The organism is Litoribacter ruber, from assembly GCF_018449405.1.
Taxonomy (GTDB): Bacteria; Bacteroidota; Bacteroidia; order Cytophagales; family Cyclobacteriaceae; genus Litoribacter; species Litoribacter ruber.
Genome location: NZ_JAHCMY010000004.1, coordinates 173,014 through 288,356, shown reverse-complemented (window position 1 = coordinate 288,356; position 115,343 = coordinate 173,014). Strand labels below are relative to the sequence as shown.

Genomic DNA, 115,343 nt, shown 5'->3' with positions numbered 1-115,343 from the left:
CTGGTCGCAGGAAAAGGCAAAAACGGCTACTACTGCCCAAATAAAACTTCTTTTCAACATCATATTTCTTCTTCTGGCGCATCCGGAATGCTTACCAATTCAATATCAAATCTTAGCGGGGTGTGAGGTTGGATAGATCCGTCTCTTGATCCTCCAGCTCCATAAGCATAAATGGAAGGGATCAATGTGGTTACAGTTTCGCCTACTTTCATATTAAAAACTGCAAAATCAAATCCTTCAATCACCTGCCCAAATCCAAAAACATAACCCCATGGCACGAAGGGTGCTTGTCTGGTGATTCCATGCTCCTGAGCAACGGAATCTACTGATGTATCGAAAACTCGTCCGTCCAAAAACCTGCCTGTGTAATTAACATACACACTGTCGCCTTGTTGTGGGCTTCTGCCGTTCTCTACCTCGTTATGCCAGATCATTACGATACCTGTACCGCCATCTTTTTCAGTTTTTACACCTGCGATGGGAGTTTCTTGCATGTATTGTTCAATACTTGTAATATCTCTATCACGAATATTCTGGAGAGACTCCTCGTCATTGATACAGGCTGCAAAAAGCAGTGCCGAGCCTATGATCGCTAAGAATGATTTTTTCATAACTGTATGCTAACTAATTGGTAAAATAAAGCCTTCGCTAATATAAGACGAAGGCTTTAAGTTTTTATTTTACGTCTGTAATTTCAACGTCAAATACCAAAACTGAATTTGGTGCGATCACCTCACTTGCCTGGCGGCTGCCGTAAGCCAAAGGTGAAGGGATAAGCAATTTGGCTTTAGAACCTTTTCTCAACAACTGAAGACCTTCGTCCCAGCCCTGGATCACTCTGCCTGCTCCTACTTGTACCTCGATCGGCTCATATCCGCCTCTTCCTTCGCTGTAGATGCCCTGCTCTCTGGCGATGTTTTCACGGCTGGTGTCAAACACCCTTCCGTCCAACACATAACCGGTGTAATGAACCTTGGCCATGTCGCCGGCGCTCACTTCCTTACCGGAACCTTCTTCTTCAATGACGTAGAAAAGGCCTGATTCTGTCCTGTTGGCGTTCAGATTATTTTCGGCAATATACTCTTCGATTAGCTGGATGTCCGTTTCGGTCTGTTGCATAGACTCTCTGGCCTGTCTTTCCTGCTGCTCTTCAGCCATGGCGGTGAAGAAATCCTGGAAGGCTGCTTCGTCCAATACGTCAACCACACCAATTCTCAATCTGATGATTTCTTCAGCAGTCAAGAATGGAGGCACGCCGAATCCACCAAACATTTTCTCAGCGGTGGTTTCTACCAAGATACTGTCACCTTTCTTAAGGTTCATGAAGATCTCATCAATACCCGTCTGGGCCTGGGCTGAATCGTTGTATTGCAAGTAAGCGGGAGCGTGTTGCTCGTAGCTGGAGATGAACGTGGAATCGTTCTCGTTTTCTGCAGTGAAGTGGTACAATACGTATTCACCGTTGTTTGGAGCCTTGGAGCCCTCCTTGATGTACTTGTACTCAGTGCCATCAGCAGTGGTTGCTTTTCTACCCCTGTCACAGCTGGATACCGCTACGGCTGTAGCCAGGATACCCCCGGCTAGGATCAAATTCTTAATGTTTCTCATCGATTAATTCTAATTGATTGAATAGGGATTGTTTGTTTTCTTTAATTAATTTCTCAAATCTTTCCACTGTATCGGGCAGGGAATCCTGGGATTTGCCCCCGGAAGCGTTTTTATGTCCTCCTCCGTTGAAATATTTTGCGGCAAATTTGTTCACGGCCACATCTTCAGTTGACCTGAAGCTAATCTTTACACCGTCCTTGCGCTCTGTGAAAAGGGCGGCGATCTTGATTCCGTCCAAGGATAGGGCGTAGTTCACCAAACCTTCGGTGTCGCCTGTCTGGGAGTTGTATTTTTTCAGGTCTTTTTTGCTAATGGTAAAGTAAGCCGTCTGGAGCTCTGGCATGATGACCAGCCTTCTTGAAAGGGCAAAGCCAAGGAACTTAAGCCTATCCACCGAGTTGGTATCATAGATCAGACGGCTGATTTTGGAATTGTCAGCCCCTAACTCAATCAGTTCGGCGGTTACCAGATGGACATTTTTGGTGGTGTTGGGATGCTTGAAGCCTCCCGTGTCGGTCATGATGCCGGAGTAAAGGCACTCGGCTATATCGCAGTCGATCAGGTCTTTGTCACCGATTTTGACAATCAGTTCATAGATAAGTTCGCAGGTGGCTGCAGCTTTGGTGCTGTGATAGGCAAAATCAGCGAAATCCTCAGGGTCTTGGTGGTGGTCGATGTTGACCTTGTAGGCGCTGGATTCCCTGATGTAGGGTTCCATGTCGTATGTTCTGCTCAGGCAGCTGAAATCCAGCCCGAAAATGATGTCAGCCTCTTTGATTTTATCAATTGCAATAGGTTGATGCTCCTCGTTTTCGAAGTTGAGGACATCATCGTTGCCCTTCATCCAGGCCAAAAAAGAAGGATAGTCCGAGGGTGTGATTACGGTGACCTCGTGGTTCTTCTTTTTTAGGAAGTTGGCCATCCCCAGTGAGGAGCCAAGTGCGTCAGCATCAGGCTTGTGGTGGGTGGTAATGACAACTTTTTTTGGTGAAGATATTTGTTTTTTAAATAACTCTAAGTCTTGCATGTGTAATGTTTTGGCTGCAGTATCCAGCACATAGGGTGCAAAGGTCTATATTATTTTCGAATTTTCCCAATGGGGATAACCGCCTATAAATGAAACCCATAAGGTTTATTTCTGGTAATTGGTTCGGACTTTACGTTAAAACCCGTAAATTTGTGCCCTATTTTAAACCTAGAAAAAAATACACAAAATGGCAACTAATAGAACATTTACTATGATCAAGCCTGATGCGTTTGGCGCAGGCAATACTGGAGCTATCCTTAAAATGATCCAAGATGCTGGATTCAAAATCGTAGCCATGAAGGCCACCAGGTTGTCAGCTGAACTTGCGGGCAAATTCTACGAAATACACAAGGAGAGACCTTTTTACAATGACTTGGTATCTTTCATGTCTTCTGGTCCAATCGTAGCAGCTATCTTGGAAAAAGACAATGCAGTAGAAGATTTCAGAAAGCTTATCGGTGCCACCAACCCAGCTGAAGCTGCTGAAGGTACTATCAGAAACATGTTTGCCAAATCTATCGACGCCAACGCCGTTCATGGTTCTGACTCTGACGAAAACGCCGAGATCGAAGGCAACTTCTTCTTCTCCCAAGCTGAAAGAGTATAACGGAAAGTTAATTGCTTAGTATAATTAACCGCAGAGGCGCAGAGCCCACGGAGATATTATTTCTCCACTGACTCTGATTCTCTGCGGTTTTTTTAATTTACCGCAAAGAGCGCTAAGTAACGCAAAGTTTGTTGCGAGCTTGTTTAACCGCAGAGGCGCAGAGGATTCAGAGATCGCTCCACTCCTCGGGACAAGTTCTGTGGTTATTTTTAAAATTGCGATTAAAGCATTGACTAAAAAACTTTGCGCGACTTTGTTTCTTTGCGTTTGATTTTTTTGGTTCTCCCCCAAGTTTGATGAGAGCTTGTTAAACCGCAGAGGCTAAGAGGATTCAGAGATCGCTCCGCTCCTCGGTACAAACTCTGAGGTTATTTTTAAAATTGCGATTAAAGCATTGACTTAAAAACTTTGCGCGACTTTGTTTCTTTGCGGTTGATTTTTTTGGTTCTCCCCAAAGTTTGATGAGAGCTTGTTTAACCGCAGAGGCGAAGAGGATTCAGAGATCGCTCCGCTCCTCGGGACAAACTCTGAGGTTATTTTTAAAATTGCGATTAAAGCATTGACTAAAAAACTTTGCGCGACTTTGTTTCTTTGCGGTTGATTTTTTTGGTTCTCCCCAAAGTTTGATGAGAGCTTGTTTAACCGCAGAGGCGAAGAGGATTCAGAGATCGCTCCGCTCCTCGGGACAAACTCTGAGGTTATTTTTAAAATTGCGATTAAAGCATTGACTAAAAAACTTTGCGCGACTTTGTTTCTTTGCGGTTGATTTTTTTGGTTCACCTCAAAGTTTGATGTGTGTTTGTAAAACCACAGAGGCGCAGAGGCCATGTTTCTCTGAGCCTCTGTGGTTTTTAATTTTAACGTAATCACTTCACCTGAAGCACCAAATCATTCTGCTCCACCATGTCGCCTTCCTGTAGGATGATCTTTTCGACTTTGCCGGCGGCGGAGGTGCTGATGGTGCTTTCCATTTTCATGGCCTCAATGACAAAGAGAGGCGTGTTTTCCTCTACGGTGTCGCCTTCCTTGACCATGATGGCCGAGATCCTTCCCTGTAGCGGTGCTCCGATATCGCCAGCGCTTTCGATTTTTTTGTTCGACACTTTCAAGGCTTTCACTTCTTTGTCCTTCACCTGGATCCTTCTGGCCTGGCCGTTCAGCTCAAACGAAACCAATCGCATTCCCAAATCATCAGGTTGGGAGACGAACAGCAGTTTGATGATGATGACCTTGCCGGGGCCAATTTCCACCAGGATCTCCTCATTTGGCTTCAAGCCGTAAAGAAAGGCCAGGGTCGGGATCTTGCTAGGGTCGCCGTATTCCTCACGGAAGGCTCTGTAGTCCTTGAAAACTTTCGGGTATAGCTTGTAGGACAAAAAGTCCAGCTCGGAATTGAAGTCCCCAAATTCCTCCCGAAAGGCTGCCATTTCCTTGTCGAAATCAATCGGGGTCAGGTGTGCATTTGGCCTGTCGGTAAAAGGTTTGGCGCTCTTGAGGATCACCTGCTGCAATTCCTTGGGGAATCCGCCCTCTGGCTGGCCCAGGTCACCCTTGAACAAGCCCACCACTGATTCGGGGAAGGATAGCTCCTTGCCCTTTGCCAGCACGTCTTCCTTGGTCAGGTTGTTGGAGGTCATGAAGATGGCCATGTCCCCCACCACTTTGGAGCTTGGGGTCACCTTGACGATGTCGCCAAACATCTCATTGACGATCTCGTAATTTTTCTTCACCTCCTCAAACTTATCCTCCAAGCCCAAAGCCGAGACTTGGGGACGTAGATTGGAGTATTGCCCGCCTGGGATCTCGTGATGGTACACTTCGGCAGTACCAGCTTTCAATCCGGATTCAAACGGATAGTAGAGTTCCCTTACATCCTCCCAATAATTGGAGAATTTGTTTAAGCCATCCAGATCCAATTGATTTTCCCTTTCAGTTCCTTTGGTATAGGCCAAAATGGAGTTGAAATTGGGTTGGGAAGTCAGGCCCGACATGCTGGCCAGGGCCACATCCACCACATCCACTCCGGCCTCCATGGCTTTGAGGTAGGTGGCCGACTGTATGCCGCTGGTGTCATGGGTGTGTAGGTGGATCGGCAGGCTGACATTTTCCCTCAGGGCATGAACCAGCTCCTGGGCTGCATATGGTTTGAGCAATCCGGCCATGTCCTTGATCGCCAGGATGTGGATGCCCTCATCCTCCAGCCTTCTGGCCAGGTCTATATAATATTGTAAGGTGTATTTCCTGTTTTCGGGGTTCAAAATATCATTGGTGTAGCAAATTGCCCCTTCGGCAAGCCCGCCGGTTCTTTCCTTCACCGCCTTGATGCTCACCTTCATTGCCTCCAGCCAGTTGAGGGAATCAAAGATCCTGAAAACATCCACCCCGTTTTCCCAGGATTTCTCAATGAACTTTTCGATCAGGTTGTCAGGATAGGCGGTATACCCCACCGCATTGCTGCCTCTGATAAGCATCTGAAGCAGGATGTTGGGAACCGCCTTTCTGATTTGCTGTAGGCGTTTCCAGGGGCTTTCATGTAAAAAGCGCATGCATACATCGAAGGTCGCTCCGCCCCATACCTCCATGCTGAATACCTCAGGATGGTTTTTGGCAAAAGCCTCGGCTACTTTCAGCATGTCGATGGTGCGCACCCTAGTGGCCAATAGCGACTGGTGGGCATCCCGGAAAGTGGTGTCGGTAAAGTGCAGGGCCTTTTCCTTCTTCAGCCATTCTGAAAAGCCATTAGGCCCCAGCTCGGTCAGGAGGTCTTTCGTCCCTTTGGGGTAACCGCTGTATTTGTCAAAAACCGGGACTTTCGGGTTCCTGAACTTCTTATTAGGGTCCTTAAATTTGACATCAGGGTTGCCATTGACCACCACTTCGGCTAAGTATTTAAGGGTGTTGGTACCTCTGTCCTTTTTTCTTGGAATGCTAAACAGCTCCGGATGGTTGTCAATGAACTTGACAGTGGCTTTTCCTTCGTAAAAAGTAGGGTGGGAAATCACGTTTTCTAGGAAGCCTATATTGGTCTTTACCCCGCGGATCCTGAATTCCCTCAAGGTCCTGCCCAAACGCTGGCTGGCTCCTTTGAGCGTACGTCCCGAGGCGGATATTTTCACCAACATACTGTCGAAGAATGGCGAAATCTTTACACCTGGATAGCTACTGCCCTCATCAATCCTTATCCCAAAGCCGCCGGCGTTACGATAGGCGATGATGGTCCCGTAGTCGGGTTTGAAGCCGTTTTGGGGGTCCTCTGTGGTGATCCGGCATTGTATGGCAAAACCGTTGGCCACTATTTCTTCCTGGCTGTTGATGAAAATCTGCGGGTGGGATAGCTCCAGCCCGCTGGCTACTAGGATCTGTGTCCGCACGATATCAATCCCGGTGATTTCCTCGGTGATGGTATGCTCCACCTGAATCCTGGGATTCACTTCAATGAAGTAAATCCGCTCGTTTTTGTCAACCAGGAATTCTACCGTGCCCACATTGTTGTAATTCACTTCCCTGGCGATGGAAAGCGCATATCCATAAATTTTGTCTTTGGCTTCTTGGGATAAAGTGGCACTCGGGGCCACTTCCACTACCTTTTGAAAACGGCGCTGAACAGAACAGTCCCTTTCAAACAGATGAACTAGGTTGCCATAATTGTCCCCCACTATCTGCACTTCGATGTGCTTGGGGTCGTCGATGTATTTTTCAAGGAAAACGGTGTCATCTCCAAAAGCTTTCAATGCCTCATTTTTGGCATCCAGAAAGGACTGTTTGAAGGCTTTTTCCTCCCGCACCACTCTCATACCTCTGCCTCCACCGCCTGCCGCAGCCTTGATCATCACCGGGAAGCCGATCCTGTTTGCCTCAGAAAGGCCAATTTCCACATCAATCAGCTCTTGTTGGCTATCTTCTATGATGGGCACCTGGGATTTGATGGCTACTTTTTTGGCTGCCACTTTGTCCCCGAGATTTTCCATTACCTCAGGTTCCGGTCCCACGAAAATGATCCCTTCCTCCTTGCATCTTCTGGCAAACCGCACGTTTTCGGAAAGAAAGCCGTAGCCCGGATGAATGGCGTCTACCTGGTTTCTTTTGGCCACGGTAATGATTTCCTCTATATCAAGGTAGGGCTTGAGCGGTTCCTCGTCCTGCCCCACCTGATAGGCCTCATCGGCTTTATAGCGGTGCAGGGAGTACCTATCCTCGTAGGTGTAAATAGCAACGGTACGGATTTTTAGTTCGGAGGCCGCCCTCAATACTCGGATGGCAATTTCCCCCCGGTTGGCCACCAGGAGTTTGTGAATCTTGTGAATAGGCATAAAAGTAAAGCTTTTTAAAAGTTATGCGTTTTGGGTTTAAAATTAATTTGCATATCCTTAACTGGTAGACCTGGCTCTAAAGAGGCAGGACGGAGGACCGAAAAAGGTTGTCTCTAGCATTACACCCAGCATTTGGCAATTTTGCCGAATTATAGGTGCAGTCATGGATATACATTAAAGTTTTTAACAAAAAGGCGATCTTGTTATGAAATTAAGAATTATCAAACGATTTCCTTTGTGTTGGGTGTTATAAAACTTTGCCTATTCAAAAATTAAACCAATTTTTTGGTACTAAATACTAGATTTTACTTTTCATGTTGGCAGGTTGTGATTAATAACCACCGAGGCGAGAAGGGCACATAGAAAATGTTACAACCGCAAAGATTTGAAAGATTCGCAAAGAAAAAATGGGGCGTGACGACTTTTAACTTCTTAATATCTACTTCTAACTCAATCTTCGCGCTCCTCAGCGATCTTTGCGGTAGATTTATTTCTCCGGATCATCGTGGTTATCTTGTCAAGTCTTAAATTTTATTTGACTCTCTTTCCCAGCTTTTCAATTTTTCTCCGTGAAGTAGCCTTTGTGAAACTTCTTTTAAACTTTGTGTCCGTTGTGGCCATTTGTTTGGTCACGTACTTCTAATCCCGTACTTCACACTCCCCTTCAGTCCACTTGGTCACTCCATTATTTAGGGCGACACAATCGTTGCTGTAGGTTTTGTTGTCACAGCCGCACACGGGGTCATAGATCATATAGCAGGCTGCTTCGGGGTTGATTTTGCTTTTGTCGATGCAGCCCGCTACGGTGGTGGGCTCTGGGGCTTTGCACTGGAAGGCCAGGCAGGTGATGGCAAATAGGGAGACGGATAATCTTTTCATAAGTGCTCTTTTATCCATAAACGGATGTGGGTAATCAAACGCTACTTATTTTTCCGGTTTCCTTTTTTGAAGAAGACCTGACGGATCCATTTAGGCAAAAATATGGCACCAAGAATCAAATACGGGTAGTAGGAAAGAAGTCTCCAGAGAATGCTCGTCACGAATGTGTAACCGGGCAAAAACTCTGCGAAAAACTGGGCAAAGAAAAACTCGGCCGTACCGCTGCTGCCCGGAGTGGGGGAAACCATCATCACGATCCACATGATGATCTGTCGGGCAAAGATGATGATGTGGCCAAACATGTCCACCGACTTGTAAGCCGAGATCAGCGCATTGAGCATCAGGTAGCGGGCAGACCAGATAAATACGGTGGCACCCACTACTGAAAGCCAATATTTGTAGTTTTTATCCTTAAAAGTTTCACTGGCTTCTATAATCTGGTTTCCGTAATCATTGGCGTTGGATTTCCACTTTCGGATCCATTTGATGGAAAAAATCTTCATCAGGATCCATTTGAATACCCTTGGCCTGTAGAATAAAGCCGCCGACATGACGATGGTATAAATGGCATATAGGCTATAGCTGATCCAGAAAAGGTATTGTATGCTGGTCCCCAGCCGCAGCTCCATCATCCGGGTGTCGGGAAAGATATGGCCTTTGGCCAAATACAGGATGATGGGTGCTCCTATGACGAAGAAAAGGTTGTCCAAAATGGCGGTAAGCATGACAAAGGCCAGAGCCTTGCCGAGTTTGATGCCCTCCTTGTGCAGGATAAATACCGCCACCGCCGTACCCCCAACAATCGATGGGGTAACCGCCGAGGCAAACTCCCAAAGGATGATCACATAAATGGCCCTCACCCAGGAGAGTTTCTCATCGGTAATCTTCCGGATACGGTAGACATATCCCGCATCCCGCATCAAAATAAACAGCAAAGCCAATAAAACGCCCCCTACTGAAGCATCAAACACGCCCTTTAGCGTCTGCGCGTTGACTTTGGGGTCTAAGTAAAACATAAGGAACACAATCCCGAGCCCGATAGCCACGGGTACCCAAACCTTATTGGGGTTTAAGGTCTTGAATATCTCCTTATTATCTAATCTCATATTACAGTACGGGGACTTCTTCTACTTTCTCCACCCAAAAATTGTTGAAACCCTCTCCAATTTTAATTGTAACCAAAGATAACTGTAATAATTCCAATATGGCTAAAAAGGTATAAATCACGAAGATTTTATCCGGCTTGTAGGAGATGAATTGGGTAAAGGGGACCCTGTCAGAAAAGCTGAGTTTTTCCAGGACGAAGTTTTTCTGCTGGTCAATGGTGTAGGGGTATTGGATTACCGTGTGGGTGGTTTCATCTGTACGGTTGGCATATTTGGCCATTACCCTTTGGAATACCCTGAGGAGCTTGTAGAGGTCGAGGTCCTGCATTTCGGCGTCCACATTGTCCACGTTGCTCATGGCTTTGAGCTCGTCGAGCACGTTGCCGCGGGATTTCCGCGATAGGCGGTTTTCCTCCATGGTGGACAGCTCCTGGATCACGGACTTGTACTTTTTGTACTCCAAAAGGTGCTTGATCAATTCTTCCCTGGGGTCAATTTCCTCCCCGTCCTCATTCAGCTCGGGCCTTGGGATGAGCATTTTGGATTTGATTTTCATTAAGGTGGCGGCCACCAAGATGAATTCACTGGCGACTTCTATTTCCAGTTTCTCCAATTGATGGATATACTGCAGAAATTCGTTGGTGATTTTGGAGATGGGAATGTCATAAATATCCAGCTCATCCCGCTCGATGAAGAAGAGCAAAAGGTCGAAAGGACCCTCGAATAATGGTAATTTGATTTCGAAACTCACTGGATATATTAAAATTGTTGTATTTTTGCCAATCTAATTGAATTCAAAGATATTACATAAATAGAAAAATAAATATTTGACTGTAAAAAAGTAAGGTTTAAAGTTTTTTGGCCGTATGTTTGACGAGCCTGAACAAACCTTTCGGGTTTAAGTTATTTATTTCAAAAGAACCAAGTAGATGTTGATAGAACCTGGAAAATTGCTTGCCCAAATCGACAGCCCAGCCGATTTAAAGAAATTCAACAAAGATCAGCTTGTACAGATATGTGATGAACTTCGACAGTTTATAATTGACAATGTATCGGTATATGGCGGGCATTTTGGAGCAAGTTTGGGTGTGGTGGAGCTTACTGTGGCTTTACACTATGTAATGGAAACCCCCTATGACCAGCTGGTATGGGATGTGGGCCACCAGGCATACGGTCACAAAATCCTTACCGGACGCAGAGACCAGTTTCATACCAACAGACTATATAAAGGTCTATCAGGTTTTCCAAAAAGAAAGGAAAGCAACTACGATACTTTTGGAGTTGGGCACTCCAGTACCTCCATTTCTGCTGCTCTTGGGATGGCCATGGCCTCCAAATACAAGGGCGAAAAGCAGCGTCAACACATTGCCGTAATCGGTGACGGCTCCATGACAGGAGGGATGGCTTTTGAAGCCATGAACCATGCGGGTGTTTCCGATTCCAACATGATCATCATCCTGAATGACAACTGTATGTCCATCGACCCCAACGTAGGGGCGTTGAAGGATTATCTAACTGACATTACTACTTCCCATACATATAATAAGGTAAAAGACGACGTTTGGAAGCTGCTAGGCAAGTTTAGCAAATTCGGCTCAAGCGCTCAGGAGGTGATCTCCAGCGTGGAGCACGCGATCAAGTCGGCCTTGTTAAAGCAAAGCAATTTATTTGAATCCCTGAATCTCCGTTACTTCGGACCGGTAGATGGCCACGATGTGGATCATCTGGTGGAGGTGTTGAGTGATTTGAGAGATATCCCCGGACCAAAAATCCTACACTGTGTGACGATAAAAGGTAAAGGATATGCCTTGGCTGAAAAAGACCAAACCAAATGGCATGCACCGGGCAAATTTGATAAGATCACCGGGGAAATTGCCAAAAAAGTACATACTACTCCTCAGGCACCAAAATATCAGGATGTGTTCGGCCATACTTTGGTAGAATTGGCGGAAGCTGATGATACCATCATGGGGGTGACACCTGCCATGCCATCGGGTTCTTCCATGAACATCATGATGGATGCGATGCCTGACAGGGCTTTTGATGTGGGGATTGCCGAGCAACATGCCGTGACTTTTTCGGCAGGATTGGCCACCCAGGGATTGAAGCCATTCTGTAACATTTACAGTACTTTTATGCAACGCGCCTATGATCAGGTTTTGCATGATGTGTGTTTGCAAAATCTACCCGTTGTTTTCTGTTTGGACAGAGCAGGATTTGCAGGAGCAGATGGGCCTACCCACCATGGGGCGTATGATATCGCCTTTTTCCGATGTGTGCCTAATCTGGTAGTGGCAGCGCCAATGAATGAAGAGGAGTTGCGAAATATGATGTATTCCGCAGCCAAATATAATGGACCTTACTCTATCCGATACCCACGTGGCCAGGGAGTCATGCCTGACTGGAGACAGCCCATGCGTGAAATCCCAACCGGTCAGGGTAGGATTGTGAAAGAAGGAGAAGAAGTAGCGGTCTTAACAATCGGTCATATCGGTAACTATGTGACGGAGGCTGCTGAAAGCTTGGCTAAAGACGGGCTAAATCCTGCGCATTATGATATGAGGTTTGTCAAGCCACTTGACGGAGATCTTTTGCATGAGATTTTTGGGAAATTTAAAAAGGTAGTAACTGTTGAAGATGGCTGCTTGATGGGTGGGTTTGGAAGTGCAGTGCTCGAGTGGATGATCGACCACGGATATCAGGCCCAGGTAAAACGTTTGGGTATTCCTGATGAGGTGATTGAGCACGGAGAGCAGATTCAGCTACACCGAGAGTGTGGATTTGATCCGGATGGTATAGCTGATGCGGTGAGGAGTTTGCATGAGGTTACAGTGAATGTGAAATATTAAGGTAGAAATATTTTAATAGAAATAGGGAAATTAGGAAATAGTGAAATATAAGGGGGGAGCCGCATCGAGAGTTGCGGTTTTCCTGTTTATACTAGGTTAGTATGCCTATGGAAATTGCTTACAATGATTTGGGGAATGGGCAGCCGCTCATATTTTTACACGGCTTTTGCGAAAGCAAGGAGATGTGGAAGGCATTTGAGGAGGCTTTTTCTCCCTTCTACAGGGTGCTGTGTCCAGATCTGCCAGGATTTGGAGAAAGCCGCTGGTATGAGGAGGAGGTCAGTTTGGAACAGGTGGCTGTGATGTTTGAGGAATGGATGGAGGAATTGAACCTGGAAAAACCCATCCTGATTGGCCACTCCTTGGGGGGCTATGTGGGCTTGGCACTTGCCGAACTTATGGGAGAGAGACTTGGTGGGCTTGGCTTATTCCACTCCACAGCTTTTGCCGATGATGAGGAAAAAAGGGGTGTCAGAAACCGGACCTTGACTTTTGTGGAAAAGCATGGGGTGGAAAAGTTTGTCACCTCATTTGTCCCGTCCTTATTTCCCGATTACAGGAGGGAAGAGCTTCAGGATAAAATTGATTATGTGCTCAGATTGGCTCTCAAGACCTCGTATCCAGGTTTGATGGCCTATACTAAGGCCATGCGTGATAGAAAAGAGCGGTTAGAGGTATTAAAGAGCTTTCGCTCTCCCAAGATGATGATCGCTGGGCAAGTGGATGCTGCCATCAAGCTTGAAGACAGCCGAAAGCATGAGGCTTTTGTGGATTTCTATTTTGAGCTTCCCGAAACCGGGCATATGGGGATGTTTGAGCGGGAAGAGAAGACCATTGAGGTAGTGGGGAAGTTTCTCGGTAGGTACTGTCGTCCTTCCATCATCTCGACCGAAGCAAATAGGAGTGGAGAGATCTAAAAACGTATATTGGACTTCCCCAATCAGTCTAGTTGTTTTCCCTATGTTTCTCCCATGCCTCTAATATCCCATTAACCATAGTGGACCCGACGAGGACCCGAAGGGGAGGCGAGTTGGAGGGGTAGAGGGGATAGGATATGAGTAGGGGTTAGGCTTAGACTGTCAATCTCAATTTGTCCCATGGCAATAGCCCGGTCTATAGTAGACATTTTAGAAGTATAAATATCTACTTCAGCGTCCTTTCCAAATTGGTTAATAATATCCTCAATTGAGTCAAAATCAGTTTTATCCGTTATTACAGTAGGCATACCTGTTTTTTATTTTAACAACGTATTTCAACCAGATTGTTCCTATTTAAAATATACGCTTTTTTCTAATTAATTGATCATAAATAATTCCAAGTATTTTTAAATTAACCCAAATATTAATGCAAAAAGGAGTTTCACTCAATTCGTGAAACTCCTGTGGGAAGAATACTTTATTAAAATTAATCTTTAAAACCTCAAGCTAACCCCGGCCAAGAAGTTTGTGCCGGCCATGGGGTAGTAGAAGTTTTCGGTAACAAGTTCTCTGCCACCAGCTGCTTCCCCTGGGAGGAAATAGCTGAAAGTGTAGCCGTTTGGTTCATAAAGCTCGTTGAAGATATTGTTGACCAAAAGGGTGAACTCCATTTCTTTGACAAATCTGGGACTGATCTTGTAGATGAACCTCAAATCGTTGGTGAAAAAGGCGTCTAGCTTTCTGTTTTCGTTTTGGGTGTTGTCCAGATATTGGCTGTCCACATACTTGGATAGCAGGGAGATTTCAAGTCCTTTGATCGGACGGAAGTCAATCATGGCTGATCCTACCACATTGGGGGAGAAGGCGATGTCGGTGTCCGTATAGGTGAAGCTTTCCTGCTGGAAAACCTCGGCGGCGTAGTCATCCACAAATTCGGTGAACTCTGCGATCTTGTTTCGGCTGAAGGCAATGTTTCCCCCCAAAGTCCACTTAGGGGAAAGCATCACCGCTCCGTCCAACTCGATACCCGCTCTATAGCTATCCGCCACATTTTCTCGGATATAGGCCCCTACATCATTTAATTGCCCTGTAAGCACCAATTGATCATTATACTTCATGTAGTAGAGATTGGCGCCATATTGGAAATTGTTGTGCTGTGTCCTTACACCAGCCTCAATGTTTTGGAGGTTTTCTGGCCTTGGAATCTCTGTGAGGGGGCTGTCAGTGAAATCCCTTCTCACTGGTTCACGATTGGCTACCGCATAGGAGGCGTAGAAGGTTTTGCCTTTGGCCGCCTCATAGCTGAAGCCGAATTTTGGGTTAAAGAAATGGTAGTTTTGGAATCCGCTGATGTCTCGGAGGTCGTTGTTGATTCCTACAAATCTATAGTCGATTCCTCTGTATTGAAGGTCGCCAAAAAGGTAAAGCTGGTCTACCACTTCATAGGTAGCTTTAAGGAAAATGTTGCGGTCATCTTTCACCGCATTGTTGTCATAATAACGGTCCCGGATATCCGTATCGCCTGCTACTCTCATCCAGATGATTTCCCCAAAGTGGTCCCCGTCATAACGGTTTGCCCCACCGCCCAAAATCGCATCCAATCGGCCGTCACCGGAGATGTAATTCAGCGAGAAAGTCGCCCCATAGAAGTCATTGTCCAACCATCTTCTTCTGATGATGTCTGTTCTTTCAATGGTTTCCCCACCAATCACAATAGGCTGGATGCCGTAGTTTCTAAGAAGTCGGTCATTTGGACGGAACTGCTCATAATATCCGGCGCCTTTAGTATAGTGCAGGGCCGCATTGGCTTTCCAATTGCTATCCAGATTACCGGCATAGATGAATTGATAGTGCTGCTGCTGGTAATTATCCGTTTCGTTTTCGTAGGTATAGCTGTTAAAAGTACGGTTGGTCTGCAGCAGGTTTTCCGGGACACCATTCCAAGCTTGGTAAGTTTGCTCAGCTCCTGCAAATACATTCATTTTGAAAACATGGTTGTCGCCATAATAACCCCCAGATAGATAATAGGAGCGAAGGTCTGAAAAGGCACGGTCAATGTAGCCATCGGAAGTGATCTGCGATAATCTTGCGTCTACTGCCCACCTGTTGTTCAATAGGCCCGTTCCGGCTTTCACTGTATGGCGCCGGGTATTGAAAGAACCGAACCCATTGTCGATTTCGGCGTAGCTTTCTTCCCTTTTGGTATCTGTCTGGATGTTGAGGCTGGCCCCAAAAGTAGCCGCACCATTGGTGGAAGTACCCACACCACGCTGGATCTGGATGTTTTCCACGGATGAGGCAAAGTCCGGCATGTTGACCCAGAATACGCCATGGGATTCGGCATCATTAAGCGGGATCCCGTTTACTGTTACGTTGATTCTGGTTTGGTCGGAACCCCGGATTCTCAGACCCGTGTAGCCCACACCTGCTCCCGCATCGGAATGGCTGACCACTGATGGGGTGTAATTTAGCAGGAAAGGAATGTCCTGGCCCAGATTGTTTTTGTTGAGTTCCTCTTTGGAGATGGTTTTAAAGGTTGTGGGGGTGGTCTGTCCGGCCCGTGTGGCTGTAACGATAAACTCCTCGGTGGAAAGCAGGCTTTTGTCCAAGGAGAAATCCAATTCTAAATCGGCCGAAATGCTGATGCTTGACCTTGTGGTCTGGTACCCTACGTAAGAAACCCTCACATCGTAATCTCCGGCAGGAATCCTGTTGACTTGGTAACGGCCGATCATGTCGGTGGTGCTTCCCCTGCCGGTGCCCTCTAAGATAATGTTTGCTCCCGGAAGGGTTTCACCAGTTTCGGCATCGGTGACTGTGCCGGACAAACGGTTCTGTGCCATGGCGCCGATGCTCATGAGCATGACGGATAGCATGAATACTAACTTTTTCATGTAATAATGGTGATAAAAACTGTTGCCTTTCGGCAGTTTGGTTAAACATAGAAGCAAACCAAGGGGAGGCTGCTCCACTTTCTGTAAACCGCTCATTTCCCTTCGCCGGTACTAACCGTATCAGGTTCAATGGGTATGATCTCAGCCCGTTATATTAGGGCACCCCTTAATGGGAGCAAAGGTAAGGATATTATCAAGATCGGCAATGGAATTAAAAATAGAAGAATTAGGAATGAGGAATTAAGAATGAACGGTTGAAGAAAATGGCCACAAAGGGCTCAAAGGCGCTAAGACTGGTTCGCGGACAAGGAAATGGGCACAAAGGAGTTGCACCAGGTTTTAAAAAAGTCGCGAAAACGGTTGGGAATAAATAATTAGCAATGAAGAATGAGCGGGCATGTTATTATAAAAAAAAAGCCGCACTAAGTTAGATTTAAACCTTAAATAGAAGAATTAGGAATGAGGAATTAAGAATGAACGGTTGAATAAAATGGCCACAAAGGGCTCAAAGGCGCTAAGACTGGTTCGCGGACAAGGAAATGGGTCGCAAAGGAGTTGCACCAGGTTTTAAAAACGCCGCGAAAAGGGTTGGGAATAAATAATTAGCAATGGAGATGAGCGGCAATGTTATTATAAAAAAAAAAGCCGCACTAAGTTAGATTTAAACCTTAAATAGAAGAATTAGGAATGAGGAATTAAGAATGAACGGTTGAATAAAATGGCCACAAAGAGCTCAAAGGCGCTAAGACTGGTTCACGGACAAGGAAATGGGTACAAAGGAGTTGCACCAAGTTTTAAAAAAGCCGCGAAAAGGGTTGGGAATAAATTATTAGCAATGGAGAACGGGCATGTTATTATAAAAAAAAAGCCGCACTAAGTTAGATTTAAACCTTAAATAGAAGAATTAGGAATGAGGAATTAAGAATGAACGGTTGAATAAAATGGCCACAAAGGGCTCAAAGGCGCTAAGACTGGTTCGCGGACAAGGAAATGGGTCGCAAAGGAGTTGCACCAGGTTTTAAAAACGCCGCGAAAAGTGTTGGGAATAAATAATTAGCAATGGAGATGAGCGGGCATTGTTATTATAAAAAAAAAAGCCGCACTAAGTTAGATTTAAACCTTAGTGCGACTTCTTCGACTTTGTGGGCAATTATTTTTCAGAAATTAAGCTGTGCCCAATGCCTTCAGGTGATAATAATGCGATGCAAAGGCCTGTCTTAGTCTGGAGTGCTCCAAGTAAGGCACTTGGTATTCCTGGCACACATCCTTGATGATCTTGCTTATTGCAGGATAATGGATATGGGAAATCTTTGGGAAAAGGTGGTGCTCCACCTGGAAATTCAGCCCGCCTACCAACCAAGTCAATACCTTATTTTTGGTGGCAAAATTAGTGGTGGTTCTCAATTGGTGGGTAGCCCAGTCGTCTTCCAGCTGGACGCCTTCATTGATAGGGAAGATGGTTTCCTCTACTGAGTGAGCCATTTGGAAGATGACGCTCAGGAAGATGCCCGTGGAAAAGCCAAACAGGAGAAAGCCTACCAACCAGGGCATAAAACCTAACAGATAAATGGGCAGTGCCATAAACAAAACCGCATGGACTAACTTGAAGCCCCAAAAGGAGATGTGGTCACTGGTTTTCATTTTCTGGATAGGGGTGATGCCTACCCGGCCGGTCACATATTTTTTGTAATCGGTCACAAACACCCAGTAATGATAGAGCAGGCTATAAGTCAGAAGGAAATATAGATGCTGATACTTGTGCATGCCATACCGCTTTTGGGCTGGGCAAAGTCGTAGGAAAGGCCGTGCGTTCATATCGTCATCCACACCTTCAATGTTGGTGTAGGAGTGATGGACCACGTTGTGCTTGGTTTTCCACATGAAGACATTTGCCCCTAGGAAGTTGATGGATAAGCCAGCCAGTTTGTTGAGCCATGGCTGGTTGCTAAAGCTGCCATGGGCGCCATCGTGCATGACATTAAAGCCAATCGAGGCCGCCAGTCCGCCTAGGACGATGCTTTCCAGGATGGCAATAGGCCAGAAAGGAGTGAAGAAAAGCAGGTGGATATAAACCGCCACAAATGAGATAGTCAGGATTATGGCTTTGGTGTAAAGCTGGGTGTTTCCTGTTTGGGCAATGTTATTTTCTTTGAAATGATTCTGGACGCGTGCTTTTAATGTTTGGTGAAATGGGGTGGATTTCTGGAATTTTGGTTTTTGCATAAAGAAATGATGAAATTCTAATTCATTTTGGCCACTGAAGCGCTGCCGTATTACTGGGGGGACTTTAATAGCTATTAAGCAAATATAAGCTTTTTTAAACTTTTCAAAAATGCAAATATTGATAGGTGGTTAAATCCTTTTTTATTGCTTTATCTTTTGATTTGCTTCATTTACCTAACGGCGGCTTTGGACATATAATTCAATCCATTCGTTTTTTTCTCATTAATGCCTCTATTATTTCAATAGAGGCATGCAATCTTTCTTCAATCATGCCGGAAACCAATTGATAAGGAACACTGGTGGTTTGGATTTTTTCCAAATAAACATTAAAAAAATAATTCCTCATTTCAGGTTCAGGATGTTCCCGCTGCGGGTCGGGTTCCCAGGGCATATCTATGTTTGTAAGCAGGTAGAGGTCATAATTCCTGCGGCTGATTTCATCTAGGGTCCAAGCATGGGTTTTACCATATTTATGGCGACTCCAAACATCGATCACGTGCAGGTCCGTATCGCAAAAAAGCATCTTCTCAGCATTCTTGGCGGCCAGTTCCTCGAGCTGGATTTGGCCTTGGGCAATAGGCAGAAGGTCCTCGTATCGATATTCCCTATCCAATTGCTCCAGGTATTCTCGGGCGTATTCACGGACCCAAGGTTCGCCGAAATGATCAGAAAGTCCTTTGGCAAGTGTGCTTTTCCCGGTTGATTCCGGTCCAATGATCACGATTCTAAGCATAAACGGGTTTTTTAGCAGCTTTCATCCAGGCGATTAAACCCAAAATGGCCATCACCGTGAATACCATAAACTGGAAAGAGGTCAATATTAAATCCTTATGCCAATACAGGGGCACCGATACGAGGTCTGTAATGATCCAGGCTATCCAGTTTTCCACCTTTTTCTTGGCCATCAGCCACATGCCCACAAAGGCCGAGGAGGTGGTGAAGGAATCCCAGTAGGGCACGGTACTGTCTGTGTAATTTGACAATACCAGATAAAGGGTCAGATAGGAAGCTCCAAAAATAGCCAAGCTGTAGAAGATGCCGCTTTTTTTGAGGTAGGTCACGGGCCTTTCTTCACCTGTTGGCGTAGGCTTGCTCCATACATACCAGCCATAGATTGACATGGCGGTATAGTAAAAGTTTATGCCCATATCGGCATAGAGCCCCACCATCACGGTGATATAAATATAGATCAAGGTGCTGATGATTCCTGTGGGAAAAACCAGGATATTTTTCTTGATGGAATAATAGACGCTTGCCACGCCAAAAAAGGCCGCTATCGCTTCCAGTAAAGTCGTTTGAGCTAAACCTTCCTGCAGGCCCTCCCATATGTATTGCCAATCCATGGGCCGAATTTCAGTTAATATTATGATAAAAGAAAAAAACCGCTCCAATCTGAAGCGGTTTTCATTATAATTTTTCCAGGAAATTAATCCTCCAATAATTCAATCACCTTGAATTCAGTCCTTCTGTTCATCTGACGGCCTTCAGGGTTATCGGAACCATCAGGGTTTTCGTTAGGTGCAATTGGTTGGGATTCTCCGTAGCCTCTTGCTACCAGCCTTTCTCTGGCTATACCTTGGCTGATGATGTACTCCACGGCTGATTCCGCCCTTCTCTGGGAAAGCTCCTCGTTATACTGTTCCGAGCCACGGCTATCGGTGTGTGAGCTCAGTTCAATGCGGATATTAGGATTGTCCTTTAGGATTTTGACCAATTTATTCAACTCCTGAGCTGCATCCGGTCGGATCTCAGCCCTGTCAAAATCATAGTAGATATTCTCAAGCACAATCGCTTTTTCCAAGATCAATTGATCCAGTACCACGGTAGTGTCCAAGGTGATGTTGGTGACATCCTGGATCAGCTCACTCTGGTCAGGCATCTTGCCTTTGGTGGTGAAAGTAATGCTCTTGGTGAAGTATCCGCTTTTGGAGGCGATGATGGAATAATCTTGCTCAGGGGATAGTCTGAAGCGCACCCTTCCCTGTTGGTTGGTGTTGTCTCCGCCTACCAACTTGTTGTTTTCATCATACATGGTGACCCTGGTCTGCGGCAGGATTTCCTGTGAGCCGTCATCCTTTTGCTCCTTGGTAATCAGGTTGAGCAGGAAGTTGACCACTTTTGGTTTAGGCGTCATGTCCTTGAAATAGTAGATATCGTCATCGCCTACACCACCTTCTCTGTTTGAGGTGATAAAACCTTCCTTAGGATAGTTGGTAAAGAAAATACCAAAATCATCAGCAGTGGTGTTGATATTGTCCCCTAGGTTTTTGACGGTATAGCCATTGTTGTTTGGTTCGGCCACAAATAGGTCAAGCTTGCCATAGCCGGGATGCCCATCGGAGGCAAAGAAGAAATTGCCATTTGTCTCAAGTCTGGGAAACATCTCATTGCCGGGCGTATTGATTTCTGGGCCCATATTCTGCACATTCCCAAAATCCCCATTGGCCAAAACCGTTGCCTTGTAAAGGTCAATGCCTCCGTAGCCTCCAGGTCTGTTGGAAGCAAAATAGAGGGTTTTGCCATCAGGGCTAAAGGCAGGGGTAGAGTTCCAATAGCCGGGCTCCTCATTGAGGGTCATGTAAACGGGCTCCGTGAAAGATGCCCCTCGGAAATAAGATGCGTAAAGGCTTACCTCTGGCTGATCTCTTCTATTGGTGCTGTTGCCGCGGGCATACACAATGGTGTTGCCGTCGGGGCTGATGGCTATGGCGCCCTGGTTGAGCCCTTCCTCGTTTCTGAACTCGGGCATTGGCTGAATGCCCTGCACGTCGACATTTACCCCATCGGCACGTGTCCTGAACAGCTTGGTGTAGGATTGCCCGGTGGCTTGGTAAATGCCACCGCCTCCCCGTGAACTGGTGAAGTACAGGAAGTTTTCGCTTACAATCGGGGCATAGTCGATTCCACGGCTATTTAGCAGTTCATAATTTTCCAGCTGATGGTTGGGAAAATAGGGCTGTATGTTGTCCAGCTTTTCCAGGTTGGCCAACTCTCTTTTAGAGCGGAGCTCAAGGGAGTCGTTGAGCGTCATTTCGGCCGCTTTGGAAAATGCCTCCTTTGCCCGGTCGTATTCCCCCTGGCTTTTCAGGCCTATCCCTTTTTTGTAGTAATTTTCTGCCGTAGAGTCCAGTTCTACCAACTTTTCATAATAAGGCACTGCTCTTTCCACTCGGTTAGACAGCCTGTAACTCTCGGCCACTATGCGGTTGGCTTCCAGGTTGTCGGGGTCTTTTTCCAGAATGCGTGAAAAAGTATTAATGGCAAGCTGGTATTCTCCAGCCTGGTATTGTGCGGTGCCTTTCTTGTCGAGACTCGTGCAGGCGCCCAGAATTACTGCAAATAGAAGGATAAAAAGATAGCTATGCTTCATCGGTGATAATCAATGGGTAAAATGTGCAGAACTAATATAGGACATATTTTAAAATTAATTGTCAAAAAATCTGTTTAACCAACTTTCCTTGGCAGGAAGAAGCCACTTTTCCTGCAAATCTTGCTTTTTGTCCATGATCGGATTAAAAATCAAGGTGTCTTTTTCAAGATTGCCATCGGCTATCTCCTGTTTTACTTTGGGCACGCTGGTAACGGATACTTGCTTATCTTGGAGGAAAGAAACTTTCCCCTGATTTAAAAGATCCACGCCGAGCTTCGCCTCGATTTCCTTGAGTTTGCGCACAGAGCTATCAATCGAGCATCCGCTAGCGCCCAACTGGGACTGGTCTACCGCCAAGATGATAAACTGGTCGTACTTGATTTCATAGCTGGTGGGCATTTTACTGCCGTGCGTATTCCAGTTTTGGCAAAAATCCGTCAAAACTTCCTTGATGTAATTTTGCTCTTCCGGGTTAAACTTTCTGTCCGCCAGATAAATCCAGATCCTGGTATCCGCTGGCATTTCATCAAAAGGTAAGTACATATAATGGGTGTTATTTAATTCAAAAGCCTCTTTTTCTTAACGAGAAAAGAGGCTTTTTTGATTTGGAAATAAATGAATTGTTGGGATAATGGGTGTCCGATGCCCGATGTCGGTTGTCGGATGTTAGAGACCTTGGTCTTTGGCGATCAGTTCTGCTAAGTCGTATACCTGCACATCATTTTCCCGGTTCTTGTTTTTGACACCGTCAGCCATCATGGTGAGGCAGAAGGGGCAGCCCACCGCGATGGCGGATGCGCCAGTTTCCAAGGCTTCCTCGGTTCTTTCGATGTTGATGTCCTTTTTGCCTTCCTCCGGTTCCTTAAACATCTGTGCGCCACCAGCGCCACAGCAAAGGCCCTTGGTGCGGCATCTTTTCATTTCTACAAGCTCCACGTCCAAAGCTTTGATGACATCACGAGGGGCCTCGTATACATTGTTGGCCCTGCCCAGGTAACAGCTGTCGTGGAAGGTGATTTTCTTCCCTTTGAAATCCCCGCCGCCTTTGATCACCACTTTGCCATCATTGATCAATTGCTGCAAAAATGTGGAGTGGTGGATCACTTCGTAATTTCCCCCAAGTGCCGGGTATTCATTTTTGATAGTGTTGAAGCAGTGGGGGCAGGCCGTCACTACTTTCTTGACGTTGTAGCCATTCATCACCTGGATATTTCCCACAGCTTGCATCTGGAACAGGAATTCATTCCCTGCTCTTCTGGCTGGATCGCCCGTGCAGGCTTCCTCAGGACCGAGCACGGCAAAGCTTACGCCTACCTTATTCAATATTTTGACAAATGCCTGGGTAACGGCTTTATATCTATCATCAAAAGATCCCGCACATCCTACCCAAAATAGGATTTCCGGAGATTCTCCTGAAGCGGCCATCTCGGCCATTGTTGGTACTTTATATGTTGACATGGATTGTGTTTTTATATGTCTGTACTAAGTACTAGGTACTATGTACTAAGATTGTATTCGTTATGATTGATTGTCTTCTTTTAGCTTGTCGGCCCAATTGAATCGGTCGCTTGGGGCGAATTTCCAGGGGGAGAAGCTGGTTTCCATGTTTTGGAACATGGCGTTCCACTGTGGAGGGGTACCGCTTTCTTCCATGGCCACATACCTCCTCATCTCCAATATGATCGCCAGCGGGTCAATATTCACCGGACAGGCTTCCACACAGGCATTGCAGCTGGTACAGGCGTTGATTTCTTCCTTGGTGATGTAATCGCCGTAGAGTGACTTGCCGTCCTCGAGGCCTTTGCCGCCCTTTTCCAAGCTCATGGCTACTTCTTCGGCGCGGTCACGGGTGTCCATCATGATTTTTCTAGGCGAAAGTTTCTTTCCGGTGATATTTGCAGGGCACTGGTCGGTGCATCTGCCACACTCGGTGCAGGCAAAAGCGTTCATCACATTTACCCAGCTCAGGTCATTCACGTCCTTTGCACCGAATCTTGCGATCTCGGCAGGTGGCTCAGGTGCGTTTTCAGTCTGTATGCCCAGCATCATATTTACCTCATTGGTGACTTCCTCCATGTTTCTCATCTCACCCTTAGGCTTAAGGTTGGAGTAGTAAGTGTTTGGGAAGGCCAGGAAGATGTGCAAATGCTTGGAATACGTGATGTAAATAGCAAAGCCCAATATGCCGATGATGTGCAGCCACCAAGCGACCCTCTCAATGTAGAATAGGGTAGTGGCTCCCATGTCGATAAACAGGGGCTTGATCATGCTGCTGAAAAAGAGACCGTCGATCTGCACGTAGTGGGAGTAACCTTTGTCAGCCAAGGCCTGGTCGGTTGCATTCATCACCAAAATGGCGGTCATCAGGGTGATTTCGGCAAACAGGATCAGGTTAGCATCCAGTTTTGGCCAACCTATAAGTTCCCTTGCGGTAAACCTTCGAAGCTTGATGATATTTCTCCTGATGAGGAAAATCACTGAGGCCACTAGGGAACCGAAAGCAAGGAATTCAAATATATTAAGTGCCACCATATACCAAGTGCCGGTAAACGGAGCAAAGTAGCGATGCTGTCCGAAAAGTCCGTCGATTACAAATTCCAGGATTTCTATGTTGATGATGATAAAGCCAACATAAAGGAAAAGGTGGAAGATGGCTGGCACGATTCGCTTGAACATCTTTTTTTGGCCAAAGGCCACCAAGCCCATGGTTTTCCATCTCTCGCCGGGATTGTCCGTCCGTCCGGATTTTTTGCCCAGCATGATGGCCCTTCTCAGGAAGCTGATCCTTTTGTAGAGGAAGTACCCTGCCACGATAAAAATCAGCAGAAAAATTATTTGCGGTAAAATACTCATATTGAAATGATTAAATTATTTGGGTTGATTTAGTATGATTTTTTTTCTTTAAATGATTTGCACCTAAACAATGTTTGCCTACCTTTGCATCACATTACAACGGTGATGTAGCTCAGTTGGTAGAGCATCGGACTGAAAATCCGTGAGTCGGTGGTTCGAATCCACTCATCACCACAAGCCTTGTTCCTTTGGAGCAAGGCTTTTTTATTTCCCTCCCCAGGTGACAAAAGCATTGTTGTATTTTTTGGTTTAAAGCCCATCATTGTTTTGAATTTACCTTTGCAAAATAGTCAATAGTGCGCATGCATACTATTTGTGTGCCTAATTTAAAATGAATCTAAGATCATTTGGTTTGGCCGTTTTAAATTAGCCAAATTCCCCGACATTTGGAAACTCAATTGTAAGGTTTAAGTTTTTTACTTCGGTCTTCCGTCTTCGGTCCTTCTGTCTAAATTTCCCATCTTCATAAAATATTTCCATCTTTCTGTAACATTTCCATTTCCTATTCATCATCTCCATGCATGAAGACATTTTTTGAAGCACAAATCTGGTCTATGAAGGACAAGCTGTACCGCATGGCTTTTCTCTGGGTGAAAGACCGGGATGTGGCCAATGATGCTGTTCAGGAGGTGCTGGAAAAAGCGTGGGCAAACAAAGAAGCCCTTCAGAAAATGGACAATCCTGCCGGCTGGCTGGTGCGGGTGCTGAAGAACCAATGCCTGCAACATTTTCGGCAGGACAAAAAGTGGGAACCCATAGGGGAGAGGGAGTTTGCGGAAAGTGAGACGGTAGATACGGATTTTCCGGAGGCCTATAAAAGGGTGTTTCGGTTTTTGGAAGTCCTCCCGGATAAACAAAAAGAGGTTTTTATGTTGCGGGAAGTGGAGGGGTTGACTTATGAGGAAATAGCCGACCACCTGGAAATCAGCCAAGATCAGGTCAAAGTCAACCTATTTCGGGCCAGAAAAACATTGAGGGAGCATTTGTTAAACAAAGCAAATCATGGAAGAAAGAATTGAGCACTTATTGGAAAAATACTGGGAGGGGGAAAGCAGTCTGGAAGAGGAAAAGGAGTTGCGAAACCTTTTGCAGCAAGCCAATGGATATGAGCAGGAAAAAGCTTTTTTCGGAGAATTAAATCTTCTTCAGGAAGAGCATACAGAAAATCTGACTTACCCAGCCAAAAAGTCTAGCTCATGGGAATGGTTGAAGTTTGCGGCCGTGTTGGTCGTGTTTTTATCGGTGACGGCCTTGGTGTTCCAGTTTCAGAAATATCAGGAACGGCAAGAGGAGGCCCTGGCCTATGCCCAAGTGATGGAGGCTTTTGCGCTCATCAATGAAAATATGAACAAGGGGACAAAAAAGCTGGATGTAATGGAGGAGTTTAGATATCTGGGGACGACTAGGGAGTTGTTTGAGGAGGATTGATAATGATGAATGATGAATGTTGAATTAGAATGAGGAGAATGGAGCTGTTTTTAATTCTCAATTGCTAATTCATAATTAAAGAAATATGAAAAAGATATTAATAACCTTGATTTGCCTGCTGGCCTTCACTGGAGTGCAGGCGCAGGATGATGCCATTGTGAGGTTTTTCTCCAAGTATATGGAGGATGAGCGATTCTCGAGGGTCTATATCAGTCCCAAGATGATGCAGATGGCGGGGGGATTCATGAAATCTAATGCAGATGGCCAAACCAAAAAGGACGAAAAGGACATGGGCGAGCTGATCAGCAAGGTACGGGGCATCCGCATCCTAACGGCCGACAAAATCGACGGTCTTCCGCTCTACAAGGAAGCCATGGGCACGCTGACTCGAAACAAGTACGAGGACCTCATGGACGTACAGGACAAATCCTCCAGCGTGAAGTTCATGGTTCGGGAAGAAAGAGGCCGGGTCAAGGAGCTGCTGATGATCACGGGTTCCGGCGACAGCTTTACACTGCTGAGTATGTTGGGAGATTTTACTTATCAGGATTTGAATATCCTGGCCGAGAATACGAATATGCCGGGGATGAAGGAGTATGAGAAGGGGAATAGGAAATAGGGAAATAAGGAAATAGAGAAATATGAAGAAGTTAGCATTGTTAATTATCGCTTGCCTTATTTTTCAGGTGGGTATGGGTCAAGATAGAATTTATCAGCGGATTGCTGAGCAACTTGGGATAGCTGCTCCAGAAGTGAAACAATTATGGCCTTACGAAGATGAAGTGATGGAAATTATGGATCCAGAATCCAAATTTAAGGTGGCCTACAGGTTGCCATTCAAACAAGGAAAGGCTTCCGAGATATCATTTGAGTTTGAGACGATAAAACTTTTGGAAAGTACCGAATATAATCATGAGAGGGTTGACTTGGATACGCTAAAGGGATTGGTAAAGGAGGAAATGCCTGAAGGTTTTCAGTTAGAATTTGAGCAAGAGAGTCATGATGGATTCGGAATGCTCTTTGCCAAAGATGAATATGGGCAGGACTCTGAAATCTACTTTTTCGCCAAGGGTGAAGAGAAAAGTGAGCTACTTTATTTTAGACTGGGTAGCAAAGAAAGCCGACACTTAAGAGTGGATTTGAATGCTAGGCTATCATCTAGAAAAGTGGGTATTTTTGAAAAGCTCCAGTCAAAATTTTCCGATATAGATTTTGAAATAAAGGAGATCTGGTCTCCTCAGGAGGCTTATAAAATGTCCCATCCTGAAAATAATCCGAAAGGTATAAGAGTGGAAAATGTAGGACTTCGCACCAAAATACCTCTTCCTCTGACTGGAATGGAAGATTTGGAAGTTCAGGTGGAGACAAAGCAATTGATAGATGGTGTTCTTTTAACTGCAAAAAAGGAACAGGATGGGCTTAGCGAATTTGGAACTGTAGTTAGTCGCTTGATACCTGAAGGGTTTGAAAATCAAATCTCCCACCGCTCTGGAGAAAGATCATTTGAACTTTATACTATGCCACAGGCAAAATCTGATTTGATCCTGTTTTTTTCACAAAGCGATCAAATGGTGCTATTGTATTACGCCGAAGTGGAAAAGGGTGCTGACTACATTGATAATCTCATATTAGAAATCAACAAAAAACTAAAAACAATTACAACATGAAAAATCTAATCTTAGCGGCCTTGTTATTGGCCATTAATTTCTCCGCTTTTGCCCAGAGTAGAAGCGTGGATAGCCTTTTTGACAAATATAAGGGGGACAAGGACTTCTTTCATATGGATCTGGGGGGGAGCTTTATGAATTTTGCCAAGGGACTGAATATTTCACTTGATGAGGGGAATATGGATGCGATTGCCAAGTCGGTAGAAAGAGTAAAATTCTTCAAGCTGCCTGCTAATAGCGGTACCGCCGCTGCAGATTTTCTCAGCCTACAAAAAGGCCTGGCCAAAGAAAAATACGAGCTGATGATGGAGGCCTCGCAGAAGAACAAGGGAGTATACATGTATTCTAAAGGCGCCAAGAAAATCCAGGATCTCGTCCTGCTGATCAGCGGGGAGGGAAATGACTACATAGTGGTATCACTCCAAGGGGACTTCGATGCCAAAACCTTGTCTGAGGTTAGATAGTGACTCTCAGGGGTTGAACTGGGACACCCGCCACGGCGGCCAGGCAGAGTTTAAAGGGGTTTAAAAGGAGTTTCACAGAGGGGACATTAACGGAGAATTAGAAATTAGGAATGAGGCATGGGGCGCCAATTCCTCATTCTTAATTCTCAATTTCTAATTAACACAACCCCCTTTGCGCTACTTCTTATCTTTGCGGTTTACCCTAAAATTCTGTACCCTCTGCGCCTCAGCGGTTAATAATTATCTTTCCCAATCATCCCCATCACATTATTCAAATTCTCCGCTAAAGTGGGGTGGGCGATGGGGAGGTGTTGGATCACGTCGGCGGTGATGCCTCCAAGCATGGCCATTTGGATGGCGGCAATGATCTCCCCGCCATCAATTGATAGGATAGTAGCGCCCAGAATCATCCGATTCTCAGGGTTGACCAGCACTTTGAAGAAGCCGCGTTTTTCGTCAACTTCCAAGGGTCTGCCGGCATGTTTCATCCAGTATTTACCTACCTCGTAAGGGATGCCTTTTGCTTTGGCCTGCTGTTCATTTAAGCCCACCCGGGCGAGCTGCGGGTCTATAAAGATGCAATAGGGCATCAACCTATCCACTTTGGAGATCTTTTCCTTCTCGTATACGCATTTAAACACCGTGTGGGCATCATGGTAGGCCATGTGGGTAAAGGGGGTCTCGCCAACTACATCGCCTAGGGCAAATACGCCTTTACAACTGGTCTCATGATATTCATCCACCAGGATATCGCCTTTTTCGTCGGTTTCGATATTGGACTTTTCGAGTTGTAGTTTATCGGTAGAAGGTCTGCGGCCCACTGCCACTAGGAGATGGGAACCATGGACCGTCTCTTTTTGGCCCTCTTTGATATAGGTCACTTCAAGCTTAGGGCCATCTTTCGATACCTTGACCACATTAGAATTGAAACTGGTGGAGATGCCTTCCTCCTGAAAAATCCTGCTTACTTCTTCGCAGACATCCTCATCCTCTTTGGGCACAAGCCTTGGGCCGTTGTCCAAAATAGTGACCTGACTGCCGAATCTGCGGAACATCTGGGCAAACTCAAGCCCAATATATCCGCCACCCATGATGACCAAGTGTTCGGGTGTTTCTTCAAGCTCCATGATAGTAGTGGAGTTTAGGTAGGGAACCTCTTCGATGCCTTCCACATTGGGAATAATCGGCTGGGCGCCGGTGTCGATAAAGACGTGTTCGGCTTCCAGTTCCTCGATGACCTTGCCCTCATGGATTACTTCCACTTTTCGGCAATCTGTAAATCTGGCCATGCCGATGATGATAGTTACGTTCTCGGCTTTAACCAGGGCCTTTTCCGCCCCGCCCCTAAAAAGCTCCACAATATGGTCTTTTCTGGCTTTTATCTTTTTTTGGTCCACCGAATAGTTGGGTACCTCAATCCCAAAGTCGGATGCCCGGCTGACCAGGTGGGCAACCCTTGCAGAAGCTACCATGGTTTTGGTAGGGCTGCATCCATCATTGATGCAGGTGCCGCCTACGACCCTTTTCTCAATCAAGGCGACTTTCTTGCCCAGACTTCCAATTTTCTTGGCCAAAGGCATTCCGGATTGGCCGGCGCCAATGATGATTGCGTCGAATTTCTGCATGTTTCAGGGGATTTAATGGGTAGGGAAACTATTCTGTCACGATCTCAACCCCTTTGTAAAAGGCTATGTGGCCTTTGATATCTTCGGCAGCTGCTTTGGGCTCTGGATAATACCAGGCCGAGTTGTCATTCTGCTCCCCGTTCACCTCAACATGGTAATATTTGGCGTGGCCTTTCCAAGGGCAAGTGCTGGTGTTGGCAGACTCTTTTAAGTACTGCATATTTACAGACTTGGCCGGGAAATAATGATTGTTTTCCAAGAGTATGGTCTCATTGGATTCAGCTAATACGGTGTCCTTCCAGATGGCTTTCATATCAGTAAGGGTTTAGGTTCGGGTTAGAGTTGTAACATAGCCGCAACCAAACTGTTTGGGCTATCCCTGACTTTCTCCAATCAAAAAAACCGTGGGTATTTTATGAAGCTCAATTTTCGATTTTTTCCATTCAGCGATGGTCTTGGTAACGATCATTTCGTCGCTTCCTGTGATGTTTTTGGCAATGCAGAGCCTCGTGTTGGGATGCAGGGTGGTTTTCAGGTCATCCAGCAGGGCGTTGTTCCGAAAAGGGGTTTCCATGAAGATTTGCGTCCTTCTTAATTTCAGCGCTTCCTGTTCGAGGTTTTTGATGGCTTCTATTTTGGCCTTTTTATCTATGGGCAAGTAGCCATGAAAGGCAAAAGACTGCCCGCTAAACCCTGATGCCATCAGGGCCAAAAACATGGACGATGGACCTGTGAGCGGTACCACTCTTATGCCTTTTCTGTGTGCAAAGTCTACCGCTATAGCTCCAGGATCGGCGATCCCCGGGCAACCGGCCTCAGAGACCACCCCCATGTCATGCCCTTCCATGAGGGGCTTCAGGAGCTGATCCAACTGATGAGGTTTGGTTTTCTTATCCAAAATATCCATTTGGAGATCCTCTATGGTTATGCCCAGACGAAGGCTGCTGATATACCTTCTGGCAGTTCTCAGGTTTTCCACCGCATAATGTTGGATATGTGGGAGCAATTCCTTCACTTGAGGGGTAATGACTTTTCCCGCCGTATCCTCGGCCAACACACTGGGAATGAGGTATAGGGTTCCTTTTTTCTTTACCATATCTATTCTTTTTCCAAAAAAGCCCTGATCGTCCTACTTACTGCCTCTGGTTGCTCTGCGTGGAGCCAGTGCCCGGCATTTTTGAGGTGTATGATGTGGCTGTTGGGGAAAAATCTTTCGATGTCTTCCCTGTCTTTTTCCGTGATGTAATCCGAGTTGGCTCCCCCCATGAAAAGGGTGGGCTTGTCAAAGGTGTTGTCTGATTCCAATGCTTTGCCGACCTCCTCAATGTTTTTGGTAATGGTTTGCAAGTTGATTTTCCAAGCAAATCCGCCGTCTTTTCTTGTGAGGTTTTTCATCAAAAACTGGCGGATTGGGGCGGAATTGATATACTTGGCCAACATATCATCGGCATCTTTTCTCGATTTGGCATTTTGGAGATCCACGGCATTGAGGCCCTCCAGGATCCTTTCATGGTGGACGGGGTAGTATCTTGGCGCGATGTCGGCCACGATGAGTTTGTCCACTTTTTCAGGGTAGAGCATGGCAAAATTCATAACGGTCTTGCCTCCCATGGAGTGGCCCATTAAGAATGCACTGTCGAGCCCTTCACTTTCCATAAGTTCTGCGATATCCTGCGCCATTGCCGTATAATTCCATTCTTCGGAATGTGGGGAGTCTCCGTGGTTTCGTTGGTCTACCAGGTATAAGGTGTATTCTTTTTCAAGGTCTCTGGCAATGGTCAGCCAGTTGTCGGCCGAGCCAAATAATCCGTGCAATATGATCAAGGGCTTTCCCTGCCCAATTTTTTTATAATTCAGCTTCATGTTTTATGGTTTATATTTCAAGTTGGCGACGGTACATCTGGATGGTGTTTTCCAAGCCATAATATAGCGCATCGCATATCAGCGCGTGGCCGATTGAAACCTCGTCGATGTAAGGGATTGTTTTTACCAAAAAATTAAGGTTATGAAGATCCAAGTCATGGCCGGCATTTAAACCCAAGCCAAGCTCTTTGGCCAACTCCGAAACCCTCAAATAGGGCTTTATGGCCTCATCCCTGTTTTGGTGGAAGTTTACCGCATAGGGTTCGGTATACAATTCCACTCTGTCAGTACCAGCGGTTTTGGCAGGTTCAAAATACTTTTCTTCCGGGTTGATGAATATCGATACCCGTGTGCCATATTGGTGCAGCTCGGCAATGATATCCTTCAGCATGCTTTGGTGGCTGATGGTGTCCCAGCCTGAGTTGGAGGTAAGCACATGAGGGGGGTCGGGCACCAGGGTGGCCTGGGCCGGTTTGGCTATGCGGATGATCTCCATAAACCTTTCGTCGGGATATCCCTCAATGTTGAATTCGGTGGTCACCACGTCTTTGAGCTTCATCACATCATCATAGCGGATATGCCTTTCGTCAGGTCTTGGGTGGACGGTGATGCCCTGTGCGCCGAATTTCTCAGCATCCAAAGCCACTTTTACCACATCGGGATTATTGCCCCCACGGGCATTTCTCAAAGTGGCAATCTTGTTAATATTTACACTTAGTTTGGTCATTTTGAAGAATTAAAACCCTAATTTTGCTTTAAATTTACACATTTAAACACAAAAATCGGGAAATGAGTCTAAAGCAAAGTGTAGAAAGCGAAATTAAAAAGGCCATGCTGGCTAAGGATAAAGACAGGTTGAGAGCCTTGAGATCGGTCAAATCACTCATCATGCTGGAGGAAACCAAATCCGGTGGGGATAAGGGAATCTCTGAAGATGAGGAGATGAAACTCTTGACCCGTGCGGCCAAGCAGCGAAAAGATTCCGCAGAAATTTACCAGCAACAGAACCGGGAAGACCTGGCTAGTGTTGAGCTTGCGGAATTGGAAGTGATCAACGAATTCTTGCCTAAGCAACTGACCGAGGAAGAGTTAGAAGCAGAGCTGAAGCAGATCATCGCCCAGGTAGGTGCCAATGGTCCCAAGGATATGGGCAAGGTCATGGGTGTGGCTACCAAGCAACTGGCAGGCAAGGCCGATGGCAAATTAATCTCCCAAAAAGTAAAATCTTTATTAGCCTAATATATTGAATACGGTAGACATCATTATCCTTTTTTTATTGCTCCTAGGAACCTTTAGCGGTTACCGAAAGGGGCTATTCATAGGGTTGTTGTCTATCGTTGCTTTTTTTATAGCCATATTGCTGGGCTTCAAATTCATGCATTGGGGAGCCGAGATCCTGGCGCAGAATGTGGAGAGTTTTACCTTCATGCTGCCCTTTGTGGCTTTTATCATCATCTTTTTTGCCGTCACCATCACCCTGAGAATCTTGGCTTATGTGATCAAAAAAGCGATAGATTTTACGCTTTTGGGTTCCTTTGACAATCTTGGCGGTGCGGTATTGGGCTTTTTCAAATGGGCGTTTATGATCAGCCTGCTGTTCTGGGTGGGCAAATCCTTTGAGTACGAGATCCCGGAAAGCCGGGTGGCCGATGCGGTGGTGTACCCATGGATAGCCCCAATAGCCCCGGCTACGGTGGAGGCCCTGGAAACCTACACGCCCATGATTGACCATTCCATTAATTCGATTCGCAAACTTGTAGAGATAGATACCGGTGCTGTTGTTGATAGATAATTTCGATTCGTTTTCCTATATATTGGCTGACTACCTGAGGCAGGCAGGGGCCGAGCTCAAGGTGGTCCGCAATGACGTGTCTCTGGAAGAGCTTCAAAAAGTTTCTTACGAGGCGTTAATCCTCTCCCCAGGTCCGGAAACCCCTAGCCAAGCCGGTAATCTCATGCAGATTTTGGGTTACTACTACGACAAATTGCCGGTACTTGGTATCTGCCTGGGCCATCAGGCGATTGGTGAGTTTTTTGGAGCCAAACTCACCAAGGGAAAAGTGCCTGTGCATGGGAAGGTTCATGAAGTAAGTAAAGTCACCGAACATCCTCTGCTGGATGGTTTACCCGATAGGTTTAAAGTTACCCGTTACCATTCTTTGGAGTTAAAGGGATTGCCAGCTGAACTGCAGGTACTGTTGGAAACCAATTCGGGGGAGGTGATGGCCATTGCGCACCGCGAACTACCCCTAATTGGGATCCAATTTCACCCCGAAGCACATTTGACTGAATATGGGTTGGAGATATTGAGGAATTGGGTTAGGATTTATGTGGAGGAAAAAAGGTTAACCGCAAAAGTAGAGTTACAGCATTAAAATAATAAAGCCGCAAAGGGCGCGGAGAAACGCAAAGGAAATACAAAAAAAACAACCACGCAGGCCCAGAGGAGTTCGCAGAGAAAAAAATAAACCGCAAAGGACGCGGAGGAACGCAAAGAGAATCCAAAAAGAAACCACGGAGACCCAGAGCTCCCAGAGAAAAAAGTCAAACCAAAAAGGATGTGGGAGACACAAAGAAAATTAAACCTCTTCAAGTTTTCTTTGCGAACCTTTTTGCTCTTTGCGGTTAGGTTTTTTGGGTTACTGGTCTGTTTCCCCTTTCTTCGGTCTCCCGTCCTCCGTCTCCCCAACTTTTCTCCCAAATCCAAACAACCCACATCGCAATCACGTTTTATATTATGAATCCAATTTCATATCTTTAAAACCATGCAGGCATACGAATTTATCAATAACATGATTCCCCCATTGAAATTTACTGACAAGGTGAAGATGGCGCTATCGTGGATGGAGGAAATCAGGACCAATGTGTTGCCTGTAGTGCATGAAGGGCAATTTAGGGGTTTGGTGACCGATGAGCAGATTTATAACCTCAACAATCCCGACTTGACTATTCAGGAAGTGGAGATGGAATCTGAGGCCTGCTTTGTGTATAAAGACAAGCATATTTACGATGTGCTCAGGGTGGCTTCCGAATTCCAATCCAACATGGTGGCCGTGATTGATCGTGAAGGTGTGTACCATGGAGTGATCACTTTGGAGGACGCCATATCTGCTTTTGCCGATACGCTTTCTATCCAGTCGCAGGGAGGGGTATTGATCCTTTCCATGTATATGACGGATTACAGCCTGTATGAGATTGCCCGGGTGATAGAGTCGGAAAACGCCAAAATCCTAAGCAGTTTTATAAGCAATGATCCATTGGATGACAGCAAGATCAAAGTGACCCTTAAGGTGGATAAAAGCGAGCTTAGGCACATCAAGGCCACCTTGGAGCGGTTTGGCTACAAAGTCATTGACCACTATCAGGAAGAACCCAGCACAAGCGGTGAACATGACCGACTGGGGAATTTGCTGAGATTTTTGGATATATAGGTAAATTGGCCACAAAGGGCACAAAGTTTTAAAGAAGTAGCACAAAGTTAGGCTGAGGGAATAGAGTAGGCTTCTTAGCGGAGTATTAAAATTATGCGGGTGAAATAATAGGATGAAATGAATGTAACCCTTCACGGGCTGAACTTCCAAAAGGAGTTTGTGCCTTATATTGAACAATTGCTTTCGGTTTTGCATCATCACGGTGCAAAAATTTTTTTTACAGAACCTTTTCATAAATTCTTCAAGAAAACGGGGGCCAAATCCCCTGATTTTGAGGTGCTTTCTAAGGGTAAGCACCTTCAGAGTATGGATTTTATCATATCAGTGGGCGGAGATGGTACTTTTCTTGATACAGTGTCGTGGGTAGGGGCCTACCAGATTCCCATTTTGGGGATCAACACCGGCCGGCTTGGCTTTTTGGCGACAATAGCCAAAGAGGAGGTGGAAAAGGCCATTCAGGTTCTTTTTGAAAAACATTATACGATTGAGGACAGGACCCTGATCGGCCTGGAGACTAACAAGTCACTTTTCAACGGGATCACTTACGGGCTGAATGAGTTTACTATTCACAAGCGTGACACCTCGTCCATGATCACGGTACATACCTATATTGACGGGGAGTATCTCAATAGTTATTGGGCAGATGGGTTGATAGTGTCCACACCTACCGGCAGTACAGGTTACTCGCTGAGCTGTGGAGGTCCGCTGATCACGCCAAGGGCCAAAAACTTTGTTCTAACCCCCGTAAGTCCTCACAATCTTAACGTCAGGCCCATGATTGTGCCGGATGATTGTAAGATCAGCTTTGATATAGAGGGGAGGAGCAAGAAGTTTCTGGTTTCCCTGGACTCCAGGTCCACTGCTGTGGCCGCTGGAATAAAGCTCACAATCAGAAAAGAAGATTTTGTGGCCAAGCTTGTCAAATTCAATGATTACAATTTTTTTGACACCTTGAGGCAAAAGTTGAATTGGGGGTTGGATATGAGGAATTGAGACGGAAGACGGGAGACCGAAGACCGGAGACGGAAAGCCTGGATACCTACTTAGTACCTAGTACTTAGTACAATGACAAAAGACGTCAAAATAAGCTTTTAACATATATTAACCCGGTAAATACCAGGGTAGGTTTTTAATTCGTTTACTACTTTATAAATTGCATCGACTTGAAAAGAGCCAAATTCTATTATGTCTGTTTGGGATTGATTTTAGCAACTTTTGTGCTGTCGCACAAAACCGCTGCTCAACAGTATGAAATTGGTTTCGGACTGGGCGGTTCCACTTATACCGGAGATATGATCCGGCGTATTGATCCCTCACAATCCGGCCTTCAAGGAACGTTGTTTGGCAGACGAAATTTTGACAATGTGTGGAGCTTGCGTGGGGGTCTGGCTATAGGCCGGCTCAACGCCACGGACAGCATCCGCCCGATTGATCCGATGGCCCTGGAAAGAAATGCCGCATTTAGGGGAACCTTAGTGGAAACCCACCTGATGATGGAATATTACTTTCTGGACTTTCTCAATCCACAGTCCACAGTGAGGTTTTCCCCATTTGCCATGTTCGGCTTTGGGTTCGCCTTCTTCATGGGCAAGGAAGATCAACTGGGTTTCAACAACACCAATTACTATGTAGGCACACCGGTAATCCCGTTTGGGCTGGGGGTAAAATACCAGCTGAAGGACAGGCTGTTCATGACCCTGGAATTTGGGGCTCGGGCAACTTTCACGGATTATCTAGACCGGATTGAGCACAATCCGGAATATTTCCAACCACGCGCCGTTCCAATAGGCGGTGGAGAATACATAACCAATCCTAACACCTATACCTTCGGAGATAGGGATAATAAGGACTGGTATTACTTTTTAGGCGTCACCGTCAGTTACTCCTTCCATCAAGTCAAATGCTTTAATTTTAATTAATTGGCTATATAAAATAGATAATTGAAAAAGAAATAGCATTTTTGTACCCTGAATTTTAGAAGACAGGAACAAAAAGGAATGATAGAAGCGATTGACAAGGACAACATCCCCCGTCATATAGCTGTCATCATGGATGGCAACGGGAGATGGGCACAAAAGAAAGGTGCAATGCGGATATTTGGGCACAAAAACGCCCTAACTGCCGTAAAGGACACTATCGAGGGTGCCAGTGACCTAGGTGTAGAATACCTGACCCTGTATGCATTTTCGACCGAAAACTGGTCAAGACCCAAAGACGAAGTCAATGCCTTGATGGAGCTTTTGGTCAATACCATTGCCGGCGAGGTGCCCAACATGATGGAAAACAACATCCGTCTCATCTCTATAGGGGATATTAAGAGCCTTCCCCGAAAATGCCAGAAAAACCTTCAGGACGCAAAAGATAAAACCTCCCACAATACGGGTTTGACCGTGGTGCTGGCTTTGAGCTATAGTGGGCGCTGGGAAATCCAGGAGGCGGTAAAACAGATTGTCAAAAAAGTCGCTGATCAAAAACTGTGTGCAGAAGAGATCACTCAAGAGCTGATTTCCGAACATTTGAACACCAAGGGGCTGCCTGATCCGGAATTGTTGATCAGGACCAGCGGGGAGCTGAGGACAAGTAATTTCCTCATTTGGCAGATGGCATATACAGAGCTTTATTTCACAGAGGTGCTCTGGCCGGACTTTAGAAAAGAACATTTGTTCGAGGCCGTATTGGATTACCAAAAAAGAGAAAGACGTTTTGGCAAGACCGGAGCGCAGATTAAATCATAATTTGATGAAAAGAATTTTAATAGTCTTACTTTTCCTTATCTATGCGGGAAACACCTTCGGCCAGATTCGCCTGGGACAAAGCAGGTTCACCCCACAGAAGCCGGTAGACATATTACAATTAGATTATACCAAACCCCAAAGTTTTACCATTGCCGGCATTTCCGCGGTGGGTCTGACCACCTTGGATGAGAATGCTATTATCTCTCTTTCGGGCTTGCGCGTTGGTGACAAGATCAGCGTGCCGGGCGATGAGGTTTCCGCAGCTTTGAAAAAGCTCTGGGGTCAAGGGATTATCGGTGACGTGAAAATCTTGGTGACCAAGATCGAAGGTGAGGATATCCATTTGTTGTTGGAACTTACTGAACGACCAAGGTTCAGTAGGGTAGAATTCACCGGAGTGAACAAAACTCAGGAAAGTGAGCTAAGGGATAAGATCAAAATTAGGGGTAGGGTAGTGCGTGATGATGTGTTGAACAACGCCCAGCGTAATATCAGACAGTATTTTGTAGACAAGGGTTTTCTCAATACCGAGGTCAAAGTTACCCAAGTAAGGGATGAGACCCTACCTAACAGCGTTCTTTTAAGATTTGATGTTGTCAAGAACTCCAAAGTAAGAATCAACGAAATCAGCATTTCCGGAAATGAGAACATCTCTGACGGAAGAATTAAGAGAAAGCTGAAAAATACCAATGAGCACGCCCGTGTTCATATTTTCAAAGACATTTACTCTAGACTTACCAATGCAAGGCCTAGAGATGTAAAAGAAGCTATCGCCTACAGAAACCCGGTTTCTGACGAAGACGTGAAGCTTTACATGAACAAAAACTTCAAACTTAACTTCTTCAACTCATCCAAATATGTCGCTAAGGATTTTAGGGACGATAGAGAGAGCCTGATCAATTTCTACCAAACCAGAGGCTATAGGGATGCCGCAGTGTTGAGAGATACTGTTTATAGCTTTGGTAAAAATACGATCAACATCGATATCGATGTTGAGGAAGGACATCAGTATTATTATAGAAATATCACCTTCACGGGTAACTATATCCATGATGATGAAGTGTTGAGAACCAAATTGGGAATCAGCAAAGGTGATATATATAATAAAGAGAGATTGGAGAAACGCTTAAACTATGATCCGCAGAGAGGTGATGATGTCAGCTCCCTGTATCAGGATGACGGTTATCTTTTCTTCCAGATTGATCCAGTTGAGGTAAATGTGCAGGCCGATTCCATTGATATAGAAATGAGAATCTTTGAAGGTCCGCAGGTTACTGTAAACAGTGTGGCTATAGAAGGTAACGAGCGTACGTCTGATCACGTGGTGATGAGGGAGATCAAAATTCTTCCTGGTCAGAAATTCAACAGAGCCGCACTGGTAAGAACTATCAGGGAACTTTCCCAATTGGGTTACTTTGATCCAGAAACGATTGATCCGGATATGCGTCCTAATTTTGAAGATGCTACGGTGGATATCATTTTCAAACTAGAGGAAAGACCAAATGACCAGATCGAACTTTCTGGTGGTTGGGGAGGATTCTTCGGATTTGTAGGTACTGTCGGATTGGTCTTCAATAACTTCTCGGTAAAAAATATCGGTAACTTCAGCAAGTGGAGACCGCTTCCGGTAGGGGATGGGCAAAAGCTTTCTTTGAGAGTACAAGCAAATGGTCCAAACTTCCAAAACTATAGTTTCTCACTTACCGAACCTTGGTTTGGTGGCAAGAAGCCAAACGCATTAAGTTTTAGTGTCAATCACTCCATACAGCGTCAGATGAACTGGGGCGGCATGGGTATGGGTGGCATGATGGGCATGGGTGGCATGGGTATGGGTATGGGAATGCCCGGTGGTCCAGGCTTCGGAGAAGAGTTGGGTTATTTTAAAATCACCGGTGCGACCTTGGGTCTTGCCAGAAGGGTGACATGGCCTGATGATTATTTTTTCTTCAGTAACTCGCTGCAGTTCCAGGTTTATGAATTCAATGAATTTGGAAACATGTTTGGCCTAAGCTATAATACAGGTAGGGCTAACAGTTTGAACTGGAACACTACCATATCAAGGAACAACGTGGATAGCCCAATCTTCCCAAGGTTTGGTTCCAACATTTCCTTGAGTACGGACTTTACTCCTCCTTATGCTACTTTGAATCCAAATGTAAACCGTGAATCTCCAGATGAGGAAAGGTTCCAGTGGTTGGAATATCACAAATGGATGTTTGATGCGACTTTCTATACTCCGGTACTGGGTCTCAACAAACTTGTGGTGAGTGCCAGAACGCACATGGGTTTCTTGGGATCATATGGCGACGGAGTAGGGATCATCCCACTTGAAAGGTTCGTGATGGGTGGTGATGGTATGACCTTCAACAACTTTGCACTGGGTAGAGAGATCATTGGTTTGAGAGGTTATGAAAACCAATCCATAGTAGGGACCAACCAAATGGGCCGACCTGGACAAGGTGGTGGCGGTGTTGCCTATAACAAACATGTGATGGAACTTAGATTCCTGGTTTCACCAAACCCATCTGCGACGATTTTCCTTTTAGGATTTGCTGAAGCGGGTAACGTGTGGGGCGACTATGCTGACTTCAACCCTTATAACCTGAAAAAATCAGCAGGTTTTGGTGCGAGGATCTTTATGCCAGCCTTCGGTCTTCTAGGGATTGATTGGGGTTACGGATTTGACCCGATGCCTGGTCAACAGCAGCCAAGTGGAGGACAATTCCACTTTACCATCGGGCAACAGTTTAGATAAAATATGTTAAATCGTCTAAAATTATTACTTTTGTTCTGCATATTTTCGTTTGCTTCTTATGGGCAGAAAATAGGCTATGTAGACTCGGAGTATATTTTAAACAAACATCCAGAATACAAAGAAGTACAAAGCGAAATGGAGGCCATCGGCTCAGAGTGGCGCAAGGAAGCGAAAGCGCTGACAGATGAAATCCGTGAGATGTACAATGCCCTCAAAGCGGAAGAAGTCCTGCTTACGGAAGAGATGTACGAAGAAAGGCTAGGTTTGATCAAAGAAAAAGAAAAAGCCGCCAACGCATTCAACAGCCGTGTTTTTGGTGCCAACGGGCAGTATTACCAAAAACAGGCCGAATTGCTTCAGCCGCTGCAGTCAAAGATATTTGACGCCATAGAGCGGGTGAGCAGGAGAAATGGGTTGGCCATCCTGTTTGACAAAGCCTCCAGTCTTTCGATGATTTACACCGATCCGAGGCATGATTATTCGGAATTTGTAATTGAAGAATTAGGATTAGAAGAAAACTAAAATAAACAACAAATTAAAACCTAGACTATGAAAGCAAGAATTATCCTTTCAGCTATCGCTGTATTTTGCTTAGGATTTGTGGCTCAAGCCCAACAAGATTTAAAAATCGGATACACTAACATTGATTACCTGATGGATTTGATGCCAGAAATGGAGCAAATCGGCGCTGATATTCAAGATTACAGTACTCAATTGGGAACTCAAATGCAGACTAAGCAGCAGGACTTCCAAAGACAAGTACAGACTTACCAGCAGTCTGCTCAAACTATGACTGAAGAGGCCAGAGCACAAAAAGAGCAGGAGCTTCAGAAGATGTCTGAAGAAATCCAGCGTTATGAGAGAGATGCTCAGTCTTCTTACCAAAGAAAACTTCAGGAGCTTCTTGAGCCGGTACAGACTAAAGTATTCAATGCTATCAACTCTGTAGCTGCTGAGAACAACTACACGCACGTATTCTCTGAAACTGCGGGTCAGGCCCCAGTATTGCTTTACACTAGAGATGATGACAACTTCACTGAGCTGGTATTAGCCAAGCTTGGTATCTCTGCACCAGCTGACGGACAGCCTACTCCAGGCCAGAATGTACCAGCTCCAGGTCAGAACCAGCAGTAAGATAATCTGACATAATATAGAAGCCGATCATGAAAATGATCGGCTTTTTCCGTTTTTACCTAGGATCTCATGAGTCCGTAGTAGAATATCCTTGCGTAAATCCCATAATCCAGGCCACAGGCTACTTAAACCCTTAAACCTCCCCCGATAGGATGTTTTTATTCACCCATTCGATTTCCTCCTCACGAATGGTGTGTTGGGGGTCTTCAAAGATTAAGGTTTTGACTTGGGCGCCCATTTCTTTCATGAGCTTGGCTGACTCCTGAATTCGGCTCAGCGGGACATGCATGTCTTGTTTGCTGCTCCCGATAAATACGTTAGTCCCGGCAAAATCCCCCTTGTACTTTTCCTTACGGATCTTTTCGCCTATCAGACCACCGGTGAAGGCAATCACCCCACCGTATTTGGTGGCATTTTGGGTGGCATAGTCCAAAGCCAAACAGGCTCCTTGGGAGAAACCGATGAAGTAGATGTCCTCCGTTTTAAAGCCCTGATCCAAGCATTCTTTTACCAGACTTTGAAGCTGTTGGATGGCTTGGCTGAAAGCAGGTTCGTTTTGGGCATCAGGGGCCATGAAGCTGTAGGGGTACCAAGTATTGTTTTGAGCATTGGGGGCGAGCAAAGCAAAGCCTTCAAGATGCAAATAATCCTTGAGACTAAGAATGCTGTTTGCATTGGCACCTCTGCCGTGTATCAAGATGGCTACCTTATTGGCTTCCTCCAATGAAAGTCCTTCTCGGCTGATTTCAGTCATATTGGTTTATATTTAATTTCACTTCTGGAAGTTGGGATTCGATCTTTTGGCGCTGCGGCTCTACCCAAGATGGGAGTTTCAACGCTTCGCCCAAATGCTCGACTTCTTCATCCACGGCAAAGCCTGGCTCGTCGGTGGCAATTTCAAACAACACCCCTCCTGGCTCTCTGTAGTAAATTGATTTGAAGTAATTTCTATCTTTGACCTCAGTCACCTGCACGCCATTTTCCATAAGCTTACGCTGAATTTTAAGCTGGGTGTCTTCATTGTCAGTTCTAAAAGCAATGTGGTGCACTGTTCCGGCGCTTTGCATACCCGGTCTGCCGCTTTTGTCCAATACAATGTCAATGATATCTCCCGGCTCGCCTTTAGTGCCATAGCGGTACCTTCCATTTTCCTCTCCTATAAAGCGGTAGTCCATCAGTTCGGTCAAAAGCTTCTCTGTAAGGTCTTTTGCCCGTAGGTTAAGGGTTGCCCCATAAAAACCTAAGATGGCCTTGTCGGCAGGGATATGGCCATATGTCCAGGGTTTCCTGCTGTCCTTGTCCGTGGCAATCAATTCTATTCCCAGGCCATCATGATCTTCAAACCTGATCAAAGCCTCCCCAAAGCGGGTTTGCTCATCAGAGTAGGTCACCTGATATTTATCCAGCCTAGACTTCCAGTATTCCAGTGCATCTTTGGGAATGGAAAATGCCGTATAGGTCAGTTCTCCTGCACCCTTGGTGCCTTTCCTGGCCCCCTTGAATGGGAAGAAGGTCAGGATCGTGCTTGGGCTTCCCAGTTCGTCGCCGTAGTACAAATGGTACACGTCCGGGGCGTCAAAGTTGATGGTCTTTTTCACCATCCTCAAACCGAGGATTCCGGTGTAAAAATCAACGTTCTTCTGAGGATCTCCTGCGATGGCTGTGATATGGTGGATTCCGGTTACAAGTGGGGTCATGGTAGGGGTAAATTTAAGAACCACAGAGGACCAGAGTCTTGGAGAAATTTTTGTTTATTTCTTTGTGTCCTCTGATTCTCTGCGGTTGAATTTTATGATTTGAATTAGTCCTTAAGCAACTGTACGCTGGCTAATAGCTTGATCTGGTCGCCTACGACTACGCTACCTGCTTCAGTGACAGGTGACCAGGTAAGGCCGAATTCTTTTCTGCTGATCTTACCTTCTAACTCAAAACCTGCCTTAGTGTTTCCGTATGCATCGTCGGCTACTCCACCGAAATCTACAGCCAATTCTACCGGCTTGGTTACATCCTTAATAGTAAGGTCACCCTTCAATACATCACCTACCAATACTCCGTTGGTGAACTTCAAATCAGGGTATTTTTCTGCATCGAAGAAATCTGCTGACTTCAAGTGGGCATCTCTGTCGTCCTGGTTGGTATTGATACTGTCGATTTTGGCAGTAAACTCAACTTTGGAATCCTTGAAATCACCGTTAGGCGATTCTACCATTCCTTCGAATGATTTGAAGTATCCAGTTACAGTTGAGATTACCAGGTGTTTCACTTTGAAAGAAACTTCTGAATGTGTTGGGTCGATAGTCCATTTTGTAGTACTCATCTTGTGCTGTTTGTTTTTAGGTGTTTACAATAATTGTCTATACATATAATAGGTAAAATTTTTTTACCCTCTTAATTTGTCCAATAAGTCATTTAATCGGTCAAGCTCCTGTTCATCCAGTTGGAGGATCTGGCGGTTGAATTGGTTCACTTGCTCTTCAAGTTCAGCAAGCATTTTCAGGCCTTCTTCGGTGATGGTAATATCCACCTGACGGCGGTCAGTTGGGCATTCACTTCTCCTGACCAATTCTTTTTGCTTCAGCTTCTCCACCAGCCGAGACGCATTCGACATTTTGTTCAGCATTCTGTCTTGAATGGTCGAAACGGTAACCGGCTCAGGGTGCATGCCTCTAAGGATTCTGAGCACGTTGTACTGCTCTGGTGACAATCCGTATGGCTTAAACAGTTTGCCTTGGTGCGACACGATATAGCTGTTGGTATAAAGCAGGTTTACCAAGGCCTTATTGTATGGGTCTTTAAATTTCTTCTGCTTTATAGCCTCTTCTATCTTCATGTCTTTTTAGTGTATTTAATGTATATACATTTAATTCACCTGTAAAGTTTCAAAATATTAAGTTTTTTTCAAAATTTTTTGATGTCGGATGCTCGATGTCCGATGTCCGAAGAGGAAATGGGCCACAAAGAACACGAAGTTTCCACGAAGTTTCACAAAGGCTACTTCGCGGAGAAAAATTTAATGTACTACATCTGACATCCGACATCCGACATCGGGCATCCGACATTTTCACCAATCGAGGCCGGGTTGCTTGATGGTGGTGTTTTCTTCTTTTTTCTTTTGATCAACAATGATTTTTACATCTTCCAGTAGCTTTTTGGCGTCATAGACTATGCCGTCCTTGACGGTGTACTTCACTCCGCCTACACGGACGGGTTCGTTGTTTTCGTCTATCCGAATGGCTCCGGTGCCATAGAGGACTTTCAGGTTCTGTAAAGGATTTTCCTCCAGAATCACGAAATCCGCCAGTTTACCTACTTCAACAGTACCGATTTTATCCTCCCAGCCCAAAGCCTCCGCTCCATACATGGTGGCAGACCTGATGACCTCGAGTGGATGAAAACCGGCTTCTCTTAAAAGCTCAAGCTCGCGGATAAAAGCAAAACCGTACAGTTGATAAATAAAACCCGAATCGGAGCCTGCAGTAACCCTGCCACCACGGTTTTTGTAGTCGTTGACAAAATCCATCCAGATTCTGTAGTTTTCCTTCCACTGGATTTCCTCTTCGGTACCCCAGTCAAACCAGTAGCTTCCATGTGATTCCCGGCTGGGCTGGTAGAATTTCCACAGTGAGGGTAGGGTGTAGGTATCGTGCCATTCGGCCCTTCGGGTACGCATCAGGTCCCGGTTTGCCTCATAGATATTGAATGTGGGGTCAATGGTGAAATCCAGTTCCAAAAGTTCCTTGATGACTTGCTCGTATTTCTCAGAACCCCGATTGGCAGCCTGCTTCCAAAGCTTTCCAGCATCTGCAAACCGGTGTTGCTCGTTTTGGTAGTTGAAGTCCAGTCGGTAATCCTGAATGGTGCGGTCGCTAAAAAGTGCTTCTGGCAATCCGTACCAATGCTCCATGGTAGTCAATCCGGCTCTGGCAGAGTGGAGGACATTCCAGCGTGCCACGTCCATCTGGGCATGGTGCATGGCTGACCGCAGACCGATTTTCTTGTTCTCCTCCATAGCCGCCTGCATCACTTCGGGTTTTGCACCAAAGAATTTGATGCCATCCGCGCCTTTTTTGGCATTTTCATTTACCCAATCTCTTGCCTCCTGGGCATTGGATATGGTCTTGCCTGCTCCCTGGCCGAAGCTGGTGTAGGCAAATATCCTGGGGGCAGTGATGCTGTTGTTTGCTGATTTGCTTTTGTGTTCAAGCACCCAATCCAAGCCGTTTCCAGCGGATGGGTCGCGGATGGTGGTGATGCCGTGAGCCATCCAGAGCTTGAAAACATACTCTGCCGGAGTGCCTTGGCCTCGTCCGCCAATATGCCCATGCATATCCACAAAGCCCGGAAGGAGATAATGCCCCTCTAAATCTAATACCTCATCATTCTCTCCAGCTTGTGGTCTTCTTTCATCCTTTATTTCCAATCCCGGATAGCCGACAGTTCTGATTTCTTTGATGATGTTTTGCTCAACCACTATATCTACTGGTCCCATCGGGGGAGCGCCAGTGCCATCCACGAGGGTGACTCCGCGGATAATGAGCCTGTCATAGGGTCCCTCGCCTTCGGCACGGTCAGGAGAAGGTGTTACCTGGGCTTGCAGGGCTGCGCTAATTATAAATAGAAAAGCTGATAGTACGTGTTTTCTCATAGGATCTTGATTGAAGGGCTTAATTTAAGGTTTCTTGTTGCAGAATGAAAACCGGTTGTAAAACAATTAAAATGTTTGAATTTACTATCTTTATCAAAAAGACTTGTATTCAATGGATAACTTACCTAGGTGGGAACAAAGATTTGAGAACTTTCAAAAAGCTTTAAATAAACTTGATGAGGCCGTTTCGCTATCTGAAAGCAACCAATTAAGTGAATTGGAGGTTGAAGGTTTGATTCAAAGGTTTGAGTATACCTATGAATTAGCTTGGAAAACTTTGCAGGACTTTATAAAGCATCAAGGGTACAATGATATTAAAGGCCCTGGACCTGTACTAGGGCAGGCTTTTGAAATGGGCCTAATTCAAAATGCTGAAGGTTGGAAAAGGTTAAATAGAAGTAGGGAATTAAGCTCCCACACCTACGATAATGAAACTGCAGAAATTATAGCGAGATCCATTTGCAATGAATACTTAGACTTGTTTTTATTTTTGAGAAAGAGATTGATAAGTTATAAAAATGGTGGTGGAAAAAGTATTTTTAATTAATGGATACTGGGTTGTCAAATATCGTCTGGGATGAAATTCTAAAAGCTTTGGAGTCGGTGAAAACCATTGAAGGTTGTAAGCTGTATGGATCCAGAGCTTTGGGGACTTATCATGAAGGCTCCGATATAGATTTAGCCCTCTATGGGGAAGACATGGATTTGAATGATATATTGGATTTATATGAGCGTTTAGAAGAACTTGATTATCCTTTTAAATTTGATTTGACTAATTATAAAACAATAAAAAATCCCAACCTGAAAAAGCATATTGATCAGGTTGGGATAGATGTTTTTAGCCTTCGCGTAAAATGACCATGGGGGGCTGGTTGTTGATTTTTCTGCCGTTTAGCCAGCCCAAAACAATTGTCAGCAGCGTGATCCCAATATAGACTAGGACTGCCTCCTCATAGGCCCCTCTAAATGGGAGTTCGAAGACAAACCTGCTCAATAGCCAAGTGGCCAGGAAGGACAGCAGTATGCCGCTCAGAGATGCCAAGGTGCCCAGGAAGAAGTACTCCATCGTGTTTATCTTTCCTACCGTTTTGCTGCTGGCTCCGATGGTCCTGAGCAACACGCTTTCTTTCATTCGCTGGTATTTGCTTAGGATAAGTGAGCTTATCAAGACTAGAAACCCTGTGGCAATGCTGAATAAGGCCATAAACTGGATGACAAAGCTGATTTTGCCGAGGATGTTCTCAAGCGTCTCAGTGATGGTGCCCAGGTTGATTACGGAAATGTTGGGAAAAGCCCTTACGACTTCTGCCTGTAGATTTGCCGACTCCCTGTCCGATCCTGTTTTGGTGATGATGACATGGAATTTTGGGGCGTTGTCCAAAACATTTTCGGGAAAGAGAACCAGAAAATTGGTGGAAACCTGGTTGAATTTCACGTTTCTAAAGCTTCCTACATAGGTTTTGATAGGGCGACCCTGAACGTTAAATACGATCTCGTCACCTAGATTAATTCCTGTACGACCTGCATAGCCCGCATCAAAACTCACAAAAATGCTGTCTTGAGGAGAATTGTAGGTACGTAATTTCCCCTCTACAAGCCTCTCTGAATCAATCAGCGTATCTCTATAAGTAACTCTAAACTCCCGATTGTATAAAGATCTGGACAGCCTGTCATCCTCTACCAAGTTTTCGTTGTCCTTTTTTGTCTTGCCGTTGATCTCTGATAGGCGCATGGTGACAATCGGCACCTGTTGCATGATCGGATATCCCTTGTCGGTTACTTTTTGGCTGACTGCCTCCAGTTGCTGGGTCTGGATGTCAAACATCAGCATGTTGGGTTGGTCCTCTTTATCGGCAAACTTGGCCTCTTCCAAGAGTTGGTTTTGGACAAAAAACAGGGTGCTAATCATTGCAGTGCCCAATCCCACCGTGGCAATCAGGGAAATGGTTTGGTTGTTTGGGCGGTAAAGGTTTGCCAATGACTGACGGATGGGATAGCTCAAACTCAATGGCAGGAATCTCCTGATCAGCCACATAATCCCCGTGCCAACACCCCAAAGCGCTGCAAATGCAAACAAAACAAAACCGGTGAATCCCAATGCCTCTTTCCAGCCACTCAAAAGGTAGAAGCTAAACGAGAAAATGAATAGCACAATGCCAAACATCACCAGCCAGCGGAATGGATCGGCGGAAAATTTATTGCTCTCCCCATCATCAGGTCTTAAAGTCATCATGGGGGATACCTTCCGGATTTTCAGCAAGGGAAGCAAGGCAAACAGCAAGGCTATCAACAAGCCCGTGCCTAAGCCAAAACCCACGGCTTTCCAAGATACGTCAGTGGAAACCTCCACCGGCAGGAAGTCGCTGAAAACATTCGGCAGCGCTATTTGTAAAAATGAGCCCAAAACAGCTCCCAAAATGGACCCAACAAGACCCATTAGCATGATCTGGGTAAGGTAAATAACAAATGCCTGGCGGGAAGAAACTCCCAAACATCTCAATACAGCCACAGAGGCCAGCTTTTCCTTTACAAAAACATTGACCGCACTTGCCACTCCTACCGAACCCAATAGCAAGGCAATGAATGCCACTAAGCTAAGAAAGCTGGAAAGATTGGCAAAAGCCCTGCCCGTGCTGGCCTTGCGTGACTCTACAGTCTCCAGTCTGACATTGTCTATTTCCCATTCCTCTTCATAAGGCTTTAAAACCTCATCCAGATTTTCGGCTTCCAGCTGATAATAATTGACATAATTTAGTCTAGACCCTACCTGAATCAATCCCGTTTCCTCTGCAAAACCCATGGGGATATATACAGCAGGGGCCACGGTGGCGGTGATCCCCGTTTGCCCGGGTACTCCCTCCAGCTCACCAGCTATGCGGAAAGTGACCTCGCCGACTTGGATGCTGTCCCCGACTTCTGCGTTGAATTGGGCCAAAAGTATTTTTTCAACCAATGCCTCTCTGCCGCCGGAGCGAAAAACTGAATCCGCTTCAATAGGAGTGGTTTCAAATTTTCCATAATAGGGGTATTGGCCGTCCAAAGCTCGGATCTGTGTCAGTCTGCTTTCCCCTGTCTCGGGGAAAATAACCATGGAGGCAAAATTTATTTCGGTACTTTTTTGGGTGGCGATTGTGTCCAGGGGCTGGTCGCCCAGAGGTTGGTTGGTGCTCAATACAGCGTCGGCTCCCAGTAGCTCTTTGGCCTGCCCATCGATGTCTTTGCTGAGGTTGTCCCCAAAAGTACTGATGCCCACCAAGGCTGCAATACCGATGACGATGGAGGAAATGAAAAGGGCCAATTTGGATTTGTTTTGACGAAAATCCCTGTAGGCCATCAATAAGGTCCACTTGAAATTATACATATTGCTCCTCCTGGATTTTGCCGCCCTTGATTCGGATGATTCTATTGGTTTTTTTGGCCAATTCAGGATCGTGTGTGACCAGGATCAGGGTGGTCCCAAGTTGTTTGTTGAGGTCAAAAATGAGATTTTCGATCATATCCCCTGTTTCAGTATCCAGATTACCGGTAGGTTCATCGGCAAATAGGATTTTGGGTTCATTGGCAAAAGCCCTGGCTATGGATACCCGCTGCTGTTCCCCGCCCGAGAGCTGGGTGGGGTAGTGGGTCGCTCTATCGGCCAGCCCCACTTTTTCCAAAAGCTCCAACGCTTTCTTCTTGGCGTCTTTTCTTTTTTTGAGCTCCAAAGGCACCATTACATTTTCCAATGCGGTAAGTGTGGGTAGCAGCTGGAAGTTTTGAAAAATGAATCCCACGTGTTGGTTTCTGATTTCAGCCCTCTGGTCCTCGGAAAGGTTTTCTAAGGCATGGCCATTGAGCACCACACTGCCCGAAGTGGCATAATCCAGCCCGGCACAAAGGCCCAGCAGCGTGGTTTTTCCGCTTCCGGAGGGGCCTACAATGGCAGCAGTTTGGCCTGCTTCAATGGAAAAATTGACATTGTCTAAGACGGTAAGTTTACGGCTGCCGCTTTGGTAGATTTTGCTGACCTGCTGGACGGAAAGTATGCTCATGGAAAAGGGTCTGTTATGGGATTTCAAGTGCTAAACGCAAATATGAATATAATCGTTTGGTTTAAAATTAATGGCTTAATTTTTATGGGGAAACAATTTACCCTTATAATTGTATTGCAAGCACACTCACCCTAGATTAAGCATTTTTATGAATACGATTAAACCATTGTACATTCTTCTTATTTATCTATTCACGATTCCTGGATGTGGACCGCAGGAGCAGCAATCTCAGCAGGGAGAGGTTACCACCTCTGCTGTGGAAAGGACGATCAAGGAAGAGCGGAAAACCATTCTTTTCTTTGGTAATAGTCTTACTGCAGGGTATGGTATCGATGAGGATGAGGCCTTTCCAGGCCTTATCCAAAATAAGATCGATAGCCTTGACTTGCCATATAAAGTAATCAACGGTGGCTTGAGCGGGGAAACCTCCGCAAGTGGAATCAATAGGCTTGAATGGTTTCTGGAGGAAGAGCCATCTATTTTTGTATTGGAACTTGGGGGAAATGATGGTCTGAGGGGAATAGCAGTCGAAGAAACCCGCAAAAACCTGGAAACCATGATTGAGATGGTCAGGAAAAAATATCCCGATACCCGGATTCTTCTGGCAGGAATGCAAATCCCCCCAAATATGGGCAGGGAATATGCGGCAAACTTTGAGCTGATGTATAAAGAGATTGCCGTTGAGAAAAACGTCAAACTTATTCCCTTTTTGCTGGAGGGGGTCGGTGGAGTGAGGGGCCTCAACCTTCCCGATGGCATACACCCTACCGAAGAAGGCCACCGGATAGTGGCCGAAACGGTATGGGAATATCTAGAACCCATGATAAATTAAGCGACATAAGTCGCTTTTTTTTGCTTAATATTGGTTTTGTAAAGTATTGATTATCAATTAATATGGTGGATTTTATTGGAATTACTCAATGCATTGAGTAAATTTACTCAGTATATTGAGTAATTGTGTTATGGTTTATCAAAGGGTAGAAAAAAAGCTCATTCAGAGCAGGTTGGAAAATGAGCCTAGAAGGTTCATTCAGGTAATCTATGGACCTAGACAAGTGGGCAAAACCACCTTGGTAAGGCAAATTCTGAAAGATTTGGACTGCCCTCACAGCATGGTGGCTGCTGATGCGGTGCCGGCAGGCGATAAAGTCTGGATAGCTCAGCAATGGGAGAGCGCGAGGGTAAAGTATAAGTCCAATAGAGCCAAGCCCTACCTGCTCATCATAGATGAGGTGCAGAAAATAGATAACTGGAGTGAACAAATCAAGGCAGAGTGGGACAAGGATACCTTCGAGGAGCTGGATATCCGAGTAGTCCTGTTGGGCTCATCGAGGTTGATGCTGCAGCAGGGACTTACTGAGTCATTGGCGGGGAGATTTGAGGCTACCTATCTAGGGCACTGGTCTTATAAGGAAATGAAAGAAGCTTTTGGGTTATCTCCAGAGGAGTTCGTATGGTTTGGAGGGTATCCGGGTGCGATTTCTTTAAAAGACAACGAGGATCGGTGGAAGGACTATATCAAGGACTCTTTGTTGGAGACCAGTATTTCCAAAGATATTCTGATGCTGACCAGGGTTGACAAGCCTGCTTTGATGAAGCGGCTGTTCGAGCTGGGGGCGATGTATTCTGGGCAGGTGTTGAGTTACACCAAGGTGATGGGGCAGTTGGCAGATGCGGGAAATACCACTACGTTGGCAAACTACCTTGAATTGCTCCATGCGGCCGGTCTGTTGGGTGGCTTGGAGAAATTCAGTCCCAATGCGGTACGGAAAAGAGCCTCCAGTCCAAAGTTCATGGTTCACAATACGGCCATCATGTCCGGCATATCCAATGAGAGCCTGGAAACCCTGCTCGCCAACGGGAAAAACTGGGGGCGCTGGGTAGAGTCTGCCATAGGGGCCCACTTGATCAATCAGGCATTGAAGGAGAAGAAGCTTCATATTTACTATTGGCGAGAGGGAAATGATGAAGTTGATTTTGTAGTGGAATACAAAAAGCGTGTCATTGCCCTGGAAGTCAAAACCGGGAAGTCAGGCGCTTTGACTGGCCTAAATGCCTTTGCCAAGCAATTCAAACCCGAGAAATCCCTTCTAGTGGGCAACGGGGGGATTACATGGCAGGAGTTTTTGGAGATGGACGTCATTGATCTATACAAGTGAGGTCCAAATCCTATTTCCAAAATGCTCAATGTATTGAGTAATTTTACTCAGTGCATTGAGTAATTTTTTTGTATTGGTTGTTCAAAGTAGGTTTTATCAAAACATTTTATTTAATTAGTTCAAAAATTATGAGCTATGAAAGATTTTTTGGTAATTCTGCTGACCGTATGTATTCTAAGTGGTTGTGGAAATAACAGTCAAAATGAACATGTAGGATTTGAATTTGAATTGGAAGTTGTCGATTCAATCCAGGTTGGGGTAATGGAAAGCATTTCCGCTATTGATTTTAACTCAGACTTTGGGGCTATTTTTGGAATCCAGACCCAGACACTCACTACTTTCGGGTTTGATGGAAGTATAATCAACTCCAAAACTTTCCCCCAAGATGGTCCGGGATCAGTAAGCTTTATTACTGATCTAAAGATACTAGAAGACGGCAAGCTTTTACTTTATCCGTTTAATAGCCACAAATTGCCGCTTTTAAACAATGAGTTAGAGGTAGAAAAGTACTATGAAATGCCGTTCAAATCAGAATTGCAAGGTGCGGCATATTTCCAGCGGATGTTTGCCCTGCACAATGATGATGTGTATCTTTTTTACCCTGGAAGGGACGGAGGTGTCCCATATTTGAATGATTTTTATAAAAACCATAAAGTACTCGAAAAATTAAATCTAACTTCCGGATCTACTGAAGCTGTTTTTCAACTCCCAGATAATAGCAAGTACCTATCGGACCTGACTTACGAATATCCAACAGTTGCTGTATCCTCTAATGACGACTTGATTTATTTGGCTTTGGATACAGAGTCTCTTATCCATGTTTTTGATCCCAATGCGAAAGAGGAGTCTCTAGAAACATTGGATTTTGCACCCACAAAGTTTGTCCAGATGGAAGGTTCTAAAGAGGAGTTTGTTAGTTCTTACGGGAAGCAAATGAAGGGAGGGGTGAAAAATCTTTATGCGGTGCCCGGTGGGGTGGTTGTGTATTACTCAGAAGGTATAAATGAGGAAGTATATCAGCGGGAAGGCCTTCATGAGAGGGAAAATTGGTCTAGACGACCTGATTTTGATGGAAATATTTTGAAGATTTACCAGAAAGAAAACGGATGGTCCAATGAGATTGTCCTACCCCCGCACATGAGAGCAGTTTCAGGAATCAGCGATTTGTTTGAAGATTTTTGGGCGATGAGGTATGATGATTATTTGGGAGAGGAGCAGGATTATCTTACTTTCTACCGTTTGAAGTTAAAGCAAAAGCAGTAGTTTCAGAAATAAACCTGCCAGGTTTTCGAGGTTGACTATAAAACCTGGCAGGTTTTTCATCAATATGAGTACCTCACCACACTCCCTTTCTCCCCATCCAGCTCCACTTCGGCATAGACCCCTATCTCCTGCTGCAGTTCCTCCACGTGGGAGATGATGCCCACGATGCGGTTTTCGTGACGCAGGGATTTGAGGGTTTCAAATACTACCCGCAGAGAGTTTTTGTCCAGGGAACCGAAACCTTCATCCAGGAAAAAGAAACTTTGATCCGCCCAGTTAAGGGATTTTACCTTCTCTGCAAGCGACAGGGCCAGGCAAAGTGAAGCCTGGAAGGTCTGTCCACCGGAAAGTGTCTTGAGCAACCTTCTTTTTCCTCCATTCAAATGATCCAAAACCCAGAAAGTGTTGTCGTTGTCGATTTCCAAGCTCAGGTTGTTCTTGGTCAGCTTCATGAAGCGTCGGTTGGCCGTATGGCTGAGTTCTTTGAGGTAGATGCTGCTGACATATTTTACAAAGCCACTGCCTTTGAATAGCCCCTCCAATTCCCTTAGATTACTTTCCCTTTTTTCTACCACATCCAAAGATTTGTTTAATCCGGCTTTTTCTTCCAGCTTTTGCTGGGTGGTCTCCATCTGATTTTGAGTCAGCGCTATTTCCTTTTTGAGTTGGTCAAAGGTCTCTTTGGACTGGCTTAATTCGGATGACAGTCGGGCAAACCACTCCTCCTCAAACCCGGTAACTTCTTTGTTCTGCACATAAGCTTCCAGCCTATCCTTGGTCAGGTGCCATTGTCTTTCAAATTCATTGATTTGGGCCTCTAGCTTTTCCGTATCCAGCTGCTGATCAAGTATGGCCTTGAGTTCTTCCTCCAGCCCGAAACCCATTTCTTGCATTTTATTTTTTAGGGTTTCTTTTTGGGCCACCTGTTTTTCCTCGCAGCCTTTAAGCAATTCAGAAAACTGCTTCAAGTTGGCCAGGTTGGTGGATTGGCGTCCGCGGGAATCAATGAGGGCATCTTTGTTTCGGGTTATTTTCACCTCCAACTGATCGATGGCCTGTTGCACCTTGTCGATGGTGGTTTTGATCTGCTCATTGGTCTGGGCAAAGTACGGCTGGCAGAAATCTTTAAACTGTAGGTCATCTTTTTTGCTATTGATGGCTGATAGTTGGGAGCTGTATTCATTTTGAGCCTTTTGCAGCTTTTCTTGATTAGAGGAAGAATCTTCCCTCAACTTGCTGCAGTCCTGTCTCAATGCTTTTAGACTGCTTAAAAGCTTACTTTGCTTTTCCGTGGTCTTGTTGGCTTCCAAAAGGGCCTCTTGCACCTCGTGAACAGTTGAATATCCTTTTTCCGCCAGTTGGTGGTGAAGCTGCTTCTTTCGCTCTGACAAGCCTGCAAGCTGTTTTTCCTTTTCCGATATCTTTTCTCCAAGGTCTTGGAGTGAAAAAAGAATCCTGTCCATGGAAGAGCCTTTTTGCCTGACTTGCTTAAGGAAGGTTTTGGCTTCCTTGATTTGACTTTCGTTGGTGGATAATTCTAAATTGTCAAAATCAGCGGGCAATGGTATGGGATGGCTTTCGGAGCCACACAGGGGGCATGGTTGCCCATCATGCAGGTGGCCGGCATAAGCGGTAAGGCCCTGCTGTTGCAAAAGTTTTTCCCTCAATGCTTCCAGGTGACGAATTTGGTTTTCGACGGTTTGAATCCAGTCTTCCAGGGTAGTTATTCCCTCTGGCATCGCTTTCCGAATGGCAATGGCTTGCTCATTTACCTCCGCCTGGTGCAGCTTGTTCTGCTGCAATTCCTTTTCCAGTTGGGTAATTTGCTTGGTAAGCTCTTCCATTTCCCAAACCATGTTTTTCAGGTTGGCCAACTCGTTAGGATCTGGTGCTTGCAGGTTGTCGTATAGGCCTTCTTGCTCCTCAATTTGCTTGGTAAGTTGAGTGATTTTATCCTGACAATCCTGGATGGTGGGAGAAAGTTTTTCGATCAGCGCCTGGTTGGTCTTGGAATCAATTTCCAAGTCATTAATCTCCATCACTTTTTTCAGATCCCTGATTTTGGCTTCCCTTTCACCCTTCTTTTGATACTCCTTTTGAAGGCTGGTTTCGGTGTCCAAAAGGGCACTTACCTCCTTCTCAAAATCATCCTTCCAGCGTTGGCAATCGGTCACACTTACCTTGTATTTCTCCAAATCTATCCTCAATTCCTCGAGTTGGGTAAAAAGAGGCTTGAAATGTAGGGTTGCTTTTTGGTACTGTTGAAGATTGGCTTTGGACCTTTCGATGGCTGTGGAACGCGTTTGTAGTTCGTTCCATTTTTTTTGTATCTCCTTATATTCCTGATGTTTATCTTTAAGTTGCTTGGCATGGGAAAATTGTGCCTCCAGTTTTTCCAATTCACTGGCGCTGCCCTTCTCTTTTTCCTTGAGATTTTTGAGCAGGGTTGACTGTTCCTGCAGCTTCTCTTTGGTGTAATCAGATAAAGTTTCCAGCTGGGTTTTGAGCTTCAGCTTTTGGGTATACACCTCCGAGAGCAAGGCCTTTGTCTGGGGTGAAAGTTCAAAACGGGAAAGACCAAAGAGGTCCTTCATCATGGTTGCCCTGTCCTTTGGACCAAGCTCAATAAAATCCCTGAACTTGCCTTGTGGGATGATGACCGTTTGGCGGAAATGATCCAGCTTCATGCCCAAGATATCCTCACCCCTTTCCTCTAAGGGTTCCCAGGAATCCTCGGTGGCCCGGTAGAAGGTATGGGTGGCAGTTTTCACATCCTCCCAGTTGTTACGGTTTCTTTTGGCCAAGTACTGGGCCTTGTAGCGAATAGCATTGTTTTTACCCGCCAGAAACTCAAACTCGATGGAGATTTTTTCGCTTTGAAGGTTGACCATACTGGCTCTTTCTCCTACGGGTGAAAGACGTTCCGTTCGGCTGTAGAGGGCCAAAAGAATGGCCTCCAAGATGGAGGACTTGCCACTGCCCACTGCCCCGAATATCCCAAAAAGTCCCGCTGAGGTCAATTGGGTGAAATCTATACTTTGCTTTTCCTTGTAGGAGTAAAGCCCTTCAATGTCTAATCTTACTGGAATCATTCGCTTGGTGTTTGGCTGGTGATTTCCCTAAAAAGGGTCAAAAGTTCCTCGTTTGGCTCCATGCTTTTCTGGCTTTGGAAGTATTTGATAAAAAGCGTTTCCATATCTTCATTTAAATCCTCTGCCTGGAGTTCTCCGTTGGCGCTGCCAAAGCCGGCTTTCAGGTGGGGGATAAGGTTGACGATCCCCTCATGGGCCTGCATGATGGCTTTCCGCGTTTGGGCATCGATGGATTCTTCCGTGACGTAGGTCAGCTCCACGAAGCAGTATGGGTTTTCCTCGAGCCACTCCAAAGTGGCCTGCAGATCCTCAAACCTTTTTCTATAAAGCGGTTTGCCTTGCTTGAGCGTGATGGGGCGGTGATCCACATCTTTTCCCGGTTGCGCCTCTATTAGGACCACTCTTTTATCCTGGTCTGCCTCGCTGAAGCTGTAGGCCAAGGGACTACTGCTGTACACTACCGGGAAAGGATCCTTTTGTACCGCATGGTAGCGGTGCAAATGACCCAAAGCTGCGTATTGGATTTGTGCAGGGATGTTTTTGGTATAAAGCGCCTGTGCTCCACCCACGTGGAGGATAGGACGCTCACTTTCGGGTTCGGGTTCCGGTTTTTCACCTTCCCTTATGAAGAAAAAATGCCCCATGAAAAGGTTGACCCCCTGGGAGTCGCAATGGCTGTCGGCCAGTTTTTGCCACTTATCCTCCAAGACTTGACGAAGGGATTCTTCCTTGTCGCCGTCACCCAGAAACGTTTTCAACAACACCTCATTGGCGTAAGGCGCCATGATTACGCGTACTGGAAAATCCAGGTGTGGAAACCTGACCTCAATGAAGCCTTCCTCGCTTTTGGTGATTTCTATGCCGTCTCCCACAGGGCCAGGGCGGACTATAGAGTCGTATTTGCTATAGAACACGATTCCCAATTCCCTAGCCAGCGGATCAGGTGCTTCGACAAACTGGGTACTGTCATGGTTGCCGGATATGGCAATGATCAGTCTTTTCCCATGGTTGGAAAGTCGCTTCAAGGTTTTGTATAGAAGCTCCACCGCCTCATGGTTGGGGTTGAAAGAATCGAAGATGTCTCCGGCCAACATGACCAGGTCGATATTTTCGCTTTCTGCAATCTCGCAGATTTCCTCCAAAACGAGTTTTTGTTCCTCAATTCGGGGAAATTCCTGGAGCTTTTTCCCCAAATGCCAGTCGGCGGTGTGTAGTATTTTCAGCATGGTAAGCGTCAATGTAAAATGCGTAAAATCAAGGTTTGGGATTCAATTTAAGGCCTTATTTCGGTACCGGCAATATCCGTGACAAAAGTTGTCGCTCCGGTGGCATAAAAATTGAAAAAGGTTCCCCTATGAAAAAAATTCTTTTCATAGGCTTTCTCATTTTCTTCTGTAAGTTTAACCTCGCTGAGGCACGTGTTCTTACTGAAGACGACTCTTTATTGGTGATCCAAAAAGGGGTGGCGAGTTTCTATGGGAAGAAGTTTCATCAGAGAAAAACGGCCAGCGGGGAGATTTTTGATATGCATGAGCTTACCGCGGCCCACAAGCACCTTCCCTTCGGTACCCGCCTGAGGGTGACAAACAATAAAAATGGCAAGCAAGTGATCGTCAAAATCAATGATCGGCTGCCGCAAAATTCAAAAAGAGTAATTGACCTCTCCCGCGAGGCCGCCAGGCAGCTGGGCATGATCAATGATGGCGTAGTACCCGTTAGGATTGCGGTCTTAACCCGCCAAAAGATTGAGGAGCTGCAGGATTACTACGAAGAAATACCCAAAGACATCCGATTGAGAGCCCCACTTCAATCGGTCACCTACAGAAAAAACCCCGATATGCTTTTTACAATGAGCATAGATTAAGCTCTCATCTGATCTTGTTCTCTTCTTATTTGTTACAATTTCTTCCAACAAATTTCTACTGACATATTGGATTTTATTTAAATCTTTAGTTAATTAGATGCCCGGTGTTTAATTAACTGAATATGAATAGAATTTTTGGATCTGCCTCTCTATTGCTGGCTTCCTTCATGCTTTTTTCCTGTGAACAGGAGGATGAGTCCCAAAAGGAACAGCCAATGGATTCCTTCCGGCAGGAAGTCTCCGCTACCCAAGTGCGGGTAGCCCAATCAGAGAAACGAACTTTTGATTACCTCATCAATGCTTCAGGCAAAGTGGAGGCCGATAACCAGCTTAAGGTGGTAGTGGAAAGGAACGGTTATCTGACCGAACTTTTGGTCAAAGAAGGGGAAATGGTGTCCCAGGGGCAGGTAATCGCCAGGCTCGACAATTCCGATTCGAAATTTAAACTTGAGAAGGCCCTCATCCAAAAAAGGGTGGCCGAGGCGGATTTTGATGACCGAAAAATGGGTTTTGGAAGGATCCTTTCCGGTCAGGACACCTCAGTAAATGTGGAAGATTTTACCGAAAAACTTCGCGCCAATTCGGGGATTCTGGCAGCTGAGCTAGAAGTCAGGGAAGCTGAGCTTGAATTGGAAAAGTCCGTCATAAAGGCGCCAATATCAGGCAAAATCGCGGACTTGTCCATAAGAAAAGGCACGCTGGTCAACAGCGGAGACGAGCTTTGTGAACTCATCAGTGCCGATCAACTGACACTAAAAGTGAAAGTGCTGGAAGCGGATATAGGGTATGTGAGTGCCAATCAAAAAGTAGAGGTTTTCCCGGTATCCGGCAAGGATAACCAGATAAGCGGAACAGTAAGAAGCATCAATCCCAAGGTGGATGAAAACGGCTTGGTCCAGGTTTCCATTGCCTTGGCTCCAAACAGCAAGCTTCTTCCGGGGATGAATGCCCGTGCGGTGATCCGTGCCCCGCAGAATAACAGCATTGTGGTGCCCAAGGATGCATTGGTGTACCGCTCCGGTCGCCCGGTAGTATTTACCCTCGAAAATGGAAGCAAAGAGTCCAAGTGGAACTATGTGGAAGTGGGCAAGGACAACGGCCGTGAAGTAGAGATCCTAAAAGGCATAGATCCCAACATGACCGTGATCACAACTAACAACCTGCAGCTGGCCCATCAGGCCCCGGTGATGATAGTGGAGGAATAAAAAGTACGAAGCCTAAATGGGACACGGAGTTTCGCAGAGTTTTGCACAGAGTTTCACGGAGTTCTCTTCTTCGCAGAGAAATAATGAAATACCAAAGATACCCCATCCGAAGAGCGAAGCTCGGAGGGAGGGTCACGAAAGTAAGAGCGGGAAATATCAGCAAAGCAGTCAGAGGCGCAAGGAAAAGTGCTTGTCCTGCGGTGTACTTTGTACGTGGTACCTAGTACTTGGTACCCATTGGTAAGTACGAAGAGGCTATAAAGCCAGTCACGGATTGCAATAATGAATGATGAATGTCGAATGATGCTTGCCCGCCGCGGCGGGAATAATGAAGTTAGTTCTCGTTACACTGATACCCCATCCGAAGAGCGAAGCTCAGAGGGAGGGCCACGAATGTAAGAGCGGTAAATATCAGCATAACAGTCAGAGGTGCAAGAAAAAGGACTTGTCCTGCGGTGTACTTAGTACTTGGTACCTAGTACTTGGTACCCATAATAAAGTACGAAGTTAGAAGTGCGAGGTACGAAGAATTCATAAAGTAAAAAATGGTTAGATTTTTATTAAATAGGCCCATTGCGGTTAGTATGACCTTTGTCGCGCTGATAGTTTTCAGCGTGATTGTTTTTCGTACCCTCCCTATATCGCTTTTGCCCCCGATCGATGTGCCCCAGATTGTGGTGAAGGTAAGTTATGAAAATGCTTCTCCTGATGCGATTGAACAGAATGTGCTAAGGCCCATCCGGGAGGGCCTGGTGACGCTCAATGGGCTGGAGGATATGGAGAGCAAAGCCGGAAGTGAAGTGGGGACTATCCGCTTGACTTTTGATTACGGCACCAAGATGGAGCTGGCCTACATCGATGTCAACGAAAAGATTGACCGGCTCACCAACTCACTGCCCACTGATCTATCCCGGCCGCAGGTCATCAGAATCAATACCAACGATATCCCCGTGGTGCGGGTACAGGTGACTCCCCGGCCCGGAATTGACCATGCGGAGGTGACCCTGCTTACTGAAAATGTCATCAAGAAAAGGCTGGAGCAGCTTGAAGGGGTGTCACTAGTGGACATTAATGGGAAAAAGAGCAATGTGATCACCGTGCAGACGGATAAGGATGCGCTTCGTGCCTTGAATCTGACAGAAGACCATGTAATTAATGCCATCAAAGCCGGGAACAGTGAACTTCCAGGAATCAGTGTGGAAGACGGTCAATTTAGGTATTACCTCAGGTTGGCCACCCGGGTGGACCATCCCGATGATATCAAAAGGCTCCCCGTAAGGTCAGATGATGGGCAGGTGGTCAACCTTGGGAGGGTGGCGCAGGTCCAGTATGATACCGACAAAGTGATGGGCTATCACCTTTATCAGGGTGAAGAAGGACTGGTGGTCACCGTGCACAAGCAGGCTGCCGCCAAAATGAATGAATTGACGCCCAAAATTTACGAAGCCGTTGAGCTATTCAAATCGGATTATCCTCAAGTGGATTTTGATATCACACAGGACCAATCCATGGTGCTCAATGCCGGGATAAGCAACCTGCAGACCAGTTTGCTCTTTGGGGGGATTTTCGCCTTTGGAGTACTGTTTATTTTCATGGGAAATTACCGTACGCCATTGATAATAGGAATTAGTTTGCCCTCCTCGCTTATTATCAGCTTTTTGGTCTTCTGGTTTTTCGATATTTCCATCAATGTGATATCTCTAAGTGGTTTGGCGCTCGGCCTCGGGATGTTGATTGATAATGCCATCATTGTGTTGGACAACATCACCAGAAAGAGGAGAGAGGGGCTGCCCTTGTTTGAAGCCTGTGTGGGGGGTGTAAATGAGGTTATGTCGGCTTTGATAAGTTCAGTTTTGACTACTTTGGCGGTTTTTGTGCCGCTGGTGTTCTTGAGTGGTATTTCCGGGGCCCTGTTTTTTGACCAGGCGGTTTCGGTGGCTGCCATTCTTGGCGTTTCCCTGCTGGTGGCGTTTATCCTTTTGCCTATGCTGTATTGGCTGTTTTTTAAGAATAAAGAACTGAATGCAAGTGAGGAAGACAGCAAGCTTTACCTTTCTGTATTGAAGGGATACAAATATCTCTACGGGAAAATTTTCCTGCACCGCAAAAGGAACCTTGCCCTGTTGTTTCTCTTAATCCCACTATTGCTTGCGGTCAGCCAAATTCTGGAAGTAGAGGGGCTGCCGCCAATCGAGAAAATGGATACCTTGGTGGCTGTGGATTGGCAGGAGCCCATTTCGGCCACCCAAAACAAGTTGAGGGTTCAGGAAATGCTTGCTGCCTTGGATGGAGGTTTTGAGAAAGCTGAAAGTGATGTCGGGGTCAGCCAGTTTCTGCTTTTTGAAGGAGAAAATTCACTTCAACAGGCTACGCTGTATCTATTGTTTTCCGATCAGGAGGAGAAAAATAGGCAGGCCGGCAGGTTATCGGATTGGGTTAGTGAAAATTACCCCAAGGCCATGTTGAGGCTGGAGGATGCTCCCAATGCTTTTGATCAGCTATTTAGCTCAGATGCCCCGTTTTTTGAAGCCAGGTGGAAGGATCTGAAGAGCAAGCGTCCCATCCCAAGTTACAGAATGGATGAATACCTGATGACTTTTCCTTCCCAAACCTGGGAAAGGGGGCCGGGCTTGCAGCAGGAATCTTCGGTGGTGTTCAAACTCGACTTGGAAAAACTTGCCCTTTATGGCATCGAGCCCAATCAGCTTCAGGACAAACTCAAAAAGCTGTTCGGCAATTTCAATATTACAGACATCAAGCGGTTTGGTGAAGTGACACCAATTCTGCTCAAGGAAGATCAGGTGAATTTTGAGCAGCTGATCCAAGGGCAGAAGCTTCGGGGCAAAGATGGGGTGGAGTACGGTTTGCATCATTTTATACAGTTTGATTATGAAGACCAATATAAATTCATCACGGCTGATAAAAGCGGGGTTTACCAATCAGTAGCTTTCCCTGCCGGTGAGGGCATTTCTGCCCAATCCCAAATTCGGGATTGGGGCTATGACAGGCAGCTTAATATTGATTTTGCAGGCCAGTATTTTAGGGATAGGGAAACCATTCAACAGCTGGTGGGCATATTGTTTATCGCCATATTGCTTCTTTATTTTATTCTGGCGGCCCAGTTTGAGAGTTTTGTGCAGCCCTTGATTGTGATTTTTACCTTGCCTTTGGGGATTGGCGGTGCCTTTTTAGTCCTTTGGCTTACGGGCACATCCTTGAATGTGATGTCGGCGATTGGGCTGGTGGTGATGTTGGGGATTATGGTCAATGATGCCATTCTGAAAATTGATACCATCAACCGATTGAGGGTGAAATATTCCGAAAAGCTTTCTTTGAGCAAAACCCAGATCTTGGATAAAGCCATGTACGAGGCTGGGGAAATCAGGTTGAAACCTATTTTGATGACTTCCATTACCACGATGCTGGCGCTAATGCCGGTAGTGTTTAGTGCTGGGCTGGGTGCGGATCTGCAGCGGCCATTGGTTTTCAGTGTGATAGGTGGGCTTACCATTGGGACTTTTACAGCGCTATATTTTGTGCCTTTGGCTTATTGGTTTTTGACCCCAAAGAAATAACCCATGACGCCATTTCGGATCATCATATCGTTCATCATTTTAACCGTAATAGGCTTTGCCTTGGTGCCAAAGCTTTCGGTAGACCTCAACCCGAGGGAGCGCGAGCCGATATTGAGAGTTTCTTACAATGTGCCCGGTTCCAGCCCTGAGCTGGTGGAAAAATTGGGGACTGCCCCGTTGGAGGGTGCATTTTCCCAGTTGGCTGATCTAAAGAGCATCAACAGCGTGTCAAACTATGACCGGGGGTACATCACCATGCGGTTTGATAAGAACACCGATATGGAATTCAAGCAATTTGAATTGGCAAGTTTGGTCCGGCAAGTGTATCCCTCGATGGATCCCAAAGTATCCTACCCCATTATTTTTCAAAGCGCCCAAAACCAAAATGAGTCTGTACCGATCCTTACGTACAGCATAAATGGGCCTTTCGCTTCATTTGAAATCAAAAAAATCGCCGAGGATGTATTAAAATCGGCGCTTAATAGGTTTGAGGAAATCGAGGAACTACGGGTGCTCGGCGCAAATGATCTGCAGCTTTATATCACCTATGATGTGGCTAAACTGCAGGCCTACAACCTCAGCAGAAACCAGCTTTTGGAAGCCCTTCAAAGTTCTTTTGGCAGAAATTTTCCCGGGAATGTTCTCAACCGGGCGGATCAGACGCTTTTTGTTCAGGTAGACCAGTCGCTTCAGCATTTGGGTCAGCTGGAAACCATGCTGGTGGGCAGCAATGGAGGAAAAGAAGTTTATCTAGGGGATGTGGCTTCCATTACTCTTGAAGAAGCCGAGCCCACCCGATATTACCGGATTAACGGCAATAACTCAGTTACCTTATCTGTATTCAATAGAGAAGGTGTGAATAAGGTTGTATTGGCCCAACAGGTAAAGGATGCGGTAAGTGAGGCAAGTGCACAGCTGCCGGCCGGGTTTGAGGTAAGGCTTGAAAATGATGATACGGAATTTTTGGATAAAGAGCTCCAAAAGATCTATAAGCGTTCCGGGCTTTCTATCCTGATCCTCATTGTATTCATCTTCTTGATCAATAGAAACTGGAAATATCTTACCGTGCTGTTTTTGGGGATTGTCGTGAACCTGAGTGTGACGGGGATTATACTGTATTTGCTGAAAGTAGACATTCACCTTTACTCACTGGCAGGACTGACCATCTCGTTTGGGCTGATAGTGGATAATGCGATCATCATGATCGACCACCTTCACAAACATAAGAATCGGAAAGTGTTTTTGGCGCTTTTGGCGGCCTCACTGACCACCATTGCCGCATTGCTAATGGTGTTGCTATTGCCGGAGGAGGATAGGAAGAACTTGACCGAATTTTCCCAGGTGGTGTCCGTAATGCTGGGGGTTTCCTTGCTGGTGGCGCTACTTTTCACTCCCGCGATGTATCAACTTTTGTTTAAAGGGAAATCTTTGAATGGAAGGGAGCTTTCTTTTTCAAAACTTCGCCGAAGGGTGAAATTCTTCCGGGGCTATGAAAAGTTTATCGGGGGCACGGCTAGATTCAGGAAGGTTTACATCACGGCTTTGGTGCTGCTTTTTGGGATACCAATTTTTTACCTGCCTGCCAAATGGGAAGGCCAGGAGTGGTACAATGAAACGTTGGGCAGCTCGCTATACCAAGAAGATGTGCGGCCCCATGTGGACAAGTTTCTGGGAGGTTCTTTCAGGATGTTTGTGCGAGGGGTATTCGAAAAATCCTCCTATCGGGAAATGGAAAAAACAAGACTTTATGTGAATGCAAGATTGCCATTTGGCAATACCCTTGACCAGATGGATTTTCTGATAAGGGAGTTTGAGACCTACCTTGCCGGCGTCGAGGGGATTGACCAGTATGTGTCCAATGTAAGCTCCGGCCAGCAGGCTCAAATAGTGATTACCTTCAAAGAAGAATATGAAAGAGGGGCGCTGCCCTATCAGCTTAAGGGAAGGCTGGCGGTAAAGTCCACCGACTGGAGTGGGGCAAATTGGAGTATTTTCGGTGTTGGCCAGGGTTTTTCTGCCGGACCGGGAGGTGAGGGGATTCCCTCATTCAGGGTTGCCATGAAAGGCTACAATTTTGATGAGCTGGAAAAGCAGTCAGAAGTGCTGGCCGAGAAATTACTCGCCCACAAGAGGATTCAGGAGGTCAACACCAATGAGCGGCTTTCCTACAATGAAAGGAAAACAGAGGAATATGTCCTACGCTTTGACCAGTCCCAGCTCGCCCTGCACAATACCAACCAGTATGAAGTAGTCAATGCGCTTCTGGATGTCACCAAGCCTACCGCACCCCAAACTTTCCTTGCTTTAAATGACCAGCGATATGGAGTGGTGGTGCGGGAGAGGCAAGCCAACCGCTATTCAAAGTTTGATCTGGAAAGAAACAGTTTGATCGGCGGGGAGAATAATTATTTTAAAGTTGGGGATTTTGGCCAGCTTACCAAAGAGTCCACCACAAGTGCCCTGCACAAAGAAGACCGGCAATATATCCGGGTGATTTCTTTTGAATACATGGGTTCGGCAAAGTTTGGCGGAGAGTACCTCGATGAGGTATTGGCCGACATGAAGCTGCTCATGCCTATTGGCTATAGCGCCGAAAGGCAATCCTGGAGCTGGAACAGTGATAAGACCAAGCGGCAGTACAGTCTGCTTTTGGTGCTGATTTTGGCTATTTTCTTTATCTGTGGGATCTTGTTTGAAAACTTAAAACAGCCCTTTTACATCATTGCGATCGTGCCTATTTCCTTTATAGGCCTGTTTTTGATTTTTTCGTTGTTTGATTTCTATTTTGATCAGGGCGGTTATGCAGCCTTTGTGATGCTCGGTGGCCTTGCCGTCAACGCCGCCATCTTCATCGTCAATGACCTCAATAACCGCTTTTCTGGCAAATACAACCGCAATGTGCTCAAGTCCGTAGGCGGCAAGGCGGTGCCAATCCTTCTAACCATCCTGTCCACCTGCTTTGGCCTGATACCCTTTATCATGGAGGGGCAGAATGAGATTTTTTGGTTCTCCCTGGCGATCGGGACTATTGGGGGCTTGGTGTTTTCGGTAATCGGGGTGTTTTGGGCCTTGCCGGTGTTTTTGTGGAGGCGGTTTGATTTATGATTTCAGAATGATGATTTATGATTTATGATTTCAGATTTCAGAATGATGATTTATGCCAGTCCTATGGTTTCAGTTGTATTTTAATCACAAATCATAAATTAAAAGGTTATGAATAGCAAGGAATTACAGATGAGAACCAAGAAGTTAGCCTTGTCCATTATTAAAATGGTGGCGCATTTGCCAAACAATAGAGTTGGTTGGACTATTACTGACCAGATTGTTAGGTCTTCTACTTCTGTAGCGGCTAACTATCGAGCAGTTTGCCGTTCGAAAAGTGACAGAGATTTTATTAGCAAAATGGGAACCGTAATCGAAGAAGCCGATGAGACTCTTTTTTGGCTAGAAATGATCGAAGAGTCAGAGATAAGTACTCAACCATCCGAAATCCCTATTTTGAAAAGGGAGGCTAACGAATTGGTAGCAATATTTGTGGCTTCTTCTAAAACAGTCAAAAACCGACTTAATGGTAAATAATTTCCGATTTGTGATTTTAGATTTCAGATTAATGACAATCATAAATCTGAAATCGTAAATCCATAATCACTTCGGCAAGGGATTATGCCTGGGTGAAGGGTTTGGTGAAGATTAGTGTGTATTGAATAGGGATTTGAGAGTAGGGGAGTCAGGAGACTCCCAACTCAGGGTGCCAAGTCTGAAGACTTGGCACAACTGCCTCTAATTTCATGGTTCCAAGGCACAGCCTTGGAACAACGGATAACTAAGAAGCTTGCTAAACCGGATTCATGACTATATCTCTAGGGATAATAAGTGTGGGATTATTTGGCTATTGTTCTGTCATCTATTTACCCCTTTGTGCGGAATGTTGGCGAAAAATTTCTCCTCCGTTATTTTAAATTCTATTAATTAAAAAAAAATGTTAAGGATTTCATTACTGTTTATTGTTTTAATATTATGTCAATGTACATCTGATAAATACTCCGAACATCGAGAGGGAGAAACTTGGGTCCGTGTAGAGGGTGATCTTCCGGAGAAGGAGCGTTTAACAGGAGTCCCATTTGGGATCGAAAAATTTTATAGTACCAGAAAGCCCTTCTTGGTCGATGGGCATATTATTGTTTCAGACAAAGCCATGTCACCACCCCTTCATGTAATTGATGTGAAGAATAGAAAATGGGCTTATGGGCTGGGAGTAGAAGGATATGGTCCAGGCGAGATCTCCTATATTTGGACGTTCGATTACAGCTCCTCCCCCGGAAAATTTTGGGCATATAATTTTGACAAGGTTTTTTCTGAATTCACGTTGGAAGACAGTACTGCTAAACTTGCAGGCAAACAATTAAAGCAAAGAAATCCTGAATTTATTATGGCTACAGATATTACATGGCTGACTGATACTACACTTATGGGAATTCGTGTGTCAGGTGAAGAGAAATTTGTTGAATATAGTAAAGAGGGGGAAGTCTTAGACGGTTATGGGAGTTGGAAAGAAATGCTCCCTGGCGATCCACCGCTAAATGTTGCAAAAGCTGCTTTTGCTATGCATTTCACATCAAATCAAAGTAAAAGCAAGTTTGGCTTTTTCTCCATGGATCGGGATCATTTTGAGGTCCTAGATTACGCAACTAAAGAAATATTGGTGGTAGAGGGTCCTTATTTTGAGGTTCCAGAATATACAGTAGAATATAGATCTGCTGATGATCCATATTACTATATGAATGACCCTGAAGCTGTAAGAACCTATCAAGACTCTTTCTTGGGAGAAGATAATATCTATATGTTATATAGCGGAGAAAAAGTTTCAAAAATTATATCAACTGGATTGGTGGAAAGCCGTACCGTGTTTGTGTTTGATTATAATGGAAATATGATGAGACAGTTTGAATTAGATACACCAATTAAGCATCTCACCGTAGACGAAGAAAATCAAATTCTCTATGGTTTGTCTTCAGAAGAAAATCAAGATATTGTGGAATTTAAGTTTTGAAGATGAGAACTCTTAGTAATGGCTGCCGAATCCTCTTAGCTTGAAGGGTGATAAGGAGAGGCACAGCCTTTATTTACATGGTTCCAAGGCTGTGCCTTGGAACAACGGCGACAACGGCGAAGTGCCCATAAAAAAAAGCCAAGGCTCCTAACCTTGGCTTTTAATATTCCCTTCGTGTCCTTCATTCTCTTTGAGCCCATTGTGCCCAATTGAAATCTTACGGCAACTCCGGCACTGTCATTGCCCTTTCAGGCACTTCTCCGGTGAGGGTCTTTAGGAAAGCAACCAGGTCTTCAATTTCCTCGTCGCTCATGTCCAGGTTGAGCTGGCTTTTGGCCATCACGTGGATGGAGGTCTCCAGATCCCAGATGCTTCCGTCGTGGAAGTATGGGTAGGTTTTTTCTATGTTTCTCAGGGATGGGACTTTGAACTTATAAAGATCGCCAGGATTGTCAGTAAGGGTGACCATGCCCTTGTCACGTCCGATTTTATTGTTTACGGTCCAGAAGTCGTTGATCTCTCCAAACTTTCTGTACTGCATGCCGCCTAGGGCTGCACCATCGTGACAGCTTTGGCAATTGGCATCCAAAAATACGGTCAAGCCTCTTTTTTCCTGGTCATTGAGGGCCGTGAAATCTCTATCCATAAAGTCATCAAACCTGGATGGGGTAAGCAAGGTGCTTTCAAAGGCAGCAATGGCATTGGCCACGTTGTCATAGGTGATCGGATTGCTTTCTTCAGGGAAGGCGCTTCTAAACCTCTTCACGTAGTCTTCCACTTCTTTCAGTCTATCAATCAGCAGGTCTTCATGGGGAATGGCCATTTCCACAGGATTGAGGATAGGGCCTTTAGCCTGCTCCTCCAAGGTTTTGGCCCTTCCATCCCAAAACTGGCTGTCGTGTAGCACCGCGTTCAAAACGGTTGGGGAATTTCTGTCACCCATTTTGCCTTTGATGGCACCTGGTGAAGTCGACAGGTTATCTACCCCAAATGTGCTCAGGTCATGGCAGGAGTTACAGCTTTGCTCGCCGTTTACACTTAGTCTGGGGTCGTAGTAGAGCATTTTACCCAATTCGTATTTTTCCTCCAGATTATCAATGGAAGCGGTCACACTTTCCACGGAAGGAAGTCCCTTAAGCGCTTTGTTGGCGATAGCCCAGAGTTGGATGTCTTCTTTTGCTATTTGGGTGGTTTTGCGGGGAGTAATTTGGGTCTCATCCACGGAAACCATTCTAAATACCAAAAATGTTAAAAAAGCCGCGGTAAAACCCGCGATAATTATTCCTCTTGTCATTTTACTTTAGTTTTATTCTGATGCAAAACTAATAAAACTGGTATTTTTAAAGGGTGATATAAATCATAATTTAATTGAAATTCTATAGATAGTTTCTATCATTGATTTATTTAATCTATGGGCAACGCGACAAGTAAAACCACGTTATGGGGATTATGTATAGAATATTTGGTTTTGGTTTGATGCTACTAGGTAGCAGCATATTTTACTCCTGCGGAAAAAGTGAGACCGTTCAGGGTGTGGAAGGATTGAGGCTTGAGCTTGTAGATTCCTTGGTAGTAGACTATTTGGAGCCTTTGCTGATGGATGATTATCTGCCTAGCAAGGACCTATTTCTTTTGAAAGGCTCTAAAACCCGGCAGCCCTTCCTGGTTTCCCCAACCGGGGAAATGACAAAACTCGATGTGCTCAATGATGGTCCCGATGGCATTGGGGCCTCGGGTGCTTGGGGGTATAGGTTTTTGGGCGATAAGCAGGTGGTCGCCCAAGGTTTTAATTTCAGGTTCCACAGACTGGACCTAAATGGCAATAAGATTGCTGAAACACCTACGATTACCTCGGATATCCACCGGATGATCGTTTATAAGCACCGAACTACCTTTTCTCCTTTTCTAAAAGATGGCAGGCCTATGGTGATCGGGGAAGAAGTCAATGCCTACAACCCTGCGGACATCAACCATCAAAAGTTGGGGAATGATTTTTACGGAAAAGCAAATACTTTATATGCCTATAACCTGGAGTCACAGGAAACCCAGATGCTGGAATCATATCCGGAGAACTGGACGGCCCGTTCTGAGAATAAATATGTGGGTGAAAGCTTGCCCTTTGTGAGCTATCATGGTGGTAGAAATGAAATCGCGATCTTGCCTTCGGTCGGAAACCAGCTATTTATTTATGATTATAGCGATGATTCTCCTCTTCTGAAAAGCACCGTAGAGTTGACGCACAGACATCGACCTGCTTCTGCACCGGAAATATCCGGTGATAGCGATAGAAGAACGTCTGATTATCCCAATTTCACGGATTTAAGGCATATGGGTGAATACATTTTGGTCATGTTTTCTACCAAAATCCCATCGGATATCATGCAGCAATTTGTGGCTAAAGATGATATGTATTTCAGGTCGGATGAATATAAAGAAGCCGCCAAGAAGTATGTAAAACCTTATATTTTGGTGATTAAAGATGGAAAGCAGATCGGTAGCATAGATCAGCTGCCACAGCAGGGGACATTTAACTTAGCAACGGAAGATGGTCACCTATTTTTTGATGGAAACACCAATACGGATTTTGAAAGGGATTACAACGTGTTTTATAAATACAGACTGCTCGATTAATCTGATGGTGAACTGTTTAGGTGCTCACTTGGTTTTTAGGAGACGACCAACTATTTCTTAAAAATATGAAAAAACTATTGGCAATCCTGTCCATCGTTTTGCTGGCAGGATGTGGCAATAAAATAATGACCAGACCGGTAGGAGAGGTCAAGGAAGTTACGGATAAAACCGTCACCGTCTACTACGAAGTCGTCACCCGAAATTTTGGGGACAGGGTGGGCAACACTTATTATTTTGAAGATGGTCACAGCTATAAAGTTGGAGACCCCTTCCCAAAAGTGGAGCCATAAGTATAGAAATAAAAAAAAGGCCGGTTAGGGCCTTTTTTTTTATTCTCTTGTCAGCGACACTGCGCTAGGGAGGTTACCCATTATCTGCTGATAAAGTGCAGCATTGCCATCTACATTGTCAGGCTCAATTTCAATTGTTCCATCACCGTTACCATCTGTGGCATCGTTAAAATTGATTCCGGTGAAGAGGGTGTTCATATCCACGTTTAAATATAATTGCTCATCGCTAGTAATTGAATACGGACCGCCATCAGCGTCCACACTAAGTACGGTCTCAGCAGTAGTGAATATGTGAAGATCTCTGTCATTTACACTTCCTACAATAAAGAGAGAAGTGCCATCACTTCCATCCACTCCGAAAGACTGGTTTCGGTCCAACCTTACGGCCAACCTGTCAAATTCCCCATGTCTTATCTGAGCAGATCCGATTTGCTCGGTTTGAGGAGCTGTATTTCTCATCAAACGGAAGTGGTGAGGTCCGTTGCTGATGGTTTTGGCAGCATTTGGCTGGTCGCCCTGCTCCAAAAGCCCAACATCACGAAGACCTACATCCATGGTCACAAAGGTAGCACCATTGATGTTACGCTGGTTTGGTCCCGGCGCGTTGACGGCTATAGCACGAGCGCTAACAGTCACGTTGGATACCAATTGATCCTGCTCGTTATTGTTGCAAGAAAAGAGGGAAACAGCCATGGCTGATAAAAGGGAAAGGGATAAAATTCGCTTTTTCATAAAAGTAATCAGTTTAGTTTTCTTCGCAGCTCGCACCAATTCCTATGCCAAGTATAATAGGCGGAATCAGTGAAAACCGCTTCTAAAACGTTAATAAGCCGCTAGATATTTTAGTTTTTCCTTAAATCTGTTTTCGGGCAAGAAATTCTTCTCTAGGCTTGGGGCAAAAGGCACCGCGGTGTCCAAACTGCCCTCCCTCATCACAGGTGCATCCAGGGATTCAAAGCAATGCTCGCTGATCCAAGCCGAAAGCTCGGCGCCTATCCCTCCGGTCAGACAATCCTCGTGAAGGATGATGGCTTTCCCGGTCTTTTTGACTGTCTCCGCCACTGCGGCTTTGTCCCAGGGCAAAAGTGTCCTCAGGTCCAGGATATCCGCCTTGATTCCACTTTCATCCACAGCTTTTTTAGCCCAATGGACTCCCATGCCATAAGTGATAATGCTTACCTCATCTCCTTCGGACACAAGGTTGGCTTTGCCGATTTCGATGGTGTAGTAATCTTCTGGGATACTTTCAGAAATGGAACGGTAGAGCGCTTTGTGTTCAAAAAACAAATAAGGGTTTGGATCCTCAAGTGCTGCATTGAGCAAGCCTTTGGCATCGTATGGGTTTGAGGGGTAAACAATTTTCAAACCCGGGGTATGGAAAAACCAAGCTTCATTGGACTGGCTGTGGAAAGGTCCCGCAGCCACTCCGGCTCCAGTCGGCATTCTTACCACCACATCGGCATTTTGCCCCCATCGGTAATGGCTTTTAGCCAAATTATTGACAATCTGATTGAATCCGCATGTGACAAAGTCAGCAAACTGCATTTCTACCATAGCCTTGTAGCCCTTGATGGAAAGCCCAAGGGCCGTGCCGATGATGGCGCTTTCACAGAGTGGCGTGTTGCGTACCCTGCCATTGCCAAATTTTTCCAAAAACCCATCGCTGATCTTAAAAACCCCGCCGTAAGCGCCGATATCCTGGCCCATTAGGACCAGGTTAGGGTATTTTTCCATGCTTTGCCTGAGTGCATCGCTGATGGCGTCCACAAATCTTCTTTCGGTTTGTTTTTGGGTTTTGGGGAAAATAACCTCCTGCTGAAAGGGTTTGTGCATATCGGCCAGCTCCTGCGTAGTATCGGCCTGCACTGCTTCTTCGCCAAAAGCGATCTCCAATCCTTTATTGATCTCTGCTTTAATTCGTTTATTGATGGATTCCCATTGCTCCTGGTTTAGGATTCCGCTGTCCATCAGGAATTTTTCGTAATTGGTTACCGGGTCTTTTTTCACCCAGGTGTCAAATAGATGTTGCGGAACATACTTGGTGCCTGAAGCCTCCTCATGACCACGCATCCTGAATGTCATGGCTTCTACCAATATTGGCCTAGGATTTTGGCGTATGTCCTCTGCCAGCCTTTTGATGGTGTCATAGACCTCCAGAACGTTGTTGCCGTCTATTTTGATGGTCTCTATGCCGTAGCCGGGACCTTTGTCCACAAAATTCTTGAATCTAAACTGCTCCTCACTTGGAGTGGAAAGACCATAGCCATTGTGCTCCACCATGAAGATAACCGGTAATTGCCACACGGCCGCTACATTTAGCCCTTCGTGGAAATCTCCCTCAGAGCTCGCCCCGTCCCCGGTAAAAACCAAGGTAACCTGCTGCTCACCGGATAGCTTGTTGGCCAAAGCAATCCCGTCGGCAATAGCGAGCTGGGGACCGAGGTGGGAGATCATGCCCACGATATGGTGCTCGTTGGTGCCAAAATGGAAAGAACGGTCGCGGCCTTTGGTATAGCCTGATTTTTTACCCTGGAATTGGGCAAATAGTTTTTCCAACGGCAAATTGCGCCCCGTGAAAATCCCCAGATTTCTATGCATGGGGAGAATGTACTCCTCCTCTTTTAAGGCATTGACAGCGCCTATGGAGATGGCCTCTTGGCCCCATCCGGAAAACCATTTGGAGATTTTGCCCTGGCGCAAAAGAATCAGCATTTTCTCTTCGATCCTTCTCGGCATGAGCAGGGACTCGTATAGCTGTATGAGGGTTTCATTGGAGTAGTCTTTTCGGTCAAAATTAATCGCTGGCGATAATGTTTTCTGATCCATGGGTAGTGTTAGCTTGTTAATGACGCTGCCAAATTAAGCCTTAATTGCCTGAAAGCAAACAGTTGATATTTGGGTGTGATAGGCTTGGATTTTGGGTATGGGTTGAAAATTCTGTATTTTGATTTTTAACCGAAAAAAGAACCGACAGCAGGGTGGTTTAATAAAAAAGACCGAATTTTAGAACTTATATTTTGCAGGGCATTGTTGAATGGTTATGACAGAAATTTTTGTAAAAAACATGGTTTGTCCACGCTGCGTGATGGCCGTGGAGGAGATTTTGGCCAAGATGGATATTGGTTTTGAAAGGGTGGAACTAGGCAAGGCTGTGATTTATGAACCCCTCAGCCCCGATAAAATGCTTGAACTTGAAGGAAGGCTTAGGTCAATGGGCTTTGAAATCCTGAAAGATAAGGATGTGCAGAAAATCGAGCGGATCAAAATCCTGCTTCAGGAAAAGCTTCAGCATGAAAAGATAAAGGATGACTTCAATCTTTCAGATATGATTAAGAGCGACTTGGCAGAAGATTATAGCCGCCTAAGCAACATGTTTAGTAGCCTGGAAGGGATGACCATCGAAAAGTATTTCATAAATCTCAAGATAGAAAAGGTTAAGGAGTTGCTTTTCTACCAGGAACTGACTCTTAGCGAGATGGCTTGGGAGCTGGGTTATAGCAGTGTGCAACACCTTTCCACGCAGTTTAAGAAAGTGACGGGCATGACGCCTTCGGAATATAAAAAGCTGAAGCATAAGTCGAGAAAGGGGCTCGATGAGGTGTAGGGGGGTGAAATGTGAAATGGGTCACGAAGGGCTCTAAGTCTACACAAAGGCTTCCCTGATTCTTTGCGAAGAAAAACTCCGTGACTGTGTCCCCATTCGGGTTATGGAAGACTTACTGTGGCTTTTTTACTTTTGAGGGACCCAATAGGCTTTTGTAGGTGGAGGGGAGGTATTCCCAGCCGTAGTAGTTGATATTTTTGATTTGGGCGGATTGGCCCATATAGCTTTTTAATACCTCTGGCAATTCATTTTTGTGGGGCTCGATCTGGAAATTGGGCTTATGGGCTTTTACCAAAAAGATATTGAAATCTTCGATTAAAAGCTGGTAACCTTTTTGTTCACAGAAGGTCTGGAGCGTTGCCATGCTGAGGGTGGAATTTTGGTCCAGCTCAATTACCTCTACAATTTCTGGGTAAAGCACCAATGTTAGGCTTTTTTCTTGGGCAAACGAGGAAGTTGCCGAGTACAATAAAGCTAAAAAGATAATGGTCTTCATAGGTTTTTAATCCAGACGTGTCTGCTTAAGAGTATGTCTTGGTAGATTTTTTGCATTTCCGCAAAAATTGGAAAGGCTATTGCTTATATATAGGGGATTGCTCACATTTTAAGCTTTTTATACTAACCACTTACATATTATGGGACTATTGCCAGACAATTACGAGAAGTATGTCCGGTTTTTTGGATTTATATACAAATACTGGAACAGTGATGTATTTGCACAAAGCTCTTCGGCGGTGGTTGATTCAGAGGTAGAGGAGGAGCACAAGGAGCATGAAGCCTCAGAACCCAAAGAGTTTGCTGAAGACCTCAAAAAAATGGGGCCTACCTATGTGAAGCTGGGGCAGCTGCTCTCCACCAGGCCGGATCTGTTGCCTGATGAATATCTGGAAGAGCTTGCCCATTTGCAGGATGATGTGGAGGAAATCTCCTATCAGGAGGTGGAAGGTATTTTTCACGAAGAACTCGGCGTGAGTATTTCCAAAGCATTTAAGGATTTCACCAAAGAGCCTATGGCCAGTGCCTCCATAGGTCAGGTCCATTTGGCCGTGTTGCATTCGGGTCAGTCTGTAGCGGTAAAAATCCAAAGGCCTGGGATCCGTAAACGCTTTGTGGAGGATTTGGATGCGCTGTTTGAGATGTCCAAACTTGCCGTCAAGTATACTGATTCGGCCAAAAAATATGCGGTGGATGAAGTGATAGAAGAGTTAAGATATATACTTTTAAAGGAGCTGGATTATACTACGGAGGCCCAAAACCTTGAAACTCTCAAAAAGAATCTGGAGGAATTTGAATACCTATTTGTGCCGGCGCCCATTAAGTCATTTTGTAGCAGCAAGGTGTTGACTATGGAATTGGTGGAGGGGAAAAAGGTCACGAAAGTTTCTGGCTATAGCCGCACCGAGACCGATTACAAACCCATGGTGGATGATTTGGTGCAGGCTTACCTAAAGCAATGTATTGTAGATGGATTTGTTCATGCCGACCCACATCCGGGGAATATACATATTACCAAAGACAAGCACCTGGCCCTGATGGACCTGGGCATGGTAGCACACTTTTCCCATAAGTTGAAAGAGAAAATCATGCGATTGATGATTGCCTTGAGCGATTATGAAGGGGATAAGGTGGCGGATCTTTTGGTAGAGATGAGTGAATTTGATGAACATGAAGCTGATATTCACACTTTCCGCAAAAATATTCTCCGTCTGGTACAGGAAGGGGAGCATGCCAAAGCGACCGAAATGCAAACCGGCAGGCTGCTTATTCATATCAACAGGGTGGCGGCTCAAGCCGGTATCCATATTCCCGTTGAACTGAATATTTTGGGTAAGATTTTGCTGAATATGGACCAGATCGTAGCTGTGTTGACACCGGATTATGACCTGCAGAAAACGGTGAGGGACTATGTAGAAAGCCTCATGCAGAAAATGATGTGGAAGGAGCTGAGGCCTGGTAATTTCTTCCAGATGCTATTGGATGCCAAAGGGCTGATGGAAAACATTCCCCAGCGGTTGGATAAAATAACGCAGAAACTTGCAGACAATGAGCTTAAACTGAAGATTGATGCGATAGATGAGAGAAGGTTTACGGATGCTTTTGAAAAAGTGGCCAATAGGATCACGCTTGGGCTAATTGTCGCATCTATGATTATCGGGGCAGCCATGCTTATCCAGATACCTACAGACTGGACTATATTAGGTTATCCCGGCCTGGCGATAATATTATTCCTGACTGCAGCCTGTATTGGCTTTTATTTGATCTATCAGATATTGATCCATCATGATCATTTTGATAAGTAGAGGGCTGACCCAGAGGGAGGCTTTCAAGAAAATAAAAATCTTGGTGAAATCCCTGTAGAAGTCAAGATAGCGCTGATGATTATGTTCGAATCAACTACTACCTTCACTTCAGGAATTTGGCTTTATTCTTTTCCCACCAGCTTGTTTTGATGTCTTTGCTAAGCTCATCAATTTGCTCGGCGGTTATTTTACTTTTTGAGGTGGTTTCCCTTAGTTTCAGAAAGTCCAATAACCTCTCCAAGCCCGTAAGATCAGTTTCATCCGAAACCCTTATTACAATTTCATTATCAATTTTCTCTATCTTCATGATGACTAATTTAACGATAAATTGCTTAGAGTGGTTGTTTTGCCATAATAAAAAAGCCCCACCAATCGGCGGGGCTTAGTTTTATTTTTAATCAGCGTTTGATTAAATCAAATCCACGCTTCTCTTCACAAATTCAGTCAGGTCCTTGCCTTTTAGCATGCCTTGCGAAAGCATAGCCAAGTCTACTGCCTGCTTGGCGATTTTGGTCTGGGCCTCCTCGTTTTCAGCATTCAGGATTTTGTCCACCACTTTGTGGTTTCCGTTCACGGCAATTTTGTATTGGTCAGGAAGTGAGCCGTAGAAGCCCATTCCTCCGCCGGTTTGCGCCATGTCCTTCATTCTTCTCATGAACTCTTCCATGGTGATGGTCACAGGAAGCTCTTCAGGATTCAAGCCTTCTACCTCTACGGTGAAGTTTTGGTTATTGATGGCTTTTTCGAAGATTCCCCTCACCTTAGTCGACTGTTCTTCGGTCAGGACGTTGCTAAAGCTTTGGTCCTTATTGATGAGCTTGTCGGCCACATCGGCATCCACTCGCTTCAGGTTAGTCTTCTCAAGTTTCTGCTCCAATTGGTTGATGAAATGGCTGTCGATTGGTGAATCCAATACCAAAACATCATAATCTTTCTTGTTGGCAGACTGTATGAAAGTGTCCTGCTTTTCAGCATCAGTAGCGTAAAGGAAGATGACATTATCATCCTTATCGGTTTGGGCCACTTTCACTTTTTCTTTGTATTCCTCCAAAGTGAAGTATTCGTCTTTGGTGTTTTTCAGCAACGCGAAGTCTTTACCTTTTTCGTAGAATTTCTCCTCGGAGATCATTCCGTACTTCACGAACAATCCGATATCATTCCACTTCTCTTCGTAAGCCTTGCGGTCCTTCTTATAAAGTTCACCCAGCTTATCCGCCACTTTCTTGGTGATGTAGTTGTTGATTTTCTTCACATTGCTGTCAGCCTGCAAGAAGCTTCTAGACACGTTTAACGGGATATCTGGAGAATCAATCACACCGTGCAACAACATCAAGAATTCAGGAACGATGTCCTTTACCTCATCGGTGATGAAGACCTGGCGGCTGAATAATTTGATCTTGTTTTTCTGAAGTTCAAATTCGTTTTTCACCTTTGGGAAATAAAGTACACCAGTAAGGTTGAAAGGATAATCAACATTGAGGTGGATCCAGAACAAAGGATCTTCACTCATAGGATAAAGCTCCTTGTAGAAAGCTAGGTAATCCTCGTCCTTCAGTTCATTCGGTGATTTGGTCCAAATGGGGTCAGTGGTGTTGATAATGTTGTCTACCTCTACGGACTTGTACTTGGTTTCACCTTTGTCGTCCTTGCCGTCTTCTACAGACTCGGTTTTGGTTTCAAACTTGATCGGTACAGGGAGGAATTTGCAGTATTTGTCCAAGATGCCCTGAAGCTTCCATTTGTCCAAAAACTCTTCAGATTCCTCATTGATGTGGAGGATGATATCAGTACCTCTTTCTTTTCTGTCGCCTTTGCTAATTTCAAATTCGGTGCTTCCGTCACAGGTCCATCTGGCTGCCTCAGCTCCATCCTGATAGGATAGGGTGTTGATTTCCACGGTATGGGCTACCATGAAGGCAGAGTAAAAACCAAGACCGAACTTACCAATGATCTCATTGGCATCCTTCGCATCTTTGAATTTCTCCACAAATTCGGCCGCTCCGGAGAAAGCGATCTGGTTGATGTACTTTTTGATCTCCTCGGCGGTCATACCAAGGCCTCTGTCAGAGATGGTGATGGTCTTCTTGTCCTTGTCGAAGCTAACCTCGACAGTTGTGTCACCCAAATCGCCGTTATACTGACCTAATGTCGCTAAGCGCTTGATTTTTTGGGTAGCATCCACGGCATTGGATACCAATTCCCGAAGGAAAATCTCATTGTCTGAGTATAAAAATTTCTTGATGATCGGGAAAATATTCTCGGTATGGATCGAGATGGTGCCTTTTTCCTGCATAATTGATATGATTTATGTTTTAAATGAATACACGTTTGATGAGCATATTTAATCAAGGGGTGTTCCAATTGATTTTTAATGTCAAATTGTCAGCGGGTGGTGCCTTGAAGAAAAATCAAAGGTTGCTCTTATGGATTGGTATTAAATCCGGGTTGAGAAATGACTGATAGACCTAAAATATGGCGTTGAGGTTAATTTATCAATTTAATCATTCAAAATATAAAAACAAATAATCTACTGTTCACCTACGTAAATAATGGTAGTTGATACGCTCTTGATGCGCTGTTGATACCTGTATGATTAGAATTATATTCTGAATTAGATTGTTTTGCTTCCCGTTTTCGAAATTATGTATATCGTACACCTTGGCCGTTTTAGTAGGTTCAATTTGACTTTATTCTGTAGGATTAAGGTGGATTGAACAGTATGAGGGATTTTAAGTTTTAAACTTAAAATGACGAACGTCATATTTTTGAAGCATTCTATTTATTTGATTGCATTGCGGAATGTGTTTTATTTAATAATTCCTAAATTTAACCTACAATAAACCCACATACATATGGCATATTATCATAGGCTAGGCGAATTGCCGCCAAAGAGACATATACAATTCAGGCAGCCGGACGGTTCCCTATATAAGGAGGAACTGGTAAGCTCAAAAGGCTTTTCGGGCATCTACTCCAATCTCTATCACATCTACAATCCCAATAGTGTTAAATCGATTGGAAAGCCTGTGCCGTTCGACTGGGATATTGCCAAGGAATATGGCCTGAAGCAGACCCACCTTAATACTTCCAAAATCTCCACCACTGGAAAGGATTATCTAAATGCCCGCAAGATGTTGTTGAAAAACAATGATGTGATGATGGGCATCTGTGTGCCGGAGGAGAGGAAAATGGATTACTATTTTAAGAATGCTGATGGGGATGAGCTGATCTATGTCCATGATGGTGAAGGTTACATGTATTCCCAGTTTGGCAAACTAAAAGTCAGTAAAGGCGATTACATCGTTATTCCAAGAACTACCATTTACCGCTTTGAGTGGAATGAAGGCCCGCTTCGACTTTTGGTTATTGAATCCCATGGTCCCATTGAAACCGTGAAGAGGTACAGAAATGAAGTAGGGCAACTTTTAGAGCATTCCCCTTACTGTGAGCGAGATATACACCCGCCAACAGAATTGCATATCGAAAAAGAAAAAGGAGACTATCTGGTGCAGATCAAAAAGCAGGGGATGCTGCACCAATATTCTTATGAGCATAGCCCACTGGATATTGTGGGTTGGGATGGATATCTCTATCCTTATACCATGTCCATTCATGATTTTGAGCCCATCACAGGCCGAATCCACCAGCCGCCACCGGTACATCAGACTTTCCAGGCATGGGGTTTTGTGATTTGTTCCTTTGTGCCAAGGCTGTTTGACTATCATCCACAGTCTATTCCGGCACCCTATAACCACAGCAACATTGACTCTGATGAGGTGTTGTATTATGCTGAAGGGGAGTTTATGAGTAGAAAGGGAATTGATAGGGGTAGCTTTACTCTACATATGGGCGGTCTTCCTCATGGTCCTCATCCGGGTACTGTTGAGAAAAGCCTAGGAGCGGAGAAAACGGAGGAGTATGCCGTGATGCTGGATACTTTCAGGCCTTTATTTGTCACTACCGCCGCCTTGGATTATGTGGATAAGGATTATCCGATGAGCTGGACAGAGTAGAAGTATGAAGTAAAAATGTAAGAAAATGGCCACAAAGGCCTCAAAGTTTTCACGAAGTTGCACAAAGGCTAGTTCGCGGAGAAATTTCAATATTAAACTTCTAACCCTCCCGATCCCCGAAGGGAGGATCGGGGAATAACCTTCTAAACTGCGGAAGTGGGAAATGTGAATGATGAATGATGAATGTCGAATGATGAATAATGAAGATTGAAAAAGAAAAAGACTGCCCCGTGTTGGATCGCGAGGGCAGTCTTTTCTGTTTTTACTAAAAAATCAACGAAAACTACATCCCAAAAAATTTAAGTTCTTCTTCCAGTGACATTTCCTTATGCTTGATAAGCTGTCTTTCGATCAGACTTTTTTCCACTGAAAGGCGGTTAAGACTAACTGAATGAGCGTGGTGGTGGGGCTCCCAGTCAAAATTTTCCGCATCCTGCTGAAAAGTATCTTTCAAACGGGTCTTGATGACAGATTTCACCTGGTTTACAAGTCCGTTTAGCGAAAGGTCATCCGGCAGCTTGACCAAAAAGTGTATGTGGTCAGGCATGATGCAAAAAGTCCCCCTGTGGTCAGGGATGCTGCCGATGAAATCTCTCAAAGTCTCGTCAATGGTATCAATCCACTCTTTTTGGAAGAGAGGCTGGTAGCCTTTGGCGCTGATGACTAAATGGGTCCATATTTCAGTATGTGAGTTTCTCATATCTGTTGATGAATTATTCGAATTTAGAAACAAATGATTAAAAATAAAAATCGAATTAATAAAAAAAATTCCTTTCAATGATCATTGAATGTTTTAATAATAACAAATCATAGGATTATTTCAAGAGTGGTCAAATAAAAACCCCGCTAACGTTGAACTAGCGGGGTTTGATGATGAATGTAGCTTTTTTGTAAAAAAGACGTTTATTTTTTCAATACAGGAAGTAGTGGTTGACCTGTGGCGCCATTTGGCAATCTAGTTTTTAACAGCATAGCCAAAGTAGGAGCAATATCTGTAATAGTGCAGTATTCAGCACTTTGCCCTGCTTCAATGTTCCATCCATAAAAAAGGATAGGCACATGGGTGTCATATGTGTATCCCGTGCCGTGGGTAGTTCCTTTCCAAGAGCTAGAAAGCCAGGCTGGCTCAAAAATCAGCAATACATCACCGGAAGCTTTATGGTTATAGCCCATTTGTAACAGGTGAGAGCGGCCTTTGATAAACTGGCTTCTTCTCAAGTCAGAAGCAGTATAAGCTTCTTTGATTCCTTCAAACTTGAGTACGTACTCTGCAAGAGCCCGCTGCATTTCTTCCAGATTTTTTCCTTTTTCAGCGATCAGCTTTCTGTTTAGGAAGATTTGCTCGTTGGAGTAATTTTCAATCCATTCACCCTCACCAAACTTGTCATTGGCAAAGCCTTTCAGTTGGGTTACCAGAAAACGGCTGTCCAAATTGCCGGCAGGCACATTTTCACTCTTCATGTATTCCACGATATCCGCTACGCCGTGATCAGCGGTGAGGAATACCAGATAGTTTCCTTCGCCATAGGTCTCATCTAGGTAGGAAAGGAATTTTTCGATGTCCTGATCCAATCTTAAGTAGTTGTCTTCCAATTCCACGGATGTAGGTCCAAATCTGTGGCCGATATAGTCAGGTGATGAAAAGCTGACGGCCAAGAAGTCCGTTTCGCCTCTCATGCCCAACTCTTCGCCTTCGATAGCAGCATAAGCCATGTCCAAGGTATAGGTATTCCCAAATGGTGTGGAGGAAATCATGCCCAGTCCACCATTCTCTTCCTGTAGTTCAGTCAAATTATATGGGAAGTCGGTTGTCTCCTTACCTGCAAAGTTGCCTTCAAACTCGTTGGCGTCGTCAATGCTTTGAATATAGGAGTCGATTGGGTAAAGCGTTTCCCAATTGCCATCCAAGTACTTAGCCGGGAGTTTTTTATTGTTAAAATCCTGAACCCACTGTGGGAGTTCATCATAATAATAGGTAGAGGTCATGAATTCCCCTGTGTTTCCATCGTACCAATAGGCATCACCGAGATGGCCGGCAGGAAGGGCTGCTCCTCTGTCTTTCAGAGCAATTCCGATTGTCTTTGACCTTTTGTTGGAAGCAAATCTCAGCTCATCGGTGATGGTGGTGGATTTCATGTTGCGTGGAGAAATCAAGCCAGCTTTTTCCGATCCACCCACATAGGAAACGGTGGTGTCCTCGGCACAATAAATTGATCTTTCCAGCTCCCTTACATACCAGTTGTTGGCAATAATGCCGTGTGTGGCAGGTGTGGCGCCGGTATATACGGATGCGTGGCCTGGGCCAGTGTAGGTGGGGATATAGTTGTAGTGGGCATTTTGCATCATAAACCCATCTTTCACAAGTTTTTTGAAACCTCCGTCTGTATATCGATCGCTGAATTTATATAGGTATTCCTGACGCATCTGATCTACCACAATCCCAACTACTATTTTCGGCTTTTCTGACTCTTGCTGGGCAACTGCAAAGCCTACAGTCATCATCCAAAGCATGGATGCCAGAACGGTTATTTTCTTCATGGAATATGTTTGATTTAATAGTCTGCCGCAAAGATAAGAAATCCATATGAATAGGGCTGATGGACTTCGGATGAATGGGCAAAGGCATAGAATAACTGAGAGTTTTGGTAGTAATTATTAACCAATTTTAATGCTCTTTAATAAAAAGAGGTTGGTAAATTACATAGAAAGAGGCATTTTTATGTTTTTGAGAAAAAGTATGGATATGAATATGAAGAAATTATTATCAATCATTCTTTTAATGGCTATAGGGCTGGGGGAGGCTTTTTCCCAATCTTATTTTGATGACGGCCTTGACGCAAAATTTCACCGCGAGCGCCGTGAGGCTTTTAGAGAGCTGATGCCCGAAAAGTCAGTGGCAGTTTTCTTTTCCTCTCCGGTGAAAAACCGATCCAATGACGTGGATTTTATTTATCACCCCAACACGGACCTGTTTTACCTTTCCGGTTTTAGGGAGCCCAATGCGGCTTTAGTGATTTTTGACTCCCCTGTGGAAGTGGACGGGGAAATGGTGGATGAACTCATGTTTGTGCAGCCAAGAGATGAAAATGCCGAAATGTGGAACGGAAAGCGTCTGGGAGTGGATGGCGTGAAAGATAAGCTAGGTTTCCAGCAGGTATTTCTAAACTCTGAGTTTGAAAAAGTTCTGGAAGGGGATTTCCAGAAGTTCGACAAGGTTCTCTCTTTTTCACTAAATAAAGCCATAGAAGAAAGCAACAGTAACAAAGACCTGCAGCAGATGAGGGAGAAGTTCATGAGTGCCGTGGAATATCCTGAAGATGCGAGTGAAGTTACCGGGCAATTGTATGAACTGATAAAAACCACGGATATCGAAAACTCCGCCAATGTGGCCCAGGTGATAGGCCGGTATAGAAGGTTTTATCCAGAAGTGGAAAACAATGAGGTGCTGAATGATTTTCTAAACGCGGACTCTCCGGAGAAGCGCATGGAGGTTCGGGAAAGAGTCCCTAATCACAAAGTTGACATTGCGGCTTTGCCTCAGATGATGGATTACCTGCGTGAAACCAAAACCCCAGAGGAACTTGCCATGCTTAAAAAGGCGATACAGATTTCGGCCATCGGACAGGTGGAAGTAATGAAGGCGCTCAAGCCAGGCATGTCTGAAAGGGAAGTTCAGGGGATTCATGAGTTTGTTTACAAGCGCTATGGTGCTGAGGGGGTGGGATACCCTTCCATAGTTGGTGCGGGAAACAATGGATGTATCCTTCATTATATTGAGAATGATAAAAGGGATATAGATAAGCGATTGATCCTGATGGATCTTGGGGCCGAGTTTAGGGGGTATACGGCGGATGTTACCCGCACCATTCCGATTTCTGGCAAGTTTACTGAAGAAGAGAGGTTGATCTATGATTTGGTCTACAAGGCCCAAGAGGCAGGTTTTGAGCAGTGCAGGCCTGGAAATGATTTCAGTGAGATCGGAAAAGTAGCCCAAGAGGTGATCAATGAGGGACTAGCGGAGTTAGGGATCATTGAAAAAGGACAACGTCACCGCTACTTTCCTCATGGGACCAGCCACCATTTGGGACTGGATGTGCATGACAGAGGTACTTTCGGGACACTTCGTGAAGGTATGGTATTGACCGTGGAGCCTGGAATCTACATTCCAGAAGGTAGTGATTGTGACCCGAAATGGTGGGGGATCGCGGTGAGAATCGAAGATGATGTGGTAATTACCGGTGAAGGTTATGAAAACCTGTCTGCATTTGCCCCGAGGTCAAGTGAAGAAATTGAGAGAATGATGGAGCAGACGAGTGTTTTGGAAGAATGGGTGCTGCCGGAGTTGGATTAAGTGGGGTGCTTCTCGAAAAAAGTAAAGGGACACAGAGTTCCACTGAGTTTTAATGGAGTTTCACAGAGCCTGTCTGCCGACATAGGAGGTTTCCCACTTCGCGGAGAAAAATTGAAAGCTTGGATTAAGTGCCAAATTAATTTAGGACGTGATATGATGAGTAGTGAAAATTTGGCTTGGTGCTAGACTAAGCGTGATTCAGTCTCCGGTCTTCCGTCTCCGGTCTATTTTAACATCTTCGAATTAAATAAATAAGTGAAAAGAGGCCTCTGAGCCTCTTTTTTGTTGATTAAGGTTTTTAATTGGCTGAAAATCAAATAGCCTATATTTTTTAACATTTAAAATAGAGTATCGGAATACTTTTTGATTTTACTATCCTGAAAATGTTTCACAAAAATTAAGAAAAATAAAATCCCATCTCTCAAAATGGTGGTTTTGTTAAAGTATACTTGTAAAAAGTACCAAAAATAATTTTTGTATCTAGTTTTTCTCTAAAAATTCTCAGTGTTTTAGGTTAAGTTTTAAATCAATATGCTTTTTAATTCCCTCGAATTTGCAATTTTTCTGCCGATAGTGTTTTTCCTTTTCTGGGCTTTGTCCAAAAAAGGCGTGACTGCGCAGAACGTGCTGTTGTTAGGAGCCAGCTACTTCTTTTATGGATGGTGGGACTGGAGGTTTCTTTCGCTGATATTTTTCAGCTCCCTTATAGACTACTTTGTAGGGCTGAAGATGGCCAAAACAGATGAACCGACTGCCCGGAAGCATCTGCTATGGATAAGTTTGGGAGTCAATCTGGGTTTTTTGGCTTTCTTTAAGTATTTTAATTTCTTCATGGACAGCTTCACCGAAGCATTTACCTTCTTTGGAGCCAGTATCCCGGCTAGCCGGCTGAATATCATCCTGCCGGTGGGGATCAGTTTCTACACCTTTCAGACCCTGAGTTATTCGATTGATATTTATTACAAAAGGCTGCAACCAACCAGAAACCTGTTGGCGTTTATGGCTTTTGTGAGCTTTTTCCCCCAGCTTGTGGCGGGACCTATAGAAAGGGCGACCAATTTGTTACCACAGTTTTTCAGGGAGAGAAAGTTCAATTACGAGAATGCTTCTCAGGGTTTAAAGATGATGCTGTGGGGCTTTTTTATGAAAGTGGCTGTGGCTGACCGTTTGGCCATTTATGTAGATGATGTGTTCCAAAGTCCCGAAACCCACAGTTGGCTCACGCTGTCTGTGACCACCGTGTTCTTTGCTTTTCAGATCTATGGTGATTTTGCGGGGTATTCCCTGATTGCAATTGGTTGTGCCAAGTTGTTTGACTTTGAGCTGATGACCAATTTTAGGCGGCCATATTTTGCCACTTCATTCAAATCATTTTGGGGCAGATGGCACATTTCACTTTCCACCTGGTTTAAGGATTATGTTTACATCCCGTTGGGGGGGAGCCGAGTGAGTACCCAGCGGTCAAGTTTTAACCTGATGGCCACCTTTATTATCAGCGGTTTTTGGCATGGTGCCAATTGGACCTTTATCGTATGGGGTGCCTTGCATGGTTTTTATCAAATCCTTGAGAAATATTTAGTAAAAGGCAATGTGCCCAAGTATCTCATGATGGTCATTGTATTTGCCTTGACCTGCCTGGCCTGGGTGTTTTTTAGGGCTCCATCGGTTACGGATGCTTTTGTGGTGATATCTAGGATTTTGACCGGTGCCGGTAGCGGGTTGTATTTTGGGGACAAAGGTATATTCCTGTTTGGCCTGATAGCCTTGTTGATCCTTTTCGTCAATGACTACATTACGGAGTACAAACCAAATTTGCAGCTGATCTATCACCCACAGGTGGTGGTGCGGTTCAGCGCCATACTTTTGATATTAATGTACATCACCGCTTTGGGGGTGTTTGACAGAAGCCAATTTATTTATTTCCAGTTCTAAGAATATTTTTAAAAAATTATGAAAAAATTGCTGATCAAAATCGGGATCGTGTGCGTAGCATTTGTGGTGTTGGACCTGGTGGTTGGAAGCTTTTTGCTTAACCTGTTGGAAAAGTCACCTGATGGAAGGTATTACAAGACCAGGTATTCACTTGAGGAAGCGCAAGAAGACATCGTGATTCTGGGTAGCTCAAGAGCTGAAGGGAATTATTCCCCTGCGGTGATGGAAGAAAGCCTGGGGATGGAAGTTTGGAATGCAGGAAGAGGCGGGCAGGGCTTGCCGTTTTGGGCAGCCATGAACAGCGGTATCCTTGCCCGATATACTCCTGATGTGGTCATAATCAATGTTGAAAACGACTTTCTGAAGGAAAGTGTGGATGACCAGAGTTTTGAACGGGCAGCCGGTATACTCAGACCATTTTATAACAGGCACAATGCCGTCAAGAATTTTGTGGACATGGTTTCGGATAAGGAAAAATTGCTTCTTAAGTCCAACCTGTATGCGTTCAATTCCAGCTTTTACTATATGTTGAGGCCCTACCTTTTCGAGGGGATCGATGGCCGGGTGGAGGACAAGGGGTGGAAGCCACTGAAGGGATCATTAGCCGGTAAGGATATCCCTGAAAGAGTGATCAATGAACACGACCAGGAGGCCCTTGATCCGGAAGCTATTATGATGTTTGAGAACTTGGTGTCAGAACTGCAGAATAAGGGTAGTAAGGTGGTGTTGACTCTTTCGCCGGATTACAACAAGAAGGTGGTGACAACCCCCACGTTGGAATACTTGAAAAGTGTGGAAGGGGTGTATGTGCTGGATTTTTCCAATGATGAATATTTCACCAAGAATCCAGAGTTCTACACTGACCCCATACACTTAAATAAAGAAGGGGCCATGGAGTATAGTCGCAAACTTGCCCAAGAACTTAAGCCTATCTTAAATGGCAGTAAAACAAAGAAAAATCTAGCCGTGTGGAATGAAATAAGATAGGGGTTGGTCGCCCAACCCCTCAATTCATTTTCTTAACCTGTTGTAGATCCTGGTGGTAAACCTTGGACGGTCCTCCATCACATTTAAGTCGTCTTCGGAAATACGTTTGACGCTTTCGATGGTGTAGAAGGCTTTGTCATTGCTGGATTTAACTTTTCCGATAAATTCCTGCAGGGCATCTCTTTTCATTACTGTAAAAAGTAAATTTACTTTCCCATATCTCCCTTCCGCTCCCACATTGGTGAAGCGGAAGTTTTTTTCCTTCATAAACTCAATCAACTCCGGCATGGGCTCCGGCGTGATTACCCTTACGAGCACCCTTCCCAAAGCTAACTTTTCTTCAAAAATCATCCCCACATAGGTGCCCATACCGAAGCCTGCTGCGTATGCAACATACGACAGCGGGTTGTCGATGTTTTGGAAAATCTGCCCGATTGCCAAAAGCCAGATCAAGGCCTCGAAAAAACCAAGAAAAGGCGCCACCTTCTTCTTTCCTGCCAACACAAACATGATCCGCAGGGTACTAATGGAAACATCGCATACCCTAGCCAGAAATATCAATACCGGCATGATAAGGTAGGAAAATACTTCCTGGCTAATGCCCAGGGAAAGCACAAAGTCATTCATGGTCTTTTCATTTTATGCGGTGCAAAGGTAGGAACCTTTATTAGGAAGGCATAATGAAAGAATCAAATCTTGAGTGGGCGCCCGACTTTTGTGGCCAAAAACAGAAATATCGCAGATGCCAGTATCATCAGCCAAATGAATAAGTCCCAATTTCCAAACAAATCGAACAGGATGCCGACCAATAAGGGACCGACCGCGGCGAGAAAATAACCGATGGACTGGGACATGCCGCTGAGTGAGGAAGTGGTGGCATCGGACATCGTGCGTAGACCTATCAGCGTATAGGCAAGGCTGATACTCGAGCCTAGGCAGAATCCGACAAGGGTAAGCCCTACATAAAGAAGTGTTTCACTGTAGGCAAAGAATGCTGAGAAACCAATTATATATGCCAGTCCCAATACTGCTCCTAGGCCCACTTGATCCTTAAATTTCACAGCGATCAGAGGGGCGGTGAATGCGCCGGCTAAACCTATGACTTGTATGCCCATGATGATCCAACCCGCCTCTGATGGGGAAAAACCCCGGGTAATCAAAAGGTCAGGCAACCAAGTGATCAGGGAGAAAAAAATAAATGACTGAATGCCCATAAATAGGCTTACCTGCCAGCCAAGTTTGGACTTCCACACCTGCACGGAGGTAGTTTCTGTAAATGATTTGGCAACAGGCATTTTCTTTTTGCCGATTTGGGGCAGCCATACCAGCAGCCCTATTACAATAAGACCAATCCAAGAAAGCAAGGAGCCCCTCCATCCAAGATTAAAAATAGTGGCTAAGGGTATGCTGACCCCAGAGGCCACCGCTGCCAAAAGGGTCATGCCCGTAGTGTAAATACTGGTCATCAAGCCAATTTTGTGGGGCATGGTGGTTTTGATGAAAGGAATCAAAAGCACGTTTCCAATTACTATGCCTACCCCAGTCAGGCCTGTGCCCAAAAACAGTAGCCAGCTTCCCCCAGCAACCCTGATCACTGTTCCGATTCCTATAATCAGCATGCCTAGGAAAATTGCGCGGGCATTTCCGAGTTTCCGACCTATTGCAGCGGAGAAAATGGAGAAAGTGGCAAATGTCACCAAGGGTAAAGTGGTGAGAAATCCTGCCCAAGCGTTGGAAAGGCCCAGTTCCTCCCTGATCATGGGGATCAAGGGGCCTACTGCGGTTATGGATGGGCGAAGGTTAAACGAAACCAGGACCACACCCAATACCAATAGCAGGGTGTTTCTTGAAGTTTTTTGGCTCATCGGATTTTAACTATTTTGGAACACCAGATCTTCCAGGCATTCCACCCATTTATCGGTACTATTGAGAGAGGGGACAAGCTCCCAGTGTTCACCGCCTGCTTCCATGAATATTTCCTTGTATTCTTCGCCCACCTCTACAGTGGTTTCCAGGCAGTCGGCAACAAAGGCTGGGGAAAATGCCAGTACCTTTTTGTTTCCGGCTGCGGCAGATTCCTTTATTACGTCTTCGGTGTAAGGCTGGATCCAGGGGTCATTGCCGAGTCTGGATTGGAAACAGGTTTTCACCTTTTCCTCAGGCAGTCCCAGTCTGTTCGCAATTAGGCGAGTGGTGAGGAAGCATTGGGCCCGATAGCAGAATTGATTTTTTTTAGTATAGGTGGCACAGCACTTTTCGCTCAGCTGGCAATAGCCATCGCAAGAGGCTTTTTTGATTTGCCTTTCGGGCAATCCATGATAAGAAAATATATATTGGTCAAATTCTTGCTTATCGGTGTACGGCCTGCTCACGCTCTCCCATGCTTCCACAAACTTGGGGTGCTCGACAAAGTTGTTTACGAAGGTGATATTTGGAATCACTTGCCAAGTTCTGGCAATCTCCATCACCTTGTCAACGACTGAGCCATTGGTGGCGGAGGCGTATTGGGGAAAGAGAGATACAACAATGATCTTGCGGACATTAGCTTTGTTGAGCCTGTTGAGTCCAGCTTCGATGCTGGGAGACTGATATCTCATGGCAAATTCAACGTGATAATCTTCAGAATGAAGTTTGGCTTCAAGTTTGGCTTTTACATCCTGGGTATGGTAAAGTAGCGGGGAGCCGCGATCGGTCCATACCTTGCGGTATTCATGAGCGGACTTGGGAGCCCTAAATGGGGCAATGATTAAGTTTACCAAAAACCAACGGCCTATCGGGTTGATGTCGATTACCCTGGGGTCCATTAAAAATTCTCTGAGGTATTTGCGTACGTCGCCGGTAGCGGTGCTATCGGGAGTGCCCAAGTTTACGAGCAATACCCCGATTTTAGCTTTGTTTTTATTCATAAGAAATAACCCTGTAATTCTGATTGGTTGATAAACAGAACCAAAAATACGGGCTTATGTTAAGATACCCAATTTTTTGAGGAAGGGCCTTAAAAAAGATTCAGTACAGAATTAACCGTCTTGAGGTAAAGTTGGAAGGTTTTGTTTTAGAAAAAGGATAAAATTTCCACGAATTATTAATTTTTGGTACGGGAGTTGGAGAAGTGTTAAACGGTTTAAAGGTTTATTGACCTCAAAAGATTTTTCCCAGGATTTAAGTAGTGCTTTAAGGTCCCCGAAAGGGAAGGTAATTCCAGTGATTAAATTTGATAATCAGAAGTGTAAATAAATGATGAATTACATTTTTTATTTCATAAAATTTATTGAAATTGGTACATTATTGGATTTGCACACTTTTAGAGACTCCTGATAAATCGGGAAAATAAACAGAGATTAAAGGTTTTTATTTAATAGTTAATTGACAGATGCAAACAACAAAAAGTATTGTTTTAGGTTTTTTCCTACTCCTTTTTATTTCCAGCTGTATATCCAATAAGCGGATAGTTTATATGCAAGATTTGCCGGATAACGCCCAGGTCGCTATCGCGGGCCAGTTAGCCGAGTATCAAGTTGAAGAGTATTATTTGCAGATCAACGATGTAGTAGATGTTTCCATCAGGACAACCAGCCCTGAACTGAACCAGATTTTCTTGGCGCAGGCTGCAGGAACCGACTGGAGAATGATGGGCGGCGGTGGCGGCATGATGGAAGGTGGAGATATCTTCTTCCTGAATGGTTTCACTATTGATGAAAACGGAATGATTGAAATCCCACTAATCGGAGAGCTTCAATTGGTGGGTTTGACTACCAAACAGGCCAAGGAATTGGTTGAAGAACAAGTAAAGCGCTACGTTGCCGAGGATGATTACTTTGTGAGAGTCCGATTGGGTGGTATCCGATACGCTGCTTTAGGGGAGTTTGCCCGACCAGGGAAGTTTACCATCCTTCAAAACAGGGTGACCATCTTTGAGGCGATTGCCAATGCGGGTGATCTTACTCCTCTTGCCAAAAGAGAGCAGATTAACTTGGTGAGACAGTACCCAGAGGGGTCAAAGACCTATAAGATCAACCTGACCAACAGTGATCTATTGTCATCGGAATTTTACTTCCTACGACCCAATGATATGTTATATGCAGAGCCATTGAAAGCCAGGGAACTCGGTACAGGGTTTACCTTTATTGAGACCTTCTCATTGGCCATTTCCACGCTATCGGCAGTTCTGCTAGTGATGAGTGCGATAAATTAAAGAGTTGAATTTTTGAGAATCAGAATACCACGCCATGGAAACTAAAAGTGAAAATATCAATTTAAAAGGCTTAGTTGTCAAATACCTGCGCTATTGGCCCTTTTTGGTGGTCAGTGTAATGATCGCAGTAGTATTGGCCCATTTTAAAACCAAAATGACCGAGCCTCTCTATAAGGTGGACGCCAAGTTCATGATTTTGGACGAGCAGCGAAGCAATATGGTGCTAGACCTTACAGGTATGGGCGCCGCTGCAGGCAGAAGCATGGGGCCGAACGTTATCAATGAAACCTTTGTGCTCCGATCTAGACCTTTGGCTTACGAAACGCTTAAGAGTCTGGATTTTGATGTGGAGTACTATGAAAGAGGTTCATTTGTAAACAAAGAGGTTTACAAAAGAACACCCATTATAGCCGAGGTGGATTGGTCAAAACCTCAAGTGACGGGAGGAGAGATCCTTGTGAGCTGGGTGAATGACAAAGAGTTTACCATCGAGTTTTTGGATGAGGAATACAAATATGTGATTCCCGATGAAGAGGATAGCGAAATCATGGAAACGCCAATCCTTAAAAATAACACTTTTACTTTTGGACAGTGGGTAGAGTTGCCTTACAGCAGATTTAAAGTTGATAAAGTAGGCTCCGAATCGGAAGGTGAAATGATAGTCAAGTTCAAAGACATTGGCAGCCTAGTGGGCCGCTTCACCGGAGAGGATTTACAAGTGACCCAAGTAGATGATATGGCCTCTGTGGTGGATATTGCTTTGATTACCAACCATCCTCAGAAGGGTAAAGACTACCTGAACAAGCTGATGGAGAAATTCTTGGATCAAGAGCTTGAGCAGAAAAACCGTATGGCCGGAAACACAGTGGCATTTATCGATAGCCAGATTTCAGGCGTAGCCGATTCACTTTCCAGAGTGGAAAGCCAAATGGGACAATATAGAAGTGCCAATAGAACTTATGATATGACCCAAGAGGGTGGTGCATTGTTTGGCCAGCTGTCTGAATTGGAGCAAAGTGCTGCAAGAGAAAAATTCAAAAGAGATTACTATAAAAGATTGGAGAATTACCTTGTACGAGAAGAGTACAATGAAATAGTGGTGCCATCAGGTGCCGGTATTGAAGATCCGATCTTGAATAGTCTGATAGAAAATCTTATCACGCTACAATCTGAGAAGAGCCGACTTTTGGCTACTCAAACAGAGGCTTCTCCTGCTGTAAGAGAGGTTACCAGAAAAATCCGTGACCTTAACGCCAGCTTGAAGGAAGTATTGAGAAATGTGGATAGTAATGCTGAGATGTTAATCAGAGATTTGGAGGCCAGAATCGCCAAAATCGAAGGTAGTTTCTCCAGACTTCCTGAAACTGAGCAGAACTTGCTTAAAATGAGAAGAGAGTTTGCCTTAAATGAAGGGATATACAACTTCTTGTTGCAAAGAAGAGCGGAAGCCGCAATTTCTAAAGCTTCCAATACTGCTTCCAGTAAGATCATTGAAAAAGCAGTGCCGAACAATATCGCCATTGCCCCTAAGCCAATGCAAAACTACATGGTGGGTGTATTGCTAGGTCTTTTGTTCCCAATTGCCATCATCACGATCAAAGATTTCTTCAACAATAAGATCAATGATATTCGTGAGCTTGAGAAGCAATTGCATCTTCCGGTCATGGCCAGAATTGGTAACAATAAAAGAAACACCAACCTGGTCGTATTGAAAGAAAACAGGGAGCCAGTTACTGAGGCCTTCAGATCGCTGAGGTCCAACATTACCTACGCTTTCAGCAAGGATAAGCAGATGACTATCATGTTGACCTCAAGTATCTCTGGGGAAGGTAAAACATTCTGTGCGATGAACTTGGCATCGGTTTACAGCTTGAGTGGCAAAAAGACCATCTTGGTCGGTTGTGACTTGAGAAAGCCAAAAATCTTTGCTGACTTTGGTTTGACCAACAAGAAAGGCCTTTCTACCTATTTGAGTGAGCAGGTTAACAAGGTTGAAGATGTGATTCAGCCTACCAAGTTCAAAAATCTTGATATCTTGACTTCAGGGCCTATTCCTCCGAATCCTTCAGAATTGATTTCTGATGACAGATTCTCGGATATGGTGAATGACCTGAAGACCAAATACGATGTAGTAATCTTGGATACTCCTCCAATTGGACTTGCAAGTGAAACTTTGGAGCTTTTGAAATTGGTTGATCTGACATTCTACGTATTCAGATATAACTACAGTCAGAAAGTATTTATCGAGCATGCCAATGCATTGAAATCCAGAAAGAACATCAAAAACTTCTATGCGATATTCAATGGCATCTCAGAAAAAGAAATGCAATACGGCGGATACGGTTATGGCTACTATGCCGAGCCTGAGAAGCCAGGATTATTTAAAAGAGTCTTTGGCGGGATGAGGAAAAACGCTGCCATCTGATTACTCCATTAATTAGGGCCCTTGATGCCCCAGGACAAAAGCCAGGCTTTTGTCCTGTTTTTAACTTTTCGTTATGTCGGTAGCAAGTCCCAGTGGGATTGGTTCGGCGAAGCTCTATGTAAATTTTGTTTATAACTAACAGCGTAATATGAGTACAGTTGATGAAGAGATTGTCGAGGAGAGGGATGGAAACAAAGATCAGAAAAAGAAGAAGGGGAAAGAGAATCTCAAACAAAGAGCTTATTTAAACTCTCTCACTAGTATTATTGACTTTGCCGGCAAACAGATTACCGGATTCATAGTAAGCCCAATCATCGTTAGCGGTCTCGGAGGAAATTTTTACGGTATCTGGCAGATGCTGATGCAGATGACAGGTTTTGCCGATATGGCTGACACCCGAGCCACCCAAGTATTGAAGTGGACGATTGCCAACAGAAGAGATGTGGCGTCAGCCCAAGAATTGCAAAGAGAAGCTACTACAGCACTAGTGGTAACGGGATTTATTCTCCCCGTGGTGTTAATTGTCGGAGCCATAATCTCCTGGTATGCCCCGCACATCACAAAAGTGGATGAGCAGTATTATACCATGATCCGTCTGACTACCTCCATGATGATTTTCTCCATGGTCATTTATAAGATCTTTGATCTTTATGAATGCATACTCAGGGGGATGAATCTGGGTTATAAACGGATGGGGGTCAGGGCTGCGATTATTGTCTTGGCCGGGATTCTCAAAGTTGCCGTGATCTATATGGGTTACGGGATTGTTGGGCTTGCAGCTGTACAGGTTGTGATTGCCTTGGTAACTGGTATCACCTTTTACATCATTGTTAAGAAAGCAGTTTGGTGGTATGGTTTTGCCCGTACTAACTGGCCCAAAATCAAAAGCTACGGGAAATTGAGTGGCTGGTTTATGGCCTTGAATGGTGCCGGCATGATCATGAATGCCAGTGATAAGATCTTGCTAGGATACCTAGCTGGGCCATTATTGGTATCAAATTATACCCTCACCATCTTTGCTGCAGCCGCCGTTGAAAGCGCCGTGGGTTCAGTGATCAACGGGATTATCCCCGGTATCGGAGGGCTTTATGGAAAGCAGGAATATGAAAAAGTAATGAAGGCCAGAAGGCTGATTTTCTCCCTGATTTGGCTTTTGATTGTTTCGCTTGGATCTGCGGTTTTGGTGTTGAACCAATCCTTCCTGGCCTTGTGGACGGGAGAGGAGTTTTACGCGGGTGATATTTCCAACTTATTGATTGTACTTATAGGTGTGCAAGGTATGTTCTTCGAAACGGACGGTTCCATTATCAACGTGACCCTGAAGCTTCAACAGAAGGTTTATTTTACACTGGCCTCGTCTCTAGTGACACTCGGGATTGCCTTGTTGCTAATTCCACCTTATGGAGTAGCCGGATTGTGTATGAGTATTCTATTAGGTAGAATGATTCTATCAATAGGTTATCCAATTATTTTGAGAAGAAATATGAAGGACACTTCGCCTTTCTTCCAGAGCAGACTTTTCCAACAAATGATAGGTGCTGCGCTTCTATTTGGTGCCGCTATCTACTTCAATGACTACATTTCCGCAGGCAACTGGTTTACACTTTTCCTTTATGGAGGTATAGTGACCCTAGTGGCGGGGGCAGTTTATTGGGTTGTTGGTTTGCAATCGGCAGAGAGAAAGGAAATTATGGACCTATTTTTGAAAATCAAATTCTTTAAGAAGGATGATTGATAAGTCCGGGTTAAATTATTGAGCATTAATTAATTTGAGTGAAGAGATATGCAGGCGTTTTTTTTATTAATTGAAGGATTTATTTTCTGCTTTATGGTTTATCTTTTTCTTTATAAGAAAGAGAAAGCCCTGCTGTTCCTGCCTGTCGTTTTCTTTGCGCAGTCATTTATAGAAAACACGGTGCCGGCTTCGATTCATGCTGTACTGGTATTACTTCTGATGCTCACCGTGATAGACAAGAACGTCTTGTTCTTTCACCGGAATATCTGGTCGTTTTTGATCGTAATATGGTTTTCCTTCCTACTCATGTATGTAAGGGATATTGAACCGATCCGATCAGTTTTCCTAAACGTGACCTTACTATTTGTAGCCATACCATTAGCCATGAGCATTTTCTCCAAGTATACCAAGGAGGAAATGCTCAAAGAGCTAAGCTTGTCCGGAGCATTCATTTTAGGTCTATTTCTTCTGAATGTGATGTTCTCCACCGCTTTTAATTATTCCCCAACAGAAATGTACGGGATCAAAAGCGGGATTTTATACGGTAAGCTTTATGCTACAGATTTCAACGTACTTTCTACTGCCACATTCGTGGTATTGTTGAGGGTGTTGAAGAAATACAATCTGACGTATGTAGTGTTATTGATCTTCTCAGTGGCCTTTATCATGCTTACCATGAGACGGTCTGTGATGATCTTGACTATGCTTGGTCTCGGAATGGGATTGATGCTCAAATTGGATTCAGAAAACATCAAATCCTTTTTCATGATTATTTTCGTGGCTGGCTTTGTGGGCTTTGTGATTATCCTGAATACTTCTTTCATGGACATGTTTATAGAGAGATATGAAGCCAGGAAGCTTGACGAAAGAGAATTGAAAGGGGAGCATAGATTTGCAGAATACGAAATGATCTATAGGGATATGTTTGTCTACTATGATTACAGCCCTTGGACGGGATACGAGCTGTTTAACAGTGCCCACAACTACGGCAAGGGTGCCTTTGGTGAAAGGTCGCTCCACAGTGATGTGACTAACCTTACCCATGCCAGCGGTATTCCGGGGCTGATCTTATATGTCTTATTAGTTACCTCAGCGTTTGTGACTTCATTCAGAAATCTCAATACAAAGTGGGATAATTATATTTTCCTGTTTTGTTTGGGCTCCTTTATCTTCTATACCGTCACGGGTAGATATGCTACCATAAGCTCCCATTGGATGATTTTTGCCCTACTTAGCTATCCTCTAGCTATGCCAGATGAGGAGAAAAAAGATGAACAACTTTCTGAAAAAGAAGAAGTTGATGAAGTTCATCAAGCAGAATACTCCCTTTAATAAAATCGGGTACGATTATTGAATAACTGGTATAATAAATTATTGGAATTATCTTATTTACTCCAATAACAATATATTAAGTTTTATTCTTTAGTGTTAAGGGAATATTCAAATTTTTAAATAATATGGCAAAGGTCCTATTTCATGATCACAAATTAGCTAACATCCTTTTCACGGATGAACTTCCCTCGGGAGGGGCAGCGGTGCAGACCTATGGTTGGATTCATGGCCTGTTGGCCAATGGGCACCAAGTATCGCTGATTACGGACCTGGATGAAGAAGAAAAGATGGATATTAAATCGGAATTTTCCGATTTGGAAATCATTCCTTCATTTGATTATTCCAAGGGAGTAAAATGGCTCAGATGGGTCACCCACAGATATCCCGATACTTATCGCAAGATCAAAAAAATCAACCCTGATTATGTATATGAAAGTATACCCAACTGGGGTTCCTATTTTTTGGGCAAAATATGCCGGTCGCTGGGGACTAAATATGTGCTTAGGATTTCCAACGACTCTTTTTTGGATGACCGGATTTTAAAGAATTACACCAAATTTGATCGCTATTTCTTAATGAAAGGGATTGAGATGGCAGATATCATTTTGGTTCAAAATGATTATCAGCTTGCGGCAATCAAAAAATACTTTCCAAAGAAAAATATCAAGAAAATCAGCAACCCTATTTATGTCCATGAACCGGAAAAAATAATAATGGGGGCTGAAAAAGACTATATCGCATGGGCAGGCTTATTTCAGTATCAGAAAAACCTGAAGCTGCTATATCAAATAGCGTCCGCCTTGCCCAAGGAAAAATTCAAGATTGCGGGCACCTTGTCCTCTAAAGAAGACGAGGAGACTTATGAATATCTCGGCAAGCTTGAAAAATTGCCTAATGTTGAGTTTGTTGGTTTTCTAGAAAGAAGACAAGTGTTGGCGTTTTTTGCAAATGCAAAATATCTGCTCAATACTTCTCGCTATGAAGGGTTTAGCAATACCTTCTTGGAAGCCATGATGATGGGGACTCCTATCTTGACAAGTGAGCATGTGAATCCAGATTTCCTTATTTCCGGAAATAATTTGGGAATAGTTTATCGTTCTTCAGAGGATTTGAGCACAAAACTTGTAAAGGTAGATAAGCCTGCATACGAGCAGATGGTGTCAAGGGTATTGGATTATGTTGCCAAGAATCACAACTATAAACTTGTGGCGGCCAATCTGATGAGACTGTTGGAGGGAAAGGAGACCTTGGAGGCTGAGTCCTCCAGAGCGCAAGTAGATGAAGTTGTACTGTCTTAACGATTTTTAATTATGAAAGAGATTTTTTCAAATAGACGATATTTAGTGGATGCCAAGTGGTGGTTGAAAAGACTGCCCCATGCTGTCCAATATTACGCCCGCTTATACCTGGGAAGACCGGTGGAGGAACTGGTGGAATATATGCCAAACCCAAGTTTGCCTACGGTGTACTGGGGGGCGATAAGCCAGATCACCTTGCATGGAAGTATCTATTACCCACCTGAAGGAAGGGTGTGTATGGGTGGCGAATGGGACCGCACCATGACATTTGATCTTCCGAGCATATTTATCGAAATACCTAAGAAAGCAAAAAAATGGGACCTGCATGAGACAGTCCGACAAATATTTATATACGGAGAGGATTTTAGAAAAACCCCTCAGTATCTATCCATAATTGACCATATCCAACAAGGGCTGCCTAATCCGCCCCAAGGGTGCGACACGGTGGAAAAGGCCGATCAATACTTTTTGGACCTGATCAAGGCTTACCGCTCAATGAAACTCAACGGCTATCTTACCCAGAATGAGCTGGGTAAGTCCAGTGTGGAGGAGATTAGGCTACACGTGACAAGGGATGGGAAACTATGTCTGGGAACAGGAGGGAACCACAGAATAAGAATGGCTGAAATTCTTGGCATAAAAAATGTTCCCTTCATAATTAAAGGAGTTCACCCCGACTGGGTAATTAAACTATCCAGAACCTACAATTTGCCACCACACCGAGCTTTCCAAAGATGGCTTGCGTCTGAGTTCAGCACAACTAAACCAAATGAAATCACCCTATTTAGCGAAAATTTTCGAATATGATGTTTGAAAAGAAAACCACCCGAATTATTTTTTTCCTAGGCAGCTTACGGGCAGGGGGAAAAGAAAGAAGACTCATTGAGTTGCTTACCTATCTGAAAAAGAAAGGTAATTATAAGATGATGGTCGTATTGACCGAAGACGTGATCCATTTTCCGGACTTCCATAAACTGGGCGTAAAATGCACGGTATTGGAAAAATCACTTTCGAAATATGATCCTACCATCTTTTATAAATTTTACAAAGTCTGCAAGAGCTTTAAGCCAAACCTAATCCATAGCTGGGGGGCGGTACAGTCCTTTTATTCATTGCCAGCTGTGAAGATGTTGAATATTCCGTTGGTAAACAGCCAGATCACGGCTGCTCCTCCTCAGGCGATGAGAAGTTCATTTTCTAAATTGATTGATAATGCCAATTTCAAATATTCAAAATTGATCATTTCCAATTCTAAAGCGGGCTTGAATGCCTTTAGCCCACCATTGGAAAAATCAAAAGTGATATACAATGGGATCAATCTCAACAGGTTTAAAAACTTGCCCACATCTGAAGAGATGAGGTCCAAATATGGAATTAAAACTCCATATGCGGTGGCCATGGTAGCTTCCATTTCCCCTAACAAAGACTATGACAGGTTTGTACGTGTGGCCGAGAAGGTAACAGCTCTCCGAAATGACGTAACATTCATCGGGATAGGCGGTTATTGCGACGGAGATGAGAAATATAAAGAGCTTGTGGATCTTACCGAATCGCGCCCGAGAATTGTGTTCTCCGGAGTGATTGACGAGGTGGAGGCCTTGGTGAATGCCTGTGACATTGGGATTTTGTTTTCCAACAAGGAAGTGCATGGAGAAGGTATATCCAACAGTATCATGGAATATATGAGCCTTGCAAAACCGGTAATAGCCAACAATGCAGGTGGTACTTCCGAAATCCTGAGGGATAAAGTCAGTGGATTCTTAGTGGACGAGGAATCTGATGATGAACTGGCCGCTATGGTATTGGAGCTGATTGACAACCAAGAGAAGCGCGAAGGATTTGGCCAGAAGGGGAGAGAGATCATTGAAAATGTATTCTCCTTGGAAAAGATGGGAGAGTCTTTTGAAAAAGCCTATATGCAGGCACTTTCATCCACTGGTTATGAAGTAGAGACTTTTCAAGAAGTGTACAGTAACAATTTTTAGAAAAATGAAAGTTTTATTTGTGAGTAGGTCGAAGACGGGGAGTCCGCATGCTTTTGTGAGGGAGCAGGCGGAAGTGTTGACGGAGAATTTTGAGATAGAGATCGACCATTTTTTAATCTCTGAGGGCGGCCTGAAAGGGTATTTTAAAGCAGCCCGTAGAATTGCAGCCTATCTTAAAAACCATCCTGTAGATCTTGTACATGTCCACTACGGCCTATCAGCCTTACCGGTGGTATTGGGCAAGATCTTCAGGATGCACAATAAGAAAATGGTGATCACCTATCACGGAAGTGATATCAACAAGTCAAACGAGCGGATAGTGTCCCTGTTTGCTTCCAAATTCTCGAGTTACAATATATTGGTATCCAATAGGATGGAGCAATTTTTTAAGAAAGATTACCAAGTAATCCCATGTGGTGTGGATATTGATATCGATACCAACTATAGGGACCTGGTGCGGAAAGAGAAAGGTTGGGGCAAAAACGACTTTGTCATCCTGTTTAGCAATAGTTTTGAAAGACTTGAAAAAGACCCAGATTTTGCCAAAAAAGTCGTAGAGGAATTTAGAAAGAAAACTTCCAAAAATGTGCATTTTCTGGAGTTGAAAGGCTATAACCGTGCTCAGCTTACCCAGCTGATGCAAGCCGCTGACGTGATGCTCATGTGCAGCATCATGGAAGGAAGTCCCCAAATCATCAAAGAATCAATATTGAACTCACTTCCCGTGCTATCTAATGACGTGGGCGAGGTGAAATTGATCTGTAATGAGGTAGATAACTGCCATATAGTGGATAAAACGGTAGAAGCCTATTGTGAGGTGCTGGAGCAGATGGCTCAAGAACCCCATAGGATTATGAACCGCCAGCCGCTTCTTGCCGAATACGACAATAAAGTAATTGCCCAAAAGATTTTTGCCATTTATCAAAGCGTATAACAGGGCCCATTGGCTTTGATTTTTAACTATTATCCAGACGATGAAAATATTAATCGACATAAAACACCCTGCCCAATTGAATCTGTTCAAAGGTCTTTCAAGAGACCTGGAAAAGGAGGGTTGGGAAGTGACCATTTGTTATTTGGAAAGAGGGAAGCTCCCAAAAATCATTCAGCGGGAATACCAGGGCTTTCACACCGTGCCGGTGGGAAGTAGCAAAGGTACCAAATGGTCCATCATGTGGGATGGAAATGTGAAGCGAACCTTCACCTTTCTGAATATGATCAGAAAAAACAAATATGACATCTGCATAGCAGCCAGCAGTATTCCACTAGCCTTGGCCGGAAGGCTGAGCGGTGTGCCGGTGATCCAGTTTTATGATGATCCAGAGCGGGGGAAAATCAATACCATAAACGCCAAGCTTTCCAAGCAGCTGTTTTTCCCTCCAATTGTGGAAAAAGACAAGAAGACAAGCATCTTTAACTGTCTTAAGGAATGGAGTTATTTGAGCCCTAACAGGTTTAAGCCGGATCCGTCTATACTGGAAAAATATGACTTGAAGCCTAATGAATATGTTTTTGTGAGGGAAGTGAGCAACAAATCCTTCAACTACTATGACCAGGATGATGCGATTGTTTGCAAATTTTCTCCAAAAATGAACCCTAAGGCAAAGGTTTTGCTATCCTTGGAGGATAAAACCATTGCGGATAAATTCCCTAAGCACTGGACAATTTTGGAAGAACCGGTGGGAGATATCCACTCCCTAATTTATTATAGCAAGCTTGTGATTTCCTCAGGAGACAGCATGGCCCGTGAAGGAGCCATGCTGGGCGTGCCAAGTGTGTATTGCGGAATTAGAAAAATGAAAGCCAATGAGCTTCTTATGGGCTTGGGGCTTTTGCAACATCTTCCTAAAGATGAAGCGATCCCTTTTATTAATGAGACCATTGCCGAGAAGTTTGATGAAAACAAGCAGGAGCAAGTGCGTGGTAAGCTCTTGGTAGATTGGGATGATATGAATGTATTTATGAAAAACCAAATAAACAATTATAAAAACAATTGATATGAAGATTTCAGTTTTTGGATTAGGATATGTCGGCTGTGTGAGTTTGGGTTGCCTTGCTAAAAATGGCCACCACCTTACCGGTGTCGATGTAAATTCTTTTAAAGTAGACCTGATCAACAAAGGGCAACCTACCATTTTAGAAAAGGATATTGACACCATCATCAAGGATGGTCATGAGCAAGGAAGAATTAAAGCGACCTTGGATGCAAAAGCAGCGGTGATGGAAACTGACTTAAGTATCATATGCGTGGGTACGCCATCTTCGCCACAGGGACACTTGAACCTGTCATACATTTTCAAAACTGCCGAGCAGATCGGTGAGGCTTTGAAAGATAAGGATAGATTCCACGTGATCACGATCAGAAGTACGGTGCTACCAGGTACCAATGAGAAATTCGGAAAAATCGTAGAGGAATTCTCCGGTAAGGAAAGAGGAAAGCATTTTTCTGTGGTATCCAACCCTGAGTTTTTGAGAGAGGGTACTGCTGTGAAGGATTACTACAACCCATCGGTGACCGTAGTGGGTGGCGATCATGAACAGGCATTGGAAATGGTCGCTTCTCTTTACCAGGAGTTGGACGCTCCAATTAAGAAAACAGACATTAAGATAGCTGAAATCATCAAATATGTAAACAACAGCTACCATGCGCTTAAAATTGTTTTCGCTAACGAAGTGGGTAACATCTGTAAGTCTATGGACATTGACTCCCATAAAGTGATGGAGCTTTTCTGCAGTGATACACATTTGAATATTTCCCCTGCATACTTCAAGCCTGGTTTTGCCTATGGCGGAAGCTGTTTGCCAAAGGATTTGAAAGGTCTAGTTACTTTAGGACATGATAACTATCTATATACGCCTGTGCTATCTGGCATTGAGGCTTCGAATGAAAACCAGAAAAAATCAGCCTTTGAGCTGGTAACCAAGTCCGGTAAGAAAAACATCTGTTTTGTAGGGCTAAGCTTTAAGGAAGGAACTGATGATTTGCGTTACTCCCCCTCTGTGGATTTGGCAGAAATGCTTATCGGTAAAGGCTACAACATCACCATTTACGATGAGAATGTGCATATGTCCAAACTGATCGGTGCCAATGAGGCCTATATCAACGAGAGGTTGCCGCACTTGTCCGAGTTGTTGTCTACTGATCTTGAGGAAGCAATCAAAAATAATGACGTGATCATAGTGAACCACAGAAACTTTGAAGGCTGCAAGTACTTTGATTTGTTAAAAGAGAAGGAAGTGATCGACTTGGTGAGAGTGGATGAGCTGAAAGAGTTGCCGCAGTACGCTGGGCTTTGCTGGTAATTAGTAAAAGTAAAGTTTTTATTCAAATATTTATTTTTTATCATTAAATTGACCAAATCATAACGATTGGGAATAGAATTTGAATAGTTTTTATAAGTCAAAAGAAAATTGATAAAACCGGGCTCAGTATAACCTGGGCCTGGTTTTAAGTCTTTTTTACAAACCTTATCCAAGTTTGAATATACCTGATAGGAAGTAGTAGGTTAGTATTTTTTCACTAAACCCTGCTAACCCAAAGTTTTTAATCTATATCAGTGTATTTGATTTTGTACCTATAGAAACCGTTAATATGATTAGTCCCGTTACAGATTTGAGCGAATTTACAAACAAAGCTAATAGCCCTGTGGAAATGAAGACGTTGGTCGGTGAGGAGGTTTTTGATTTTTTGGATAACAAAGAAAATCAAAATCAGTATGATCAACTTTTTGAAAAATGTCCTTGGAAGACCGCTTTTCAAAACAGAGATTTCATCAGCACTTGGTACAGGCACTACAAAAGCAGTTATCTCCCAATTTTGGTTTATTCCACACAAGGCGATGAGCTGATAGGTGTACTTTCACTGGCGGCTGTAAAACCAAGTTCTGGACAAGTTAAAAAATTCGACAGAGTAAAAATTTTAGGTGCTGGCCATTACAGGGCTGAATACCAAGTGTGGTTGTCTGAACCTCACAACAGTGAAATATTTATCAAATCGGCCTTAAAAAGCGTAATTGAGCTTTACCCTAAAAGCGATATCTTTTTAAGATTTGTGCCAAATGGCGACTGTCTGGACTGGGTGGAACTTGACCCTTTTTGGAAAAAGCACTGCATCGTACAGTCCTTTAGAAGGGTGCTGATCAAAATGACGGAGCCTGAATTCCCCAAGCTCTTTACCAAAAAAGAATTTAAGAACAAGAGAAACAGGCTAAAAAGACTGGAAGGTTTTGAGTTTAGCAAAATCACCGATTTGGAGGAGTTTAAGAGGGTGCTGCCAGACTTGACTGACCAGTATGACTTTAGACAAGGAGCCATGTTCAACAAGTTTCCGTTTAGGGATGCTCCCGAGATGAAGGAACTGCTTGTGGAGCTTTTTAAGAAAAACATGCTCCATGTGACCGTGATGCGGGATGGGGAAGAAATTCTAGCCTCCATCGTAGCGGTAACCCATAAAGAGTGGGCGCACCTAGGAGCCATCAATACACATACCCCTTTCCATGGGAAAAACTCCCCAGGCTTTGTACATTTTATTATGCTTCAGCAAATGCTTTCTGAGGAAGGATTTAAAGTGTTTGACCTTACTGCAGGAGGGGATCTTTATAAGGAAAGAATGGCCAATTACCATGATTATGTGTACACATTGCTATTCACCCAAAATCAGACATTCAAGATAAAACGCAGCATTAGAAAGGCCGTAATGGGCATGCTTGTAAAAGCCAACATCCGCCCGATGTCTGTGGAACTTAACATTAAGCGAAAATTCTATTTACTCAAAAGTAGGATGAAGTTATGGAAGGAAAAGGATGTGGTTTTCACTGCCATCAAAAAGCGTTTGGCCGGTAAAAAGGACAAACCCGTTACTTTGGCAATGGAAGTCAATACCTCTTCAGACCAATTGCCTATCCGAAAAAATAGCCTGAAGGATAATCTAGAATTCAATGGTGGGGGCACTACGTTGAGCAAATGGGAATATCTGCAGGAGGCTATGCGGAAATTTGAGACAGGCGAAACCTCTTACACTTGGGTGAAAGATGGTGATTTGAAGGCTTGTGTTTGGGTGAGTGAAGAGGAGGATCTGGGTGTACCCGTGATCAAGGATTTTTACATTCATCCATCCGTTGATAATGAATTTAATTTATTTATCAATCAAGTAGCCGGCAAGATTCAGAAAAAGGGCGAAAAGATTAAGGCAGTGGTGCCTGGTTATGACAGTAAGCTTTTTAAGATTTTGCAGAAAGCAGGATTTGAAAGCAATGGAGCGGCCTAAGCCGAGAAGATTGACAGCTATTTTTAATATTTAATACTTTCCCAAGATTATATGAAAACATGTAGATTCGGAATGTGGCCTGTACTTCCATTAAATGTACACTTTAAGAAGCCTTCCGATTATAAGCCCTTTCCTTTAGATGAGGAAAATTTGCAGATTTACTCTAGAGCGCGTCATGCTATGTATAATGCCTGCAAGGCTTTGGGCTGGGGTAAAGAGGATGCTATTTTGGTACCGGCATATCACCACGGGTCCGAAATTCAAGCCCTTTGTGACCTGGATATCCAATTGAAATATTACGAACTCACGGATAAGCTAGAGCCCAACCCTGAGGAGTTGGATCAATTGATGACCACGAATGTGAGAGCTTTGTATATTACGCATTATTTGGGCTTTCCTCAAAATGCCGCCTTTTGGAGGAAATGGTGTGATGAGCGAAATATCATGCTGATTGAGGATGCCGCTCAGGCTTTTCTAGCTGAAAGGGATGGCATTCCAGTAGGTTCACATGGTGATTTCTCCATTTATTGTCTCTACAAAACTTATGGCTTGCCTGATGGCGGGGCCTTGGTGTCCAAAAAGCCTTTGAAGGATAATTATGCCAAGGCTCCCTCTGGAGTATGGCCAATGGTAAAGCGCCATATCAACTTCGTCTCTGAGCAAAGGGGTGAAGTGGCTGGACTGCATCTGAGGTTCAACGACGCTATGAGTGTCTATAAAAAGGTAAAGAATGAATCCAACGAAAAGGAACTTCAGTTGGGAGATCCTACCACCAGAGCCTCTGCGATGACCATGAAGTTGTTGCCTTTATTGTTGGATGAAAACACTGCCGCAAAAAGACGCGAAAACTACCGTTATATGCTAAGTAAGCTAGGGGAGTTGGTGCCACCACCGTTCAATGAATTGCCGGATGGGGCTAGTCCGTTTGCATTTCCTGTCAAACTGAATGATGCAAAAGAGTTTTTGGCGCGATTGAAGAAGAAAGGGGTAATCGGACAGCTATTTTGGCTCAATCCACATCCTACCTTGCCTAAAGCTGAATTTCCATTCAGTATAGAATTGAGAGAAGGGGTAATGGCCTTGCCGGTTCACCAAGATTTGTCTGTAAAGGAGCTGGATAAAATAATCAACGCAGTAAAAGAATGCCTTCCAGTAGTTCAATTGTAATATCTAAATAGGTCACCTTGAAAGCGTTAGATGGTGTAAATTACCTTTTTCGGGGATAATTTTCAGATTTCTAACTAGTATCGGCAGGTTTAGTATGGAAATTGCGATATATAAATAAGCGGTATCAGCGCTAGATAAAATTTTGTAAACTGAATTATATTTTTGATATGGAAGTAATGGAAGTGTCTACTGAAACTACATCAAGTGAGAGGACCATTGATATTGTAGTTGGGAATGAGGCTTTGAATCTGCTGGAAAACAAACAGTTTTGTGAGCAGTGGGATAGCTTATATGAAAGCTGTACTTGGGCCACCGTATTTCAGTCCCGTCAATTTGTGACTAGTAATTATACCCTGACTCATCAAAAATATACCCCCGTGATTGTCAAAATGGAGCATAACGGTAAACTTACCGGTTTGCTTACCTTGGCAATTAATCCTCCGGGAAGGAAAAAAAGTAAAAAGAACAGCTATTTAGTTGGAGCTGGCCATGGTGAGGCTGATTACCATGCTTGGCTAACTAGCAGAGAGGATAGTACCTATTTTGTGGGAACTAGTTTTCGCAAATTATTGAAAATGTTTCCAGGGCAATATATTTCTCTGAGACACCTAAACCCTGACGTACCTACAGACTGGGTAGAGAAAGATCCCGAAATAGGCAAGTTGTGTGTTTTTCAGCCTTTCAATAGGGCATTGGTGGATTTGGATAATTATCAAATCTCCAAAAGAGACCGGAAGCGCATTAACCGGATGAACAGGATCGGTCAGTTTGAAGAGGTGAAAGATTTAACTGTTTTTGAGTCGATAATCGACGACTTAGGAGCTAAGTACGATTTCCGACAAGCGGCAATGTTCAACCAGTTTCCTTTCAGTGAATCCCCTACCAACAGGAAATTCTTGCTGGATTTATTCAAACGTGGTGTGATCAGGGTTACGATTTTCCGGACAAAAGACGACATCATTGCCGGAATTGCCTCTGTGCATGGAAAGGAGAGGGCCATATTGGGAGGGATAAATTTCCACTTGCCATCCTACTCCTATTATTCACCTGGGTATATCCAGTTTTTGCTGCTGTTTGACCATTTATCCAAAGAGAAAAACCATAAGTATTTTGACTTGACCCCAGGAGATGATCCGTATAAGATGCGTTTGGCAAGCAAGGTGGAAACTGTTTATAAATTATCAGTGACTCCTGATCCAATATTTAGGGCAGATAAGCAATTTAAAATTAAGCTTTACGACTGGATCCTGAGTAAGGGACACAACCCATATACAATTAAACTTCAGATCGACAGGGAGAAGTACATCATGAAGGAAAAAGGTATGAAAACATACCTGACCCAGCTGATAAAGTCAAAAATTAAAAAACCTGTTATTGATTCCTACAACCTGAGCCTAAACGGCCAAGTGCCGGAATCAGCTTCTTTGGTTCTAAAAAGGAATAATCTGAAAGACCTTCTGGATTACCAATTCGACGGCACAAAAGCTACCCGCTGGGAGTTTTATAGTGATGGAATGAGAAAGATGGAGGCCAATGAAGAATGTTTTACATGGGCCAAAGATGAAGTGCTTTTAGCATCTGTTTGGTTCAAAAAGGAGAAGAGGGAGCAGACGGAGGAGGAGTTCGTTTTAGTGTATGACTTTTATTTTGATAAAGAAGCTCAAGGAAGTGAGAAAGAGTTTTTTGAATCTGTTCTGAAAAGGCTAAAAGAAGAGGGGATTGAAAATGTGCAGGTTAAGTTGGGCCCCGATGACAAAAACCTGTATAGTTTAGTCAAAAGCTATCAGCACTAAGCTTAAGGCCGAAATGGTCTATTTTTAAAGTAGTAAGATCTAAATTTTTGCTGTCATTCAAAATAACATGGAATGGAGGAAACTATAGTTAGTAAAGAGGATGTGGCGAGGAAGGTTTCATTTAAAGATGGCATCTCGTTATTTATAGCCGAGGAAGTGTTATCGCTTCTGGAGGATGAAAAATTTATTGAAGATTGGGAGTCGCTTTACTATTCTTGTGAATGGTCAAACGCTTTCTTAAGTCCATCTTTTGCAAAATGTTTTTATGAAGTATTTGAAAAGGAATTTACTCCTTTATTGATTGCTCAATTTGAAAAAGGTAGATTGAAGGCATTACTTCCCTTGAATGTGGAGGCTGAAGCCATTATGAGCCAGAAAACATTTAAGGTAAAAGGCGTTGGTTTTCATTATGCCGAATACCAAGGCTGGTTGGCTGAAAAGGGGCTTGAAGTAAGTTTTATAAAGGATGCCCTCAAGCTGTTGCTAAAAACTTTTCCAACAGCGGAAATCCATCTTAAGTATCTACCTGCGAAAATCCCGGTAGATTGGGTAAAAGAATCTGAATGGTCGTCCAAATGTGCGCTCCAGAAATGGGGCAGGCCACTTATGCGCATGAATGATCCTGAATTGCCCAAGTTTTTCAAAAAGAGAAGCTATAAAACCAAGCTGAATAGGTTGAAGAGAAGCGGGAAGCTTGAATTCAAAGAAGTTACCGGTAGGCAGGAGTTTTTGGATATGTTACCAGGTTTGGCTTTGCAGTTTGATTTTAGGCAAGGAGCCATGTTTAATAAGAAACATTTTCAGGACAACCCCAAAAAGACCGAGTTGATGACCAGGCTTTTTGATGCCGGCTTGCTTCATTCGACCATCCTCACCCTTGATGGGGAGATAATCGCTTCTATCATTGCCGTAACGGGCCAAAACTGGATCCACCTTGGGGGCATCAACACTCATAGCCCAGAGCATGCTGTTCATTCTCCAGGTTTTGTGCATTTCGTCCTTTTAAGTGAATTACTCTCCAAAGACGAAAACATGGTATTTGACCTCACCCCAGGAGGGGATGAATACAAGGAAAGGTTGGCTACCGATCGAGATGTCACATATGGGCTGATCATATCAAACAATAGGAAGACGATCCTGACACGGAAGGCTCGGGTGGAATTTGATGAATATGTGCTCAAGCAGGGCAAAAGGCCAGTTTCGGTGGAGAATGATATTCGAAAGGAGCTACATATTTGGAAACAGCGAGCAAAAAATTTGACTAAGGGAAATTTAGCCAGATTGCTGGATGAGCCCAAGGTGAGTCAAAAAAATACATTAACGGTAAGAAAGGCTGGAGCCACCAATTCGACAGCTGCTAAAGTTTCCAAAAATAATTTGGAAGATTTATTGCTCTATTCGTCGGATGGCAACCATGCAACGAGGTGGGAAGCATTGATTCATTTTATGAAATCAATGGAAAGAGGAGAAGATGTCTATTCAGTGTCCGACGGTTCAGAGCTGTTGGCTTGCATCTGGGTAGCCTCGGGGAAGGCAATAGCAAAGAATGAGGTATTATCACCGATTTATTCTGCAGAGGATAATTTGATGTATCATTTCTATTGCAAGCCCAATTACAGAGAGCAGTTTGGGGATTTCTTCAAAGCAGTTGTAGATCAATTGCACAAGGAAGGCTCTATAAAAGCCCTTTTCAGCAAAAAATATAAGTTTTTAATTAATGACTTGGATTGCCTGACGGCAAACTAAGCGCGGGGAAAAAAGTGTGCGTTATGCAAGATCTGGTGAGTGAATATACTTTTACAGTTGATAAAGTGGAGAATAAAGGGAAAGTTGTTTTATTGACAGGTCAGGCTGCCTTGGATAAATTATTCGAGCCTGATTTTGTGAGCGAATGGACTGCCCTGATAGAGGCGTGCCCTTGGGCAACTGCTTTCCAAAGTCCCCAGTTTGTCAATTCTTGGTATAATGCTTATCAAAATGATGCATTTCCTATTGTTGCCTTACATCTTGAAAAGGAAAAACTGAAAGGCATCATGACTATGGCGATTCTAACTTCCAAGAAGGATGAGCAATTGCTACGAAATAAAACTGTCAAAATTACCGGTGCAGGAGGGTATGATGCGGAATACCAAACCTGGGTATCCGAGAAGGATTTTGGAAACAAATTTGCCCTAAGTGCTATCGAAGAGATAAAAGCGGTATTTCCCAAATCAAATATCATTTTTAGGTTTATTCCCGCAGGTGCCCCAATTGAGTGGTTAGACCAGTCCGAATGGAGCAAAAAGTCTGTATTGCAGCCCCATAAACGACCATTGTTAAAGTTTGAAAATCCAGACTCCAAAAAAGCTTTTAAGATCAATAAACAATACAAAACAAAATTGAATCGGCTCAAAAGAGAAGGTGTCGTTAGTTTTGAGAAAGTAGCGTCTTATGAGCGTTTTGAGGAGGTCTTAGATGATTTGGCTGTCCAGTATGATTTCCGGCAAGGTGTGATGTTCAATAAAAATCAATTTAGGGACTTTCCCGCCCGGAAAAAGTTCATGTTGGAGATGTTTCGAGAAGGGGTACTACATGTTACGTTGCTCAAACTTGATGACCACATCATTGGCTCAATGGGGGCGGTGTATGGCAAAGATTGGCTACACCTTCAGGGATTCAATACCCACTCGCCGTTTTATGCCAAACATTCTCCTGGGATTCTTCACTTTCTGCATTTGGGAAATCATTTGTTTGAAGAAGGCTTTGAGGTTTTTGACCTCACACCCGGGGGCGATAAGTATAAGGAGAAAATGGCCACAAGTCATGATGTGGTATATAGTTTGGTTTTGACCGATAGCCTTGTCTTTAAGTTCAAAAGACAGGTAAAAAAGAAACTCCATGCCTACTGGGAAAGCAAGGGGCTTAGGCCTATGAGTGTGGAAATGAATTTTGAGAAGAAGGCCTATCTGTTTTCACATCGACTTGATTTACTTAAGAAAGAGAAACTGGGATTTTTTCGAAAGAAAGCTTCTCCAGCTATTAAACCTCATCAGGTTGAAATGGCTAAACCTATTAAAGGGATATGTAAAAACGAAATTCAAGATTTGCTTCAATTTGAGGAAGTAGGAACAAATATCTCCAGATGGGAATATTTGGAGGCAGCCATGTCCAATTTAGAAGAAGGACAGGGCTTGTTTACGTGGAGCGAAAACGGCGTGCTTTTGGCATCGGTTTGGATAATAGACTCCAAGGATAAGTATGCTAAAGGCTTCCCTGATGGACTAACCTTGATAGATGAGTACCTTCATCCGAATATAAAGGATCAATATGCATCTTTTCTGAAAGGGTGTGTCAATCGATTGCAGGAAGAAAATCCAGGACGCAGTATTTACCTGTCTACTGCCGATGGTTTTGAAACTTTAGCTTAACCGCACCGAAGATTTTTTTTATTTAAGATTTTATGGAAGAATTGATTACCAAAAAGACTATACAGAAACCCCAAACTTTTCAGATTTTAAAAGGAGCTCAAGTCCTTGATAAAATTGAGGAGCAAGAATTTTTAAGCGATTGGGAAGCCTTATATGAGAACTGTAAATGGGCAACAGCATTTCAGCGTCCAGGGTTTGCGACCGAATGGTATAAGGTTTACCATCATCAATATGCACCAGTATTGGTGTATAAATATGATGACAAGGGTTTGGCTGGCATTCTTGCTTTGGCCATAGATGGCAAAAAACTCATAGGCGCAGGAGAATCCATTTCCGAGTATCAAGTTTGGCTGGCCCGAAATTCCGAGTCCAGTTTTATATCCACAGCCCTACTAGGCCTGCAGAAGAAGTTTCCCACTAAAGAACTGCATTTAAAGTATCTACCACCCCATACTCCTGTGGAGCTATTTGCTGAAGGTGCCTTTGCCTCTACATCATTCCTAAAGACCGTGGATCAGCCCGTACAAGCCGTGGATGGGGAGTATGCTGATGAGGAATTGAAAAAGAAAAACAAGAAGGAAAAAATCCGGCGATTGAAAAGGCTTGGCGAACTTTCATTTGAGCGTGTGGATTCGTATGAGGAGTTTGAGAAAATTTTCGATGAGCTAGCAATTCAGAGCGACTTTAGAAAGGGAGCAATGTTTGATGCTGTTTTTTTTCAGGAAGACCCGCTGAGGAAAAAGTTTCTACTGAGTCTTTTCAAACATGATCTATTGCATACTACCGTACTAAAGGTTGATGAAGAAATCATCGCCTCCAATGTGGGGGTAATGGGTAGAGGTTGGGTCCATCTTCAGGGAATCAATACGCATTCACCAACTTTGGCCAAGCATTCGCCTGGCATCCTACATTTTTTAATGCTTGGCCAAAAGCTAAGCGAGGAGGGCTTTCATTCCTTTGACCTCACGCCTGGGGCTGATGGATATAAGCAGTCTTTGGCGACTGGAAATAATGTGGCCTATGAGCTCCGAGTTTTTCCTTCAGTCAAAGGCAAAAAGGCAGCGGATACCAAGGAATCCCTTCACCAGTATTTCAAGGGTAAGCTCATGAAAATGGGGATGGATAATTATGGACTCAGAGATTTCAGGAAAAAGAGGTCAATCTGGAAGCAAAAAGCCAAGCTTGCCTTGAAAAATAAAACCATATTCAACCCATTTAAGAAAGAAGAGGCGCTGAGCCTTTATGAATTTATCGGTGACAAATCCAAGTTGGCTAATTCGGAAAAGGTTAATTTAAATAGCCTTAGAGACTTGCTGCTTTATCAAAGCGGTAAATCTTTAGTGACGCGTTGGGAATTTTTGGATGAGGCGATGAGAAGGTTGGAAGTCGGACAAAATTGCCTGACCATTGTGGAAAATGGAAGGCTCCAAGCATGTGTTTGGTTGCGGTTTGATGAGCAGAAGAAAGCGGTGGATTCCTATTTTCCAGGTCTGCCGAAAAAATCCTTATTACTGGAGAAATTCTATTTTGCTACTGCTGAAAATGATGAACGTAATTTTCAAATGCTGCTTAATTCCGCAATTGAATTAAATTCGGATCGGGAAAAGTATTTTGTAGCTCTAATAAAAAAGCGAAGAGTTGACTCTTCGCTTTTCCAAAATATCGATTAGTATCCCATTAACTGGTGATGGTAATTTCCTTCTGAAAGGAAAAGGGGTCCTTGGCCAATAGCAAGGATAGCATTTTGGCGGTGTCCCGAAGGCCGAAATTTTTCAACAAACTAAATTTCAGCGTACCTCTTTTAGTTCCTATATAGATATTAGGGAAATTCATCTGAATCACCCCAGGCTCTATACCTGCGTCAACTTGTCCTAAACAACCGGTTACTTTTATTTTTTGGTTATCTAGTTTAAAATAACTTGGCGCTCCAGGATCATAGTAAGCATAATTCACGATTTTATGATGGATATTACGGGCGGTTTCTTCTACAAAATCTATCTTCTTGT

General features: G+C 44.4%; 97 protein-coding genes, 1 tRNA gene and 1 riboswitch (2 of these 99 only partly in view). Of the genes, 54 read left to right on the top strand and 44 right to left on the bottom strand.

Going from position 1 to position 115,343, the window contains the following annotated elements:
- From KI659_RS10020 to KI659_RS10005, 4 genes are all read right to left on the bottom strand, one after another.
- Positions 1-63, bottom strand: the beginning of a protein-coding gene (locus KI659_RS10020; protein ID WP_246535351.1) for an FKBP-type peptidyl-prolyl cis-trans isomerase. It extends 474 nt beyond the left edge of the window; only the first 63 of its 537 coding nucleotides appear in the window; its start codon is at positions 61-63; its stop codon lies off the left edge, out of view.
- A complete protein-coding gene (locus tag KI659_RS10015) occupies positions 60-611 on the bottom strand; it encodes an FKBP-type peptidyl-prolyl cis-trans isomerase (RefSeq protein WP_213945208.1) in 552 nt (183 codons plus the stop codon). The genes KI659_RS10020 and KI659_RS10015 overlap by 4 nt, the downstream gene beginning before the upstream one ends.
- A 64-nt stretch (positions 612-675) precedes the next feature.
- Positions 676-1,608 carry an FKBP-type peptidyl-prolyl cis-trans isomerase gene (locus KI659_RS10010; RefSeq protein WP_213945207.1) on the bottom strand — a complete coding sequence of 311 codons (933 nt, stop codon included), beginning with the start codon at positions 1,606-1,608 and terminating at the stop codon, positions 676-678.
- The gene (locus KI659_RS10005; protein WP_213945206.1) at positions 1,595-2,635 is read right to left on the bottom strand and encodes a DHH family phosphoesterase; all 1,041 of its coding nucleotides are present in this window, start codon (positions 2,633-2,635) and stop codon (positions 1,595-1,597) included. Before KI659_RS10005 ends, KI659_RS10010 begins: the two co-directional genes overlap by 14 nt.
- A 187-nt stretch (positions 2,636-2,822) precedes the next feature.
- Here KI659_RS10005 and KI659_RS10000 point away from each other — a divergent pair, with 187 nt between their 5' ends.
- Positions 2,823-3,242: a nucleoside-diphosphate kinase gene (locus tag KI659_RS10000; RefSeq protein WP_213945205.1), complete on the top strand. Its 420-nt coding sequence runs from the start codon at positions 2,823-2,825 to the stop codon at positions 3,240-3,242.
- Between the two features lie 399 nt (positions 3,243-3,641).
- On the opposite strand, the gene KI659_RS09995 is transcribed toward KI659_RS10000, so the two are convergent.
- From KI659_RS09995 to KI659_RS09975, 5 genes are all read right to left on the bottom strand, one after another.
- Complete coding sequence (locus tag KI659_RS09995) at positions 3,642-4,022, bottom strand: hypothetical protein (protein ID WP_213945204.1); 381 nt, start codon at positions 4,020-4,022, stop codon at positions 3,642-3,644.
- Between the two features lie 86 nt (positions 4,023-4,108).
- Positions 4,109-7,552 (bottom strand): pyruvate carboxylase, encoded by a 3,444-nt coding sequence (locus KI659_RS09990; RefSeq protein WP_213945203.1) that lies wholly within the window; start codon positions 7,550-7,552, stop codon positions 4,109-4,111.
- A gap of 639 nt (positions 7,553-8,191) precedes the next feature.
- A complete protein-coding gene (locus KI659_RS09985; protein WP_213945202.1) occupies positions 8,192-8,431 on the bottom strand; it encodes a Kazal-type serine protease inhibitor family protein in 240 nt (79 codons plus the stop codon).
- A 41-nt stretch (positions 8,432-8,472) separates the two neighbouring features.
- Complete coding sequence (locus tag KI659_RS09980; protein WP_213945201.1) at positions 8,473-9,537, bottom strand: lysylphosphatidylglycerol synthase transmembrane domain-containing protein; 1,065 nt, start codon at positions 9,535-9,537, stop codon at positions 8,473-8,475.
- A gap of 1 nt (position 9,538) precedes the next feature.
- Positions 9,539-10,288: a segregation and condensation protein A gene (locus tag KI659_RS09975; protein ID WP_213945200.1), complete on the bottom strand. Its 750-nt coding sequence runs from the start codon at positions 10,286-10,288 to the stop codon at positions 9,539-9,541.
- A gap of 178 nt (positions 10,289-10,466) precedes the next feature.
- Here KI659_RS09975 and dxs point away from each other — a divergent pair, with 178 nt between their 5' ends.
- Both dxs and KI659_RS09965 read left to right on the top strand, forming a co-directional pair.
- Positions 10,467-12,386, top strand: coding sequence for a 1-deoxy-D-xylulose-5-phosphate synthase (gene dxs / locus KI659_RS09970; protein WP_213945199.1), 1,920 nt, complete (start codon positions 10,467-10,469; stop codon positions 12,384-12,386).
- A 101-nt stretch (positions 12,387-12,487) separates the two neighbouring features.
- Positions 12,488-13,303: an alpha/beta fold hydrolase gene (locus KI659_RS09965; RefSeq protein WP_213945198.1), complete on the top strand. Its 816-nt coding sequence runs from the start codon at positions 12,488-12,490 to the stop codon at positions 13,301-13,303.
- A 71-nt stretch (positions 13,304-13,374) separates the two neighbouring features.
- Here the strand turns inward: KI659_RS09965 and KI659_RS09960 are convergent, their stop codons facing one another.
- The 9 genes from KI659_RS09960 to KI659_RS09920 form a co-directional block, all read right to left on the bottom strand.
- Positions 13,375-13,611 carry a hypothetical protein gene (locus KI659_RS09960; protein ID WP_213945197.1) on the bottom strand — a complete coding sequence of 79 codons (237 nt, stop codon included), beginning with the start codon at positions 13,609-13,611 and terminating at the stop codon, positions 13,375-13,377.
- Positions 13,612-13,797: 186 nt separating this feature from the next.
- Positions 13,798-16,197: a TonB-dependent receptor gene (locus tag KI659_RS09955; RefSeq protein WP_213945196.1), complete on the bottom strand. Its 2,400-nt coding sequence runs from the start codon at positions 16,195-16,197 to the stop codon at positions 13,798-13,800.
- Positions 16,198-16,278: 81 nt separating this feature from the next.
- A riboswitch (TPP riboswitch) is annotated at positions 16,279-16,374 on the bottom strand.
- A 987-nt stretch (positions 16,375-17,361) separates the two neighbouring features.
- Positions 17,362-18,420 (bottom strand): fatty acid desaturase family protein, encoded by a 1,059-nt coding sequence (locus tag KI659_RS09950; protein WP_213945195.1) that lies wholly within the window; start codon positions 18,418-18,420, stop codon positions 17,362-17,364.
- A gap of 199 nt (positions 18,421-18,619) precedes the next feature.
- Complete coding sequence (locus tag KI659_RS09945) at positions 18,620-19,153, bottom strand: AAA family ATPase (protein ID WP_213945194.1); 534 nt, start codon at positions 19,151-19,153, stop codon at positions 18,620-18,622.
- Positions 19,146-19,763, bottom strand: coding sequence for a nicotinamide riboside transporter PnuC (gene pnuC, locus KI659_RS09940; RefSeq protein ID WP_213945193.1), 618 nt, complete (start codon positions 19,761-19,763; stop codon positions 19,146-19,148). Before pnuC ends, KI659_RS09945 begins: the two co-directional genes overlap by 8 nt.
- A gap of 83 nt (positions 19,764-19,846) precedes the next feature.
- Complete coding sequence (locus KI659_RS09935; protein WP_213945192.1) at positions 19,847-21,790, bottom strand: OmpA family protein; 1,944 nt, start codon at positions 21,788-21,790, stop codon at positions 19,847-19,849.
- Between the two features lie 54 nt (positions 21,791-21,844).
- Entirely contained in the window at positions 21,845-22,333 is a 489-nt protein-coding gene (locus KI659_RS09930; protein ID WP_213945191.1) for a hypothetical protein, read from the bottom strand.
- Between the two features lie 123 nt (positions 22,334-22,456).
- Positions 22,457-23,248: a (Fe-S)-binding protein gene (locus KI659_RS09925; RefSeq protein WP_213945190.1), complete on the bottom strand. Its 792-nt coding sequence runs from the start codon at positions 23,246-23,248 to the stop codon at positions 22,457-22,459.
- Between the two features lie 60 nt (positions 23,249-23,308).
- Complete coding sequence (locus KI659_RS09920) at positions 23,309-24,643, bottom strand: 4Fe-4S dicluster domain-containing protein (RefSeq protein ID WP_213945189.1); 1,335 nt, start codon at positions 24,641-24,643, stop codon at positions 23,309-23,311.
- Between the two features lie 101 nt (positions 24,644-24,744).
- Here KI659_RS09920 and KI659_RS09915 point away from each other — a divergent pair.
- The 6 genes from KI659_RS09915 (at position 24,745) to KI659_RS09890 (ending at position 28,202) form a co-directional block, all read left to right on the top strand.
- Positions 24,745-24,817: transfer RNA gene (locus KI659_RS09915), tRNA-Phe, on the top strand.
- Between the two features lie 347 nt (positions 24,818-25,164).
- Positions 25,165-25,662, top strand: coding sequence for an RNA polymerase sigma factor (locus KI659_RS09910; RefSeq protein WP_213945188.1), 498 nt, complete (start codon positions 25,165-25,167; stop codon positions 25,660-25,662).
- Positions 25,646-26,071, top strand: a complete 426-nt coding sequence (locus tag KI659_RS09905) for a hypothetical protein (protein WP_213945187.1) — start codon at positions 25,646-25,648, stop codon at positions 26,069-26,071. Before KI659_RS09910 ends, KI659_RS09905 begins: the two co-directional genes overlap by 17 nt.
- A gap of 85 nt (positions 26,072-26,156) precedes the next feature.
- Positions 26,157-26,690 (top strand): DUF4252 domain-containing protein, encoded by a 534-nt coding sequence (locus KI659_RS09900; protein ID WP_213945186.1) that lies wholly within the window; start codon positions 26,157-26,159, stop codon positions 26,688-26,690.
- Positions 26,691-26,712: 22 nt separating this feature from the next.
- The gene (locus tag KI659_RS09895; RefSeq protein ID WP_213945185.1) at positions 26,713-27,738 is read left to right on the top strand and encodes a hypothetical protein; all 1,026 of its coding nucleotides are present in this window, start codon (positions 26,713-26,715) and stop codon (positions 27,736-27,738) included.
- A complete protein-coding gene (locus KI659_RS09890) occupies positions 27,735-28,202 on the top strand; it encodes a DUF4252 domain-containing protein (protein WP_213945184.1) in 468 nt (155 codons plus the stop codon). Before KI659_RS09895 ends, KI659_RS09890 begins: the two co-directional genes overlap by 4 nt.
- Before the next feature lie 233 nt (positions 28,203-28,435).
- On the opposite strand, the gene KI659_RS09885 is transcribed toward KI659_RS09890, so the two are convergent.
- From KI659_RS09885 to KI659_RS09865, 5 genes are read right to left on the bottom strand one after another with little or no spacing between them, the layout of a single operon-like run.
- Positions 28,436-29,827, bottom strand: coding sequence for a mercuric reductase (locus tag KI659_RS09885; protein WP_213945183.1), 1,392 nt, complete (start codon positions 29,825-29,827; stop codon positions 28,436-28,438).
- A gap of 28 nt (positions 29,828-29,855) precedes the next feature.
- Positions 29,856-30,140, bottom strand: a complete 285-nt coding sequence (locus KI659_RS09880) for a DUF427 domain-containing protein (RefSeq protein ID WP_213945182.1) — start codon at positions 30,138-30,140, stop codon at positions 29,856-29,858.
- Between the two features lie 60 nt (positions 30,141-30,200).
- Positions 30,201-30,923: an SAM-dependent methyltransferase gene (locus tag KI659_RS09875; RefSeq protein WP_213945181.1), complete on the bottom strand. Its 723-nt coding sequence runs from the start codon at positions 30,921-30,923 to the stop codon at positions 30,201-30,203.
- A gap of 2 nt (positions 30,924-30,925) precedes the next feature.
- Positions 30,926-31,690, bottom strand: coding sequence for an alpha/beta fold hydrolase (locus KI659_RS09870; RefSeq protein WP_213945180.1), 765 nt, complete (start codon positions 31,688-31,690; stop codon positions 30,926-30,928).
- 10 nt (positions 31,691-31,700) lie between these two features.
- A complete protein-coding gene (locus KI659_RS09865) occupies positions 31,701-32,417 on the bottom strand; it encodes a pyridoxine 5'-phosphate synthase (protein WP_213945179.1) in 717 nt (238 codons plus the stop codon).
- Positions 32,418-32,479: 62 nt separating this feature from the next.
- Between KI659_RS09865 and KI659_RS09860 the strand changes: the two genes are divergently transcribed.
- The 10 genes from KI659_RS09860 to KI659_RS09815 all read left to right on the top strand — a co-directional run bounded on the left by KI659_RS09860 (position 32,480) and on the right by KI659_RS09815 (position 41,745).
- Positions 32,480-32,929, top strand: coding sequence for a GatB/YqeY domain-containing protein (locus KI659_RS09860; protein ID WP_213945178.1), 450 nt, complete (start codon positions 32,480-32,482; stop codon positions 32,927-32,929).
- A 4-nt stretch (positions 32,930-32,933) separates the two neighbouring features.
- Positions 32,934-33,482 carry a CvpA family protein gene (locus KI659_RS09855; protein ID WP_213945177.1) on the top strand — a complete coding sequence of 183 codons (549 nt, stop codon included), beginning with the start codon at positions 32,934-32,936 and terminating at the stop codon, positions 33,480-33,482.
- Positions 33,463-34,065: an anthranilate synthase component II gene (locus KI659_RS09850; RefSeq protein ID WP_213945176.1), complete on the top strand. Its 603-nt coding sequence runs from the start codon at positions 33,463-33,465 to the stop codon at positions 34,063-34,065. Before KI659_RS09855 ends, KI659_RS09850 begins: the two co-directional genes overlap by 20 nt.
- Positions 34,066-34,455: 390 nt before the next feature.
- Positions 34,456-35,121: a CBS domain-containing protein gene (locus KI659_RS09845; protein ID WP_213945175.1), complete on the top strand. Its 666-nt coding sequence runs from the start codon at positions 34,456-34,458 to the stop codon at positions 35,119-35,121.
- Between the two features lie 117 nt (positions 35,122-35,238).
- The gene (locus tag KI659_RS09840) at positions 35,239-36,114 is read left to right on the top strand and encodes an NAD kinase (RefSeq protein WP_213945174.1); all 876 of its coding nucleotides are present in this window, start codon (positions 35,239-35,241) and stop codon (positions 36,112-36,114) included.
- A 170-nt stretch (positions 36,115-36,284) separates the two neighbouring features.
- Positions 36,285-37,040: a type IX secretion system protein PorG gene (gene porG / locus KI659_RS09835; protein WP_213945173.1), complete on the top strand. Its 756-nt coding sequence runs from the start codon at positions 36,285-36,287 to the stop codon at positions 37,038-37,040.
- 48 nt (positions 37,041-37,088) lie between these two features.
- Positions 37,089-37,856: an isoprenyl transferase gene (locus KI659_RS09830; RefSeq protein WP_262898491.1), complete on the top strand. Its 768-nt coding sequence runs from the start codon at positions 37,089-37,091 to the stop codon at positions 37,854-37,856.
- Positions 37,857-37,860: 4 nt separating this feature from the next.
- Positions 37,861-40,611 carry a BamA/OMP85 family outer membrane protein gene (locus KI659_RS09825; protein ID WP_213945171.1) on the top strand — a complete coding sequence of 917 codons (2,751 nt, stop codon included), beginning with the start codon at positions 37,861-37,863 and terminating at the stop codon, positions 40,609-40,611.
- Positions 40,612-40,614: 3 nt separating this feature from the next.
- Positions 40,615-41,133, top strand: coding sequence for an OmpH family outer membrane protein (locus KI659_RS09820; protein ID WP_213945170.1), 519 nt, complete (start codon positions 40,615-40,617; stop codon positions 41,131-41,133).
- Between the two features lie 27 nt (positions 41,134-41,160).
- Entirely contained in the window at positions 41,161-41,745 is a 585-nt protein-coding gene (locus tag KI659_RS09815; RefSeq protein ID WP_213945169.1) for an OmpH family outer membrane protein, read from the top strand.
- A 133-nt stretch (positions 41,746-41,878) separates the two neighbouring features.
- Here the strand turns inward: KI659_RS09815 and KI659_RS09810 are convergent, their stop codons facing one another.
- The 5 genes from KI659_RS09810 to KI659_RS09790 form a co-directional block, all read right to left on the bottom strand.
- A complete protein-coding gene (locus tag KI659_RS09810; RefSeq protein WP_213945168.1) occupies positions 41,879-42,499 on the bottom strand; it encodes an alpha/beta hydrolase in 621 nt (206 codons plus the stop codon).
- Positions 42,492-43,442 (bottom strand): ring-cleaving dioxygenase, encoded by a 951-nt coding sequence (locus KI659_RS09805; RefSeq protein WP_213945167.1) that lies wholly within the window; start codon positions 43,440-43,442, stop codon positions 42,492-42,494. The genes KI659_RS09810 and KI659_RS09805 overlap by 8 nt, the downstream gene beginning before the upstream one ends.
- 104 nt (positions 43,443-43,546) lie before the next feature.
- A complete protein-coding gene (locus tag KI659_RS09800) occupies positions 43,547-44,062 on the bottom strand; it encodes a YceI family protein (RefSeq protein WP_213945166.1) in 516 nt (171 codons plus the stop codon).
- A gap of 63 nt (positions 44,063-44,125) precedes the next feature.
- Positions 44,126-44,575 (bottom strand): MarR family winged helix-turn-helix transcriptional regulator, encoded by a 450-nt coding sequence (locus tag KI659_RS09795; RefSeq protein ID WP_213945165.1) that lies wholly within the window; start codon positions 44,573-44,575, stop codon positions 44,126-44,128.
- Between the two features lie 231 nt (positions 44,576-44,806).
- Positions 44,807-46,390: an amidohydrolase family protein gene (locus tag KI659_RS09790; protein ID WP_213945164.1), complete on the bottom strand. Its 1,584-nt coding sequence runs from the start codon at positions 46,388-46,390 to the stop codon at positions 44,807-44,809.
- A 112-nt stretch (positions 46,391-46,502) separates the two neighbouring features.
- Between KI659_RS09790 and KI659_RS09785 the strand changes: the two genes are divergently transcribed.
- Entirely contained in the window at positions 46,503-46,937 is a 435-nt protein-coding gene (locus KI659_RS09785; RefSeq protein WP_213945163.1) for a nucleotidyltransferase substrate binding protein, read from the top strand.
- Positions 46,937-47,248, top strand: coding sequence for a nucleotidyltransferase family protein (locus KI659_RS09780; RefSeq protein WP_213945162.1), 312 nt, complete (start codon positions 46,937-46,939; stop codon positions 47,246-47,248). The genes KI659_RS09785 and KI659_RS09780 overlap by 1 nt, the downstream gene beginning before the upstream one ends.
- On the opposite strand, the gene KI659_RS09775 is transcribed toward KI659_RS09780, so the two are convergent.
- Together KI659_RS09775 and KI659_RS09770 are read right to left on the bottom strand one after the other, a co-directional pair.
- Entirely contained in the window at positions 47,229-49,751 is a 2,523-nt protein-coding gene (locus tag KI659_RS09775; RefSeq protein WP_213945161.1) for an ABC transporter permease, read from the bottom strand. The genes KI659_RS09780 and KI659_RS09775 overlap by 20 nt on opposite strands.
- The gene (locus KI659_RS09770) at positions 49,744-50,421 is read right to left on the bottom strand and encodes an ABC transporter ATP-binding protein (protein WP_213945160.1); all 678 of its coding nucleotides are present in this window, start codon (positions 50,419-50,421) and stop codon (positions 49,744-49,746) included. The genes KI659_RS09775 and KI659_RS09770 overlap by 8 nt, the downstream gene beginning before the upstream one ends.
- Before the next feature lie 148 nt (positions 50,422-50,569).
- Between KI659_RS09770 and KI659_RS09765 the strand changes: the two genes are divergently transcribed.
- The 3 genes from KI659_RS09765 (at position 50,570) to KI659_RS09755 (ending at position 53,843) form a co-directional block, all read left to right on the top strand.
- Positions 50,570-51,253 carry an arylesterase gene (locus KI659_RS09765; protein WP_213945159.1) on the top strand — a complete coding sequence of 228 codons (684 nt, stop codon included), beginning with the start codon at positions 50,570-50,572 and terminating at the stop codon, positions 51,251-51,253.
- A 130-nt stretch (positions 51,254-51,383) separates the two neighbouring features.
- Entirely contained in the window at positions 51,384-52,580 is a 1,197-nt protein-coding gene (locus KI659_RS09760; protein ID WP_213945158.1) for an ATP-binding protein, read from the top strand.
- 135 nt (positions 52,581-52,715) lie between these two features.
- Positions 52,716-53,843 (top strand): hypothetical protein, encoded by a 1,128-nt coding sequence (locus tag KI659_RS09755; RefSeq protein WP_213945157.1) that lies wholly within the window; start codon positions 52,716-52,718, stop codon positions 53,841-53,843.
- Positions 53,844-53,902: 59 nt separating this feature from the next.
- Here KI659_RS09755 and KI659_RS09750 read toward each other — a convergent pair whose 3' ends face one another.
- Complete coding sequence (locus KI659_RS09750; RefSeq protein WP_213945156.1) at positions 53,903-56,935, bottom strand: AAA family ATPase; 3,033 nt, start codon at positions 56,933-56,935, stop codon at positions 53,903-53,905.
- Positions 56,932-58,161, bottom strand: a complete 1,230-nt coding sequence (gene sbcD / locus KI659_RS09745) for a metallophosphoesterase family protein (protein ID WP_213945155.1) — start codon at positions 58,159-58,161, stop codon at positions 56,932-56,934. Before sbcD ends, KI659_RS09750 begins: the two co-directional genes overlap by 4 nt.
- Positions 58,162-58,289: 128 nt before the next feature.
- Here sbcD and KI659_RS09740 point away from each other — a divergent pair, with 128 nt between their 5' ends.
- The 6 genes from KI659_RS09740 to KI659_RS09715 all read left to right on the top strand — a co-directional run bounded on the left by KI659_RS09740 (position 58,290) and on the right by KI659_RS09715 (position 68,629).
- Positions 58,290-58,799 carry a septal ring lytic transglycosylase RlpA family protein gene (locus KI659_RS09740; RefSeq protein WP_213945154.1) on the top strand — a complete coding sequence of 170 codons (510 nt, stop codon included), beginning with the start codon at positions 58,290-58,292 and terminating at the stop codon, positions 58,797-58,799.
- Between the two features lie 122 nt (positions 58,800-58,921).
- Positions 58,922-60,004 carry an efflux RND transporter periplasmic adaptor subunit gene (locus tag KI659_RS09735; RefSeq protein ID WP_213945153.1) on the top strand — a complete coding sequence of 361 codons (1,083 nt, stop codon included), beginning with the start codon at positions 58,922-58,924 and terminating at the stop codon, positions 60,002-60,004.
- Positions 60,005-60,549: 545 nt separating this feature from the next.
- Positions 60,550-63,579, top strand: a complete 3,030-nt coding sequence (locus KI659_RS09730; protein ID WP_213945152.1) for an efflux RND transporter permease subunit — start codon at positions 60,550-60,552, stop codon at positions 63,577-63,579.
- A 3-nt stretch (positions 63,580-63,582) separates the two neighbouring features.
- On the top strand, positions 63,583-66,684 hold the full coding sequence (locus KI659_RS09725; RefSeq protein ID WP_213945151.1) for an efflux RND transporter permease subunit: 3,102 nt from the start codon (positions 63,583-63,585) through the stop codon (positions 66,682-66,684).
- Between the two features lie 108 nt (positions 66,685-66,792).
- Positions 66,793-67,158, top strand: coding sequence for a four helix bundle protein (locus tag KI659_RS09720; protein ID WP_213945150.1), 366 nt, complete (start codon positions 66,793-66,795; stop codon positions 67,156-67,158).
- A gap of 400 nt (positions 67,159-67,558) precedes the next feature.
- Positions 67,559-68,629, top strand: coding sequence for a BF3164 family lipoprotein (locus KI659_RS09715; RefSeq protein ID WP_213945149.1), 1,071 nt, complete (start codon positions 67,559-67,561; stop codon positions 68,627-68,629).
- Between the two features lie 217 nt (positions 68,630-68,846).
- Here the strand turns inward: KI659_RS09715 and KI659_RS09710 are convergent, their stop codons facing one another.
- Complete coding sequence (locus KI659_RS09710) at positions 68,847-69,923, bottom strand: cytochrome-c peroxidase (RefSeq protein ID WP_246535349.1); 1,077 nt, start codon at positions 69,921-69,923, stop codon at positions 68,847-68,849.
- 155 nt (positions 69,924-70,078) lie between these two features.
- Here KI659_RS09710 and KI659_RS09705 point away from each other — a divergent pair, with 155 nt between their 5' ends.
- Together KI659_RS09705 and KI659_RS09700 are read left to right on the top strand one after the other, a co-directional pair.
- Positions 70,079-71,260 (top strand): hypothetical protein, encoded by a 1,182-nt coding sequence (locus KI659_RS09705; RefSeq protein ID WP_213945148.1) that lies wholly within the window; start codon positions 70,079-70,081, stop codon positions 71,258-71,260.
- A gap of 65 nt (positions 71,261-71,325) precedes the next feature.
- Positions 71,326-71,550 (top strand): lipoprotein, encoded by a 225-nt coding sequence (locus KI659_RS09700; RefSeq protein ID WP_213945147.1) that lies wholly within the window; start codon positions 71,326-71,328, stop codon positions 71,548-71,550.
- A 39-nt stretch (positions 71,551-71,589) separates the two neighbouring features.
- On the opposite strand, the gene KI659_RS09695 is transcribed toward KI659_RS09700, so the two are convergent.
- Both KI659_RS09695 and KI659_RS09690 read right to left on the bottom strand, forming a co-directional pair.
- A complete protein-coding gene (locus tag KI659_RS09695; protein ID WP_213945146.1) occupies positions 71,590-72,282 on the bottom strand; it encodes a hypothetical protein in 693 nt (230 codons plus the stop codon).
- A 90-nt stretch (positions 72,283-72,372) separates the two neighbouring features.
- Positions 72,373-74,376: an alpha-ketoacid dehydrogenase subunit alpha/beta gene (locus KI659_RS09690; RefSeq protein WP_213945145.1), complete on the bottom strand. Its 2,004-nt coding sequence runs from the start codon at positions 74,374-74,376 to the stop codon at positions 72,373-72,375.
- 214 nt (positions 74,377-74,590) lie between these two features.
- Between KI659_RS09690 and KI659_RS09685 the strand changes: the two genes are divergently transcribed.
- The gene (locus KI659_RS09685; RefSeq protein ID WP_213945144.1) at positions 74,591-75,154 is read left to right on the top strand and encodes a helix-turn-helix domain-containing protein; all 564 of its coding nucleotides are present in this window, start codon (positions 74,591-74,593) and stop codon (positions 75,152-75,154) included.
- Positions 75,155-75,266: 112 nt separating this feature from the next.
- Here KI659_RS09685 and KI659_RS09680 read toward each other — a convergent pair whose 3' ends face one another.
- Entirely contained in the window at positions 75,267-75,650 is a 384-nt protein-coding gene (locus KI659_RS09680) for a hypothetical protein (protein WP_213945143.1), read from the bottom strand.
- 139 nt (positions 75,651-75,789) lie between these two features.
- On the opposite strand from KI659_RS09680, the gene KI659_RS09675 reads away from it, so the two are divergent.
- The gene (locus KI659_RS09675; protein ID WP_213945142.1) at positions 75,790-77,454 is read left to right on the top strand and encodes an ABC1 kinase family protein; all 1,665 of its coding nucleotides are present in this window, start codon (positions 75,790-75,792) and stop codon (positions 77,452-77,454) included.
- 103 nt (positions 77,455-77,557) lie between these two features.
- Here the strand turns inward: KI659_RS09675 and KI659_RS09670 are convergent, their stop codons facing one another.
- Both KI659_RS09670 and htpG read right to left on the bottom strand, forming a co-directional pair.
- Positions 77,558-77,761, bottom strand: coding sequence for a hypothetical protein (locus KI659_RS09670; RefSeq protein WP_213945141.1), 204 nt, complete (start codon positions 77,759-77,761; stop codon positions 77,558-77,560).
- 102 nt (positions 77,762-77,863) lie between these two features.
- Positions 77,864-79,747 (bottom strand): molecular chaperone HtpG, encoded by a 1,884-nt coding sequence (htpG, locus tag KI659_RS09665; RefSeq protein ID WP_213945140.1) that lies wholly within the window; start codon positions 79,745-79,747, stop codon positions 77,864-77,866.
- 559 nt (positions 79,748-80,306) lie between these two features.
- Between htpG and KI659_RS09660 the strand changes: the two genes are divergently transcribed.
- Positions 80,307-81,467 carry a homogentisate 1,2-dioxygenase gene (locus KI659_RS09660; RefSeq protein WP_213945139.1) on the top strand — a complete coding sequence of 387 codons (1,161 nt, stop codon included), beginning with the start codon at positions 80,307-80,309 and terminating at the stop codon, positions 81,465-81,467.
- A 283-nt stretch (positions 81,468-81,750) separates the two neighbouring features.
- On the opposite strand, the gene KI659_RS09655 is transcribed toward KI659_RS09660, so the two are convergent.
- Together KI659_RS09655 and pafA are read right to left on the bottom strand one after the other, a co-directional pair.
- The gene (locus KI659_RS09655; protein ID WP_213945138.1) at positions 81,751-82,167 is read right to left on the bottom strand and encodes a transposase; all 417 of its coding nucleotides are present in this window, start codon (positions 82,165-82,167) and stop codon (positions 81,751-81,753) included.
- Positions 82,168-82,370: 203 nt separating this feature from the next.
- Positions 82,371-84,005: an alkaline phosphatase PafA gene (pafA, locus tag KI659_RS09650; RefSeq protein WP_213945137.1), complete on the bottom strand. Its 1,635-nt coding sequence runs from the start codon at positions 84,003-84,005 to the stop codon at positions 82,371-82,373.
- 130 nt (positions 84,006-84,135) lie between these two features.
- On the opposite strand from pafA, the gene KI659_RS09645 reads away from it, so the two are divergent.
- The 3 genes from KI659_RS09645 to KI659_RS09635 all read left to right on the top strand — a co-directional run bounded on the left by KI659_RS09645 (position 84,136) and on the right by KI659_RS09635 (position 88,737).
- Positions 84,136-85,818: an aminopeptidase P family protein gene (locus KI659_RS09645; RefSeq protein WP_317195949.1), complete on the top strand. Its 1,683-nt coding sequence runs from the start codon at positions 84,136-84,138 to the stop codon at positions 85,816-85,818.
- 531 nt (positions 85,819-86,349) lie between these two features.
- The gene (locus KI659_RS09640; RefSeq protein WP_213945136.1) at positions 86,350-87,750 is read left to right on the top strand and encodes an MBOAT family O-acyltransferase; all 1,401 of its coding nucleotides are present in this window, start codon (positions 86,350-86,352) and stop codon (positions 87,748-87,750) included.
- 18 nt (positions 87,751-87,768) lie between these two features.
- Positions 87,769-88,737, top strand: coding sequence for an SGNH/GDSL hydrolase family protein (locus tag KI659_RS09635; protein ID WP_213945135.1), 969 nt, complete (start codon positions 87,769-87,771; stop codon positions 88,735-88,737).
- 24 nt (positions 88,738-88,761) lie between these two features.
- On the opposite strand, the gene KI659_RS09630 is transcribed toward KI659_RS09635, so the two are convergent.
- The 3 genes from KI659_RS09630 to hemH all read right to left on the bottom strand — a co-directional run bounded on the left by KI659_RS09630 (position 88,762) and on the right by hemH (position 91,643).
- Complete coding sequence (locus KI659_RS09630) at positions 88,762-89,364, bottom strand: DUF2179 domain-containing protein (protein WP_213945134.1); 603 nt, start codon at positions 89,362-89,364, stop codon at positions 88,762-88,764.
- Between the two features lie 62 nt (positions 89,365-89,426).
- Positions 89,427-90,602, bottom strand: coding sequence for a CynX/NimT family MFS transporter (locus KI659_RS09625; protein WP_213945133.1), 1,176 nt, complete (start codon positions 90,600-90,602; stop codon positions 89,427-89,429).
- Positions 90,603-90,608: 6 nt separating this feature from the next.
- On the bottom strand, positions 90,609-91,643 hold the full coding sequence (gene hemH, locus KI659_RS09620; protein WP_213945132.1) for a ferrochelatase: 1,035 nt from the start codon (positions 91,641-91,643) through the stop codon (positions 90,609-90,611).
- Positions 91,644-92,191: 548 nt separating this feature from the next.
- Here hemH and KI659_RS09615 point away from each other — a divergent pair.
- From KI659_RS09615 to KI659_RS09540, 16 genes are all read left to right on the top strand, one after another.
- Positions 92,192-92,929, top strand: coding sequence for a polysaccharide biosynthesis/export family protein (locus KI659_RS09615; protein WP_213945131.1), 738 nt, complete (start codon positions 92,192-92,194; stop codon positions 92,927-92,929).
- Between the two features lie 34 nt (positions 92,930-92,963).
- Complete coding sequence (locus KI659_RS09610; protein ID WP_213945130.1) at positions 92,964-95,354, top strand: GumC family protein; 2,391 nt, start codon at positions 92,964-92,966, stop codon at positions 95,352-95,354.
- Positions 95,355-95,502: 148 nt separating this feature from the next.
- A complete protein-coding gene (locus KI659_RS09605) occupies positions 95,503-97,089 on the top strand; it encodes a lipopolysaccharide biosynthesis protein (protein WP_213945129.1) in 1,587 nt (528 codons plus the stop codon).
- A 93-nt stretch (positions 97,090-97,182) separates the two neighbouring features.
- The gene (locus tag KI659_RS09600) at positions 97,183-98,421 is read left to right on the top strand and encodes an O-antigen ligase family protein (protein ID WP_213945128.1); all 1,239 of its coding nucleotides are present in this window, start codon (positions 97,183-97,185) and stop codon (positions 98,419-98,421) included.
- Between the two features lie 125 nt (positions 98,422-98,546).
- The gene (locus KI659_RS09595; protein WP_213945127.1) at positions 98,547-99,719 is read left to right on the top strand and encodes a glycosyltransferase family 4 protein; all 1,173 of its coding nucleotides are present in this window, start codon (positions 98,547-98,549) and stop codon (positions 99,717-99,719) included.
- A 12-nt stretch (positions 99,720-99,731) separates the two neighbouring features.
- On the top strand, positions 99,732-100,526 hold the full coding sequence (locus KI659_RS09590) for a hypothetical protein (protein WP_213945126.1): 795 nt from the start codon (positions 99,732-99,734) through the stop codon (positions 100,524-100,526).
- Positions 100,523-101,704 carry a glycosyltransferase family 4 protein gene (locus KI659_RS09585; RefSeq protein WP_246535348.1) on the top strand — a complete coding sequence of 394 codons (1,182 nt, stop codon included), beginning with the start codon at positions 100,523-100,525 and terminating at the stop codon, positions 101,702-101,704. Before KI659_RS09590 ends, KI659_RS09585 begins: the two co-directional genes overlap by 4 nt.
- Positions 101,705-101,708: 4 nt before the next feature.
- The gene (locus KI659_RS09580) at positions 101,709-102,638 is read left to right on the top strand and encodes a glycosyltransferase family 4 protein (protein ID WP_213945125.1); all 930 of its coding nucleotides are present in this window, start codon (positions 101,709-101,711) and stop codon (positions 102,636-102,638) included.
- Positions 102,639-102,678: 40 nt separating this feature from the next.
- The gene (locus KI659_RS09575) at positions 102,679-103,701 is read left to right on the top strand and encodes a DUF354 domain-containing protein (protein WP_213945124.1); all 1,023 of its coding nucleotides are present in this window, start codon (positions 102,679-102,681) and stop codon (positions 103,699-103,701) included.
- A gap of 1 nt (position 103,702) precedes the next feature.
- Positions 103,703-105,007: a nucleotide sugar dehydrogenase gene (locus tag KI659_RS09570; RefSeq protein WP_213945123.1), complete on the top strand. Its 1,305-nt coding sequence runs from the start codon at positions 103,703-103,705 to the stop codon at positions 105,005-105,007.
- 289 nt (positions 105,008-105,296) lie between these two features.
- Positions 105,297-106,970 carry a GNAT family N-acetyltransferase gene (locus KI659_RS09565; RefSeq protein ID WP_213945122.1) on the top strand — a complete coding sequence of 558 codons (1,674 nt, stop codon included), beginning with the start codon at positions 105,297-105,299 and terminating at the stop codon, positions 106,968-106,970.
- Between the two features lie 51 nt (positions 106,971-107,021).
- Complete coding sequence (locus tag KI659_RS09560) at positions 107,022-108,137, top strand: DegT/DnrJ/EryC1/StrS family aminotransferase (protein WP_213945121.1); 1,116 nt, start codon at positions 107,022-107,024, stop codon at positions 108,135-108,137.
- 167 nt (positions 108,138-108,304) lie between these two features.
- Positions 108,305-109,930, top strand: coding sequence for a GNAT family N-acetyltransferase (locus KI659_RS09555; RefSeq protein WP_213945120.1), 1,626 nt, complete (start codon positions 108,305-108,307; stop codon positions 109,928-109,930).
- A gap of 72 nt (positions 109,931-110,002) precedes the next feature.
- A complete protein-coding gene (locus KI659_RS09550; RefSeq protein ID WP_213945119.1) occupies positions 110,003-111,676 on the top strand; it encodes a GNAT family N-acetyltransferase in 1,674 nt (557 codons plus the stop codon).
- A gap of 23 nt (positions 111,677-111,699) precedes the next feature.
- Complete coding sequence (locus KI659_RS09545) at positions 111,700-113,337, top strand: GNAT family N-acetyltransferase (RefSeq protein WP_213945118.1); 1,638 nt, start codon at positions 111,700-111,702, stop codon at positions 113,335-113,337.
- 32 nt (positions 113,338-113,369) lie between these two features.
- A complete protein-coding gene (locus KI659_RS09540; protein WP_213945117.1) occupies positions 113,370-115,007 on the top strand; it encodes a GNAT family N-acetyltransferase in 1,638 nt (545 codons plus the stop codon).
- Positions 115,008-115,014: 7 nt separating this feature from the next.
- Here KI659_RS09540 and KI659_RS09535 read toward each other — a convergent pair whose 3' ends face one another.
- A protein-coding gene (locus KI659_RS09535; protein WP_213945116.1) for a methionyl-tRNA formyltransferase crosses the window boundary here: on the bottom strand, positions 115,015-115,343 show its final stretch. 724 nt of this gene lie beyond the right edge of the window; only the last 329 of its 1,053 coding nucleotides appear in the window; the start codon falls outside the window, past its right edge; it ends in the stop codon at positions 115,015-115,017.

Excerpts from the sequence above, each read along its gene's own strand:
- KI659_RS10015 (WP_213945208.1), bottom strand. The coding sequence starts at position 611 with ATGAAAAAATCATTCTTAGCGATCATAGGCTCGGCACTGCTTTTTGCA.
- KI659_RS10010 (WP_213945207.1), bottom strand. The coding sequence starts at position 1,608 with ATGAGAAACATTAAGAATTTGATCCTAGCCGGGGGTATCCTGGCTACA.
- KI659_RS10005 (WP_213945206.1), bottom strand. The coding sequence starts at position 2,635 with ATGCAAGACTTAGAGTTATTTAAAAAACAAATATCTTCACCAAAAAAA.
- KI659_RS10000 (WP_213945205.1), top strand. The coding sequence starts at position 2,823 with ATGGCAACTAATAGAACATTTACTATGATCAAGCCTGATGCGTTTGGC.
- KI659_RS09990 (WP_213945203.1), bottom strand. The coding sequence starts at position 7,552 with ATGCCTATTCACAAGATTCACAAACTCCTGGTGGCCAACCGGGGGGAA.
- KI659_RS09985 (WP_213945202.1), bottom strand. The coding sequence starts at position 8,431 with ATGAAAAGATTATCCGTCTCCCTATTTGCCATCACCTGCCTGGCCTTC.
- KI659_RS09980 (WP_213945201.1), bottom strand. The coding sequence starts at position 9,537 with ATGAGATTAGATAATAAGGAGATATTCAAGACCTTAAACCCCAATAAG.
- dxs (WP_213945199.1), top strand. The coding sequence starts at position 10,467 with ATGTTGATAGAACCTGGAAAATTGCTTGCCCAAATCGACAGCCCAGCC.
- KI659_RS09965 (WP_213945198.1), top strand. The coding sequence starts at position 12,488 with ATGCCTATGGAAATTGCTTACAATGATTTGGGGAATGGGCAGCCGCTC.
- KI659_RS09960 (WP_213945197.1), bottom strand. The coding sequence starts at position 13,611 with ATGCCTACTGTAATAACGGATAAAACTGATTTTGACTCAATTGAGGAT.
- KI659_RS09955 (WP_213945196.1), bottom strand. The coding sequence starts at position 16,197 with ATGAAAAAGTTAGTATTCATGCTATCCGTCATGCTCATGAGCATCGGC.
- KI659_RS09950 (WP_213945195.1), bottom strand. The coding sequence starts at position 18,420 with ATGCAAAAACCAAAATTCCAGAAATCCACCCCATTTCACCAAACATTA.
- KI659_RS09945 (WP_213945194.1), bottom strand. The coding sequence starts at position 19,153 with ATGCTTAGAATCGTGATCATTGGACCGGAATCAACCGGGAAAAGCACA.
- pnuC (WP_213945193.1), bottom strand. The coding sequence starts at position 19,763 with ATGGATTGGCAATACATATGGGAGGGCCTGCAGGAAGGTTTAGCTCAA.
- KI659_RS09935 (WP_213945192.1), bottom strand. The coding sequence starts at position 21,790 with ATGAAGCATAGCTATCTTTTTATCCTTCTATTTGCAGTAATTCTGGGC.
- KI659_RS09930 (WP_213945191.1), bottom strand. The coding sequence starts at position 22,333 with ATGTACTTACCTTTTGATGAAATGCCAGCGGATACCAGGATCTGGATT.
- KI659_RS09925 (WP_213945190.1), bottom strand. The coding sequence starts at position 23,248 with ATGTCAACATATAAAGTACCAACAATGGCCGAGATGGCCGCTTCAGGA.
- KI659_RS09920 (WP_213945189.1), bottom strand. The coding sequence starts at position 24,643 with ATGAGTATTTTACCGCAAATAATTTTTCTGCTGATTTTTATCGTGGCA.
- KI659_RS09910 (WP_213945188.1), top strand. The coding sequence starts at position 25,165 with ATGAAGACATTTTTTGAAGCACAAATCTGGTCTATGAAGGACAAGCTG.
- KI659_RS09905 (WP_213945187.1), top strand. The coding sequence starts at position 25,646 with ATGGAAGAAAGAATTGAGCACTTATTGGAAAAATACTGGGAGGGGGAA.
- KI659_RS09900 (WP_213945186.1), top strand. The coding sequence starts at position 26,157 with ATGAAAAAGATATTAATAACCTTGATTTGCCTGCTGGCCTTCACTGGA.
- KI659_RS09895 (WP_213945185.1), top strand. The coding sequence starts at position 26,713 with ATGAAGAAGTTAGCATTGTTAATTATCGCTTGCCTTATTTTTCAGGTG.
- KI659_RS09890 (WP_213945184.1), top strand. The coding sequence starts at position 27,735 with ATGAAAAATCTAATCTTAGCGGCCTTGTTATTGGCCATTAATTTCTCC.
- KI659_RS09885 (WP_213945183.1), bottom strand. The coding sequence starts at position 29,827 with ATGCAGAAATTCGACGCAATCATCATTGGCGCCGGCCAATCCGGAATG.
- KI659_RS09880 (WP_213945182.1), bottom strand. The coding sequence starts at position 30,140 with ATGAAAGCCATCTGGAAGGACACCGTATTAGCTGAATCCAATGAGACC.
- KI659_RS09875 (WP_213945181.1), bottom strand. The coding sequence starts at position 30,923 with ATGGTAAAGAAAAAAGGAACCCTATACCTCATTCCCAGTGTGTTGGCC.
- KI659_RS09870 (WP_213945180.1), bottom strand. The coding sequence starts at position 31,690 with ATGAAGCTGAATTATAAAAAAATTGGGCAGGGAAAGCCCTTGATCATA.
- KI659_RS09865 (WP_213945179.1), bottom strand. The coding sequence starts at position 32,417 with ATGACCAAACTAAGTGTAAATATTAACAAGATTGCCACTTTGAGAAAT.
- KI659_RS09860 (WP_213945178.1), top strand. The coding sequence starts at position 32,480 with ATGAGTCTAAAGCAAAGTGTAGAAAGCGAAATTAAAAAGGCCATGCTG.
- KI659_RS09845 (WP_213945175.1), top strand. The coding sequence starts at position 34,456 with ATGCAGGCATACGAATTTATCAATAACATGATTCCCCCATTGAAATTT.
- KI659_RS09840 (WP_213945174.1), top strand. The coding sequence starts at position 35,239 with ATGAATGTAACCCTTCACGGGCTGAACTTCCAAAAGGAGTTTGTGCCT.
- KI659_RS09825 (WP_213945171.1), top strand. The coding sequence starts at position 37,861 with ATGAAAAGAATTTTAATAGTCTTACTTTTCCTTATCTATGCGGGAAAC.
- KI659_RS09820 (WP_213945170.1), top strand. The coding sequence starts at position 40,615 with ATGTTAAATCGTCTAAAATTATTACTTTTGTTCTGCATATTTTCGTTT.
- KI659_RS09815 (WP_213945169.1), top strand. The coding sequence starts at position 41,161 with ATGAAAGCAAGAATTATCCTTTCAGCTATCGCTGTATTTTGCTTAGGA.
- KI659_RS09810 (WP_213945168.1), bottom strand. The coding sequence starts at position 42,499 with ATGACTGAAATCAGCCGAGAAGGACTTTCATTGGAGGAAGCCAATAAG.
- KI659_RS09805 (WP_213945167.1), bottom strand. The coding sequence starts at position 43,442 with ATGACCCCACTTGTAACCGGAATCCACCATATCACAGCCATCGCAGGA.
- KI659_RS09800 (WP_213945166.1), bottom strand. The coding sequence starts at position 44,062 with ATGAGTACTACAAAATGGACTATCGACCCAACACATTCAGAAGTTTCT.
- KI659_RS09795 (WP_213945165.1), bottom strand. The coding sequence starts at position 44,575 with ATGAAGATAGAAGAGGCTATAAAGCAGAAGAAATTTAAAGACCCATAC.
- KI659_RS09790 (WP_213945164.1), bottom strand. The coding sequence starts at position 46,390 with ATGAGAAAACACGTACTATCAGCTTTTCTATTTATAATTAGCGCAGCC.
- KI659_RS09785 (WP_213945163.1), top strand. The coding sequence starts at position 46,503 with ATGGATAACTTACCTAGGTGGGAACAAAGATTTGAGAACTTTCAAAAA.
- KI659_RS09780 (WP_213945162.1), top strand. The coding sequence starts at position 46,937 with ATGGATACTGGGTTGTCAAATATCGTCTGGGATGAAATTCTAAAAGCT.
- KI659_RS09775 (WP_213945161.1), bottom strand. The coding sequence starts at position 49,751 with ATGTATAATTTCAAGTGGACCTTATTGATGGCCTACAGGGATTTTCGT.
- KI659_RS09770 (WP_213945160.1), bottom strand. The coding sequence starts at position 50,421 with ATGAGCATACTTTCCGTCCAGCAGGTCAGCAAAATCTACCAAAGCGGC.
- KI659_RS09765 (WP_213945159.1), top strand. The coding sequence starts at position 50,570 with ATGAATACGATTAAACCATTGTACATTCTTCTTATTTATCTATTCACG.
- KI659_RS09760 (WP_213945158.1), top strand. The coding sequence starts at position 51,384 with ATGGTTTATCAAAGGGTAGAAAAAAAGCTCATTCAGAGCAGGTTGGAA.
- KI659_RS09755 (WP_213945157.1), top strand. The coding sequence starts at position 52,716 with ATGAAAGATTTTTTGGTAATTCTGCTGACCGTATGTATTCTAAGTGGT.
- KI659_RS09750 (WP_213945156.1), bottom strand. The coding sequence starts at position 56,935 with ATGATTCCAGTAAGATTAGACATTGAAGGGCTTTACTCCTACAAGGAA.
- sbcD (WP_213945155.1), bottom strand. The coding sequence starts at position 58,161 with ATGCTGAAAATACTACACACCGCCGACTGGCATTTGGGGAAAAAGCTC.
- KI659_RS09740 (WP_213945154.1), top strand. The coding sequence starts at position 58,290 with ATGAAAAAAATTCTTTTCATAGGCTTTCTCATTTTCTTCTGTAAGTTT.
- KI659_RS09735 (WP_213945153.1), top strand. The coding sequence starts at position 58,922 with ATGAATAGAATTTTTGGATCTGCCTCTCTATTGCTGGCTTCCTTCATG.
- KI659_RS09730 (WP_213945152.1), top strand. The coding sequence starts at position 60,550 with ATGGTTAGATTTTTATTAAATAGGCCCATTGCGGTTAGTATGACCTTT.
- KI659_RS09725 (WP_213945151.1), top strand. The coding sequence starts at position 63,583 with ATGACGCCATTTCGGATCATCATATCGTTCATCATTTTAACCGTAATA.
- KI659_RS09720 (WP_213945150.1), top strand. The coding sequence starts at position 66,793 with ATGAATAGCAAGGAATTACAGATGAGAACCAAGAAGTTAGCCTTGTCC.
- KI659_RS09715 (WP_213945149.1), top strand. The coding sequence starts at position 67,559 with ATGTTAAGGATTTCATTACTGTTTATTGTTTTAATATTATGTCAATGT.
- KI659_RS09710 (WP_246535349.1), bottom strand. The coding sequence starts at position 69,923 with ATGACAAGAGGAATAATTATCGCGGGTTTTACCGCGGCTTTTTTAACA.
- KI659_RS09705 (WP_213945148.1), top strand. The coding sequence starts at position 70,079 with ATGTATAGAATATTTGGTTTTGGTTTGATGCTACTAGGTAGCAGCATA.
- KI659_RS09700 (WP_213945147.1), top strand. The coding sequence starts at position 71,326 with ATGAAAAAACTATTGGCAATCCTGTCCATCGTTTTGCTGGCAGGATGT.
- KI659_RS09695 (WP_213945146.1), bottom strand. The coding sequence starts at position 72,282 with ATGAAAAAGCGAATTTTATCCCTTTCCCTTTTATCAGCCATGGCTGTT.
- KI659_RS09690 (WP_213945145.1), bottom strand. The coding sequence starts at position 74,376 with ATGGATCAGAAAACATTATCGCCAGCGATTAATTTTGACCGAAAAGAC.
- KI659_RS09685 (WP_213945144.1), top strand. The coding sequence starts at position 74,591 with ATGACAGAAATTTTTGTAAAAAACATGGTTTGTCCACGCTGCGTGATG.
- KI659_RS09680 (WP_213945143.1), bottom strand. The coding sequence starts at position 75,650 with ATGAAGACCATTATCTTTTTAGCTTTATTGTACTCGGCAACTTCCTCG.
- KI659_RS09675 (WP_213945142.1), top strand. The coding sequence starts at position 75,790 with ATGGGACTATTGCCAGACAATTACGAGAAGTATGTCCGGTTTTTTGGA.
- KI659_RS09670 (WP_213945141.1), bottom strand. The coding sequence starts at position 77,761 with ATGAAGATAGAGAAAATTGATAATGAAATTGTAATAAGGGTTTCGGAT.
- htpG (WP_213945140.1), bottom strand. The coding sequence starts at position 79,747 with ATGCAGGAAAAAGGCACCATCTCGATCCATACCGAGAATATTTTCCCG.
- KI659_RS09660 (WP_213945139.1), top strand. The coding sequence starts at position 80,307 with ATGGCATATTATCATAGGCTAGGCGAATTGCCGCCAAAGAGACATATA.
- KI659_RS09655 (WP_213945138.1), bottom strand. The coding sequence starts at position 82,167 with ATGAGAAACTCACATACTGAAATATGGACCCATTTAGTCATCAGCGCC.
- pafA (WP_213945137.1), bottom strand. The coding sequence starts at position 84,005 with ATGAAGAAAATAACCGTTCTGGCATCCATGCTTTGGATGATGACTGTA.
- KI659_RS09645 (WP_317195949.1), top strand. The coding sequence starts at position 84,136 with ATGCTCTTTAATAAAAAGAGGTTGGTAAATTACATAGAAAGAGGCATT.
- KI659_RS09640 (WP_213945136.1), top strand. The coding sequence starts at position 86,350 with ATGCTTTTTAATTCCCTCGAATTTGCAATTTTTCTGCCGATAGTGTTT.
- KI659_RS09635 (WP_213945135.1), top strand. The coding sequence starts at position 87,769 with ATGAAAAAATTGCTGATCAAAATCGGGATCGTGTGCGTAGCATTTGTG.
- KI659_RS09630 (WP_213945134.1), bottom strand. The coding sequence starts at position 89,364 with ATGAATGACTTTGTGCTTTCCCTGGGCATTAGCCAGGAAGTATTTTCC.
- KI659_RS09625 (WP_213945133.1), bottom strand. The coding sequence starts at position 90,602 with ATGAGCCAAAAAACTTCAAGAAACACCCTGCTATTGGTATTGGGTGTG.
- hemH (WP_213945132.1), bottom strand. The coding sequence starts at position 91,643 with ATGAATAAAAACAAAGCTAAAATCGGGGTATTGCTCGTAAACTTGGGC.
- KI659_RS09615 (WP_213945131.1), top strand. The coding sequence starts at position 92,192 with ATGCAAGATTTGCCGGATAACGCCCAGGTCGCTATCGCGGGCCAGTTA.
- KI659_RS09610 (WP_213945130.1), top strand. The coding sequence starts at position 92,964 with ATGGAAACTAAAAGTGAAAATATCAATTTAAAAGGCTTAGTTGTCAAA.
- KI659_RS09605 (WP_213945129.1), top strand. The coding sequence starts at position 95,503 with ATGAGTACAGTTGATGAAGAGATTGTCGAGGAGAGGGATGGAAACAAA.
- KI659_RS09600 (WP_213945128.1), top strand. The coding sequence starts at position 97,183 with ATGGTTTATCTTTTTCTTTATAAGAAAGAGAAAGCCCTGCTGTTCCTG.
- KI659_RS09595 (WP_213945127.1), top strand. The coding sequence starts at position 98,547 with ATGGCAAAGGTCCTATTTCATGATCACAAATTAGCTAACATCCTTTTC.
- KI659_RS09590 (WP_213945126.1), top strand. The coding sequence starts at position 99,732 with ATGAAAGAGATTTTTTCAAATAGACGATATTTAGTGGATGCCAAGTGG.
- KI659_RS09585 (WP_246535348.1), top strand. The coding sequence starts at position 100,523 with ATGATGTTTGAAAAGAAAACCACCCGAATTATTTTTTTCCTAGGCAGC.
- KI659_RS09580 (WP_213945125.1), top strand. The coding sequence starts at position 101,709 with ATGAAAGTTTTATTTGTGAGTAGGTCGAAGACGGGGAGTCCGCATGCT.
- KI659_RS09575 (WP_213945124.1), top strand. The coding sequence starts at position 102,679 with ATGAAAATATTAATCGACATAAAACACCCTGCCCAATTGAATCTGTTC.
- KI659_RS09570 (WP_213945123.1), top strand. The coding sequence starts at position 103,703 with ATGAAGATTTCAGTTTTTGGATTAGGATATGTCGGCTGTGTGAGTTTG.
- KI659_RS09565 (WP_213945122.1), top strand. The coding sequence starts at position 105,297 with ATGATTAGTCCCGTTACAGATTTGAGCGAATTTACAAACAAAGCTAAT.
- KI659_RS09560 (WP_213945121.1), top strand. The coding sequence starts at position 107,022 with ATGAAAACATGTAGATTCGGAATGTGGCCTGTACTTCCATTAAATGTA.
- KI659_RS09555 (WP_213945120.1), top strand. The coding sequence starts at position 108,305 with ATGGAAGTAATGGAAGTGTCTACTGAAACTACATCAAGTGAGAGGACC.
- KI659_RS09550 (WP_213945119.1), top strand. The coding sequence starts at position 110,003 with ATGGAGGAAACTATAGTTAGTAAAGAGGATGTGGCGAGGAAGGTTTCA.
- KI659_RS09545 (WP_213945118.1), top strand. The coding sequence starts at position 111,700 with ATGCAAGATCTGGTGAGTGAATATACTTTTACAGTTGATAAAGTGGAG.
- KI659_RS09540 (WP_213945117.1), top strand. The coding sequence starts at position 113,370 with ATGGAAGAATTGATTACCAAAAAGACTATACAGAAACCCCAAACTTTT.